We start from the raw sequence: 93364 nt of genomic DNA, 5'->3' as shown, positions 1-93364 counted from the left end.
TCGACCACGCCCACCAAACCGACGCTGTCACCGCCACCGCGTAACATCAACCCCACGAAACCTGAACCAAGGCCCGCGCGTTTACACCGGAATCTGGACGCCACCCTCGCCCGGGACATGCGCAAGATCTACACCGCGGCCACCGACCAGGCTGCCTGGGCCGCGTTCGAAGAGCTCGAGGAGAAGTGGGGCAAGACCTACCCCGCCATCGGTCGGCTGTGGCGGGCCGCGTGGGAAGAGTTCACGCCGTTCCTGGCCTACGACGTCGAGATCCGGCGGGTCCTGTTCTCCACCAACGCGATCGTTATCTTGAGCCAGCTTCAGGGTGTCGTTGATGTAGCCGATGGCCTGGATCGGTCCCCCATCGTGCGTGCTGGACGTGCTTATCTGCAGCCGTCCAGCAGGCATGGTCGTGGGAGGTTCGGTGTTCGTTGCTCGAGTGGTGGTGTCCGGCTCGCGGCGTGAGTCGTGGACGGTGGTCGGTGAGGACGGGCAGCTCGTGGAGCCGGCCGAGCGGTTCCTGTCGTTCTTGACCGATGCGGGACGGTCGCCGAACACGGTCAAGGCGTACGCCCATGACCTGAGGGACTGGTTCGCCTTCCTCGCCGGTCGTGCGCTGGACTGGGCCGCGGTGTCGGTCGAGGACGTCGCGGCGTTCGTGGCGTGGCTGCGGCTGCCACCTTCAGCGCGTGGCGCAGGGGTGGCGGTGCTGCCGCTGGGCGAGCATTGTTCGGCTGCGACGATCAACCGCAAGCTCGCGGCGGTCGGGTCGATGTACCAGCACGCGAGCCGGTCCGGGCTTGCGGTGCACGCCGCGTTGAGCGTGTGGCGCCCTGCGGGCCGGCGGGGCGGGGCTCGCGGGTTCCTGCACCACGTGAGCAAGTCCAGGCCGGTCGCCGCGCCGGTGGTGCGGGTCCGGGCTGGACGGCGCACACCGCGCACCCTCGACCGGCAGGAGGTCGAGGCGCTGATCGGGGCGTGCCAGCGGCGCCGGGACCGGCTGCTGCTCGAGGTGCTCGCGAGCACTGGGATGCGAGTCGGTGAGGCGCTCGGGCTGCGGCATGAGGACTGGGACGCGGCCGAGCGGCAGGTGCGGGTGATCGCCCGTGACAACGACAACCGGGCCCGCTCCAAATCGTTGGTCCCGCGGACGATCCCGGTCCCGGCCTCGCTGGTCCGGTGCTACGCCGACTACCTGATCGAGGAGTACGGCGAGCTCGACAGTGACTACGTCTTCGTCAATCTGTGGGGTGGGCGCGTCGGTTCACCGCTGAAGTACGCGGCGGTGTACGACTTGGTCCGGCGGCTGCGTGCCCGGACCGGGATCGACTTCGACCCGCACTGGCTGCGGCACACGTACGCGACCGGGCTGTTGCGCTCCGATGTGCCGGTCGAGGTCGTCTCCTCACTGCTGGGGCACGCGTCGGTGGCCACGACCTCGAGCACGTACGCGCACCTGACCGTGGCCGACACCCGGGCCGCGCTCACCCGTGCCGGTGTGCTGACCGAGGACGTGTCGTGACCTCGGCTATCGTGCTGCCGCTACGCACCGGCCGCGGCAGCGAGGCAGCGTGGACGGCTCGGGTCCGCACGGCGCTGCGGCCGGAGTTCGCGGCCGACCGGATCGTGGTCGGCGTGAACGACCCGGCCTACTCCGCGGGGCCATGCCTGGTCGAAGGCTGTCAGCGGCTGGCCCGCGGGCACGGGATGTGCGCCGGGCACCACCACCGGTGGGCCAAGGCGGGCCGGCCCGATGTGGACGAGTTCGTTGCGAGCACCGATCCGGGCTGGGCACGTCAGCGCCCGAACCGGGCCTGCCGGGTCGAGGCGTGCGGGTACGGGGTAGCACGAAAAGGTCTGTGCCAGTTACATGCTCAAGGGTGGGAACGTTCCGGGCGCCCCGACTTCGAGCAGTGGCTCGCCGCGGGGCCACCGCCGATCAAGGCGCCGGTCGCCGAGGCGTGCCACGTCCCGGGATGCTTGTTGTGGCCGCAAGCGGCCGGGCCGTTCTGTCACGCCCACCACAGCACGTGGCGCGCGAACGGGCGCCCGGACCCGGTGGTGTTCGCTCGTGAGTTCGCCGCGCTCCGGGTTCCCTCGGACCAGGTGATCGTCCTGGCCCGGCTGCCTGAGCCGCTGCGCTGGGAGCTGGCCTACGTCATCCAGTGTCGGCACGACGAGCGTGCCAGCCGGACACCTCCGGAGGTCGTAGGGCGCCTCGTGTCGTTCCTGCTCGAGGCCGACGTTCCCAGCCTGCGCGACGGGGACGAGCGGTCCTGGCGTAAGGCGTTCACCGCGTCCGGGCGACGCGACAGCAACGGCCGTGGCCTGCTCGTGTACGCCCATCAACGGGTCGCCGACCTCGCCGCCGGCAGCGGCTGGGTGGCCGAGTACCCGCGCGAGGTATGGCAGCTGCGCCGGCTCGGCTATCCCGGCAACCTCACCCTCGACTTCACCCGGATCGCCCAGCCGTGGCTGCGTGAGGCGACCAAACGGTGGACCCGGCAACGGCTGGCCACCGGTGTCGGGCTCGAGGCCGTCCGCCGCGGCCTGACCGCGGTGACCCGGCTCGCCGGCTACCTGCAGCAGGCACGGATCGACGCTCCGCAGGCGCTCACCCGGGTCGTGCTCGAGGGCTACTTGGCCGACCTTTCCACCGGCGTCCCAACCGCCCACCGACGCCAGGTCCACATCGGGCAGCTGCGCGGCTTCCTCGAGGCCGTCCGGCAGCGGGGCTGGGCGCCGCTGCACCCGACCGCGGCCCTGTTCACCGACGACAACCCGCCCCGCCCGCAGCGCGGGCCGCGCGCGGTGGCCGAGCATGTGATGGCCCAGCTCGAGGCGCCGACCGCGATCGCGGCCTGGTCCGACCCTGCCGGGGCGGTGATCACCCTGATCCTGATCCGCTGCGGGCTGCGCGTCGGCGACGCGACCAGGCTGTCCTACGACTGCCTGGTCACCGACCCCAAAGGCGCGCCCTACCTGCGCTACGTCAACCACAAGATGAACCGTGAGGCCCTCGTCCCCCTCGACGAGGAACTGCACACCCTGATTCGTGCCCAACAGGCACGCCTCACCGCCGAGGCCACCGCGCCGCCGGTGCTGTTCCCGCGGCCGACGAAGAACCCCGACCGGGCCATCCCGCTGAGCACCTCCACCTACCGGGCCGCGTTGTATCGGTGGCTCGAATCCCTCGACGTACGAGACGAACACGCCCATCGCGTGCACTTGACCCCGCACCAGTGGAGGCACACCCTGGGCACTCGACTGATCAACCGGGACGTGCCCCAAGAGGTCGTGCGCCGCATCCTGGACCACGACTCGTCACAGATGACGGCCCACTACGCCAGGCTGCACGACGACACCGTCCGCCGGCACTGGGACGCCGCCCGCAAGGTCGACATCACCGGCGCCGCCATCCCCAGCGAACCGGGCAGCCCGCTGGCCGACGCCGCCTGGACCGGTCACCGCCTCGCCGCCGCGACCCAGGCACTGCCCAACGGGCACTGCGCCCTGCCGATCCACAAGGCATGTCCCCACGCCAACGCGTGCCTGACCTGCCCGATGTTCCTGACCACCGCGACCCACCTGCCCGCTCACCGCGAGCACCGCGCCCAGGTCATCGAACTGATCACCCGCGCCGAGGCCCAAGGCCGGACCCGAGTGGCCCAGATGAACCAGGACGTGCTGAGCAACCTCGAGTCGATCATCACCGCGCTCGAACACCCCGAGGAGAACGATGAGAGCTGACAACAGCCGCCACCTCGCCAAGGCCGCCCGCTCCCGCGCGGAGCAGACCCGTCGCCGTGCCGTCAGCACCCTGCGGCACCTGGCCACCACCGAGCAGACCATCACGGTCAGCGTGCTCGCGCAGCGCGCCGGGGTATCCCGATCCTGGCTGTACACCCAGGCCGACCTGCTCGCCCAGATCCGCGCGGAACGCCCACGGCGGACGACAGTCCCTGCCGTGCCCGCCCGGCAGGCCGCCAGCGACAGCTCCCTCAGGCAACGCCTGCAACTCGCACACCAAAGGATCGGCGAACTGGAGGCCGACAACCAGCAACTGCGGCACGCCCTCGCCCAAGCCCTCGGCGACCAGCGCGCGCGACACGCCCGAGACCCACTCGAAAACCGCCCCTGACGACGAGCCCGGACACGCCCCCGAACACCCTCGTCCCGGACACGTCCAGCACGAAAAACCGCAGGTCAAGGCACCAGCCCGGCCAGTGGCTCAAGATAACCAACGAGAGCCTGAACGCGCGGTACCGGCGCGCGGTCACCGCCCGCGGGCACTTCCCCACCGAGCAGGCCGCGCTCAAGGTCCTCTACCTCGTGACCCGAGGGATGGACCCCAAGGGCACCGGTCAGGCACGATGGGCCATGCGCTGGAAGCCCGCACTCAACGCGTTCGCCGTCACCTTCGCCGACCGCATGCCGGCAGCCGAGAGCCTCTAGCAATGAACGTCAGAAACACCGTTCGTCGGACAGACCCCACAGGCGTCCTCGACGTCCCGGGCACACGCCAGAGTGTTTCCACGAGCGGTAGGCCCGCGCGCGGCGACCTGACTTGGGCCAATTTAGTGGCCCTTCACAATCGAGGGTGTAGTTGCTGTCTGAAGCCGCCGGTTTCGAGTAGGGATGGGAACGGTGCAGGGATAGGTGACAGCTGATCTGTGGTGCCATGGGGTGTCACAGGGAAGGATGTTCATCATGCCGGAGGCGTATCCGAAGGAGTTCCGTGACGATATCGTGCGGGTGGCTCAGCAGCGGGAGGAGGGGGTGACGGGGTCAAGCAGGTCGCGAAGGATTTCGGGATCTCGGAGTCGTGTCTGACGAACTGGATGACCCAGGCCGACCGGGACGCTGGCGTCAAGGCGGGGCCGGGTCGGGAGGAGCTGGGCGAGTTGCGGGATGCCAAGCGCCGGATCCGGTTGCTGGAGCAAGAGAACGAGGTGCTGCGCCGGGCAGCGGCGTATCTCTCGCAGGCGAATCTGCCCCCAAAATGATGTACCCGCTCGTCCGTGAGCTGGCCGCGCAGGACGCCCCGATCAGGGTGGCTGTGGCGGTGACGTGCCGGGTGCTGAATCGCTCGACAGCCCTACTACCGGTGGTTGGCTGATCCGGTGACCGATGCTGAATGGGCGGCGGCGCATCGGGCGCACGCGCTCTTCCTCGCCCACGAGGACGACCCGGAGTTCGGGTACCGGTTGCTGGCCGATGAAGCCCGCGACGCCGGCCAGGACTTGTGTGATCGGACCGCCTGGAAGGTGTGTTCGGAGCACGGCTGGTGGAGCGTGTTCGGCACCAAGCGCGGCAAGGAACGGTCGTCCTGGCCCCCCGGCCCATGACGATCTGGTCAAGCGCCAGTTCACCGCGCCGGGCCCGAACCAGTTGTGGCTGACCGATATCACCGAACAGTGGACCGCGGAAGGCAAGCTCTATCTGTGTGTGGTCAAGGATGTGTGGTCCGGCCGGATTGTCGGCTACTCGATCGGTGCGCGGATGCAGGCCAGGCTGGCCGTGCAAGCGCTGGAGAACGCGGTCGCCAACCGGGCCGCTGCCGGCCAGGACGTCGCGGGCTGCATCGTGCACTCCGACCGCGGTAGCCAGGTCCGGGCCAGGAAATACCTGCGGGCACTGACCCGGCACGGGCTCGTCGGGTCCATGGGGCAAGTCGGCTCAAGCGCTGACAATGCCGCCATGGAATGCTGGTTCGCCCTCTTGGAGAAGAACGTCCTCGACCGACATCGCTGGCGCACCCGCGACCAGCTACGCATCGCGATCGTCACCTGGACCGAACGCACCTACCACCGCCGGCGCCGGCAGATCCGCCTCGGGAAGTTGACGCCCATCGAGTTCGAGACCACTATGACCGAAACCGCCACACAGGCGGCCTAACCCAACATGTCACCTATCCGTGCAGCAGTCCCCGGTAGCGGCGGAGCGTGATCAACAAGACGGTGGGTCGCCAACCGAACGGTTCGTGCGCCAGCCGCCGGCTGACGGTGTCGCGTGGGCGCCCGTGACAACCGCACCGGTGACACCAGTCGTCCGGGTCGAGGACTCGGCAGGCGAGCACCGCACGGTCGGGCTGGAGGAACTGACCGGTGACCTGCAAGCCAAGGGTGTCCAGGCCGGTGAAGGTGGTCAGGTCCGGGGTCGTGAAGGTAGCGTCGAGCATGTCGAGGTCTTCCAGATGGACAGTGTGAGAACTTCCATCATCGGGAGACCTCGACCCTCAACCCGTCAGCGACGCGCTACCGCTTGCTACACCCTCGATTGGAAGAGCCAATTTAGTGTGCAGGGGTTAGCGGCTCTTGGGACCTGGGTGAAGGGACGGCACCCGCAACAGGTTGATCACATGGGCGTCCTCGACGTCCCGGGCACACGCCAGAGTGTTTCCACGAGCGGTAGGCCCGGGGCTGTCCGTCGCGCTGGCCTGTCCGTCGCGCTGGGGAGCAGCGTGGGTTTGAACGCGTGGGTGCAGATGGTCTCTTAGTGGGGGTCGAGTTCACGGGTCGGGCGCAGTAACGTTCCCCGGCAGATGGCGGTTCATTTCGGTGCGGAGTCTCCGCATCTTTGTCAAGGGCCATCTGGAACTGAACGGTGGCGGTCTTGAAACCTGAACGGTGGCGGTCACGAGAACTGTACGGTGGCGGCCATGGGATCTGCCCATGGGGGCTGGGCCGCCACCGGCCGGGACGGTCAGGTCAAGGGGCTCACCCCTTGACCTGCCAGTGCTTGGGTGAGGCGGACGGAGTCGCCGCTGGTCTGGCAGATGTGGGCGTGGTGGAGGAGCCGGTCGACGGTGGCGGTGGCCAGGGTCTTGGGCATGAGTTCGTCGAATCCGGAGGGGTGCAGGTTGGAGGAGATCGCGATGGAGCGTTTCTCGTAGGCGGCGTCGACGAGCCGGTAGAGGCCTTCGGCGGCGTCGGCGGCGACCGGGAGCAGCCCGATGTCGTCGACGACCACGACGTCTGCTCGCAGGACTCGGTCCTGAGTCGTGCCACTGGTGTGGGCCGGAGTTGACCCTATTGCGTTGACCTGCGTCTTGGCTCGGCGGTCGGGGCGGTTCGGGTTACTAAGAATGGGGTGCTGGGTAGCCTTCGGGTATGGCTTCGCGGTTCGTGCGCAAGGTGCGGACCGCGTCCGGGGCGGTCGCTGTGCAGGTGGTGAGCAAGACCGGTGGCGTGGTCGTCGGGGTGGAGCATGTCGGCTCGGCGCACACCGACGCCGAGCTGGCGCTGCTGCTGCGCGCGGCGCGGGAGCGGCTGCTGCCCGGGCAGGGAGAGCTAGAGCTGGGGCCGGTGCCCGAGGTGCTGCCGGGCGTCGATGAGGTCGCTGACTGGACACGCCCCGCAAGCGGGCGGCTCGAGCTCGAGGAGGGCGAGAGCCCGAGGGTGCGGGCGGGCCGCCCGGTCTCGGTGGCCGGTGGCGGGAAGGTGGTCGGGACGGCGTCGTTGACGCTGTGGGGCGTCCTGGCCGCGGCGTACGAGCGGCTCGGGTTCGAGGTCCTCGGCGACGAGGCGTTCAGGTCGCTGGTGCTGGCCCGGGTGGTCGAGCCGACGTCCAAGGCCGACACCGCGCGGGTGCTCGCCGACATCGGTGTGCCGGCGCCGTCGCTGCGGACGATCTTTCGCGCCCTGGGGCGCACGATCGGACGGGATTATCGGGATCGGTTGGCCAGGGCGTGCCTGGCGCACTCGGCACGCACCAGCGGCCCGGCGGCCCTGGTGCTCTATGACTGCACCACGCTGTACTTCGAGACCGACACCGAGGACGACCTGCGCAAGGTCGGGATGAGCAAGGAACGCCGGGTCGACCCTCAAGTGCAGGTCGGGCTGCTGGTCGACCCCAGCGGGTTCCCCCTCGAGGTGCACCTGTTCGAAGGCAACACCGCCGAGACCAAGACCCTGATCCCGGTGCTGGAGGCGTTCCAGGCCCGGCACGGGGTCACCGACATGGTCGTCGTCGCCGATGCCGGGATGCTCTCAGCGGGGAACCTGAACGCCCTCGAGGACGCCGGGTTCTCCTTTATCGTCGGCTCTCGGATCAGCAAGGCCCCCTACGACCTGGCCGCCCACTTCGAACGTCACGGAGACTACTTCGCCGACGGTCAGATCCTGGAGTCGAGCCGGGTGATGGGCACCGGCACGGCAGCGCGCACCCGCAGGGTGGTGTACCAGTACTCCTTCAAGCGGTACAAGCGGGACAACAGGTCGATCAACGCGATGGTCGAACGGGCCGAGAAGGTCGCCGCCGGCACCCGGCCGGTCAAGAAGGACCGGTTCGTGCGAATCAACGGCGCCGACAAGGACGTCAACTGGGCCCTGGTCGAGCGCGCCCGCCAGCTCGCCGGCCTGAAGGGGTACGTCTCGAACATCGCCCCCGACGTGATGTCCGGCGCCCAGGTGATCAGCGCCTACCACGACCTGTGGCACGTCGAGAAGAGCTTCCGGATGGCCAAGAGCGACCTGCGGGCCCGCCCGATGTTCCATCACCAGAAGGACTCGATCGAGGCGCACCTGACCATCGTCTTCGCCGCCCTCGCGGTCAGCCGCTACCTCCAGGACGTCACCGGCCTCTCGATCAAGAAGCTCATCAACACCCTGCGTCCAATCCGCTCGGCCACCATCGCCCTCGGCGACCACAGACTCACCCTCGAACCCGAGATCCCCCCAGAAGTCAAAGAACTCCTGGACACCATCGCTAAATCGGGACACTAAACCAACTGGCACGACTCAGGTCGGGCGATGGCCTTGGTGACGGTGTCGTCGGCACGATGCCTGCGAAGGAGGACGCCGAGGTCCTCCAGGGTGAACCAGGCGACCTTCAAACCCTGCTCGACGGCGTGTTGGCCGAGTGCTTCGAGCAGGAACGTCTTCCCGGTCCCCGACGGCCCGCACACCACGAGGTTCTCCCGCCGGTGCACCCATTCCAGGGTGCGTAGCGCCTGCTGGGTCGGGGGCGGGATGGAGGACGCGCCGGGCTGCCAGGCCTGGAATGTCTTCCCGGTCGGGAACCCGGCTGCGGCTCGTCTGGTGGCCAGTGCGGAGCGTTCCCGGCCGGCGACCTCCTCGGCGAAGAGGGCCTTGAGGACTTCTGCTGGTTCCCAGCGCTGGGCCTTGGCGGTCGCCACGATCTCGGGTGCGTGGCGGCGGATGTGCGGTAGCCGCAGCGGCGGCGAGTGCAGCAGCGCGGTGGCCGGCGCAGCAGGTCCTCCAGGTCCGGCGGCAGCGGCGGCGCGGACACCGAGGTGGTAGCCCTCGTCGTCGTCATCGGTTCATCTCGTTCTGGTCCTGCTGGCCGAGTCGTGCCCAGGAGCCGGTGCCTTGGGTCAGTGGGGAGTTTCACCGGCCCGATGCTCACCGGCAGCTGGTCGGCTCGCGTGGTGGTCGAGGATCGAGGACAGGTCGGCCTTGGCGAACCGGCCGTGGACGGCGGCGTGTCCGAGTGCCCAGTCGACCTCGACGGGGTCGAACAGCTTGGCCAACGCCAGTGCCTCGGTCATCTTGACCCGCATCCGACTGGTGCCTGCGGCGGTGGCCTCGACCAGCCACAGCCGGGCTCCTTCGCCCAGGTCGAGGAACTCCGCCTCGGCCGGGTTCTTGGCTCGTGGTCGACGCTCCAGCGGCCCTTCGGGCTGGGGCGGGAAGTGGTCGTCGTCGATCCTCGGGCTACCGGGCGTGGCCCGTGCGTGGCGAGCAACCTCGGCCGGCCCGTCCTCGCCGACGTGGACGACGATCACCTGCTCGCCCGCGCCGACGCCATGGGTCCGCACCCACACCGTGGCACCGAGCAGCTGGTGCGGGACGGAGTACTGGCCGGACTCGAACGTGATCATCGGCGTGTTCGCCGGGACTTGGCGCGTGGTGCCGAACGCGACCGTGTGCGGCACCATGGCGACCGGGTGCAGCCGAAGGCGTTCCTCGGCGAGCATCTCGACCGGCGGCCGCTTCGTCAGCCGATGTGGGCGGGTGTTGACCTTCTCGCAGAACGCCAGGCAGGCTGCCTCGAGCTCGACGAACGAGCCGTACTCCTCGAGCAGGTTGGTGTCCTTCGGGACGAGATCGGCCTTGCTGATCTTCACCGACGACTCGGTGCCGCCCTTCGATGCCGGATCAGCCGGGACGCAGGTAAGCACGGTGGCCGAGTAGTGCTCCGCGAAGCCGACGAGCTGCGGGTTGCGGACCGCGATCCCGGCGATGTGCTCAACCGTGACAGTCTTCTCGTTGTCGGTCAGCACGTAGGTCGGCACCCCGCCCAGTCGGCGGAACGTCTGGTCCAGGGCGGCGAACACGCTCGGCATGGTCTTGTCCCGCAGGGGGACTACGACTCGGAACCGGGACCAGGCGACCCAGGCGACGAACAGCACGGTCTTGACGCCGTCGATGACCGGCCCGTCGCCGTAGTCGTACTGCAGCCACATCCCGGGCTCGACCACCCACGGCCGGTGCACCCGGACCCGACCGGCCCGATAAGACCCCTTGACAGTCGCGACCGCGCGGCGGGTGGTGCGTTCCGAACCGGTGTACCCCAGTGCGACGAGCTTGTCGTGGGCGACGTCGGCGCGGACCTTGCCCTTGGACCGTTCGACCCACTCCTCGACCTTCGGCAAGTACTCTTCGATCAGCATCGGCCGCTGCACGGCCTGGACCAGCTCGCCGGCTGCAGCACGCCGCTCGACGTAGTGCTTCACCGTGTTCGGGGAACACCCGGCCAACTCGCCGGCATCACGCAACGACCCGGTCAGGTCGTAGGCATTCAAGATTTCCATGATCTCCTCAGCAGACTTCACTTCATCCCTTCCTCGGGGCGATGGGGCGCTTCAGCACCGCTCATCGCACCCGAGGAAGGGGCCTCAACCACGGACCGTGGCGAGGCAGACGACGTCGTGTCGGGCAGATCCCAAGACCGCCAACGTTCAGTTCTCATGTCCGCCAGCGTTCAACTCCGTGGCCGCCTGCGTTCAGTTTTTCGTGGCCGCCGACACATCTTCGAGCCTTCGTCGTCGGCGAAGGAAGGCTGGTGCTAGTGCGCTCCACCTTCTCGGTGACGGCGCGGGTGCCGCTCGACGACGATGCGTCCGAGATGGGGGACACCACGGTCATCGCGTGAGTCTTTTGGCCAAGGAGCGCCGCGATCGCATCCAGGCACGTGCCGCGGTTGACGGTTTGGACCACGCCATTCAAGTCAAGAGCGTGCGGACTGGCGCGATCACGTGTGCCACTTCTTCATCGTTCAATCCGGAGCCGCTTGGCAAAGCGAGGCCATTATCAAACATCCTTGCTCCCACGCCAGTGTCAAAGACGCGGTTTTGTGAGAAGACAGGCTGAAGGTGCATCGGTTTCCATAAGTGCCTTGCCTCAATTCCCATGTTCTCTAGTGACCGGATTACTTCCGGAGGTCCGACTCGAAAGTAGTGAGGATCGAGGACGATGCAACTCAGCCAGCAATTGTCGTCATCAACATAGCCGTCTGAGGACCCTAGAAAACTAAGGCCGTCAATTGTCCTGAAAGCGGCCTCATATGTTCTTCTGATAGATTGGCGGCGCCTGATCATTCCGTCCAACTCTCTAACTTGCCCAGTCCAAGTGCGCCAAGGACGTTGGACATTCGATAGTTGTAGCCGATTTCCGTGTGTTCATACCACCGGACGGGTTGCCGGGCCTGGCTCGCGAGATAGCGCGCGTGTTCGATGAGGTCTCCGTCGTCTGAGACCAGCATTCCACCGCCGGCGGTGGTCAGCACCTTGTTGCCGTTGAATGACAGCAATCCGGACTGACTGAACGATCCCGCAGCCCGCCCCCGGTGGCTGGCGCGTAAGGCCTCGGCTGCGTCCTCGTTCAGCGGGATCCCTCTGCCCTGGAGACCGGACAGCAATGCTGTGTAGTCGACGCACCGCCCGAAGGGTCCACGGACATGACCGCGGCGATGTCGGCTCCTTCGTCCACTAGGATGTCGAGGGCTTCGAGGAACAACTCCACGTCCAGATTGCCACCTTCGGGGCGCGAGTCTACGAAAACGGCCTCGGCGCCAGTGTAGCGGACCGCATTGGCAGAGGCAGCGAAGGTCATCGACGGCATGACGACGACCCGACCCGGACGAAAGCCGGCGTGAAGCAACGCCAGATGAAGGGCGGCAGTGCCTGAGGACAGCGCCAGCGCATGCGCCACACCGACACGAGCTGCGATCGCTTCCTCGATTCGTCGACCGACGGTCCAAGAAGCGTCACCCATCCGGACTGGAGCGCATCCATGACATAGTTCCGCTCCACCTCGGTGATATCGGCCTTGGAGAGAAAGATGCGCTCCGGAAGGGTTGGGCATAGTGCTTTCTAGGTCGTTCAACTGGGGCAAAGCTGTTTACCGCTGGTTCAGCTCGTTCATCGGCCGCTCGGCCCGCCTGATGTCACCTTGCCCGAGTTCGGAATGGTCGCGGGCGCACGACGCGGTGGCAACTGAGTGCGCAGCACATCACGGATGCGGTCGATGTCCACGTGATCGAAGAGGACATGCATCGGGTCGAGTCCTTGCACCGGCACTTGGGTGATCAGCGGGTGCACGCTCGCAGTCCGCGGCTCGCTGTCGCTGAAGAGGATCTCGTGCATCTTCTCTCCCGAGCGCAGGCCGGTAAACTCGATGTCCACAGACCTACCGGACTCTTCGATAAGTCGATTGGCGACATCCACGATCTTCACCGGCTCCCCCATGTCCAGCACCAGGGTCTCCCCCGCCCGGCCGATCGCGCCTGCCTGGAGGACCAGCTCACACGCCTCGGGGATGGTCATGAAGAAGCGCGTGACCTGCGGGTGGGTGACGGTCACCGGGCCGCCACGTTCAATCTGCTTCTGGAAGGCGAAGAGGACCGAACCTCGCGAGCCTAGGACGTTTCCAAACCGCACCGAGACGTAGGGTCGTTGGGTCTCCGCGGCGAACCACGAGGTCAAGCGCTCGGCGAGCAGCTTCGTCTGCCCGAGGACACAGCTGGGGTCAGCCGCTTTGTCGGTGCTAATGTTCACGAAGCGCTCGACGCCCACATTCGTCGCGCACTGCAGCACGTTGAGAGTGCCAACGACGTTGGTTTTCCACCCTTCGGCGGGGAACGCTTCCAGCATCGGCAAGTGTTTCAAGGCGGCTGCGTGGAAGACGACTTCGGGACGATGCTTGGCGAACACATCGCGGAGGGCAGCCGCATCCCTGATGTCGCAAAGGACGATGTCGTCTCGATCCAACAACCCGGAATTATATATGTTCAATTGGGTTGAGTGCAGCCCTGACTCATCCCGGTCAAGCAGGATCAGTCGTGCCGGCTCGAGAGCGTGCACCTGCTCAGCCAGTTCTGAGCCGATGGAGCCGCCCGCGCCGGTCACGAGCACGACCTTGCCCTTGACATACCCCGAGATGGCGGCGATGACCGTCTCCACCGGGCGTCGGCCGAGCAAATCGACAACGTTGAACTGGCGCAATTGGTCCAGCTGGACTTGACCGCCGATCATCTCCCGAACCGGCGGGACTACAACGAGCTCGAGCCCGGCGGCGCGGCACCGGTCGTTGAGGTCCGCCAGCATCGCCGGTTCCGCCTTGCTGATCGCCAGGACCACGCCTTCGGCTCCATGGGCTCGGGCGAGGTCGACGAGATCCAGGCCCGATCCGAGGACGCGATAACGTCCGACCCGCAGGAACCGGTTCCTGGGGTGGTCATCGATGAATCCGACAATGGAGTAGGGCGGATCCTCGGCGCGGTCAACGAGCAAGGCAACTTGGTGCCCGACATCCCCGGCGCCATAGATAAGGACTGGGGTGGCTGGCGGCTGGTCGGCGCGCCGCCGCCGATCGCGCATGGACCGGAACACCCACCGTCCGGATGCCATGACGAGGAACGCCATGGCCGGCACCAGCCACATGATGCCAAGGGAAAAACGCCGACCCTCCGGCAACGCGAGTTCGCCCAGCGCAAGCACGAACAGCCCGAGCACGGCCGCGACGCCCGCCACGAGGAGCCCCAGCGTTGTGACCTCGTCATAGCTGCCCACCCGGCTGCGTCCAAGGTAAAGGTGGGTGCGGAAGCCCACCATGACCTGAAGGAACGCGGCACACCCGACGTACCCCAAGGCCAGGCCCCAGCGCTCGCCCGACAAGTCGAAGTCATAACGCACAGTGGAGAACGCCAGGAGGGACAAGCCCCACGACGCGACGTCCCAGCCGACCATGGCGGATCGGCGTGCATAGGTGGATGAACGGGGCGACATACGCCTCTCCCCTGAAAGTTCGAACGGACCCGCCCATGTTACTCGGGGTTATAGGGTCGGATTGTCGTCTTTTCGGGCGACGCACACGGCCGCTGGGCCGTCGACGCACGCGCGGTCGGACGTTGGATAGCCTGAGCGGCAGTGGCGCGGAGATCGCGTCGAATACCGCCCGAAGGAGTAGCGGCACACGATGGCCAAGATCATCTACACCCTGACCGATGAAGCACCACTGCTGGCGACTTACTCGTTCCTCCCCGTGATCGAGGCGTTCGCGTCGACGGCCGGCGTCGAGGTAGAGACCCGCGACATCTCACTGGCCGGGCGCATCGTCGCCGCCTTCTCGGACCTCCTTCCGGAGGCTCAGCGCGAGAACGATGCCTTGGCCGAGCTCGGTGATCTCGCCACCACCCCCGAGGCGAACATCATCAAGCTGCCGAATATCTCCGCGTCGGTGCCGCAGCTGAAGGCGGCTGTCAAGGAGCTCCAGGACAAGGGGATCTCCCTGCCGGACTACCCGGACGAGCCCCAGACCGACGAGGAGCGCGACGTCCGCGTCCGCTACGACAAGGTCAAGGGCAGCGCGGTCAACCCGGTGCTGCGCGAGGGCAATTCCGACCGACGGGCCCCGGCTTCGGTGAAGAACTACGCACGCAAACATCCCCACTCGATGGGTGCGTGGTCACCCGAGAGCAAGACCACCGTTGCGACGATGGGCGTCGACGACTTCCGCAGCAACGAGAAGTCCGTCGTCCTGCCGTCCGCTGACGTGCTGACCATCAAGCATGTCGCGGCCGACGGAACGGAGACGATCCTCAAGGACGGCCTGGCCGTTCTCGAAGGCGAAGTCGTCGACGGCACCTTCATCTCCGCAGCTGCCCTTGATTTCTTCCTCATCGAGCAGGTCCGGCAGGCGAAGGCGGACGACGTGCTCTTCTCGGTCCACCTCAAGGCGACGATGATGAAGGTCTCGGACCCCATCATCTTCGGCCATGTGGTGCGCGCCTTCTTCGCGGACGTCTACGCAGCGCACGGCGACCAGCTGATGGATGCCGGACTGGACGGGACCAATGGGCTCGCCGCCGTCCTGGCCGGCCTGGATTCCTTGGAGACCGGCGCCGAGATCAAGGCTGCTTTCGACAAGGCACTCGCCGACGGCCCTCGACTAGCAATGGTCAACTCCGACAAGGGCATCACCAACTTGCACGTCCCCAGCGATGTCATCGTCGACGCCTCCATGCCGGCAATGATCCGTACCTCTGGCCACATGTGGGGCCCGGACGGCAACGAGGCGGACACTCGCGCGGTCATCCCCGACAGCTCGTATGCCGGCATCTACCAAGCCGTCATCGAGGACTGCAAGGCTCACGGCGCCTACGACCCCACGACCATGGGATCGGTCCCTAATGTCGGCCTCATGGCACAGAAAGCGGAGGAGTACGGCAGCCACGACAAGACCTTCGAGATCAACGCGCCGGGCGTCGTGCAGGTTGTCAATCAGGCCGGCGAGGTGCTCATGGAGCACGCAGTCGAGACGGGTGACATCTGGCGGGCGTGCCAGACCAAGGACGCCCCCATTCAGGACTGGGTCAAGCTCGCCGTCACCCGGGCCCGCGCGACGGGAGACCCCGCCGTCTTCTGGCTCGACAAGGACCGCGCCCATGACGCCAACCTCATCGCCAAGGTCGAGCAGTACCTGCCTGAGCACGACACCCGCGGCCTGGATCTGCAGATCATGACTCCGGCTGACGCTGCCAGGTTCTCGGTCGAGCGGATTCGCAAGGGCGAGAACACAATCTCCGTGACCGGCAATGTCCTGCGCGACTACAACACCGACCTGTTCCCCATCCTCGAGCTGGGCACGAGCGCCAAGATGCTCTCCGTCGTCCCGCTGATGAATGGCGGTGGCCTCTTCGAGACCGGGGCCGGCGGCTCAGCGCCAAAGCATGTGCAACAACTCGTGGCCGAGAACTATCTGCGTTGGGACAGCCTCGGAGAGTTCCTCGCTCTCGCCGAGTCCTTCCGCCATCTGTCCGAAAGCGACGACAATGCGCGGGCCGGTCTGCTCGCAGAGACCCTGGACAAGGCCACCGGTCGATTGCTGGAGGAGAACAAGTCCCCGGCACGCAAGGTCGGACAGATCGACAACCGAGGGAGCCACTTCTACCTCGCGATGTATTGGGCCCAGGAACTCGCCAAGCAAACCGACGACCCGGAGTTGGCGGCCGCATTCACCTCGGTGGCTGAAGCCCTGACCGCGCAGGAGTCCGTCATCGACCAGGAACTGCTGAGCGTCCAGGGCTCGCCGGCCGATATCGGCGGCTACTACCGACCCGATCCCGCCAAGGCCTCTGCAGTCATGCGCCCGTCGACGACCTTCAATACGGTTCTCGCCAGCTTGGGCGGCAAACCCTGAGGGAACCATTGACAAACCCCTGCATGCATCTCCGTGACTGACCACGCCGGCAAATGGGCGATAAGCTCGGATATGGCGTGGGTCGACCACCAAAACGAGGTCTTGGCTGTCGATTTGCGCCCTCCGTACTCACAGCTTCCGTGGCGGATGTCGGGGGCCGCCGCGTGGATCTGGCATGAGATCGCCGCCGGAGTGACCACAGACGAACTCATTCGAACGAGCCGAGCCCCAGGGTGATCCTCGGGTCGCTCCCGACATTCGGCGGTTTATCGCGGAATTGGCCAGCAGGGGGTTGATCGTGCCCCAAAAGCCCGCCACTCAGACGCACTCACGCACCCTGAAGGGGTAGGCGGCCCCTTGTCGGACTCGCCTTCGGACGCCGAGCGCCGCCAGGATGAACTCAGTCCAGCCGGCGCGACCGCGCGCTCGGGCGGATCCGCCGTGCCGGCAAAGGGGTGCGAGCCTTGAGCCGGCACGCACAGCAGCGGCGACGTTGACGGTCAGCGCGCTCCGCAGGCCGAGATCGTGTCGGCGTCGACGGAGGCGGTGGTCATGCCTACGGCGTTGTTGACCGTGTCCGCGAGGGTGAAGTCCAGGCTCACGTAGGTGGCCTTCTCGTTCGCAGTATTGATGTAGAACGTCGCCTGCTTCGACTTGCCGACTTGCCGTTGCCTCCGGCAAGGACGGCTTCGACCGGGTCGGGCACATGGCGGCCAATGGTTACGGGATCCACTCCCCCGGCGGCTACTCCCTGACCGCGGTCCTCATCGCCGAGGCCGTCCTCACCGCCATGTTCCTCTATGTCATCCTCGGACCGACCTCCGGGCCTGTCCCCATGGGTTTCGCGCCCATCGCGATCGGCTTCGCGATGACACTGATCCACCTCATCTCGATCCCGATCAGCAACACGCCGGTCAACCCGCCCCGCTCGACCGCGGTGGCCGTCTTCAACGGTGACGGAGCGCCCACCCAGTTGTGGCTGTTCTGGGCCGCCCCGATCCTCGGTGCCATCATCGCGAGCGCCACCTATGCCCTCGTCTCCGGCGACGATGTCGACAACGCCGGGGAGGTCACGCGCTCTCCGCGTGACCGGCTGGCTGCCTGATCCCGGCACCCTTCACGAACAGTGGCCCGTCGGCATCGCCGGCGGGCCCCTGTCGCCTTCCACAACCCCTCAACGCGCGGGGACGCCTCGCACGATCACCTCGTCGGGGACATCCCGCACGACCACCGCCCCGGCGCCAACGGTTGCTCGAACGCCCACGGCGAGCCCCTGCAGGATCGTTGCAGACGCACCGACCAGGCTCGCGTCGCCGAGAGTCACCTCGCCCGAGACCACGGCGCCCGGCAAGACGGTGCTGTAGTCGCCCAGCACCACGTCGTGGCCGATGGTCGCATTCGCGCAGAGCACGACGCTCTTGCCGAGCCGGATATTCGTCGAGGTGCGCACCCCCGCACACACCAGCGCCCCCTGACTGAGATCGACCCGCCTGCCGAGGGTCGTGTCCGGGTGCACCAGAGCCGGCAGCTGCCACCCCGCCGTTGCGAGCCTTCCGGTCACGGACTGCCGGGTTCGGGCGTCGGCGAGCGCAACGACGACGGCCTGCGGCGAGCGACCGAGCGCGTGGTCGATGCCGCCGATGACCTGGTGGCCCAGATCCTCAACCCGTTGACGGTTGACGGGCGACGGGGCGTCGTCCAGAAACCCGGCGAGCCGCCACGTCAGGCCACTGTCGTTGACGGCGGACACGAGCGCTTCCACCTCGCGGCCGAGGCCACCTGCCCCAAAGATGTACAGATCTCTCATCGCTGCCCGATCCCCTCGAAGGGCGGCATCGTCGCGGCCCCGTCGGCCGAGATCCCCTGGCGCCGCATCACGAGCAGGATCGTCCGGGCCAGGATGCGCAGGTCCTCGAGCAGGCCCTGACGGTCGACATACTGCACATCGAGCGCGAACTTCTCCTCCCAGGTCAAGGCATTGCGTCCGCTCACTTGGGCCAGGCCTGTCAACCCTGGACGGACGTCGTGGCGACGCGCCTGCTCCGGCGTATAGAGGTCGAGATAGCTCATGAGCAGGGGGCGCGGGCCGACGAGGGAGACATCACCCTTGACGAGGTTGATCAAGGTCGGGAGTTCGTCGAGGCTGGTCGACCGAAGAAACGCACCCAGGGGCGTGATCCGCTCGGCATCGGTGGCCACCCGAGCGACATCGGTCAGGGAGGTGTCCTCGGTCGACGGATTGCGCATGGTGCGGAACTTCATCAGCTCGAAGGGCACCCCGTGCAGCCCCGGCCGCTGTTGACGAAAGAGCATCGGTGAGCCCATCGTGCGCCGGATTCGCCAGGCGATGACCGCCTGCACAGGCAAGGACGCAATCAGCGCAGGGACCCCGATGAGCAGGTCAAGCGCACGCTTGCCGCGATAGCCACTCGGCCGGTGTCCCGTCACCCGTCCGTCCCCGAGGCCGACGACGCCAACGTCCGCTCCAGCCCGGGGAGGGTCCGGAACCACGCCACGGTCTCGGCCAGGCCATCGCGCAGCGGGACGGCGTCCACACCCGGGAACAGCCGTCGCAGACTCGCATTCGCGGCCTGGGAGTGGGGGACATCGCCTGGGCGGGCTGGGCGGTGCACACGTTCGGCGTGGCTGCCGGTGATGGCCTCGAGTTCGGCGATCAGCGCCAGGAGAGAGGTATTGGTCCCGAAGGCGAGGTTCACGGGCTCGTCGTGGGCGACCCGCCGCTCGACCGCGTCGAGGAGCACACGGCATACGGTCCCCACATAGGTGAAGTCCCGTGACGTCGAGCCGTCCCCGTTGACGGTCAGCGGGTCACCGCCCAGGAGTTGGTCGATGAAGGTCGGGATGACTGCGGCGTAGACGTGGCCGGCGTGCTGCCTGGGGCCATAGACATTGAAGAAGCGGAAGGCGAGCGTGTCCATGCCGTATGACGTCTGGTAGGCGAGCGTGTACTGCTCGGCAGCGAGCTTGGAGACGGCATAAGGGCTGAGCGGGCGCACCCACTCGCGCTCGTTTTTGGGCAGAGCCGGGTTGGCGCCATAGACCGAGGATGATGAGCTGAGCACCACGTGCCCCACGTCTGCTGCTCGCGCAGCCTCGAGAATTCGGAGCGTGCCCGTCGCGTTGGCCTCGTGGGTGGCCAACGGATCGGCGATGCTCCGCGGCACGCTGCCAAGAGCGGCGAGGTGCACGACCGAATCGATCCCAGCCATCGCCGCCGTCAGCGCGCCGGGGTCGAGGATCGACGCGTGGCAGAAAACCGCACCGTCCGGCACATTGTCGCCGCGACCGGTGGAGAGATCGTCCAGGATGACCACCTCGTGGCCGGCGGCCAGTGCGAGGTCGGCCAGGTTGGAGCCGATGAAGCCGGCTCCGCCAGTGATCAGCAGACGCATCGAGAATCCCGAGAGCAGTATGACGAGGGGCGACCGGTCGTGAGGTCGCGGGGAAGTGTACTGGCGAGCCGGTCCCCGCCCGCTAGACGTCTTTTCGGGTGACACGCCGCGGCGCGGTGGCGAGGCCGTTGGATAGCCTGGCGCCCAGCGGCGTGCGGTGGTTCCTGCCGGTGATCGAAGCCTTCGCCTCGAGGGCCGGTGTGGATGTCGAGACGCGGGACATCTCGCTGGCCGGCCGGATCGTGGCGGCTTTCTCCGACCTGCTGCCCGAGGACCAGCGCGAGAGCGACGACCTGGCGGAACTGGGCGACCTGGCGACCAACCCCCGAGGCCAATATCATCAAGCTGCCGAACATCTCGGCCTCGGTGCCGCAGTTGCAGGCGGCCGTGAAGGAGTTGCAGGAGAAGGGCATCGCCCTGCCGGACTATCCGGACGAGCCGGGCACCGACGCCGAACGCGATGCCCGCGCGCGCTACGACAAGGTCAAGGGCAGCGCGGTCAACCCGGTGTTGCGCGAGGGCAACTCGGACCGGCGCGCGCCGGCGTCGGTGAAGAACTACGCTCGCAACCACCCGCAGTTGATGGGCGCGTGGACCCCCGAGAGCAAGACGACGGTCGCCACGATGGGCGCCCACGACTTCCGCAGCAGGCAGAAGTCCGTGGTCCTGCCCGCGGACGACGTGCTGACGATCAAGCACGTCGCGGCCGACGGCACCGGGACGGTCCTCAAGGACGGGCTGAAGGTGCTGCAGGGCGAGGTCGTCGACGGGACCTTCATGTCCGCCGCGGCGCTCGAAGCCTTCCTCGCCGAGCAGGTCGCGCGCGCCAAGGCCGAGGACGTCCTCTTCTCGGTCCACCTGAAGGCGACGATGATGAAGGTCTCGGACCCGATCATCTTCGGCCACGTCGTCCGCGCCTTCTTCGCGGACGTCTATACGGCATACGGCGAGCAGTTGCTGGCCGCGGGACTCGACGGCACCAACGGCATCGCGGCCGTCCTCGCCGGCTTGGACGGCCTGGAGGACGGTGCCGCGATCAAGGCGGCGTTCGACCAGGCGCTCGCCGACGGTCCCCGCCTGGCGATGGTCAACTCGGACAAGGGCATCACCAACCTGCACGTCCCGAGCGATGTCATCGTCGACGCCTCGATGCCGGCGATGATCCGCACCTCCGGCCACATTGTGGGGACCCGACGGTGAGGAGGCCGACACGCTCGCGGTGATCCCGGACAGCTCGTATGCCGGGATCTACCAGGCGGTCATCGACGACTGCCGGGCGCACGGCGCCTACGACCCCACGACGATGGGCTCGGTGCCGAACGTGGGCCTGATGGCGCAGAAGGCCGAGGAATACGGCAGCCACGACAAGACCTTCGAGATCGCGGCGCCGGGCCGGGTCCAGGTGCTCGACCGGGCCGACGAGGTGCTGATGGAGCACGCCGTCGAGGCCGGCGACACTGGCGCGCCTGCCAGACCAAGGACGCGCCGATCCAGGACTGGGTCAAGCTCGCGGTGGCCCGCGCCCGGGTCACCGGGGACCCGGCGGTCTTCTGGCTGGACGAGAGCCGGGCCCACGACCGCAATCTGATCGCCAAGGTCACCTCCTACCTCGCCGACCACGATACGGAGGGCCTGGACATCCGGATTCTCTCGCCGATCGACGCCGCCAAGCTTTCCGTCGACCGCATTCGCCAGGGCCTGAACACCATCTCGGTGACCGGCAATGTCTTGCGTGACTACAACACCGACCTCTTCCCCATCCTCGAACTGGGCACGAGCGCCAAGATGCTGTCGGTCGTCCCGCTCATGAACGGCGGCGGTCTGTTCGAGACGGGCGCCGGCGGTTCGGCACCCAAGCACGTGCAGCAACTGGTTGCCGAAAACTACCTGCGCTGGGACAGCCTCGGGGAGTTCCTCGCGCTCGCGGAGAGCTTCCGCCACATGGCCCGCACCAGCAGCAACGCCCGAGCGGAGATCCTCGCCGACACCCTGGACCGGGCCACCGGCACCCTGCTCGATGAGAACAAGTCGCCGGCCCGCCGCGTCGGGCAGATCGACAATCGCGGCAGCCACTTCTATCTGGCGATGTACTGGGCGCAGGAGCTCGCCCAGCAAACCCAGGATGCCGAGCTCGCCGCGGCCTTCACCGCAGTGGCAAATGCCTTGGCCGCCAACGAACCGACGATCAACGCCGACCTGCTGGCCGTCCAGGGCTCCCCCGCCGACATCGGCGGCTACTACCGCCCGGACGCGGCCAAGACCAGCGCCGTCATGCGCCCCTCCCACACCTTCAACGCAATCCTCTCCCAGCTCTAAGCAGAGCGTCGTCAAAAACCTCGGCGCGGTTCGGGACGTGCGGCAGCCGGGCCACCCATGGGTGGCCCGGCTGCGGGCATACGGCAATGGTCAGTGACCGTGGGGACGGGCGTCCGGGTCGGGGACGTAATCGTCCGGGATCACGATGGGCTTCAGTCGCGCCCAGGCGAGGAAGATCCCGCCGACCACGAGCAGGGCGATCCCGGCGATCAAATTGGCGTTGATGTCGCCGGTCTTGTCGAGCGACTTGTCCCCGAACAGTCCCATCGCCGTGAGGATCACGCCGTAGATGGCCAACAGGGACCCGATGACATTGCGGACGTCCATCGCACCCGCGCTGTGAGCAGCCATGTGTGTGTCTCCTTGGTCTCGTTGCGGGTCAGAAGATGGTGTTCAGGACGATGGTCATCAACAGCGCCAGCCCGGCGAGCGGGACCGGACGCTTCCAAACGGGCAGCAGGTGCTCGTCCGGGTCGGAGCGCATTTCCTTGGGCGTCTCGGAGTAGACCAGACCCACCAGTTCGGAGGCCGGTTTGGGCTTGGTCACCATGGTCACCAGGATCGACAAGACGATGTCGACCACGAAGGCCGTCGAGGCGGCGAGGAAGGCCAGGCCCTGACCGGGGAGGGTGAAGACCTCACCGAACTTCGACGCCGACCACAGCGAGATCGCGGCGACCGTGCCACCGACCAGGCCGACCCAGCCGGCTGTCGGGGTCATCCGCTTCCAGAACATCCCGAGGATGAAGGTGGCGAAGAGCGGCGCGTTGAAGAAGCCGAAGAGCGTCTGGAGATAGTCCATGATGTTGGAGAAGGACCCGGCGATCGACGCGGTGAAGATGGCGATAACGGTCGCCGCGACCGTGGCGAGGCGCCCGACCTGCAGATAGTGCGAGTCCGGCTTGCCCTTGACGAGATAGTCGCCGTAGAGGTCGTAGCTGAAGACGGTGTTGAAGGCCGAGATGTTCGCAGCCATGCCGGCCATGAAGGCCGCCAACAAGCCGGTGATCGCAAGCCCGAGCAAGCCATTGGGCAAGACATCGCGCATCAGCAGCAGGATGGAGTCGTTGTAGGTGACCCCCTCGCCTGAAGCGCCCCCGGCCGGGGCACCGCCGGCCTTGAGGTCGGCGATCTCGGCCACGAGGACGGCCGCGATCATGCCCGGGATGATCGTCAGGAAGGGGACGAACATTTTGGGGAAGGCACCGATGATCGGCGTCTTGCGGGCTGCCGTGATCGACTCCGACGCCATCGCCCGCTGCACCTCGACGAAGTTCGTCGTCCAGTAGCCGAAGGAGAGCACGAAGCCGAGGCCGAAGGTGATGCCGATGACCGACCAGAAGGAGGAGTCGAAACCGGAGAGCGCCTGTCCCGGCCAGGAATGCAGTTGCTGCTCGACGGTGGTCGTCGTCTTGCCGTCGACGATCTGCGGCTTGAGCTTCGCCTCCAGTCCGCTCCAGCCACCGAGCCGGTGCAGGCCGATCAGGGTCAGCGGCAGCAGCGAGGCGACGATGACAAAGAACTGGAGCACCTCGTTGTAGATCGCGGCCGAGAGACCACCGAGCGTGATGTAGGAGAGCACGATCGCGGCGGCGACGATGAGGGTCAGCCACATCGGCAAGCCCAGCAGCGCGTGGACGATCGAGCCGAGCAGGTAGAGATTGACGCCGGCGATCAGCAGCTGCGCGACCGCGAAGGAGATCGCATTGACCAGGTGGGCTTCTTTGCCGAAGCGGCGCAGCATGAACTCGGGCACCGAGCGGACCTTGGACCCGTAGTAGAAGGGCATCATCACCACGCCGAGGAAGAGCATGGCGGGGATGGCGCCGATCCAGAAGTAGTGGGTCGTCGGCAGGCCGATCTGGGCGCCGGTGGCCGACATGCCCATGATCTCGACGGCACCGAGGTTGGCCGAGATGAACGCCAGACCTGTCACCCACGCGGGGAGTGAACGGCCGGAGAGGAAGAAGTCCGCGGAATCGGAAACATTCCGCTTGACCATGAAACCGATGCCGAGCACGAACACGAAATAAATCGCGAGAATCACGTAGTCGACAGCGCTGGCATCGATCAGCGTGTCGGCAGCTACCAGCTGCTGGACCATCTGCATACCCCTTCATCGCGGTACCAGGACCGTCTGACACTATTGGGGGACAACAGGTGACGGCAACCGAAACACTTGCCTTTTTCTAACGATCTACAAACGCATTGTGGGCAGCGGACACGCCCGGGCAACAGTGGGCACCCGCTGCGCTGCGAACCGTCCCGTAGACTTGAGGAGCACTCCCCGGGCAGCGAGCCGGTGCGGAGTCCCAAGCTACGGCATACGGCCGTTCGCGGGCACAGTGGCCCGCACGTACCCATGAAATCAAGGAGTTTTGCATGCTCACCCCCAAGCTGCCTGCGCGGCTGGGCGCCGAGTTCCTCGGCACCTTCTGGCTCGTCTTCGCCGGCTGTGGCAGCGCGATCTTCGCTGCCCACTTCCTGAGCACCGACGCCACCCCGGTCCAGTTGGGCATCGGCTTCGCCGGTGTCGCGCTGGCCTTCGGCCTGACCGTTCTGACGATGGCGTATGCCGTCGGGCACGTCTCGGGCGGCCATTTCAACCCCGCCGTCACCCTCGGCGTCGCCATGGCCAAGCGCTTCGCCTGGAAGGACGTCCCCGCCTACATCGGCACGCAGGTCGTTGCCGGCCTGGTCGCCGGTGCGGCACTGCTGACCATCGCCTCCGGTAAGGACGGATTCGACCGGATCGGCCACATGGCCGCCAACGGCTATGGCGCGCACTCCCCCGGCGGCTACGCCTTGGGTGCCGTCTTCCTCGCGGAAGCGATTCTCACGGCGATCTTCGTCTACGTCATCCTCGGCTCCACCGATGGTCGCGCACCGGCCGGCTTCGGCCCGCTGGCCATCGGCCTGTGCCTGACCCTGATCCACCTGGTGTCGATCCCGATCTCGAACACCTCGGTCAACCCGGCCCGTTCGACTGGTGTCGCCTTCTTCAACGGCGACGGTGCGCCCGGGCAGCTCTGGCTCTTCTGGGTGGCCCCGATCGTCGGCGCGCTGATCGCCGGTGCGACCTACAAGATGATCGCCGGTGCCGACGAGCCCGCGATCATGGGTGAGGTCAAGGAGCACGAGCACGCGGCTGCCTGATCCCGCCTGTCGTATGCCGGCCGGTCACCCGAGTTCGCCTCGGGGACCGGCCGCTCCGGCGTTCGGGCTCCTTGACCTGGCAGATCCCCCCATGAGCGAGGATGTCCGGGTGCGCGCGATGAATGGGCCTTGGCAGATCAGCCCCGACGTCGCCTGGGCCGATGACGGCGAGATCCATGTGCTCGCGCTGCGCGCTCCCCATACGGATCTGCCGTGGCGACTGCCGTCCTCGGCCGCAGCCATCTGGGAGGGGCTCGCGTGCGGTATGACTTTTGGTCAGCTACTGGAAGAGCTCGGCGGCGACGCAACCCCGGAAGTCATCAGCGACATGGAAGATTTCATGGCGGAACTGCTGCGGCGGGATCTCATCCGTCCAGCACCGGAGTTCGCCAAGGCGGGCCAGAATGACCACCCCCTGGCCACAAGGGCCGACCATCGAGCTCGCTCACGCACTCGTCCACCGGGTGTTGACCTCTGCCGAAACCCGAGGGCTTTTCATCAAGGGCCCGGCGGCTGTCGCGCAAGGATTGCGCGAGACGACCCGCGTCTCGACGGATGTCGACGTTCGCTGCGGTCCCCGACGCGCTAGGGAAGCCACCAGCCTCTTGGACGGACTAGGTTGGAAGCGCTTCTTCGGTCCGGGATCGGACTCCCAGGGCTTGGGCCTTCATGCAGTCGCCGTCGTCATTCCCGGCTGGCCTTGCACGGTCGGTGCACGTCAATTTTCCGGGCCTCCTGGGGGCGCCCCGGCACGTTGTCGATGAAGGCTGGAGCCGACACGACGCAGTCAATCTTGCCCACCAGTCCGTGCCCTGTCCCGACCGCGTGGACCATGCCATCATCCTTGCTCTCCACGCGCTTCGCGATGTCCCTCACGACCGCGAATCCGAAGCGCGATTGTCGTTCACTCCCTACCTGGGCAGCCTTGCTCCCCACGGAGAGGGGCAGACTGGCCGAGGCAGCCCGCCGGCTTGGCGCCCTGGAGCCTCTTCGGGCCTCACTGGCCGCAGGTGAAATTCCGTGCGGGGCGGTGGACGCGCGATATCCAGCCGAGCTCGCACACTGGAATCGAGGCCGCAAATACGGCGGTCAAGCCGGGATGGTATGGCTCCATCGGCTCGCGAGCAGACCGTGGCACGAGCGCCCACGAATTGTGCTCCGGGCATTTTGGGACATCTCGATGGACAAAGCACACACTCCGCAGGAGTGGGCTGCGGCTGGGCGACGATCACGCGCCCACGGCCGGGCGCGCCGTCTCCGCCGTGGACTGGGTCTGATCCCGCAGACCTCGCGACGTTGGCGCGCCTAACACATGTAGCTAACGACCGAACCACGTCCGACCCGAGGGGGTGAACGCATAATCGATTCGCCGTCGCCACGCCGCGCTCAACGGCGGTAACGCCGCTGCGGCGAACCAGCCGATCGCATCGTTCTCGTCATCGCTCACGCCCGCCGAGCCACTCAGATAGGTGCAGGAAAAGATCAACTGCGTAGAGACGGCACGATCCCCATTGGGGTAGGTGATCAGGTCGCTGGTGTCGAGGGCGACCAGCGCATCGACACTGACGGTGACGCCGGTTTCCTCACGGATCTCGCGCAGCATGGCGCGGGCCGGCGGCTCGAAGGGCTCGACGATTCCGCTGGGGGGGCCCATTCCCCAGTGTCGGTCCGGCGTGCGAGCAGGATCTCGCCGGCGGCATTCCGGACCACGCCGGTGACGCCCACGAGCGGGAGGAGGTCGTGGCCCACGCGATCGCGCAGGTCACGGACGAAGTCGGGGATCGGCATACGGTTATTGTGGGCGGTCCGTCTCCCCCGCGTAGCCGCGGAAGAGCGCATAGGCGGCCAGCGCGCACAGCACATGCCACGCGGCATGGGGCTGCAGCAGCGAGTCGGGATCGCACCAGGGCTGAGCGGACTTCCCGAGATTCCAGATCCCGAAGGCCAGCCCGAAGGCGGCCAAGGACGCCGCACCCCAGCGCAGGCCGACGCCCTCCCCGCGGCGCGCGAGGACGATCTCGATTCCCACCGCGACGAGCAGCACCGACGCGAAGGCGAGATTGCCGGTATGCATGAGCACCGGGATCGGTCCGCCCGTCCGGTCGGCGATCTCGGACAGCGCGACGGCCACGGCAAAAGTCACGACGAACGTCCCGGTGCCGCCGTGGCGGAGGCGGGTGACGGCATACGCCAGGACGAGCGCGGCGATGAGGTACATCGAGAGCATGTCCAGTTGCCCGCCAAGATCGCTCTGGGTCGCGTGCATGGCGGCGCTGGCCGGCCCGAGCAGCGTGACGACGACGGCGAGGGCGATCACCAGCCCGGGGCGGGCAGCGAGAGTCGGACCCAGCCGCTCGCGGCGGCCGGCGCGCCAGGCGATGGCCAGGCCGGCAAGGACGAAACCAAGGTTGGAGAAGGTGTTGGCGGGCTGGCGCACGACTCGACTGGCTGGATCGACCAAGGCGCGGAAGGACCATTCGCAAAAGCCACTCCCGCGGCCCACGTCAGGGCCAAGCCAGCCGCGTTGAACGGCGAGCACGAGCGCGATCGTCGAGACGGTGGCCACGGCCGCGGTGATCGCGAGCGGTCGCACGGACCGCGTGGCCGAGGTCACTCGCGGGTCCGGCTTCCGGGAGGCGGGCGGCATCCGCCAACGGTAGGCCCCACTGCTAGCGTCGGACGTATCCAACCGCGCCGGGTCGCCACGCCCGGGAGCACGCGGCATACATCCTCGTCCCACCGGAAGGATCGATAGTGAGCACTCCCGTCAAGGTCGCCGTCACCGGCGCCGCCGGCCAGATCGGCTACAGCCTGCTCTTCCGTCTCGCGAGTGGTTCGCTGCTCGGGCCCGACACCCCCATCGAGTTGCGCCTGCTGGAAGTCACGCCCGCACTGAAGGCGTTGGAGGGTGTCGTCATGGAACTCGACGACTGCGCCTTCCCCACGCTGGCCGGCGTCGAGATCGGCGATGACCCGGAGAAGGTCTTCGACGGCGTCAATGCCGCCATGCTCGTGGGCGCGATGCCGCGCAAGGAGGGCATGGACCGCGCCGACCTGCTCGCCGCGAACGGCAAGATCTTCACCGGTCAGGGCGCCGCGCTGAACAAGGTGGCCGCCGAGGGCGTGAAGATTCTCGTCACCGGCAACCCGGCCAACACCAATGCCCTGATCGCGATGAACAATGCGCCGGATCTGCCCAAGGAGTCCTTCAACGCGCTGACCCGGCTCGATCACAACCGCGCCAAGTCGATGCTCGCCAAGAAGCTCGAGGTCCCGGTGACCTCGGTCAAGGGCCTGGCCATCTGGGGCAACCACGACGACTCGATGTATCCGGACCTCTTCCACACCAGCGTCGACGGCTCGGTCGCCGCGGACCTGGTCGACGAGGCGTGGATCACCGAGACCTATATTCCGACCGTCGCGACCCGCGGTGGCGCGATCATCAAGGCCCGCGGCCTGTCGTCGGCCGCGTCGGCGGCCAACGCGACCATCGACCATATGCGCGACTGGCTGCTCGGCACCAATGGCGAGGTCGTGTCGATGTCGGTGCCCTCGGACGGCTCCTACGGCGTCGAGGAGGGCCTGGTCTCCTCCTTCCCGTGCACGGTCAGTGACGGCACCTACTCGATCGTCGAGGGCCTGGACCTCAACGACTTCTCCAAGGAGCGGATCGCGGCCTCGGTGGCGCGCTTGGCCGCCGAGCGCGACCAGGTCAAGGCGCTCGGCCTGATCTGAGGCCTCCTGCTCGTCCGCTTGGTCGTCAACGCCTCGGTGGGCCCGCGCTGCGGGCGCTCGCCGGGGCGTTGCCGTTGCCCGGGTGCGCGGGCGTGCGGAGCAAGTGAGACAGGGTGTCGACACCGGCCTGGATGTCGTGGCCGAGGGCGATGGCCGGGGGACGCAGGCTGGCCTGGGCGCTCCCACCGACCCCGATAACCAGGCCCGGGACCTCGGCCAGCGTCGCGACCACCTCGCGACCGGCCCGTATGTCGGCGCGGGTCGGGACCGCGACCACCGCCGCCGCAGCGCCGGTGGCCGCTACGGCTGCCGCCCACTCCGGCGCAGGCAGGTCGGCGCCGAGGTAGGCCACCGGAATCCCTTGCTGCGCAGCCACGACGGCAAAGGCCAGCGCGCCCAGCTCGTGGCGAGCGCCGCCCGGCAGCCCCACGAGGACCGCAGACTCGGCGCTTGCCGGCAACGCGGCATCCAACCGGTCGGCGAGGACACGCATCAGGACGTGGGAGGCCGCGTGCTCGGTGGCGACCGACAATTCGCCGGCCGCCCAGGCATCACTGATAGCGGCGAGCAGGGGGAAGAGCCAGCCGTCCAGCACCTCGGGCATGGGAGCGGCCGCGAACGCGATCTCCGCATGCCGGGCGAGAGCGCGCGCGTCCTGGGCACGAACGGCCACGAGTGCAGCGTCGATGGGCGGCAGCGCCGGGGCCGCAGCCCGTCGGCCGCCGGCGGATGGGGTGCCCCCCTTGGGCGCCCCGGCTTCGCGCGGCGCGGCGCCACGGGCGCGGCGGGCGCCGACCTCCGCGGCCGCCTGCTGCGGAGAATGGCCCAACCCGACCAGGGCCGCCATCACGTCGAGCTCCCGGATGGCCGCATCGTCGTAGAGGCGATAGCCGCCGGCCGACCGCGGGGGGCGGAGCACGGCATACCGGCGTTCCCAGGCGCGCAAGGTTGCCGGCGGAATACCGGTCAGTTGGGCGGCCTGCTTGATGGTGAACACGGTGGCCGCAGACTACGACGTCCGACGGACAAGGCGCAGTTGACGCACGTCGAGGTGGCCGGAGCGGAAGCCGGCTTCGGAGTAGGCGAGGTAGAACTCCCAGACGCGCAGGAAGTCGAGGTCGAAGCCGAGATCGAGGACGTGCTCGCGCTCGGCGACGAAGCGCTCCCGCCACAGGCGCAGGGTGCGGGCATAGTCCGCGCGCAGCGACCGCGAGGAGGTGACCTGCAGGCCGGCCGCGGCAGCGTTTCGCTCGATCGCTTCGACCGAGGGGATCAGCCCGCCGGGGAAGATGTACTTCTGGATCCAGCCGAACGCGTGCCTGGACGCCAGCATCCGTCCGTGCGGCATGGTGATCGCCTGCAGCGCAATGGCACCGCCGGGGGCAACCGCCCGCGCCAATGTGGCGAAGTAGTCGGGCCAATAGTCGTAGCCGACGGCTTCGATCATCTCGACGCTGACGACGGCGTCATAGGTCTCCTCGATATCGCGGTAGTCGAGCAGTTCGACCCGGACCTGGTCGGTCAGGCCGGCGGCGGCGATCCGCTCGGTTGCCAGTTCGCGCTGTTGCTCCGAGAGCGTGATCGTATGGACGTGCGCGCCTCGCTGCGCTGCCTGGATCGCGAGTTGCCCCCAGCCCGAGCCGATCTCGAGCAGGCGGGTGCCGGGGCCGACACCGGCATCATCGAGGACCGAGTCGATCTTGCGCCGCTGTGCTGGCTCCAATCCTGCGAACCCCGGCGGGTCCTCTTGCGCGAATCGGGCCGCCGAATAGCTCATCGTCGGGTCGAGGAAGGTGGCGAAGACGGCATTGGAAAGGTCGTAGTGGTGGGCGATATTCGTTGCGGCGCCGTCCCGGTCGCCCCGGTGGTGGCGTGGGTGGCGCGGCTCGGCCAGGCGGCGGAAGCGGGCCAAGGCCGGGGGGACGAGCTCCCCGAGCCGGGCGGCGAAGGGGGTGAGCAGGTCGGCGAGGTCGGTGCCCGGCGCCGGGCTCCACTCCCTCGCCATGAAGCCCTCCCCGATGCCGATCTTGGCGTCGAGGCCGACGCGATCGAAGAACGCCCAGGAGTAGATGCCCATGGTGGGAAGGTCGTCCGGCGCTCCTGCCTGACGTTCCGGGGCGTGGCGGTCAGGGCCTTGGACGAGACCCGGAAGGGGTGGGGTGATGGAGGTGCCGTCGGGCAGGACGATGCGCACGTCGACGAGGCGGGCCATGCGGCGCGCGAGGGCCCGCGCCACGGCGCCGCGCAGGGGGGCGTGGACGGGATCGGCATACGAGCGCGACGCGGCAGGCGGTGTCTCGACGCGGAGCTTGCGGGTATCGGTGGTCATCGCAGGCCTTCCGGAGGCTGATGGGGCGGACGGGGGACGATGGGCAAGGCGGTCCACAGGCGGATGCCGTGGGCGCGGATGCGGGCGCTGACCTGGTGGGTGACGAAGGGCGTGACGACGGCCGCCCGGAGCGCGGCCCGGCGGGTCAATGGTGTGGCCGTCCCGCTGAAGCTCGTCCCGATGATGAGTATGCCGTTCTGCCGCAAGGTGATCGCCACACTCACCCGTTCCTGCGTCAGGGTGACGGCAACGTCGTACATCCCATCGACAGAGATGAAGGGCGAGACGTAGAACTCCTTGGCGACCTGGCCGCGGCCGCGAGCGTCGAGATCGAGAAGATGCGCGTGCCGCTCTCCGTAGGTGTTGTGGATCTCGAGGATGAGCCACCTCAATCGCTCGTCCGGGCCGAGGCAGTAGTACGTCGTCAGCGGGTTGAAGACGTGTCCGAATGCGCGCGGGTTGGTCAAGGTGAGGACGCGGTCCTCGGGCCGGATCGATTCGCCCTGGGCGGTCACAAAGCGCTCGACGCCGTCGCGCAGCGAGGTGCAGTCCGCCCCGAAGTGGTCGCGCGGCCGGATGCGGCCGAGCGCGCCATGATCCGGCGGGTCGTCTATGTCGACGAGCCACATATAGGTGCGGGCCCGTATCCGGTGGGTGTGCGGCGTCCGCCGGTCGTGCCGAACTCGTCCGTGCACGATCGCGGGGACCTCGGGACGTCCCGGCTCGACACCGCCGCCGGAGCTGGTCACCACCGGCCGCCGAGGCGTTCGGCCGCGACGCGGCCCGAGCGGGCACCATCCTCGTGGAAGCCCCAACCCAGGTGCGCGCCGGCGAACGCGAGGCGCGGACCGCCGGCCGTGCTCAAGGTCGCGGCCGCGGCAACCGACTCCCGGGTGAAAACGGGGTGGCGATAGCTCGCGCGAGCCAGGACCGATGCCGGGTCGATACCGCCGCCGCCGTTGAGGCTGACGACATAGTCCCGGTCGGCATCGAGCCGGTGCAGGCGATTCATCCAGTAGTCGACGCGCACGGCCGGCTCGCTACCGGTGCAGGCGGACCGGGAGTAGTTCCAACTCGCCCGCGCCCGCTCCACGGTGGGCAGCAGGCGAGCATCGTTATGGAGGACGATCTCGTTGCGCGAGTAGGGAATTGCCGTGAGCGCAGCCTTCTCGGCGGTGGTGGCGTCGGCCAGCAGCGCCGCCGCGTCGTCGGCGTGGGTGGCCAGGACGACCCGGTCGGCGCGCAGCACCTCGCTACGTGCCAGCCGGACCTCCACGGCATCGTCGTGGCGCTCGATGGCGGCGACCGGCGCGCCGGTGCGCACATCGGGCAGCCGCTGCGCGAGCGCCTCGACATACCGCGCGGACCCCCCGGCGATGGTGTGCCAGCGCGGCGATCCGGTGACCGAGAGCATCCCGTGGTTGTCGAGGAAGCGGAACAGGTGCCGGGCGGGATAGTTGGCCGCATCCGCGCCGTCGGCGCTCCAGACGCACGCCACCAGTGGGATCGCGAAGTGATCGGCGAAATAGGGCGTGAACCCGCCCGTGGCCAGGACCTCGCCCCACGTCGGGTCGCCGGCCTCACCGCGCAGGATGCGACGGGCCAGGCGATGAAAGCGCGGCACCTCGGCCAGCAGGCGCACGAAGCGCGGATCGGCGAGTCGGCGAGGGGCGGCGAGGATGCCGCCGGGGCCGCGGCCGCCGGCATACGTCAGGCCGCACTCGCGGCAGGTGACCGACATGCTCATCTCGGTCGCGATGGTCGCGACCCCGAGCTCACGCAGCAGACGCACGAAGGTGGGGTAGGTGCGCTGGTTGTGCACGATGAAGCCACTGTCGATCGCGAGTTCGCCTGCGGCCGTGGCGATCCGGTGCGTATGGGCGTGGCCGCCGAGCCGCGTGTCCGCTTCGAGCAGGACCACATGGTGGGTATGCGAGAGCGCATAGGCGGCGGTCAAACCGGCGATTCCGGCACCGACGACGACCGCGGTGGGTCGAGAAGAAGGCGGCATGTGAACTCCTTTCCCTACCCATCCTGACACATGATTGTCCAATGTTTGTATAAGGTTGACCACATCAGACGAGCGGCGCGACGAGAGGCAAGGAGGGGCGATGACAGCGGTCATGTGGTTCCGGCGCGATCTGCGCATCGAGGACAACCCCGCCCTCCTCACGGCGAGCCAGACGGGTCCGGTGGTGCCATTGGTGATCCTTGACCCGGGCCTGCTCGGCGCCCGCGCGCGGCCGCGTGACGCGGCCTTCCTGACTGCCGTCGCCGCCCTGGACGCCGCCCTCGGCGGGCGGTTGGTCGTGCGCTCTGGCGACCCCGCCGTCGTCGTGCCCGAAATCTGCGCCGAGGTGCGTGCCGCGGCCGTGCATGTCTCGGTCGAGACAACGCCCTACGGCGCGCGTCGCGATCGCCGCGTGGCATCGCTGCTGTCGGATCGCGGAATCGCCTGGCGGGCAACGGGATCGCCGTATGCCGTTGGCCCCGGGCTCGTGCGCACGCGCGGTGGGACACCGTTCGCGGTGTTCACACCATTCGCCAGGGCCTGGCGCGAGCATGGGGCGCCCGGTCCGGCGCCGGCGCCCGCCCGCTTGGATGTCGTCGACGGCCTCGGCAACGATCCCCTGCCCGCGCCGGGCCCACTGCCGGGCAGCACGCCGGTGACCGAGGACGCGGCGCGGCAGGCGTGGGCGCACTTCCTGGGCGACGACTTGGCGTCGTATGCCCGGCTGCGCGACCGGCCCGATCAGGGCGGCACGTCACGCCTGTCGACGGCGCTGAAGCTGGGCACGATCCATCCGCGCACCCTGTTGCACGACCTCGCGGAGAACGGACTGACCGGATCCCCGGGCGGCGAACGCTTCATCACCGAGCTGGCCTGGCGCGAGTTCTATGCCGACGTGCTGTGGCACAATCCGCGATCGGCGTGGCACGACCTCCGCCCGGCTCTCGCCGCCATGCCTTATGCCGATCCAACGAACGATTCCCTTGCCGCCGAGCGCTTCTCGGCCTGGCAGCAAGGACGCACGGGCTTCCCATTCGTCGACGCAGGGATGCGCCAGTTGCTCACCGAGGGGTGGATGCACAATCGCGTCCGCATGGTGGCGGCGAGTTTCCTGGTCAAGGATCTGCACATCTGGTGGCCGCACGGGGCGCGCCATTTCCTGGATCATCTGACCGACGGTGATGTCGCGTCGAACTCTCACGGTTGGCAGTGGGTTGCCGGGACGGGCACCGACGCCGCCCCCTATTTCCGCATCTTCAACCCGGTCGCCCAGGGCCTGAAATTCGACCCCGAAGGCGCGTATGTGCGTCGCTATGTCCCGGAGCTGGCGCATCTCCCGGGGGCCAGCGCGCACGAGCCGGGCACAGCGGCCAATGGCTATGCCGGGGGCTATCCGCCGCCGATCGTCGACCACGCCGCAGAGCGGGCGGACGCGTTGGCGCGGTATGCGGCCGCACGGCGTCCGGCCGGGGAGACGGCATCGTGACCCGGGGCCTTGGCATCGCGTCCGAGCTGCGGGCCTTTCTGACGGCCGCGCTGGTGGCACCGGTGCCGCGCGACCACGGTCAAAGTGACGCCGCGTTCCGGCGGCGCCGGGTGGTCGCGCTGGTGACCCTTGTGCTCGGCGCCGTCATCCTCGCGCTCGCCCTGCGCATCCCGCCGGGCGACTCGGCGTTCTATCCGGCGACCTTCGCGCTCGCGGCCGTCTGGAGCATCGGCGCGTTGCTGTCCGGCCCCCTGCATCTGGGGCGGGCGCACACGCGCTCCGGACGAAGCGATGCCCGGCCGTGGGTGCAGTCGCTGGCCCTCGGCGGCCTGCTCGTGGGGGTTTTCCTCGCCGGAGCCGTCATCGTCGCGCGCATCCCGCCGCTGCTCGCCGCCGTGGACGCCGTCCTGGATCACGCGCGCTATGCCTCGCTGCCCGTCATCCTGGCCGTCGTGGTCCTCAACGGCATCGCCGAGGAGCTCTACTTCCGGGGCGCGCTCTTCGCGGCCGCCGGGCGACGGCACGCCGTCGCCGTGACGACGCTGGTGTATGCGGCAACGACTGCGGGCACCGGCAATCCCATGCTCGTCCTCGCCGCAGCCCTTCTCGGCCTGCTCACCGGCCTGCAACGCCGCGTCACCGGCGGGGTACTGGGACCGATTCTCACCCATGTCCTGTGGTCGAGCTCGATGCTCGTCCTGTTACCCGCAGTCCTGGAGGTCTTGCGATGAACACACCGCTGCCGCAATCCGATCCGGACGGCCTGGCCCTCGTCACCGGCGCATCGGGCTATATCGGCGGCGCCCTCGTGCCCGTCCTGCTCGAGCGTCGACCGGTCCGCGTGCTCACCCGCTCCCCCGACGGCATCGCCGACCGGGATTGGGCGCAGCGGGTCGACGTCGTCGTCGGTGACGCCTCGGACGACGACGCTCTCCGGCGCGCCCTCCATGGGGTGCAGGTCGCCTACTACCTCATCCACTCGATGGACGGCGGTGATTTCGCGGCCCGCGACCGCGAGCTGGCTCGCTCGTTCGCCCGGCTGGCCGGTGAGGCGGGGGTGCGCCGAATCGTCTATCTGGGTGGCATCCATCCCAAGGACGGCGAACTCTCGCCGCATCTCGCCTCCCGCGCCGAGACCGGCCAGATCCTGCTCGACGGGCCGGTGCCCGCCGCATGTCTGCAGGCCGCCGTGGTCCTGGGGGCCGGCTCGGCCTCCTTTGCGATGCTGCGCCACCTGACCGAGCGACTGCCGGTGATGGTGACACCCTCGTGGATCGACACCCCCGTGCAGCCGATCGCCGTCGATGACGCCGTCGCGTGCCTGGTCGCCGCGGCCGAGCTACCGTCCGAAGTCAACCGAGCCTTCGACATCGGCGGCCCGGACGTGCTCAGCTATCGCGACCTCATCGAGACGTATGCCGCCGTGGCCGGCTTGCGCCCGCGCCGCATCGTCAGCGTCCCGGTCTTGACGCCCTGGCTGGCCAGTCACTGGGTCGGCGCGGTCACCCCGGTGCCAGCGGGCCTGGCGAAGCCGCTCGTGGGCAGCCTGGTGCATCCTGTCGTGCGGCGCGAGGAGGACTTCGACGCCCACCTCGACGCGCCCGCGCGAATCGGGGTGCGCGAGGCGATCCGCAGCGCTCTGGGAGCGACACCGCCCGACACCGGGCGGCGCCGGCTCGCCATGAGTGCGGGCGCAGTCGCCGCGTGTGTGGTGGTGGGTTCGCTTGCGACGCAACCAAACTCGCGGTGGTATCGCGCTCTGGACAAGCCGCCGTGGCAGCCGCCACCCCAGACCTTCGGGCTCGTCTGGACCCCGCTCTACGCGACCATCGCGGCGGTCTCCGCGCAGCATCTGACCCAGCTGGACCGGGAGGGACGCGCAGTGGAGGCCACGGCATACGGGCGGGCGCTGGGGGTCAATCTGACGCTCAACGCGCTGTGGAGCGTGCTCTTCTTCCGGGTGCGCAATCTGCCGGTCGCGACAGCCGGCGCCGCCGCACTCGCCGCCTCCAGCGCCGACCTGGCGCGGCGCGCGTCGGGCACCGGAACGCGCCGCGGCGCCCTCCTGGGGACGTATGCCGCCTGGACCACTTTCGCCACCGCGCTCACCGCCTCGGTGTGGCGCCGCAACGCTGGGAGCACCCGATGACCGGACCGTTCGAAAGCCTGCGCGATGAGGAGTTCGTCAGCCTGACCACCTTCCGCCGCAACGGGGCCGGTGTGCCCACGGCGATGTGGTTCGCTCTCGACGGTGAGGCGGTGATCGTCTCGACGCCGGCCGGCGCCGGAAAGCTCAAGCGGCTGCGGCATACGCCGCGGGTCACGCTGCAAGCCTGCACCCGCAGCGGCGAGCCCAAGCCGGGCGCGCCGGTCCTGGCCGGTGCCACCGAGGAGGTGGACCGGCACCTCATCGAGCAGGCACTGGCTGGCAAGTACGGGTGGCAGTGGCGGGTCGCGCTGCGCGTCGAGTGGCTGAGCAGCTGGGTGCGTCACCGGCACGCTCCGCGACCCCGCGTGGCCCTCCGGATCACCCGTGCAACGACCACGCCCGCGTAACGGGGACGGACCTGGTCGAACCTTAACGGGCCCGGCCACCGCAGAGCGTGGGACCCAGACGGGGCTCAATCGTCCTCTCGACGGGGCGGAACCGGCCTCTCGATGGGGCCGAACCGGCCTCTCGACGCAGAAGACCCGAAGGAGAAGGATCAAATGACCGAGGTTGTCGAACGCACTGTCCATACGTCCACTGCCCCCGACATCGTCGCGGAGTATCTCGCCGACTTCCGCAATGCGGCCGAGTGGGACTCCGGGACGGTCTCGTGCGATCTCGTCTCGGGCGATGGCGGCCCGGGCAGCCACTATCGCAATGTCTCGCGCTTCGCCGGTCGCGAGGTCGAACTCGACTACGTTCTGGACGAGGCGAGCCCCGAGCGCATCCGGTTGACCGGCCGGGCCGGACCGACCACCGCCCACGACACGATCACCATCCGGCCCGACGGAGCGGGCGGCACTCAGGTGGACTACCACGCCGAGTTCGAGTTCGGCCTCGCCGCCCGCCTGGCCGCCCCGATCGTGCGGCTCCTGCTCGACCGGCTCGCCGATGACACCGCCGCCACCCTGGCCGCCGCCCTCGATGCCCGAGCGTCCCACTCCTCTCAGCTCTCCCGCCCGATGGCGGAACCCACCCGGTCGCCAGGGAAGACTTCCCGTGCGAACGACGGATTTGCCGCGCGCATCTTCGGCGATGCGTCCGATCACGCGCTCGATCTCCTCGTCGCGCCCGGTTTCACCCGCATCGGCTCCGCGCTGCGCGAACGCCTCCCCGGCTACCCCGACGACCCCACCCCGGGCGCTCTCGAGGGCCGGCACATCGCGATCACCGGCGCGTCCTCCGGGCTCGGCGCCGCAACCGCACACGGCGTGTCCGCCCTCGGCGCCCACGTCCACCTGATCGTGCGCGATGTCGCCAAAGGCCAGGCCGTCGCCGGCGCGCTCCCCGGCCCCTCGAGCGTCTGGCACTGCGATATCGGCGACCTGACCTCTGTCGCTGCCTTCACACGTGAATTCCGTTCCGGCGGTGCGCAACTCGCGGGATTGGTGCACAATGCAGGCGCCATGCCCGCGGCATACGAGCAATCGCCTCAGGGCCACGAACTGACCATGGCGCTGCACGTGCTCGGGCCGATCGCGATGACCGATGCCCTTGCTCCGGTCTTGCACGACGCCCGCGTGGTGTTCGTCACCTCCGGCGGGATGTACCTGCAGCAGTTGCGGGCGGACGATCCGGAGTACCGGGCCGAGGACTACCGACCGACCCGTGCGTATGCCCGCAGCAAGCGTGCGCAGGTCGAGTTGCTCCCTGACCTCCAGGAGCGTTGGGGCGACTTCGGCATCAGTGTCAGCGCCATGCATCCCGGCTGGTCGGACACGCCCGGTGTGAGTGACTCCCTGCCGGGCTTCGCACGCCTGACCGGCCCGCTACTGCGCTCCCCCGACGACGGCGCGGACACCATCGTCTGGCTCCTGGCGCGGCCCGAGGACGGCCCTCGGGCCCGCCTGTGGCACGACCGTCGTGTCCGTCCGACGTCGCGCTTCCCGGTCCGTGCCGCGACGTCCGAGCAACGCGTTCAGTTGCTCACCTGGATCGAGGGCGCTCTGGGCGGGTGAGCGGTCGGCACCGGGCCGGCCGCACCGCGTCGCACCGACGCGCTCAGGCGTCAGACCCGGGCGCGCAGGTCGAGCGCGAAGCCGGCCAGCAGGACGACGGCCGCGAACACCCACAGGAGCGTGACGTCCACCGCCTTCCCGCGCACGACCAGACCCCCCGCCCGGGTCGGCTGCAGCACCAAGCGCAGGACACCACCGAGGGCGCACGCCGCCGCGACCGAGACCGTCGCGCGCAACATGTGGTCGGTCACGGCCCAGCCGATGCCGGAGGCCAGGATCGCCGCGACGACCCACCACGCCCCGAGCCGGGCGACCGCCGGTGGCCGCGGCTCGGGCGCGACCGGGCGGGATCGCCCGGGCCCCCAGGGCTGATCGTCGCTCATCGCCTGGTCAGTCGAATCGCGCGGTCAGCGCCGAGTCGCCAGAGCGTGCTCGGCCGCCTCGACGACATTGGTCAACAACATGGCGCGGGTCATCGGCCCGACGCCCCCGGGATTCGGGCTGACCCAGCCGGCCACCTCGCGCACCTGCGGGTGCACGTCCCCGGCAACCACCTTCGTGCCGTCCTCGGCGACGATCCGGCTCACGCCCACATCGAGCACCGCGGCCCCGGGCGCGACCATGTCCGGCGTCACCATGTGCGGCACGCCGGCGGCGGCCACGATGATGTCGGCTCGGCGTAGCTCGGCCGCCAAATCCTTGGTGCCCGTATGACAGGTCACGACCGTCGCGTTCTCGCTGCGGCGCGTGAGCATCAGGCCCAGCGGACGTCCGACGGTGATCCCGCGGCCCACGACGGCGACGCGGGCACCCGCGATGGGCACGTCATACCGGCGCAGGAGCTCGATGCAGCCTTTCGGTGTGCACGGCAGTGGGGCGTCCTGGCCGAGAACCAGCCAGCCGAGATTCATCGGGTGAAGTCCGTCGACGTCCTTGCCCGGGTCGACCCGGGAAAGGATGGCGTTCTCGTCCAGGCCGGTCGGCTGTTGCACGAGGAAACCGGTGCACCCCGGGTCGGCGTTGAGCTCGTCGACGGCGGCGAGCACCTCGGCCAAGGACGTGCCCGCGGGCAGGTCACGCCGGATGCTCGCGATGCCGATCTCGTGACAGTCGCGGTGCTTGGCATTGACATACCACTGGCTGCCCGGGTCATCGCCGACCAGGATCGTGCCCAGGCCGGGGACCATCCCACGCTCGGCCAGTGCCGCGACTCGCTGCGCCAGCTCGGTTTTGATCGAGGCCAGGATCGCCAGGCCGTCGAGAAGTTGCGCCGTCATACGGCGATCCTGACACACGGCGCACGAGGCGCCGGCACGCCGACCAGGCGCGCCGGGGACGACAATGGGCCGATGCTGAGTCTGGAGAGCGCCAAGCACCTCGCGGCCGCCGGGATCATGTGGGATCCCCGGCCCGGCGATCGCTTCGTCATCGACAATGAGCAACTCCATCAGGACGTTTTCTGGATCAGTGACCTGACCGTTGAGGTCCACCACTACCAGGATCAGACGGTGCTCGGCTTCAACGGCACCACCGAATGGGCTCTGGACTCGGTGGATCTGGACCAGTCGATCTGGCTGCCGCGTGAGGACCAGTTGCGCGAGCTGATCGGCGACCGCCTGAACGCGCTGCTGCGCACACCGGACGGCTGGGAGGTGCGCGTCAGCGGCGCCCACGGCATCGACGTCCATACGGCGCCCGATGTCGAAGAGGCGTATGCCGCAGCCCTCCTCGCGATCGCCGACCCGGGCAGCTGACGGCTCACGCCCCCCATCTCGACGCCCCGAGCGCCCAAGGCCGGAGCCAACCTGCCGTGACCACGGCGCGTCTCCACTGCATACGCACTCGGCCCCGGCACAGTGGGGCGTGGAAGGGAGCAGGGGGATATGACGACGGAGACGTCCAGGCGGCGAGCGATGCTCGCCGGCGGCGCGGCGCTGACCGCCGCGCTCGGTGGATGCGGGGGTGGGCTTGGGCCGTCGGCCACCCATGCCACGACACCGACTCACAAGCCCACGCCGGCGTCGCCGACAGCGACGCCGATCGGTGACGGCTCGACCTCCGACACCGGACCGCAGCCGAATCAACCCGTCCTGCCTGACCTCGTCCCGGGTGTGGCACCACCGCAATTCGTCGTCATCTCGTGGGACGGCGGCGGCGAGACCGATGCCGCTCTGCTGACACGATTCCGCGCTGTCGCAAGGGAAATCGGCGCGAGTATGACGATCTTCCTCAGCGGGCTCTACACCCTGCGCGGGGTGGACGCCAAGGACTACCGGCCGCCGCGCAATGGCGTCGGCCGCTCCGACATCCCCTTCTTGTCTGATGCCTCGGTGCGCCGCACGATCGAAGGCATCGGCCAGGCCTGGCTCGAAGGCAACGAGATCGGCACCCACTTCAACGGCCACTTCTGCGGCGGCTCGGGCAGCGTGGCGAACTGGTCCCCCGACGACTGGCGCTCGGAGATCGACCAGGCGATTTGGATGGTGACGCACTGGCGCTCGACCACCGGCTGGGCGGACGTCCCGTCGTTGCCCTTCGACTATCGCACCGAGTTGATCGGCGGCCGGACGCCGTGCCTGCTCGGCCAGCAAGGTCTGATCCCCACCGCGGCCACGCTGGGCTGGCGTTACGACAGTTCGACCGGCGGGCGGCAGGTGTGGCCGCGGCTCTTCGACGGCACCCAGGTGTGGAACATCCCGATGTCCATCGTGCCCTTCCCCGGCCACACCTTCGAGGTCATCGCCATGGACTACAACTACATGGCCAATCAGTCCGGCCCCCAGCCCGCCAAGGACCCGCGCCATTGGGTGAAGTGGGGCAAGGAGGCCCGGGCCGCGCTGCTCGCCGGGCACGAACGCGCGCTGACGGGCAACCGCGCCCCGCTGATCATCGGCAACCACTTCGAGCAGTGGAACGGCGGCGTCTATATGGACGCCGTCGAGCAGGCGATGCGCACGATGGCTGCCGCCCCCGACACCCACCTGGTCAGCTTCAAACAACTGGTCCGCTGGCTCGATCGCCAGGACCCCATCCTGCTCAAGAGCCTGCAAGCGCTGGACGTCGGCGCCGCGCCCGCCGGCGGCTGGAGTGCCTTCGGGGTGGGTGGCTAGCGGCCTCGTCCGGCCATGGGCGACGATGGGCTGATGACCGATCAGCTGATCATCCCCGCCCACTTCAACGGGCCACCCGAGTCGGCGAATGGCGGGTGGTTCGCCGGTCGCCTGGCCGGGGTCTTGCGCGCCGCAGACGCGGCGATCACGACCGTCACGGTCCGGTTGAGCGCGCCCCCGCCGCTCGACGTGCCAATGGACGTTGCCGTCGTTGACGGCGGAATAGAGTTGCGCGCGAAGGACGTTCGCGTGGCAACCGCTTCTGCATCTCCCGACCTATCCCCACCGGCGATCACCCCGGTCCCGTATGCCGTGGCCCTCGGCTGCGGCCCCGCCTACGAAGGTCTGGCGAAGCACCCCTTCCCCACGTGCTACTCCTGCGGCCCGGCCCGCGACGACGGGCTCGGCCTGCGGCCCGGGCGGGTGCCCGGCGGCGCGGGGGAGTATGCGGCGGCGTGGCGCCCCACCGAGGTGAGCGTCGAGAACGTCTGGGCAGCGCTGGACTGCCCCGGCGGCTGGTCGGCGGGCATCGCGGGCCGGCCGATGGTGCTGGGGACGATCACCGCTCGGGTCGGAGCCCTGCCGGACACGGACGAGGAGTGCGTCGTCATGGCCTGGCCCGGCCCGGCCCGGCGGCGGCGTTTTGCTTCGGGCTCGGCGGTGTTCGGAGCCGATGGCCGGTTGCTCGGGCAGGCCGAGTCAGTCTGGATCGCCGTGGATCCGGCGGCCATCCGGCCGCGCTGAGCCCGGCTGGGAGCGGCGACTGGCTCGCGACCCAGCGCCCGGGTCGCTCACCCGGGCACTCCGAATACCAATCGGGTGGGCTTGAGGCCCGACAGGCCGGCACATGGCCCCGACACGCCGGGCACCCCGCCCGATCGGTATTCCGACTGCCTGGCCTCAGTGGGCGAAGTGGCGCGTCCCGGTGAAGTACATCGTCACCCCGGCCGCCGTGGCGGCAGCGATCACCTCTTCGTCGCGCACCGAACCCCCGGGCGCCACGACAGCCCGGACTCCGGCATCGAGCAGCACCTGCAGACCGTCGGCGAACGGGAAGAAGGCGTCCGAGGCAGCGACCGCTCCTCGAGCCCGCTCCTCGCCCGCCCGCGCAACGGCGAGTCGGCAGGAATCGACCCGGTTGACCTGGCCCATCCCGATGCCGACCGAGGCGCCGTCACGAGCCAGCAGGATCGCGTTCGACTTGACGGCGCGCACCGCACGCCAGGCGAACTGCAGGTTCGCCAGGGTCGCCTCGTCGGCCGCGGCGCCGGCAACGAGACGCCACGTGGTGGCGTCATCGCCGCCGCTGATCGCCCCCGACTCGTCCTCGACCACGGCATCGAGGCGGTCGACGGTCTGCATCAGCAGGCCACCGGAGATCGGGCGGAATTCCACCCGGTCGCGCGCGATGGCCATTCCTTCCGGCAGCTGGATGAGCCGGCGATTCTTCTTCTCCCGCAACAGATCCAGCGCATCGCCGTCGAAGCCAGGGGCCACGACGACCTCGCTGAAGGTGTCATTAAGCGCAAGCGCCATGGCCCGGTTGACAGCGACATTGGTGGCGACCACGCCGCCATACGCCGACACGGGATCGCAGGCGTGCGCCGCGGCATACGCCTGGTCGACGGTGGGGCCGACGCCGATCCCGCAGGGGTTCGCGTGCTTGATGATCGCGACGGTCGGCTGGTCCCCGTGATCGTGGGCCGCGCGCACCGCCGCGTCCGCGTCGACATAGTTGTTGTAGGACATCTCCTTGCCGTGCAGCTGCTCAGCGCTGGCCAGGCCGGGTCGCCCGTGGCGGTAGATGGCGGCCCGTTGGTGCGGATTCTCCCCATAGCGCAGGACATTCGCCTTGGTCCACGACCCTCCCGCCCAGGCCGGGAAGCCGCTGCCGGCGGAGGTGTCGGCATACGCGCTGCCGAGCCAACTCGCGACCGCGATGTCGTAGTCGGCCGTATGCGTGAACGCCCGCGCCGCGAGCAGCTTGCGCTGCTCGAGCGTGAAGCCGCCCGACCGTACGGCCTCCAGCACCGCCGCGTATGCCGCGGGGTCGGTGACGATCGCGACGCTCGGGTGGTTCTTGGCCGCGGCACGCACCATCGACGGCCCGCCGATGTCGATCTGCTCGACGCACTCATCGGGCGTGGCCCTGGAGGCGACCGTCGCCACGAAGGGGTAGAGATTGACGACGACCAGTTCGAAGGGCTTGATGCCGAGATCCGCGAGTTGTTCGAGGTGGTCGGGCTTGCGGGTGTCGGCGAGGATGCCCGCGTGCACCGTGGGGTGCAGGGTCTTCACGCGTCCTTCGAGGCACTCGGGGAAGCCGGTGAGGTCCGCGACCTCGGTGACCGGAATATCGAGGGCGGCGATGAAGGCCGCGGAGCCGCCGGTCGAGACGAGGGCGACGCCCTGCTCATGCAGGCCCCGGACCAGCTCCTCCAGCCCGGTCTTGTCATAGACGGAGATCAGGGCCCGGCGGACCGGCCGGATGTCCTGGCCGGGGTCGGGTGGGGTGACGGTACTGCTCACGAGTGCTGCGTTCCTTCGCCGTATGCCGGGGCACCCAGGCGGGCGATGCACCCGGCGCCTACTCCCCGGTGGTGTCCCACCTGCGCCAGTTGTCCTTTGTCGCCTCCAATCCTACGTGCGTCGGGCCGTTCCCTGCGTTCGCCGAGGTGACGCCGGGCCTTGGGCGGCGCACTAGGCTCGGCCGGGTGACGAACCCGCTCTCCGCCGCGCCCGGCGCGCCCCTGCGGCTGGTCGTCCTGGTGTCGGGGTCAGGCACCCTGCTCCAGGCGCTCATCGACGCGGCCGGCGAGCCGGGCTTTCCCGCCCGCATCGTCGCTGTCGGAGCCGACCGGGAGGGGACGCTCGGGGTCGAGCGGGCGGTGGGTGCCGGCATACCGTCCTTTGTCGTCGCTCCCGGCACGTATGCCGATCGCGCCGCCTGGGATGCCGCATTGGCCGCGGCAATCGCGAGCTATTCGCCCGAGCTGGTGGTGTCGGCGGGGTTCATGCGAATCCTGGGTCCGGCCGTCCTCGACGGGTCGCGGATCATCAATACGCACCCGGCGCTGCTGCCCAGCTTCCCGGGGGCGCACGGCGTGCGCGATGCGCTCGCGCACGGGGTGCGGGTGACCGGGACGACCTGTCATTGGGTTGACGCGGGTGTCGACACCGGGCCGATCATCGATCAGCGGGCGGTGCGCGTCGAGCCGGGCGACACCGAGGAGAGTCTGCACGAGCGGATCAAGGTCGAGGAGCGCGCGCTACTCGTCGATGTGGTGCGGGCCCTCGCCGGCCAGATCCAGCTCGACTTTGCACAGGTTAAGTGACCTCCAGCAGGGTCTACCCTGCTCGACGTCACCTAACGTCTGCTAGCAGAGGATAGGGCCGGGGGCTACCGGCGCAGCCGCCACCAGTCGCGGGCGACCACGACCGCGGCCCCCAGGCCGAGGGCGAGCATCAGGGCCAGGCACAGCGACAGGGCCGACGGGCCGACATCCGCTAGTCGGCCGTCGCCGAGGGACCCGCCGGCCACCCCGTCGAGCACGGCGAGCAGCACCGCGGTGAGCCCGACGGTGACCGCCACCGACCCCACCTTGGTCCGGCCGCTGGCTAGCCGCGGGATCTCGGCGAGCGAGCGGCGGGCGGCATAACCGCCGGCGAGCACGGGCACCAGATAGAGGGCCCAGACGTACCAGCCGAAGGACGCCTTGCCCGGCAGCGCGCCGAGGACCGGGATCAGCGGCAGCAATCCGCCGTCCGAATGCCCGAGCGTGACGCTTGACCCCTCGGTGATCGTGAACCCCGGCCCGGCGAGCAGGCTGACCGCCCAGAGCCCGAGGTTGGGCAGGGCGAGCGCCTGCCCGAGGGTGAGCGCGAAGCCGCCGAGCACCCCGGTGTCGAGTTCGCCGTAGAGCGCCGCGACCCGCCCGATGCGCACCGCGCTCGTGAGCAGCACCAGGGCGCAGCCGAGGCCGAGCATCAGCGCGCCGGTGCGGATCGCCGGCCGAACGGCACGCCGGATCAGGCGTGGCACCCGCCGTACGATCGGCTCCCAGCGCCCGGTCGGGAGTTCGGCCAGGGCCAGCGCCAAAGCGGGCACGCCGAGGACCGGCAGCGGCAACGACCACCAGACGGGGGTCGCCGGCCCGGCGAGCGCGAGGGCGACCGCGGCCAAGGTGACGGCGATATAGCCGCCCAGCCACGCGGCATACGTCCATCGGGTGGGGGTTGCCGGCAGGGACCGCCGCGCCGACGAGCGCGCGAGCCACACCAACGCGGCCAAACCGAGCAATGGCGTCAAGGCGAACAACAGCCCGTCGGCCGCGACGCGAGCACCGCCCAGCAGCAGCCACAAGGTGGCCCCGGTGCCAAAGATCGCGCCCCAGTCCACCGTGGCTCGCGGCGCGAGCGACCCGACGACGCCGACGATCGTCAACACCGCGAGCAGCCCGACTCCCGCGCCCGCCGCCCCGCCGAGCAGCGGCTGACGCCACGCCGGCGCGGGGCGCGCGTCGTCGTCGGTGGTCGGCTGTGCAGAGTCCAGGATGGTCATATCGCTCCCCATGTTCCCGTATGCCGTTCGCCCCTCCCCCGAGACCACGCCGGACGGCCAGGGAATTCCCGAAAAGTCGCGCGTTAGGGTGGACAACCCGGCACCGGGCGCACGCGTCTGGTGGGGCATGACGAGCATTCCGATTGCCGCGACCGCCGGGTCACGGCCGATCATCAGCCACTGGGAGGGCACGCGCGTGGCTGCGCTCGACTTCGACACCTTCTACCGCGAGACCTCGCCGCGCGTGGTGCACCTCGTCTATGCGACGACGGGCAATCTCACGCTCGCCCAGGACTGCGCCCAGGAGGCGTATGCCCGCGCCTGGCAGCGCTGGAGCACGGTCAGCCAGGCAGACGATCCGCTGTCGTGGGTGCGCACCGTCGCGCGCCGGCTCGCCATCAGCCAGTGGCGCAAGGACACCAACCGCACAGAGGCCCAGCGCCGGCTGACCGCCGTTCCGGACCCACCGGCCGTCATCAGCGACGACCGGCGCTTGGTCGTGGATGCTCTGCAAAGACTCTCGCCCCAGCACCGCGAGGTGCTCGCCCTGCACTACCTCCTCGATATGAGCATCGAGGCCATCGCCGAGGATCTCGGCGCGCCCATCGGGACCGTCAAGGCGCGCCTGCATCACGGCCGCGCGGCGTTGGCCACGGCCTTGCGCGAGAAGGAAGCCGGCCATGCCTGACCCGAACGATCACGAGATGTGGACGCCCGAGGACGACGATCTGGTCCGCCGCGCGCTGTTCTCGCTGCGCGAGGATGTCGACCACCTGCCCCTCGCCCCCGTCGAAACGGTCAAGAGCCGCGGGGGCCGGCGCCGCCGAAGCACCTGGATTACGGGTGCCGCTGGGCTGGCTGCCGCTGCAGTTGTCGTCGGGGCGGTGGCGTTGTCCGGCGTGCTGACCGCCAAGCCCGATGTCACCGCGCCGGCTACCCGCAGCCACGTGACGACCACTGCCACAACGACTCGCCCCACGCCGACGTCCGCCGATGACTGGCACGCCACGGCGGACTGGGCAACGCTGCTGGCCAAGCCGGGAATCCTGCCGACCGGGGCCGAATGGGCAGCAACCCTCGGCGTGGACGGCGTGACCGCGGTCGAAGGCATGCTGCCGACCGATCTGCTCTGCCTGATGACTCCCGGCGCCGCGACGGCCGTGTCCTCGCAGGACGTCGTGATCCCGGGCAAGCCGGACACCCTCGGTGTCCAGGTGACGTGGATCTATCCCACCGACAAGCAGGCTCAGGACGCCGCCAACGCCATGCGCGAGAAGGCCGACAACTGCACGACACCCAAACCGGAGGCCATCACCTCGGTCTCCTCCGATCGCTACTCCGAGCATTCGATGCTGTGGCGGTTCAGCGACAGCGACCGTAACTCGGGTTGGCTCACCGTCACCGACCGGGGCCGCCAGATCACCTATGTCGAGTTCTGGGGGCAGACGGACGGCACGTCGATGCTGACCCTTGATAAGTTCGCCTGGATCACCAACCGGGTCGAGAACCGCCTCGAGCGGTATGGCGAGAGCTCGAGCGCCGGCCCGGTCATCGCCGGACCGGACACCCTGACCCCGGCGGCGAGCCTGTTCATCGACCCCTCGGACTTTGCCTCGACGGTCTTCACCGGCGGCGCGAAGACCGAGTCCGGCGCTGGGGAGTTCGACGGCTCCTCTGCGGTCGTGCCGTGCGACTCCGACACCAACGGGCAGGGCGAGTTCGGGCTGTTGAAGGTCAAGCTCGCGGGCAAGGACGCGAGCTATTTCGCGACCGAGCGGCTGCGGGCCTTCACCGACCCGGCCGCAACCGACACGGCCGCAACCGACCTGGGCGCCGCGCTGGCGGCCTGCACCAAGGATGTCGGCGGCAACCCGGTGCACGTGACGGCCGGACCGGCGGAGGGGACCTATGCGATGACGACTGACCTGGGCGCCGGAACAACCTTCACCCAGTTCGTCGCCATTCAGGTGAGCACGGACGGCAGCCACCTCGCCACCCTCGTCGTCAGTCCGCAGAACAAGGTCGATCAGGCCGAGGCCTTCGCCGAGTTGATCCGGCTCCGCGGCCTCGCCGCCGATCGCTGACGCCCTCGGCGGTTATCCACACCTTCGCACGTATGCCGCGCGCCCACCCGGGCGCGCGGCATACGCTCGCGTCGGCGTCACCATCTCGGTGAGGCTCGGCGAGCGGGGGTGACGCGTGCATACGCCGGACGTGGTTGCCCTCGTCGCGGGGTTGCTGGGGCTCGGCGCCGGCGTCGTCCTCCGGGCGCGACTGGCCGCCGGTCACCACCGCTATCCGGACGACCCACCAGCGCACCGGCACGCGTGGGTCGTCCCGGGCACCGGAATCGCTTGCAGCGCAGTCGCCTACGGATTGGCCGATTGGGCTTGGCCCGTGCTCGTCACCGCAGCCGTGGCAGCAGCGATCGGGGTGCTTCTCGCCGCCATCGACCTCGAGGTCCACCGACTGCCCCGGGTCATCACCTGGCCGTGCTACCCAGTCCTGGCTGTGCTGCTGACGATCTGCTCATGGGCGGCGCGTGACTGGCCGGCGCTGGGCCGCGCAGCGCTGGGCGGGCTCGCCGCCTGGGCCGTCTACTACCTTCTGCACCGGCTCGCCGGCCGGCGCAGCCTGGGCCGCGGCGATGTCACCCTGGCGGGGCTGATCGGGATGTTGCTCGGGTGGTTCGGCTGGACTCCCCTCGGGCTGGCCATCTATCTGGCCTTCCTGCTCGCCGGCGTCGTGGCTGGCGCCCTGCTCCTGCTGCGCCGGGTCGGGCGCAAGGACCGGATCGCCTTCGGCCCGGCGATGATCGCCGCCGCGCTGATCGTCCTAGCGCTGCAATAGCCACCCACGACGGCAATGGGCGGCTGGGCGTGCGTCGACGCGCACAACCAGCCGCCCACGGCGGGTGGTTCCGACGCCGATCAGATCGGCGCGGATTGCTGTGACGCGATCTCGGCCATGATGCCGCGCATCAACTCGGCGGTCTCCGACGGCGTCTTGCCGACCTTGACACCGGCGGACTCGAGGGCTTCCTTTTTCGCCTGCGCGGTGCCCGAAGAGCCGGAGACGATGGCGCCGGCGTGGCCCATGGTCTTGCCCTCGGGCGCGGTGAAACCCGCGACATAGCCGACGACCGGCTTGGTGACATTGGCGGCGATGAAGGCGGCCGCCCGCTCCTCGGCGTCGCCGCCGATCTCGCCGATCATCACGATCGCATCGGTCTCGGAGTCCTCCTGGAAGGCCGCGAGGCAGTCGATGTGCGTAGTGCCGATGATTGGGTCACCGCCGATGCCGACCGCGGTCGAGAAGCCGAAGTCGCGCAATTCGAACATCATCTGATAGGTCAAGGTGCCGGACTTGGACACCAGGCCGATGCGTCCCGGACCGGAGATGTCGGCGGGGATGATGCCGGCGTTGGATTTGCCGGGGCTGATCAAGCCGGGGCAGTTCGGGCCGATGATGCGGGTGCCGCGCCCGATGCTGTAGTTGTAGAACTCCGCGGTGTCCTTGACCGCGACGCCCTCGGTGATGACGACCGCCAGCGGTATGCCTGCGTCGATCGCCTCGATGACCGCGGCCTTGGTGAAGGCCGCGGGCACGAAGATCACCGACACATTCGCCCCGGTCGCCGCCATCGCCTCGGCCACGGTGCCGAAGACGGGGACCGTCACATCGCCGGGGAAACCGACCTGCTCCCCCGCCTTGCGCGGGTTGACCCCACCGACGATCTGGGTGCCCGAGGCGAGCATCCGCGTGGTGTGCTTCATGCCCTCCGAGCCGGTCATGCCCTGGACGATGACCTTGGAGAACTCGTCGAGAAAGATTGCCATTGCTTCGTCTGCCGTCCTTTGTCGCTTCGGGGTCAGTGGGCCGTGGCCGCGAGTTCGGCGACGCGGCGAGCCGCACCGTCCATCGTGTCGACACGCTCGAGCTTCGGCAGCGCCGCGTCGTCGAGGATCTGCCGACCTAGCTCGGCGTTGTTGCCGTCGAGGCGCACCACCAGCGGCTTGGGTTCCTTACCGTGACCGGCGAGGATCCCGTATGCCTGCACGATCCCGTCCGCGACCGCGTCGCAGGCCGTGATCCCCCCGAAGACGTTGACGAAGACCGCTTTGACCTGGGCGTCCTCGAAGATGACGTCGAGTCCGTTAGCCATCACGTCGGCGTTGGCTCCACCGCCGATGTCGAGGAAGTTCGCCGGTGCGGGGTGGCCGCCGTCGGGAAGGGTGAACTCCTCGCCGGCATACGCCACGACATCGAGCGTGGACATCACCAGGCCGGCGCCATTGCCGATGATGCCGACGTCACCGTCGAGCTTGACGTAGTTGAGGCCGCGCTCGATGGCCAGAACTTCCAGCGGGTCGGTCTTGGAGTGATCGACAAACGCCTGGTGATCCGGGTGCCGGAAATCGGAGTTCTCATCGATAGAGACTTTGCCGTCTAGGGCGATGATGTCTCCTGCTGCGGTCTTGACCAGTGGGTTGACCTCCACCAGGGTCGCGTCCTCGTCGCGGTAGACCTCCCACAGGCGCTCGAGCACCGGAGCGACCTTGGCGCCCGTCTCGGCGTCGAAGCCGGCCGCCTCGACGATCTCGGCGGCCTTGGCGGCGTCGATGCCGATATTGGGGTCGACAGCGACCTTGGCGAGGGCCTCCGGGCGCTCGACCGCAAGGGTCTCGATGTCCATGCCGCCCTCGACGCTGCACATGGCGAGGTAGGTGCGATTGGCCCGGTCGAGCAGGATGGAGAAGTAGTACTCCTCGGCGATCTGGGCGCCCTGGGCGATCATCACCCGCTTGACGGTGTGGCCTTTGATGTCCATCCCGAGGATGTGCTCGGCATACGTTTGCGCCTCGTCGGCGTTCTTGGCGACCTTCACGCCGCCCGCCTTGCCGCGGCCGCCGGTCTTGACCTGGGCCTTGACGACGGTCACGCCGCCGCTCTGGGCGCCGATCGTCTCAGCAGCTGCGCGGGCTTCGGCCGCGGTGGTCGCTACCGCCCCGCCCAGCACGGGCACGCCGTGCTTCTCGAAAAGGTCGCGAGCTTGGTACTCGTATAGATCCACGCGGATTTCCGTCCTTCGTTGCGTCGCTGCTGCGAAGTGGGCAGCCCAGAACCGGGTTGGGGTCGCTCCGAGCCTAGACCGACCCAGGAGGTGCTGCGGGCCAGGCGGACCATTGCCCTGGTCACGTTCGCCGTATGGACGCCCTCGCGCGCCGGCTGGTCGGGAGACGTCAGTTCATCGGCTGTTGTGCCCACGTGGCGCCCAGCTGCCGGCCCCACCAGAACGACCGCTGCCCGTCGACGGGGAGCAAGTAGTACCACCCGGCACCCGGAGCACCCACCCAACGCCAGCCGTGCTCTGGCAGAGCCGGGTTGGTGAATGCGGCCCAAGCCCGGCCACCGTCGGAGGAGGCGAGCAATGCCCCGGAGCCGGTCGCATTGCTGCCCGCTGTGGCGATCAGGTGCGTCGCATCGGCAGCCGCGAAGGAGACGAGTTCGGCGTTCGCGGGCAAGGTGAGACTCGAGCCCTGCACAGCCGCCCACGTGACACCGTCGTCCGTCGAGCGCTGGATCGCGTAGGCCGTGTTCGCGTCCTTGGTCCCGCCGCGGCACGCAGCGAAGACGGCGCTGCCGTCGGCGGCGCGGAAGACCTGGGTTGGCGGCTTCTCGCAGCCGACGTCCAGGGCGCTCGACTTGCCTTCGGGGGTGATGACCAGCGGGGCGGCGCTGTCGTCGGCCGTCCGCGCCGAGACATAGGCCCGGCCGGCCAACCAGTCGACACTCGCCCCGTCGACCTTGCCCGCCGGCATTTCCACGGCCGTCTCCCCAGCGCCGGATGCCGTCACCGGGGCGACTTGGGCGAGGAGGGGCCCCGCGCACGTGCCGCCGTCACAGACACCTGAGCTCGACACGATGGCGACATGTGTCCCGTCGGTCGCTACGTCGAGCACCGAGGCGCCCACGTGGGAATAGGCGTGGAAAGTCCGGCCGCCGTCGGTGGTCTGCATCAGACCGTCACCAAAGACCCAGCCGACCTGCTCGTTCGCCATCCGGATCTGCGTGAAGGAGCCCGCGGCACCGACTGCGCCCACGGTCGCGGACGTCTTGGGGTCATCCAGGGTGGCGACCCGCTGCCAGGTCGTGCCATGGTCCAGTGAGCGGACGACGACGCGGCACGGATGGTCGCTGCACAGGCCGGTGCCTAGGGCATAGACGGCCCGCCCACTGGCCTGCGACATCGACAGCAACGCGAAGTTCTGAACCATCGGCAGCGGCCAGATCGCACCGGTGGACGCGCTCGTCGACTCGGTCGGGGGGGTGCTCGCGCTGGTCGTCACGCTGGAGTGGGCCCCGGACGAACCACTAGTGGGGAGTTCGGCTGCGGATGGGCTCGGCGACGTCGGACTCGGACCGCTGGCCAGGGGCGGCAGGGTGTTGGTGGCGCCGGCGACGACGGTGGAATTGCCCGGCAGCATGTCGCGCAAGCCGTAGCCGGCGAAGCCGGCGACGGTAGCTGCGGCGGCCAGGCCCGCGGCATACGGCAGCCACGAGCGCCGGGCGCGCCGCCCGCGACGGGACTGGCGCACGATGGATTGCCAGCGCTCGTCGTCACCGGGCAGCGGGGTGATCTGGGCGCGTTCTCGGGCGAAGAAGTCGGCGATCGGATCGCGGTCGTCGGTCATCGGGCACCTTCCAAAATGGTGGCCAGCCGTTTGCGGGCATCCCAGAGGTCGCGTTTGATGGCGCCCTCCGACTTGCCCATCTGGGCGGCAACTTGCGCGACCGGCAGGTCGGCGAAGTAGTGCAGCATCACCGCGACCCGAAGGCGGTCGGGCAGTTGCTGGACCGCCGAGCGAACCGAGAGGTCGCGGGCCAGATCCGGATCCTGGGCGACCTCGAGTTGGTGACCGACCTTGCCGTAGGCGATCTGTTCGCGGCCCCGCTTGCGCCAGTGGTCGCGGATGATATTGGCTGCGGCAGTGTAGAGCCAGGGTCGCGGCTCGGCCACCTCGCCCCAGTGGTTCAGCAGGCGGACAAAGGCCTCGGTGGCGACATCGTGGGCCAGATCGCGGTCGCCGACCAGGCGCGCTGCCCAGCCGGCCAGCTGCCCGTAGTAGGCCTGATAGACCTCGCGCACCGCATACTCGTCGGCGTCGACGACGGACCCGATGACCGGCACGGACGCCCCCTTCCAGATGCGTGGCGAGGGGGCGGCGATCGCGGTCATGACCCTTACGACGCCGATGTGTGCCCCCTGGTTGGGTCATTCTTACAAGAGGCCCGGGAGCCATGCGCGGCCGGTCCCACAGCGCGCTGAATGCCCAGGTCAGCGACTTACCGACGTCAGGTGATGGGCGCCAGTGGATATCACATTAACCGCGTCCGGGGCCGCGGACGTGCCGTTGAATTTTGTGTAACAAATGCGTCACGGTAGTCTTGATGTCAAGAGAAGAGCCGGTGCTGTGGCTCCCCCCAATCACCGCCACGCACCTTGCTTTGTTCAGGCCCCCCAGCCTCGTCCCCCTTTAGGACCCCCTGTGAGCCGCACGACTTCGTCCGCTTCGCTGCGCCCCCACGGCCGCATCCGCCCCCGGATCGCGGTGCCCGCCGGGGCTGCCGCCGCCTTGGTGGTCTCGCTGACCGGGTCCGGTGCCTCCGCTGCGCTGCCGGCCGCGGCTCCCGCCGTCGGCTCGTACGACGCGGCCATGCTGGCCAGCCATCTGACCGCGCGCACGACGGTGTCCGACTCCTCGTCGGCCACGCCGGTCGAGGACGCCCGTCAGCTCGCCGACACCCAGTCGCGCGAACAGGGCGAAATCCGCGCCGCCCGCGCCACGGCCGAGCGCAAAGCGGTGGCCGCGCGAATCGCGAAGGCCAAGAAGGCCAAGGCCGCCGCGCACCGCTGGATCAACCCGCTGGCCCACCCCAACCTGACCTCGAACTTCGGCTACCGCTGGGGTCGCCTGCACGCCGGCCTCGACTTCGGCACCCCCGTAGGCACACCGCTGCGGGCGATGTCGACGGGCACCGTCGTCAAGGCGGGCGCCGCCCAGGGCTACGGCCTCAAGGTCGAGATCCGCTACTGGACTGGCGTGGTGTCCTACTACGGGCACATGTCGTCGATCGCGGTCAAGGTCGGCCAGAAGGTCGCCCCCGGAACCATCGTCGGCGCCTCGGGCAACACCGGGCACTCCACTGGCCCGCACCTGCATCTGGAGATCCACCCGGGCGGGGGCGCCGCGATCGACCCGAAGCCCTGGCTTCGGGCCCACAAGATCACCATCTGAGCTCAGCCTCAACCAGCCTGGCCCACGCCCGTCGCGGCGGGGTCTACAACTTCACCAGCGGGGCGTAACGCAGCAGGAGCCGCTTGAGGCCGGCGTCCCCACCGAAATCGACGTGCGCCTGGGTTTTGTCGCCCTGCCCGTCGATGCGCACCACGGTGCCCAGCCCGAAGCTGTCGTGCGAGACCCGGTCGCCCGCCTTGAGCGCCAACACCGGCTTGGTGCCGGGTGAGCGCACGCCCGGGCGCGCCGCGAGGCGCGCCAGCGAGGGCGATTCGAAGGATCGCCGGGGCTCGACCTCCAGCCGCTCCCAGTCGATCAGCTCGTGGGGGATCTCGTCGAGGAAGCGCGAGGCGGGATGGTACTGCGGTGCACCCCACGCGCGCCGGACGGACGCGCGGGTGACGTGGAGGCGTTCGCGGGCGCGGGTGATGCCGACATACGCCAGGCGGCGCTCCTCCTCCATCTCCTTCTCGTCGTTCATCGAGCGCAGGTGCGGGAACGTGCCGTCCTCGAGGCCGGTGAGGAAGACGACCGGGAACTCCAGCCCCTTGGCCGTATGCAGTGTCATCAGCGTCACGACGCCGCCGCCGTCCTCGGTGTCCGGGATCTCGTCCGCGTCGGCGACCAGCGACACCTGCTCGAGGAAGTCGTCGAGCGCGATCACCTCACCCGTCTCGATCCGGACTTCGTCGAACTCCGTTGCGACGGAAAGCAACTCGCGCAAGTTCTCCAGGCGTGTCTCGTCTTGGGGGTCGCGGCTGGCGCGCAACTCCGCGACATACCCGCTCTGGTCGAGCACGGCCTCGAGCAGCGGGGCGACGCCGTTCCCCTCGTCACGGACCAGCCGCAGCCGCTCGAGCATCCCGGTGAACCCGTCAATCGCGGCGACCGAGCGGGTGGCGATGCCGGGGGCATCCGCCGCCCGGCCGAGGGCGGCGATGAAGGGGATCCGCTCACGTTCGGCCAGCGCGGCCACGCACGCCTCCGCCCGGTCACCGATCCCCCGCTTGGGGACATTGAGAATCCGTCGCAGGTTGATCGTGTCCGCCGGGTTGGCCAGGACACGCAGATAGGCGAGCGCGTCCTTGATCTCACGTCGCTCGTAGAACCGGGTGCCGCCGACGACCTTGTAGGGCAAACCGACGCGGATGAAGACCTCTTCGAGGGCCCGTGACTGCGCATTGGTGCGATAGAAGACCGCGACATCCTTCGGCTGCACCCCGGACTCGTCGCCGAGCGTGTCGATGCGCCGCGCGACGAAGGCCGCCTCGTCGTGCTCGGAGTCCCCGACATAGCCGACGATCGCCGAGCCGTCGCCGGCCTCGGACCACAGGGTCTTCTCGCGCCGACCCTGATTGCGCCGGATGACGGCGTTCGCGGCGCGCAGGATGGTCTGCGTCGAGCGGTAGTTCTGTTCCAGCAGAACGACTTTAGCGTGCGGATAGTCCTCCTCGAACTCCTCGATATTGCGGATCGTCGCACCGCGGAAGGCATAGATCGACTGGTCCGCGTCACCGACGACAACGAGTTCGCCGGGTGGCACGACGGGGGCATCCGGGTCGTCGCGCCGGGTTGCTCCTTCGCCGCCGACGAGCTCGCGGATCAGGACATATTGCGCGTGATTGGTGTCCTGGTACTCGTCCACCAAGATGTGCCGGAAGCGCCGCCGGTAGTGCTCGGCCACATCGGGGAAGGTCTGCAGGATGTTGACCGTCGTCATGATCAGGTCGTCGAAGTCGAGGGCGTTGGCCTGCCGCAGTCGCCGCTGATAGGTGCGGTAGGCCTCGGCGAGCAGGCGCTCCTGCTCGGTGCCCGTGTTCTCTTCGCCGACCCGCGCGGCATAGGTGTCCTCGTCGATGAGGTCGTTCTTGAGGTTGCTGACCTGGTGGGAGAAGGAGCGCGGGTTGAAGCGCTTGGGGTCGAGGTCCATGTCGCGCAGGACCAGGGCCATCAGGCGGTGGCTGTCGGCCGCGTCGTAGATCGAGAAGCTCGACTTCAGGCCGACCTTGCTCGCCTCGTGGCGCAGGATCCGCACGCACGCCGAGTGGAAGGTCATCACCCACATGGCCTTGGCGCGCGGCCCGACCAGGCTCGCCACACGCTCGCGCATCTCGGCGGCGGCCTTGTTGGTGAAGGTGATGGCGAGGATCTGCCCGGGCTGGACGCCCCGGTGACCAAGGAGGTAGGCGATGCGATGCGCGAGCACGCGGGTCTTGCCCGAGCCGGCGCCGGCGACGATCAACAACGGCGGCCCGTCGTGGACGACGGCCTCGCGTTGTTGAGGGTTCAGGCCCGCGAGCAGGCTCTCGACGTCCACCCGCCCGTATGCCGGCGCCTCCCCCCGCCCCGGAGCCTCACCTGCCACCTCGCGACCGGCCACCCCGCGGTGGGCGCGCGCAGGGCCCTCGGCCGTCATCGCCCACGCGGGGATGCCGGCCTCCGTGACATCGGCCGACCACTCGGGCAGCTCGTCGAAAAGGGTGCTCATCTCGGTCACCAACCCTACGTCCGACCACCGACAGGGCGGTCACGATGGGCGCTCGCCGCCGCTCCCAACGCCGTCCGTGGCGGTCCGCGGCCTCGCTCTGCCGCTCCGCCGGTCTGGGAGACCGAGCTGGTCGGCAACTAACGCCGAGCGTGCCGGTCCTCGACCTCGGTCGGCCCCACATGCTGATCGAGCCAGCCGGTGAAGATGCGCAGCGCCTCCCATTCACCTCGGACATGCGCGACCGCGGCGGGCGTGAACATCCAGTCGGGTGCGCCGAAGCCGCGGCGCACCGTGATGCTCTTGTGCCGTACCAGGTCCAGCCGCGGATGATCGGCCGGTATGCCGCGCGGCCGGCTCTTGAGGAGCTCACCCCCCGCCTCGAAACCCTGGGCTTCCAAGGCGGCAAGGATGCTCTCCAACTCGGGCCCGGCCAGATCGCTGTCCACCGCGCCGCGGAATCGGGCCAGTTGGTCGGGAGCAAAGTGATAGCCGCCGGCCCCGACCAGTAGCCCGTCCGCGTCGAGGTGCACGTAGTAGTACGACTTGGCCTCGGTCGCGCAGTAGGCGCCCTGGTGGGTCTTGTAGGGCGCCTTGTCCGCAGAGAACCGGACGTCGAGATTGGGCCGGAAGACGTGCGCCGGACCGAAGTCGGGTTCGAGAGCCGCGACGAGCGCGGCGATGGGCGCACGCACGGCCGCGTCATACGTCGACTTGTGCGCCAGCCACCACTCGCGCGTGTTGTCGCGTTCCAACTCCTCGTAGAAGCTCAGCGCCTCGGCCCCGAACCCGGTGAACTGACTCACGCCCCCCAGCCTAGGCAGACTGCCCGGCGGCCGAACGCCCTTCACGACTACCGTGGCAACGGTGGACCTGCGCGCACCGACGACCGATCTGCACCGCTCCTATCTCGACGCCGTGGACGAGTTCGGCGATGCCCACCGCGACGGCGACGGCGATTGGGAGCGGGTCGACACGGACGGCACCGTCCGCACGTTCACGCGGGCCGAACTCGAGACGGCGGAGGGATTCGCCCGCTTCGTCGCTCACCAGAACGACCTCGGCCGGCGCCAGCGGCCCGGGTATGTGCCGTGCACCTTCCTATGGCTGGTCGAGGCGGGCGGGTACGTCGGCTCCCTGGCGATCCGGCATGACCTCAACGACTTCCTGCTTCGTGAAGGTGGCCACATCGGCTACAGCGTGCGGCCCAGCGCCCGCCGCCAGGGCCATGCGACCGAGGCCCTTCGGCAGGCGCTCGATAGGTGCGCGGATCTCGGGCTGGACCGGGTGCTGGTCACCTGTGATGACGACAATCTCGGCTCCGCGAGCGTCATCGAGGCCAATGGGGGCTGGCTGGAGAGCACCGTGACCGCGGGCGACGGTCGGCTGGTGCGGCGCTACTGGATCGAATCGAGTGCCCGATGATCGGCTCCGGCCCCACGATTCGAGCCGCGACGGCCGCCGATGTCCCGGCCATCCTGGGGCTGGTGCGCGCACTCGCGGTGTACGAGCGCGAGCCCGATGCTGTCGACGCCACCGAGGCCGACTTCGCGACCGCACTCTTCCCGGGAGCGGGCGCGCCGACGGCATACGCCCATGTCGCGGAGGTGGACGGTGCGGTGGTCGGCATGGCCGTGTGGTTCTTGACCTTCTCCACGTGGACTGGCAAGCCCGGCATCCACCTCGAGGATCTCTATGTCGACCGGGCGCACCGCGGCAGCGGACTGGGCAAGGCACTCCTCCTCGAACTCGCCCGCGTCTGCACCGAGCGCGGCTACCGCCGTCTGGAATGGTGGGTGTTGCGGTGGAACACGCCCGCCATCGAGTTCTACGACGCTCTCGGCGCCCGCCCGATGGATGAGTGGATCGACTACCGCGCCGACGGCGAGACCCTGACCCGACTTGGAGGAGCACGATGACTAAGGCCCTGATCGTCACCGCGAACGGCGGAAGCGACGTGCTGCAGGTGCGCGACGTCGACGTCCCACCGCCGGGGCCAGGACAGGCCCAGATCAAGGTCGCCGCGACAGGCGTGAACTTCATCGATGTCTATCAGCGCCAGGGCGTCTACCCCATCCCCACGCCGTTCACGCTCGGGATGGAGGGAGCCGGCGAGGTCGTCGCGGTCGGTGACGGGGTCGACCTGCGTCCGGGCGATCGCGTCGCCTGGGCGATGTCGCTCGGCAGTGCGGCCGGGCTGAGCAACCAGCCCGCCGCGCAACTCGTGCCGGTGCCGGACGGAGTGCCGCTGACGACCGCCGCGGCCGCGATGCTGCAGGGCATGACCGCGCACTACCTGGTCAAGTCGACCTATGCCGTGCAACCCGGCGACATCGCGCTCGTCCACGCCGCCGCCGGGGGCGTCGGCCAGTTGCTCGTGCAGTTGATCACCGCCAAGGGTGGCCGGGTGATCGCGACCGCCGGGTCTGCCGAGAAGCTGGCGATCGCCGAAGGTCTCGGCGCCGATGTGCTGATCAACTACCGGGACACCGACGATCTGGCCGACGCCGTTCGCGCGGCCACCGGTGGCCGCGGCGTCGACGTGGCGTATGACGGCGTGGGCAAGGACACCTTCGACGCCTCGCTCGCCTCCCTGCGGCCGCGCGGGATGCTCGTGCTCTTCGGTGGCGCGAGCGGGCAAGTGCCGCCCTTCGATCTGCAGCGTCTCAATGCCGGCGGCTCGCTCTTCGTGACCCGGCCGACCCTGGCGCACTATGTCCTTGACCGGGAGGAGTTGCTCTGGCGGGGCGGGGAGATCCTCGGCGCGCTCGCCGACGGCTCGTTGCACCTGGAGATCGGGGGTGAGTGGCCGCTCGCAGAAGCGGCCACGGCATACGACACGCTGGAGTCCCGCGCGAGCACGGGCAAACTCCTGCTTCTCCCGTGACCGGCCCCCGATACCTAAACCCTGCTAACACACGTTAGGTGACCTACAGCAGGGTCTACCCTGCTCGACGTCACCTAACGTCTGTTAGCAGGGTTTAGGAACTGGCGCTGGTCTCCCACAGGGCGGCCACGGCGGTGTTGAGGATGCCGAGCACGCCGGCGTAGTCGATGAGCTTGCTGTCGCCGGAGCCGCGCCGGGCGCGGGCGGCGGCCATCTCCGCACACGCGGCGCAGGCGAGGGCGATGGCCAGCTTGACCCCGATCTTGGCGTGGTTGAGCGGGTCCTTCTGGGACTCGTGAATGCCGACCAGGGCGAGCCCGGTGAGGATCTGGAAGCGCGCGCCCCACACCACGACCGAGAGGCCGCGACCGGACTCCACACCGCGCACTCGCAGGCTGATCCAGCCGCCGACGATCGCCGCCATCCCGATCAGATGGATGAGGACAAGGACATTGGTGAGGATCTCCACGGGCGCCAACCTTAGGCGAGAAGCCCCCGAGACCCGCGCAGGCCCGCCGACCAATGGCTGGTCAGCGCGCCTGCCACTGTTGCTCGGCCCGCACCTCGGTCAACGCCGCGGCCGAGCCGTCCGGTAGGTCGAGCACCCAGTCCCCCAGCCCGCGCCGGGTGGTGGGGGCGTCCCCGTCGACGAAGGCCTCGGCCACGTCGGCGTCCAGCCAGACCGTCCCGCCCGCGGGCAGGTCGAGTTGGATGGAGGGGTCACCCTCGGCGCTGAGCAGCGCGGGCCCGCTCACCACCACCCGCCCCGCCGAGACCGTATGCCGTCCGGTCGCCAGCGCCGTCGTCTCCCCACCGCGCGTCAGCACCTCCACCACGCCCGGGTCGACGTCGCTGACCACCTCCTGGCCGGCGATCCGCAGCCGGCGCGGCAGGGTCAGGCAGCCGGCGACAGGCGGCGGGGCGGGGTGCCGCTCGAGTTCGCGGACCCAGCCCAAGCACAGCGCTCCCCCATCGTCGGCAACGATCTGCGGGGCATAGAAGCTCCGCCCATGATCAAGCTCACCGATTGTCGACGCCAGGAAATGCGGTGCACCAGACTCCGATTCGAGCCGGCCGACGGCCCACATCACTTCTTCGAGCTGCCGGTCGCGCTGCACCGAGACGACCAACGCCGCCGCGTCGCCGTCCACGATCAGCTGCGGGCACTCCCAGATCTCGCCTTCCGGGATCGCGTCGAGGACCGGATCGGAGTGCTGCGCGACAATCCCCTCATAGCGCCAGGCCAGGATGTCGTCGCAAGAGAATCGCAGGACAGCGGCCTCACGTCCCTCCAACTCGGCCCCCAACAGCGCCCAGCGCCGGCCCTCGAAGGTGAAGACATAGGGGTCTCGCATGACGACCACCCCGAGCTCGGACGGGGTCTCGGCCACGACGATCGGATCCGACCAGGCGAGGAGATCCGGGCTGCCCCACCGCAGGCATACGGTGCTGTGCGGGGTCTCGCCGGCGATGCCGGAATAGACCACCGCTGGCCGGCCGAGGTCTCCGGCGAAAACACCGGACCAGCACCCGCCCGCGTCCGGCCCGCCCGCGGTCGGCCCGAAGGCGACCGGGTGCTCGGTCCACGACGCGAGATCCGAGCTGGAGACATGACCCCACTGGATATTGCCGTGGACCGGTGCCGCGGCGTTGTGTTGGAAGAAGACGTGCCAGCGATCGGCGTAGCGCGTCACTCCGTTGGGGTCGTTGAGCCAGCCGTAGCCGGGGCGAATGTGATATTCGGGCAGAGCGTGGCGCACTAGATGAGCTTACGGCCCATCGCCCAGGCGGTGAGTTCGTGCCGGGACGACAGTTGCAACTTGCGCAACACCGAAGACACATGCGTCTCAACGGTTTTCACCGAGATGAACAACTCGCGCGCGACTTCCTTGTATTGATATCCTCGTGCGATCAGGCGCATCACTTCGCGCTCGCGCTGGGAGAGCCGGTCCAGCTCTTCATCGACCTCGGCGATCTCGCCGGCCGCAACACCGAAGGCGTCGAGCACGAAGCCCGCCAGCCGCGGCGAGAACACGGCATCCCCGTCCGCGACCCGCTTGATCGCCGCCGCCAGATCGGTCCCGGTGATCGACTTGGTGACATAGCCGCGCGACCCGGCGCGGATCACCGCGAGCACATCCTCCGCCGCATCCGAGACCGACAGCGCGAGGAAACGCACGGGCACGCCCCGGCGGCTGTCGACCGCGACGCACCCCTGGAGCACGTCGACACCGCCGCGGCCATTGCCCCCGGGCAGGTGCACATCGAGCAGGACCACATCGGGCAGTTCGGCGCGGATCACCTTGATGGCGGTGTCGACGTCCGCGGCCTCGCCGACGATGTCGAGCAGGCCGGGCGCCACTTCGGTCAACTCGGCGCGCACTCCGGTGCGGAACATCTTGTGGTCGTCGACGAGGACGACACGCACTGGCGTGGTGGGGGCGGGAGCAGTTTTCATCAGTTTCCTCCGGTGGGGGCCGCGGCCACGCGCGGCAGGGTCAAGGTCCATTCGGTGCCCGGCTCGAGCCGGCGCACCTTCGCGTTGCCGCCGACGCGCGTCATCCGGCCCTGGATCGACTCGCGCACGCCGAGCCGATCCTCGGGGATGGCATCGAGATTCAGGCCCGGGCCGTGGTCGCGCACAAAGGCCTCGATCCGGTCCGGTCCGCACTCGACATAGGCCGCGATCGGCGCGGCCCCGTGGTTGGCGGCGTTGAGGAGCGCCTCGCGCAGCGCCCGCACCATCGCCTGCACATGCTCATCCAGCGGGCAGTCCCCCGTGACGACCACATCGATCGGTATGCCGTGGGCGACCTCGACCTCATCGATCACCTCCGCGAGCGCGCCGCTGAGCGTCGTCTGATCCACACTGCCGCCACCGTAGAGATAGGTGCGCAACTCGCGTTCCTGCACGCGGGCGAGCGTGGCGACGCGGGTGGCGTCGCCGGCTTGGCGTTGGATCAGCGCCAAGGTCTGAAGCACCGAGTCGTGCAAGTGGGCGGCGATATCGGCCCGTTCGTCCGCGAGGGCACGGGCCGTCCGGGCTTCCCCGACGTCGTGGAGCAGCCGCAGCACCCAGGGCGCCAATAGCAGGGTGAACCCGAGCAACACCACCACGGTGGCGAGGACGATGTCCCAGGCCTCCGCGGCCGATGTCCCCCCGCTGAGCATCACGACGGTGCCGACGACGACGGCGATCAGGCCACCGGCCAGGCGCGCGAGGGCCGGCCATCCCGAGCGCCGGCCGAGCCAGCGATCGCGTTGTGCCACATCGGCACTCGCGAGCCCAATCACCGCGATGATCGCCAGGATCAGGATGGGCGTGAGAATGCCCAGGCCCCCGCCGGAGCGGGGCAGGACCGAGGTCGCCCCGACAACGGCGACCATCGCGATACCGATCCACATCGCTGCCGGCCCCGCCTGCCGGAGACTCCATCGCTGGCCGGCGGTAGCCGCGCCCGAATCCGCCTCCTGCGGCGTCAGCGCCCAGAGCAGGATGTAGCCGACGACTCCCGGGCCCGCCAGAATGAGCACGGCGACGAAGCCTCGCACCCACGCGACGGGGAGGCCGAGATGTTCGGCGAGCCCGGCACACACGCCGGCCAGGACGCGCCCGTGGGCGGGACGCACCATCCGCGGCGGGTCGGCGACCTCCGCGGTCGGCGGCACGGCATACGGGATGGGCACAGGGCAAGTCTCGCCCAGCGGCACGGCCCGCCGCGCCGGACGCCGCCATTTCGGGGGACCGCCCAGGGTGCGTTCAGGGAGGCCTCGCATCCCGCGCCCACCGAGCCCGGGTGAGGATGGCCTTATGACTGACCCCACTGCGCCGCCATCGCCGCCCCCGGCCGGCACGTCGGCGCAGAACGACTACGACCGGCTGCTCGCCGACCTCTTCGGCGCGATCGATCGACTCGGCGTCCGACGCGTCCCGCGCTCCGATGCCTGGGTCGGGGGAGTCTGCGGCGGCCTGTCGCGTCGCTTCGGCATCGACCCGGCGGTGATCCGCGTCGGCGTGATCGTGCTGACCATGATCTCGGGCGCGGGCCTGGTGGCGTATGCCCTGGCGTGGCTGCTGCTGCCGGCCCCCGACGGCCCCGGCATCATCGAGGCCGAATCGGACACCAGCACAGGCCGGATCGTCACCGGCATCGTCTTGGCAGTCGGCGGGCTGCTCCTGATCGGCGGGATCGTCAACACCCTGCTCGGCGGCGGGATAGTGGGGTCCGGTTCCGCCACCGGCGCGATCGTCCTGATGGGCCTGCTCGCGGCCGGGGGCTTCGTCGTGGCCCGCCGCCGCGGATTGCTTCCGTATGCCGGCATGCCCACCGCCGCGACGTCCCCCACCGACGCGCCATCGCCCACCGACGCTCCCACACCGACCGCGCGCACCGCCAGGCCCGCGCCGGCCGAGCCCGCGACCGCCGGGGCCGTCCCGGCCTGGCGCGCGACCACCGGGGCCGTCCCGGCGGGCGGTGCCGTCCCGGCCGGCGGACGCGTGCGCCCGCGGCGACGCCGCCTGAGTGCGCCGATCGCGCTCGTTTTGGCGGGCCTGAGCTTGGTCCTCGGCGTCGGCGTCGCTGCCCTACACGCCCAGCAGCACTGGCCCGGCGATGCGCGCACGGTCGCCCTGGCCGGCGCACTCGCCTTCGTCGCGCTCGTCCTGCTCGTCGGCGGCCTGCTCGGGCGTAAGGGCGGTCTAAGCACCCTGCTGGCTCTCGTGCTCGCCCTGGGGCTGGGCGCCAGCGCCGCCGCGAGCGATCCCCTGTGGTCCAGTGGAAGCGGTGATCGGGTCCTCACGGTCGCGCCCGGCTCCCGCAGTGAATCGACGCGCCTCGCCGTCGGCACGGTGGTGATCGACCTAACTCACTTGCCCGCGGATGCCTCGGCGACCCCACGGCAGGTCAGCACGGAGCTTGGCCTCGGTGAGGTCACCGTCCGGCTGCCCAAGACCGGATCGGTCCGGATCGACGGCCGAGTGCTCCTCGGCCAGATCCTCGTGGGCGATGTGCTCGAGAAGGGTCGACCCGTCCGAGATATCGACTACCACCGGACCTTCGGCACCGGATCGCTGGTGGCCGTCGTGACCGTCGACCTGCGTGCCGGTGTCGTCAAGATCGTGGGGAGCACGCCGTGACCGACTTTTCCGGCCACCTCCCGGATCCCGGGCCCGCGCCCACCCGCGACCGGCCGCGAACCTCGTCTACGGCGTCGCCCGCGGCGCCCACCGGACACGAACGGGCCGCCTCGCGGGGCCCGGCCCTCGGCACCGTGCTCTGCGCGCTCGTGCTGCTGGCCCTCGCGGCCGGCACTCTCTGTTGGCAACTCGCCGGGCGGCTGCCGGCCTGGGAGGTCAGCGGCACCTATGTCCTGATCGGCCTGGGCTCGGCACTCGCGCTCATCGGGGCGTTGGCTTCGTTCGCCCGCTCCCGTGACTGAGCCACCCTGGCCAGCGATGCCACGCCAAGGTCGACGCACGCCCGGCGAGGACGTCCTGTGCCGGCACCCACGCCGCCTGCGCGGTCGTGCCGCCGACGTCGTGGACGACCAGCGGTTCGGGCTCGGGGACCGATGCGGCATACACCAGGCGCACGACCTGGTAGTCCTCCCAGACCCCGTCGGGGCCCTGCCCGACCCAGTGCGCGGTCAGCAGGTCGATCAATTGGACCGAGCCCAGGTGCTGCCCGGTTTCCTCCCACACTTCGCGCCGCAGGCCGGTGCCCGGGTCCTCCCCCGGCTCCACCCCTCCGCCGGGCAGCGTCCATCGGCCGGGCACGCCGCGGACCCGATGGGAGAGTTGGGTCAGCAGCACATCGGCGTCCCGGACGACGACGGCGTACGCCGCCACCCGCTGCACCTGGATCGGCACCACACCGGCGGGCACCGCCTCGGGCGCGTGGCCCGCCGTCCAGGTCGTATGCCGTTCTCCCGCACCGAGGTCCGCAGCCACCCGCACGCGGATGATCACCTCGTCCGAGTCAGCTGGCGTGAAAGCCGCGACCGGCCCGATCAGACTCCAACCCCGCTCGGCCAACTCGGTGCTCGGGTCGCCACCGTGGGTCAGCACGAAGGCCGTGACGATCTCACCCGCCACGGTCTCGCCCTCGATGCGGATCGGGCGCGTCACCCTCGGGCACCGGCCCGGCGGTATTCGGCGAGAGACTGCTGCACCACGCTGTCCCAGCCCTGGGCGGGCGGCACCGTCAGGTTGTGTTCCCGGAGCCGGTGGCGCAGGTGATGGTCGGTGACCAGCCGGACGGCCGCATCCACGAGCGCGTCGTCGTCTTTGGCCAGCAGCCCGTTCTCCTCGTTCGTGATGAAGTCCTCGACGCCGGAGCCGCGCAATGCCACGACCGGCAGCCCGGCGGTGCGCGCCTCGAGGGCGGCGATTCCGAAGGCCTCGAGACGAGTAGGGGCGAAGTAGAGGTCGGAATCGGCATACGTCTGGGCGAGCACCGGTCGCGCGACGCGGCCGGCGAGGTTGAGCCACGTGCGGTCCTCGGCCGTCGTCAGCGCGCGGGCCGGAGCGAGATAGGGTCCATTGCCGAAGACGGTTGCCGTGAAAGGAATTTCCTCTGGGACGCGTCGACGGACCTCGCGGAGCATCCGAATCAACGGGAGAATCCGTTTGCGGAGGGCGAAGCGCAGAGCCGTCACGATCTGCACGGGAGCGTCGTCCGGGCGGCGTCCGCGCGCCAGGCTCCAGTCGGGAATCGAGATGCCATTCGGCAGCACGCCGACCTCGATGCCGGGGTCACCGACCGCCGCTCGCACCCGGTCGGCGGCCATCGACGACACGGCCGTCAGGGTGGCACCGCGCTGGGCCCACTCGCGCGCCCAGCCCAGTTGACGCAGGACGGTCAGGCTGCCCTGGCCGAGCACCGAGTGCCAGGTGATCGCGGTGGGCAAGCCGAGGTCGAGCGAGAGCTTGGTCAGGTCGTGCGCGAACGGCGCGATCACGCCCATGTGGACGTGGGCGATGTCGAACTCCGCGAGTTCGCCGCGGATGAGCTTCGGCGCGCGCGGGTTGACCGGGACCCCGAAGGGCACATGCATGGTGACCCGGTGGACGTGCACGCCCTCGTCGTCCTCCCAGCTGCGGCCGCGGTGTTCGTCGATCCCCGGGGTCGCGGTATAGACGTGCACCTCGTGCCCCTGCGCGAGCAGGGCCCGCCCGAGATCACGCACCTGGGTCTCGATTCCTCCCAGCCGCGGCGGGTAGCAGTCGGAAAGCAGGGCGACTTTCATGTGGATCAGCCTGCCATGCGTCAGCGCCTGCGCTCGGCAGGCCCTGGGGTAGGCAAGGATGTCGAGTCATGAGGGGGTCCGCGACGGTGCCGAAGCGCACGCTCGTCGCCTTTCACGCGCATCCCGACGACGAAGCCCTCTTGACCGCGGGCACGATGGCCAAGGCGGCCGCCCAGGGCCACCGGGTGGTCCTTGCGCTGGCCACCGACGGCGGTCAGGGGCTGGCGGCCAGTGACTTTCACGACGGCCCGGGCCTGGGGTCGCGCCGCCTGGACGAGGCCCGGGCCAGTGCAGCCGCCCTCGGCGTGGCGCGGGTGGTCTGGCTCGGATACGCCGATTCGGGGATGGGCGGGCCGGTGCCCCCGCCCACCGGGGACCGGGTGCCCTTCGTTGCCGCCCCCCTGGACGAGGCCGCCCGGCGGCTAGCGTCCCTGCTGGCCGAGGAGCGTGCCGACGTCCTGCTTTCGTATGATGCCCGCGGGGGGTACGGCCATCGCGACCACGTGCGCGTCCACGAGGTCGGGGCGGCTGCGGCTGCGCTGTCCGGGACGCCGGTGCTGGAGGCCACGATCCCCCGAGACCTACTCGCTGCGGCGGTCCGGGCCTCCGCCCGGGTCTACCGCTACCCCCCGGAGTTCGACATCCACGCGTTCACCACGGCATACAGTCCGCGGCGCGACATCACGCACCGCATCGACGTGATCCGGTATGCCGCCGCGAAGCGCGCCTCGATGCGAGCTCACGCCTCGCAGGCCAGCGCTGATGGTGCGGATCGCACGCTGGCGGCCTTCTTGCGGATTCCGCGGCCGGCCTACGACCTGATCTTCGGGCGGGAATGGTTCCGGGATCCCGCGCTGCCCCTGGGTGCGCCGATCCGGCGCGGCATCTTCGCGGGGCTGGGATGACCGCGAGCGCTGACGCCAGTCGGCGGATCGGAGCGCGTCAGGTGCTCCAGTTCATCGGTGGGTTCGCCTTGGCCGGGGCGCTCCTGGGGTGGGGGCTGCCCCATTTTGCCAAGACCTCCTGGCCGGCGATCTGGTCCGTCATCGGCACGGTCTCGGCCTGGCAGTCGCTCGGGTTCGTCGCGCTCGTGGTCACCGGGCTCGGTGCCTACACCTTCACCCTGACCGGGTCGATGCCCGGCCTGAGCCACCTTCGTGCGCTGATCGTCAACGTCTGTGGGTCGTCGGTCAGCAATTTGCTGCCCGCGGGCGGCGCGCTGGGGATGGCGGCGACCTTCACGATCTGCCGCTCCTGGGGTTTCACCCGCCGGGCCGTCTCGACATCGATCATCGTCTCAGCCGTCTGGAACACCCTGTTCCGCATTGCGCTGCCCCTGATCGCCATCGTCCTGCTGACCCTCGGGCGGGCCGAGATGCCTCGCATCATGCGCGACGCCGCAGTCGCCGCGGTGGCCAGCGGCGCAGCCATCGTCGCGGTCTTCATCGCGGTGCTCGCCTCCGGTCGGGCAGCAACCACGGTCGGGCGGGGCGTGGACCGGATGCTGCGGCCGCTGACCCGGCGCAGGCCGCGATCGATGAGCGTCGATGCACTGGTCACCGATTTGCGCGCGCAGATCATCGACGTGGTGCGGACCGGGTGGTTCCCGATGACCATGGGCCTGGTCGGCTATTTCGCCTTCTACTACCTGGTCTTCTTGGCGATCATGCGCACGACCGGCGTTGAGTTGTTCCACGGCGAACTCTTCGCGGCATTCGCCATCGGCCGCCTACTGACCGCCGTCGGGATCACCCCTGGCGGCGTCGGCGTGACCGAGACCGGCACCGCTGCCGCCCTGGTGGCCTGGGGGGCCGCGCCGGCCGAAGCGACGGCGGCCGTGGTGCTCTTCTCGATCTTCACCCACCTGCTCGAAGTGCCCCTCGGCGCGATCGGCTGGCTGGCCTGGTCGATGATGCCCAAGACACCGGCGCCCGATGACGAGCCCGCCCCTAGCGTGCCCTGAGGCGACCGACTGCTCACCCCGTTGTCGAAGACCCGGCGAGGGCCCAGTCGTTGTTGCCGCGTTCGGCGCATGGGCGCCTGTCAGCCCACGAGGCGGGCCACCTGGCGGGTGTGGGCTTCGTCGGCCAAGGTGTCGTCCAACTCCCCCGGCCTGAAGGCCGCCCCGGTGGCGAGGGGAACGGCATACGCCAAGAGGGCGTCGGCGAAGCACGGATTGGCCGGGATGATCGGGCCGTGGAGGTAGGTGCCGAAGACATTGCCGGTGCGGGCACCCTCGGTGCCGTCCTCGCCGTTGTTGCCGAAACCGGAGCGCACCCGGCCGAAGGCAGCCTGGCCGCCGGCGAGCCGCGTCAACCCGGAGTGGTTCTCGTAGCCGACGACATCACCGAAGTCGGTGCTCATCACCACGGGTCCGATCATCCGCTTCGGATTGCCCTGGGTCGTCACGTCCAGGATGCCCAGCCCGGGCAGGCGCTTGCCGTCCACGGTGACGAAAGCGTTGCCGAAGAGTTGGTACATCCCGCAGATCATCAGCATCGGCGTCCCACCGGCGGCGAGCTCGGTCAGCCGTGGCCCGATCGCCTCCAGGTCCGCCTCCACGCGCGCCTGACCGGAGTCCTGTCCGCCGCCGCCGAGCACGAGGTGCGCCTGCTCGGGGAACACCGCCCCCGGATGGTGGTTGTGCACCACCGGCGTATACCCGTGCCGCGTCAGCCGCGCACTCAGTGCACGCGTGTTACCCAGGTCGCCGTAGATGCTCATCTCGCGCGGATAGAGATGGACGACGTGGACCTCGCCCTTGCTCATCGCGTGCCTCCCTCGCTGCCGCTCATCCGCCCGTATGCCGTGGCGCCGCTCATCCGCCCTCCTCGCCGAACGCCGGCAAGTCGTAGCGTGCCGCGAGGATCCGGCGCAGCGTCATCATCGCGGTGTAGGTGCAAAAGATCCGGGTCGGCACGCCCACGTGTCCGGCGAGGAAACGATCGAGTGCCGCCCCCAGGTCGGGCTCGACAGCGGCGACGGGGACATCGTCATACTGCAAGCGCAGCGCCATGTCGTAGGCCCGCACACCCGAGGTGAGCGCAACGCCCGCCGAGCGCAGACTCTCGAAAGAGACGTCATAGAGCCAGGAGACGTCGCGCCCGTCGGCGTAGTTGTCGTTGATCGCGATCATCGTCGCCACCGGCGTCGTGCCATAGGTCGACAGGGCGACGGTGAAGCCCGCGGGATTCTTGACCAGGACGAGTTCGAGCGGCGTGCCGTCGATATCGATGACCTCGCCCCGCCCGAAGGGTGCGGTCACGCCGGCCAGGGCCGTGGCGGCCACGCCGGCATCGAATGTCGCGCCCAGGAGCTGCCGGGCCATCGCCGTGGCCGCGGTCGCATTGATCATCGCGGCGAGCCCACGCTGCTTCAGTTCCACCGGCCCGACCAGCCCGCCGCTCCCGTCGGGCCCGACGACGATGTCGAAGCGACGCTCGTCACGCGGCCGCAGAAGGACGTCGTCGGCGTCCGGGGGCGAGACGACGAAGTCGTCGTCGGCGCGGGTGTCTTGCTCCTGTAACTCCCCGAGCCGGTCGGCGATCGAGGCATCCAGACCGAACCGGCCGATTCGCACCGAGTCCGCCAGCGTGCCCTCGATCCGGGCGACGAAGGAGTCGTCGCGATTGAGCACCACTCCCGTGCTCGTGCGCGCCGCCAGGTCGGCGAGCAGCCGGGCCGTATGGTCGATCTCCGCAAACCGGTCGAGTTGGTCGCGAGCGACATTCAGCAGCAGCGCATGCGTGGGCGTGACGGCGGCGGCGAACTTCAAGGCATGCGCCTCGTCCAACTCCAGGACGGCGGTATCGGCGCTCAACCGCCCCCGCACGCCGATCTCGCCGAGCAGCGCGGAGATCACGCCCCGCGTGAAATTGCTGCCCGTCGGGTTGGTGAACACCGTGCGTCCGTGGGCGCGCAGCAGCGCCACGAGCATGCGGGTCGTCGTGGTCTTGCCATTGGTGCCGGTCACAACGACGATGCCGCCGGGCAAGGATCCGAGGGCGTGTCCGAGGATGCCCGGATCCATCCGCTCGGCCACCAGGCCCGGCAGGGCCGACCCACCGCCGCGGCGCTTGGCCGTCGCACGGGCCGCCTTGCCGGCGGCGATCGCGGCGGACGTGCGCACCGCCCGGAGGCCGGCCGCGAAGGTGGATCGCCGGTCGCCGGCGACGGATTGCCCGCGAAGCGCGGCAGGGCGCGGCATACGGACGCGGTCAGGCACCAGCGGCTCCATCCAGTTCGGCATTGACATCGCTGGCATACCGGCCGGAGCGCTCCTGGCCCGACATGGCACCGATGGCGTCGGTGACGGCGTCGGTGATCGCCCGCAGCAGCGCGGCCTTGCGGAACTGCTCCCGCAGCGGCGCGATGTCGATGGCCGGCCCGAACTCCACGGTGATCTTGGCCGGCCGCGGGATGGTGACATCCGGCGGCTGCAGCTTCGCGGTGCCCGTCAAAGCGCACGGGATGATCGGTGCCCCGGTGCTCAAGGCAAGGCGGGCGACCCCGGTGCGCCCGCGGTGGAGTCGACCGTCGCGCGACCGCGTCCCCTCGGGGTAGATGCCGAAGGCCCCACCTTCGGCCAGCACCCGCTCGGCGATGTGCAGCGACTCCGCGGCCGCGCGCGCGTCCGAGCGCTCCACCGGAATGGTGCCGAAGGAACGGAACCACGAGCGCATGAAGGCCCCCTTGACCCCCGTGCCCTGGAAGTACTCCGCCTTGCCCAGGAAGCTCACCCGCCGGCCCGAAGCCAGCGGGATGACCATCGAGTCGCTGAACGAGAGGTGGTTGCTGGCGATGATCGCCGGGCTGCCCGCCGGCGGAACGTGCTCGCGCCCCTTGATCGTCGGGCGGGCGAGGGCATAGAAGGCCGGGCCGATCACCACCCACCGCATGAAGGCATCGAGGACGACATTGCTGTCACCGATGTGCTGGTCGACTGGATCGAGGTCCGAGTTCACGCCTGCTTCCCCCCTGTAGGCGGATTGCGGAAGATCCGCCGATCGGCGACCAGCGAGATCGCGCCCAGCCCGAGGCCGGTGACCACGGCCATGACAGCCACCGAGCCGTAGACGAGCGCATTCGCCTTTGAACCCGGCATCGGTGCCATGCCCAACCGGTGCAGGACATAGGCACCGATGAACGCACCGACCACGGCCAGCGCCGTGTTGCCGACGCCCCGGTCGAAGCCGGCAGCCCGCACCCGGGGCCGGTCGACCCAGTGCGCTCCGACGACCAGCGCCAGCACCGACCAGATGACCACGACCGCCACCGCGGCAAGCACATCACCGGGCCGGTGCCAGCGCTCGGCCACGGTCCCGATCCCGGCCCCGCCGGCGACCAGGCCACCGACGAAGCACGCCAGCGGCCGCAGCACCCGCGGGACCGCGATGATCAAGACGGCCGCCATCGACAGGGCAGCGGTCGTATGCCCGCTCGGCATCGACACCGGCAGGTCGAGCCCACCCGGGCTGCGGGTGAGGTATTCGGTCTTGAGCAGTTGGGTCGTCTGGTTCGCCCCGACGACGAGAAGCGGCAGACCGATGGCCACCCGCCAGTGCCGGCCCAGCAAGGCAATGACCATGGCCGCCGCCGTGATCAGAGCCATCGGCAGGACGCGAATCTCGCTCAGCAGCACCTCGATCCGGCCGGCGTGGAAGCGATCGACCCGGAAGGACCGCACCACGTCCTCGTCGAGGATCTGGCCCGCGCGCGTTTTCAGCCCCACGACGACGACGATCGCGAGCAAGAGCAGGCCGCCGACCAGCAGCCAGCAGATGTCGGCAATATCGCGGATCGCCGAGCGACGTGCGGGCACCTCGCTCATTCCCACTCGATCGTGCCCGGAGGCTTGCTCGTCACATCCAGGGTGACCCGGTTGACGCCGTCGACCTCATTCGTGATACGGGTCGAGATGGTGGCGAGCACGTCATAGGGCAGCCGGGTCCAGTCGGCCGTCATGGCGTCCTCCGAGGACACCGGCCGCAGCACGATGGGGTGACCGTAGGTGCGTCCGTCGCCCTGCACGCCGACCGAGCGGACGTCGGCGAGCAGGACCACCGGGCACTGCCAGATGGTCCGGTCCAGACCCGCCGCGGTCAACTCGTGCCGGGCGATCTGGTCGGCAGCCCGCAGGGTCGCGAGATTCTCGGCCGTGACCTCGCCGACGATCCGGATGCCCAGGCCCGGGCCGGGGAACGGCTGGCGCCACACGATGGCCTCGGGCACGCCGAGTTCGAGGCCGACTTTGCGGACCTCGTCCTTGAACAGATCGCGCAGCGGCTCGACCAGCGCGAACTGCAGGTCGTCCGGCAGGCCGCCGACATTGTGGTGGCTCTTGATATTGGCAGTCCCGGTGCCACCACCGGACTCCACGACGTCGGGGTAGAGCGTGCCCTGGACGAGGAATTCGACCGGGTGGCCCTCGGCTGCGGCCTCGCCGACGACATCGCGCGCGGCCTGCTCGAAGACCCGGATGAACTCACGCCCGATGATCTTGCGCTTCTCCTCGGGGTCGCGCACGCCGGCGAGCGCGGTCAGGAACCGCTCACGGGCATCGACGACGACCAGGTGCACACCGGTGGACGCAACGAATTCGCGCTCGACCGCCTCGGCCTCGCCCTCGCGCAAGAGCCCGTGGTCGACGAAGACGCAGGTCAGCCGGTCACCGACGGCCTTGTGGACGAGGGCCGCGGCGACGGAGGAGTCGACGCCGCCGGAGAGCGCGCAGAGCACGCGCTTGTCGCCGACGGTCGCGCGGATCGCCTCCACTTGCTCGTCGATGACGCTCGCGGCATCCCAGTCGGGCGCCAGCCCCGCGCCTGAGTAGAGGAAGTTCTCCAGCACCTCCTGGCCAAAGGTGGAGTGCACGACCTCGGGGTGCCACTGCACGCCGTAAAGCCGGCGCACGTCGTCCTCGAAGGCCGCGACGGGCGCGCCCGCGGTGGTGGCAGTGACCGTCATGCCCTCGGGGGCGACCGACACGCTGTCGCCGTGGCTCATCCATACGGACTGCTCGCGGGGTTGGCCGTGGAAAAGGGTCGAATGTGGCCCGTCGCGGCGCATCGTGGTCTGGCCGTACTCGCGCAAGCCGGTGCGCGCGACCGTGCCGCCGAGAGCGGCGGCCATCGCCTGGAAGCCGTAACACATCCCGAATACCGGTATGCCGGCCGCCAGCAGGGCGGCGTCGAGGCTGGGTGCGCCGTCGGCGTAGACCGACGACGGTCCGCCGGAGAGGATGATCGCCGCGGGGTCGCGGGCGATCAGGTCCTCGACGGTGGCCGTATGCGGGACCACCTCGCTGTAGATCCTCGCCTCCCGGACGCGCCGCGCGATCAGCTGGGCGTACTGGGCGCCGTAGTCGACGACGAGGACGGGTCGGCGCGTGCTGGTCACGGCGCCGATGCTACTTGGGGACGTGCGAACTCTGCGGCAACCTTCCGCTCCACGACGAAGGAGAGGAAGGGCACGCAGCCGGCCAGCATGACCCCGACCATCTTCGGCAGCGACCAGCCCGCCTTGAAGCCGAGATTGGCCGTCGCGGCGAGATAGATCATGTAGAGGAAGCCGTGCGGCTGCGGCCACCAGGCCAGCGGGTTGGCCCGGTTGCCGGGGTCGCCATTCCAGTGCAGGAGGTACTGGAAGACCATCTCCACCACCAGGATGAGCAGGCCCACGCCGACGATGAGCGCCATGACCGTGAAAAAGCGCAGCGCGGTGGCGAGCTTGGCGGCATCTCTGCTTTGGGGGTTTGCGGTCATGGCTCCTGCGTCAGGGTCGGTGCGCCGCCGGGTGGCGGCGCGAGAAGTGTGAGGTCCCGGCGTTGCCGGGCGTCTTGCTGGACCATCTTGATCCACAAGAAGAAGGCGAAGGCGGCAAAGACCCACCACTGAAGCGCGTAGGCCGCATTGCGACCCTTCAGCCCGGTGTCCGGCCGCGGTGGGGGGATGCGCTCGAGCGCGCCGGGCCGGTCAGCGGCCTGCGGGTCATTGGCGGGTGCCTCGCGCTGGGCGAAGCCGAAGGCGTTATAGATCGCGCCGGGCCAGATGTTGACCAGGCGGGCCAGGTCGACCGACCCGAGTTGGCCGGCCGGATAGCTCTCGGTGGTCGGAGACTCGCCCGGCGCCAGCGAGGCGACGACCGTGGTCTCTCCCGTGGGCGGTGCCGGGGCGGCGGGCACGCTACCGCCGGCTGCCGGCGGCAGCCAGCCACGAACGACCGGGAAGACCACGCCGGTCGCGCTCTCGGTCATCGGCGTGAGCAGCCAGTAGCCGTCGCGGCCCGCGAGGAGGCGAGCGGGGATGAGGAGCTGACCCTCGGCATACGTGCCGGTGACGATGGCGAGGCGGGCGTTCGCGGCGGCCGGGAAGGGCGCATGCGGTGAGAGCAAGGTCGCGAGGGCAACCGGCGGCTGCGCGCGGGCCTTGGCCATCTCCTCGGCCCGGGCCTTGTCCTGGGCGACACCGAGTTGCCAGCGGCCGAGTTGGGTGAAGGCGACGATGATCAGGACCACCAGCGCCAGCAGCGCGAGCCACTTGGGCTTGAGGGCGGTCCGGAGCACCCCGACAGGGTATGTCGCCCGCCTGGCTGCCCACCTGGTGACCCCGCCAGGGTGGCCGGCGGCGACCCGTCAGCCCTTGAGCTTGGAGTCGTCGAAGACGATCAACGAGCCGCCATAGCAGGCCACCCAGACCTGCTTCTTGGTGGGTTCGTAGGTGATGCCGATGGGCGAGGCGTCCGTGGTCACGGTCTGCAGGATGTGCATATCGGAGGTGCGGATCTTGCTCATCGAGGCCGAGCCGTAGTTGACGACATAGATGGCCAGCCCATCACTGGAGATCGCCATCGAGCGGGGCTCGCTCGCCGTCTTGACGGTGGCGAGCACCGCGCCCGTAGCCCGGTCGATCTTGGCGACCGTCCCCGAGGTGTTATTGGTGACGTAGATGAACTTGCCGTCCGGGCTCATGACCAGGTGTCGGGGGCCGTTGCCTGGCTCCGCGAAGGTCGAGACGGCCTTGGTGGCGAGGTCGACGGCGACGATGCGCTGGGAGCCCATGAGCGCGACATACGCGGTCCGGGAGTCGGGCGAGACAACGATGCCGCGGGGGTACTTGCCGCCCAGGTCGATCCGGGCCGTTTCCTTGGTGGTCGTGGCGTCGATGACCGACAGGCTCCACGAGCACCAGTTACTGACGAGGACCTTGCTCGCGTCGGGGGTGATCGCGACATACTTCGGGACCGCCCCCACCGGCACCACGGCATCGACGGCCAGGGTCGAGGTGTTGACCCGATAGGCGTATGACGTGTCGGTCCCGTCGCCCTTGCGGCACGAGTCGAGGCCCTCGGGGCCGAAGCCGCTGCCGTACATGGAGTAGTTGGACACCCACGCAGACTTGCCGTCCGGGGTGAAGGCCGCCTCGACGGGCGCGCCCTTGGACACGCCCGGGTGGCCGGTGATCCCGAAATCGCTGAGCGTCACCGAGTCCGGGATCGTCTTGAGCAGTGCCCCGTCGGCGCGGAAGACGCTGATCGAGTGGTGATACATCATGTTCTGCGCCAAGAGCAGGCCGCCCGGGCCGGCGACGATGGACTTCGGCGACATCGACTGCGAGGCCATCCGCATGGTGCGGACCAGGCTCGTGGCGTCGGACGCGCCAGCGGTGCCCTGCTTTGCCTCGGGGCTGGGGGCCGGCGCGGGGATCTCGGGGGTGACCGGCGCGATCGCAGCGGGCTTGACCGGGGCGCTCGTCGTGACGCCCGGCTTGGCGTCGGAAGCGCTGAACAGGCCGCCGACGAAGCCGACGAGGGCCTTGACGGCGAACCAGATCGTCGTCAGCAAGGTGAGCAGGATGATCAGTGCGATGGTCCGGCGCAGGGCGTAGTTGGGGCGCGTGGCCGGCGGGCGACGTCGGGTAGCGCCGGGTGGCGCTGGTCGGCGCGGGCCCTGCGGGCCGTGGGGTCCCCCGCCTCCTCCACCGCCACCGCCCGGCCCGGCGGTGCGGGGCGTGCCGGTGACCGTAGCGGGGGCACCGAGGTCGTCGGCAGTCGGGAGGTCAGGGTCCGCCGGCAGCGTGCGGCTGCGCTGGGGGGTCGTCGCGCGGGCGGTGGCTCCGGCGCTGGGAGTGCGGCCGGCAGCGGCGGTGGAGGCGCCGGCATACGGCAATCCCGCGGGCGGCGGTGCCGACTGCGGCGGTGTCGGCTCGTTCGGCAACGGCATCGTCACCCGGCCAGATTAGGTGGGCCTTGGCGTGGGGACGGGGAGCCACGCCCGCACTGCGGAGGCGGAAAATCGGTTTCGTGTGCGGGGTGGCCACGCGTACCGTGATCGGTCGTTATGTTCTCGCACGTGTTGAATCCCGGCTCACCGCCGACGACCACGCCGTTTGCCTTCCTGCTCTGGGGCGCACGGTTGCAGTGGCGCACCCTGGTGGCCGGCATGGTCTGCGGGATCGTGTGGATGACGGCGATCGGGCTGGTGCCGGCGGCGATCGGCAGGGGCATCGACGACGGCCTGGTGCCGGGTGACCGCGGCGAGCTCGTGCGCTGGTCGCTCATCCTGACCGGGTTGTCGCTCGTAATCGCCCTCTCGGGATCGATCCGGCACTGGTTCGCCGTGCAGAACTGGCTCGACGGCGCCTTTCGTGTGGTCGTGGTGACGGATGAGGCGGTCACCACCCGGGGGCAGGAGATTGCTCGGAGCTTCCCCGCCGGTGACGTGGTCAGCGTGACGACGACCGATATGGAGCGGGTCGGGCATGTCTACGACACCACCGCCCGGTGCTCCGGGGCGATCGTCAGTTTCGCAGTCGTCGGGGTGCTTCTGCTGCGGGCTTCGGTGTCGACCGGCCTGGTGGTCCTGCTCGGTGCGCCCGTGCTCTTGGCGATGCTGTCCCTCATCATCCGGCCGCTGCAACGGCGTCAGGCCGAGCAACGCGAGGAGTCCGGGCGGCTGACGACGCTCGGCACCGACACCGTTGCGGGACTCCGGATTCTGCGCGGCATCGGTGGCGAGGCCGAGTTCGTGGGCCGGTATGCCGTTCAATCCCAGCGGGTGCGCCAGGCGGGTGTGCGCGTGGCCGGGTACCAGGCGGCGCTGGATGCCAGCCAGACCTTGCTGCCGGGCTTGTTCGTCGTACTCGTGGTGTGGACCGGGGCGCGGGCGGTCGTGCGGGGCGACCTGACGACCGGCGAGTTGGTGGCGTTCTACGGCTACGCGACCTTCATGACCTTCCCGCTGCGGACGGTGACCGAGATGGTCGAGCACGTGATCCGCTTCCGGGTCGCCGCCACCAAGATCATGGCCATCCTGCGGGTCCCGAGCGATCATCCGGCCGTCGCCGGGGAGGGGTCCTTGGAGACAGCCGCCGATGGCGATCTGGTGGATCCGGTCAGTGGGGCCGTCTTCACCCGCGGCGCGCTGACGGCCGTGGTCAGTGCCCGGCCCGAGGACTCGGTCGCACTGGCCGGGCGGCTGGGGCGGTTGGGGCCGGGAGCGGCGGGGCCGGGCAAGGCTGCGGCGGGCGCGGGCGGCGTTGAAGCCACGGCATACGGCGCGGGACCCACGCTCGGTGGCCGGACATTGGCCGACCTGCCGATCGACGTGGTCCGACGCACGGTGGTCGTCAACGATCCGGAGGCGCGCCTGTTCAGCGGGAGCCTGCGCGCGCAGTTGCGGGCCGGGCGGCCCGCCGACGACACCACGCTCGTCCGGGCCTTAGGCACTGCGCACGCGACCGAGATCCTTCACTCGCTCCCCGACGGCCTCGACACGATCGTGGAGGAGAAGGGCCGGGGCTTCTCCGGCGGTCAGCGGCAGCGGCTCGGTTTGGCCCGGGCGTTAGCGATCGACCCTCCGGTGCTGGTGCTCATCGAGCCGACGAGCGCGGTCGATGCGCACACCGAGGCTCGCATCGCCGAGGAGCTGGCGCGTCACCGGCGCGGCCGGACGACCGTCGTCGCCACCGTCTCCCCCCTAGTGCTACACCACACCGACCGCGTGATTCTGCTCGTCGACGGCCGTGCCGTGGCGAGCGGCACGCACGCCGAGTTGCTGTCCGGCAACACGGCCTACCGCGACATCGTGATCCGAGGAGGTGACGACCGATGACCGACCTGCTGACCGACCACCACGCCGCCGCCAGCGACGCTCACGAGACCGGGCCCGGCCGCCTCTTCAGCCCGAAGCGGCACCCGAGCCCCACTGCGGCCCAACTGGATCCGCACCGACGGACGCTCCCGGTGGCCGAGCCCGCCGTGGTCTGGCGACACACCAAGACGGTGTTGGGCCATCACCGGCGCGAGCTGTCCGCAGTGCTCGTGCTGCATGCGTTGGCCGCCGTCGCGGCACTCGTGCTGCCTCTGCTCATCGGCCGCCTGGTCGATGCGCTGGTCACCGGCACGACGGCCGACCGCGTGGATCGGCTGGTGGGTTTGCTGCTGGTGACCGTGCTCGTGCAGACCGGGCTGACCTGGTGGGCACGGCGCGCAAGCTTCGTCTTCGGCGAGAGTCTCTTCGCCGACATGCGCGAGCGATTCATCGACCGGGCCAGCCGGCTGCCGCTGTCGACGCTAGAGCGGGCGGGCACCGGCGACCTGGTTGCTCGGACGACGAACGACGTCGAATCCCTCTCGTGGGCAGCGCGATTCGGTTTGCCGTCGATCTTCGTCGCCTCGGTGACGGTTGTGCTGACGATCGGCGCGATGCTCTGGGTTTCACCGCTCGGCGCACTTGCGCTGTTGGCGGCCGTGCCCTTCGCCTGGCCCGCGACCCGGTGGTATCTCCGGCGCGCGCGCCGCGGCTACCTCTGGGAGCGGTCCAAGTGGGCGGTGCTCAACGGCCTGGCGGCCGAGTCGGTCGAGGCCGCCCGGACGATCGACGCGCTCGACCTTGGGCGCGAGCGGCACGCGCGACTGGTGGATGCGGTCGAGCAGACCTATGCCGCGGAGAAGTACACGCGCTGGCTACGGATGTGGTGGTACGTGCCGACCGAGTTCTCCTATGTCGTGCCGACCGCTGTTGCACTCGCGTGGTGCGGGTGGCTCGTGCACGGCGAGTCGCTGACCATCGGCGCGGCCACAACGATCATTCTCTACATCCGGCAACTGGTCGATCCGTTCGATGAGCTGATCAGCTGGCTGGACGAGATCCAGGTCGCGGCGACGTCACTGGCCCGGATCATCGGCGTCGAGGAAGTCCCGGACGACCGCGTCGCGACCGGCGCCGTGCCAGCCGGCAACGACCTGTCGGCGCACGACGTGCGCTTCGGCTATCACGCGAATCTCGAGGTGCTGCATGGGGTTTCGCTCGATCTGCGGCCCGGTGAACGGCTGGCGATCGTCGGCCCGTCGGGTGCCGGCAAGTCGACCCTTGGGCGGCTGCTCGCCGGGATCGACGGGCCGACTTCGGGCTCGGTGACGGTTGGCGGTGTGCCTTTGATGGAGTTGTCGATGGACACCTTGCGCAGCGAGGTCGCGCTGGTGACCCAGGAGCATCACGTCTTCGTCGGGACGCTGCGGGACAACCTCCTGCTGGCCCGGCCGTCGGCGAGCGATGCGGATCTGACCGCGGCCCTCGCGTCGGTGGATGCGCTGGAGTGGGCCGAAGGGCTGCCCGAGGGGCTGTCCACGACGGTCGGGAGCGGCGGGCACCCGTTGTCGGAGCCCCAGAGTCAGCAGTTGGCGCTCGCCCGGCTCGTCCTTGCCGACCCGCACACTCTGGTGCTGGACGAGGCGACCTCACTGCTCGACCCACGCGCCGCGCGGCACCTGGAACGGTCGCTGGCATCCGTGGTCGCGGACCGCACGGTCGTCGCGATCGCCCACCGCCTGCATACGGCACACGATGCCGACCGAGTGGCGGTCGTCGAAGACGGCCGGATCAGCGAGCTCGGCTCCCACGACGAACTGCTGACCGCGGGCGGCCCCTACGCCGCGCTCTGGCGCTCCTGGCGCGCCGAAGGCTGACGCCCAACGGCCGGGCTCAGCCCGTCCGCGTCACTCCCTCAAGGCAGGGTGCTGCGCGGGCACAGGCGCAAGTCGGACGTATGGTGCGCCCTGCGCGGGTCGTGGATCCAGGTCACCCGCGTTGGGCCACAACGACATCGCCCGCTCGGCCTGCGCGGTGATCGTCAGCGACGGGTTGACGCCGAGGTTGGCCGAGATGGCCGAACCGTCGGTGATGTGCAGCCCGGGATAGCCCCAGACGCGGTGATAGGGATCGATCACCCCGTCGGCCGGCGTCGCCCCGATGACGGCACCACCGAGGAAGTGAGCGGTCATCGGGAAGCCGAGGTTCTCCGCCCAGGAGCCACCCGGGAAGGACCGCTCTCCGGTCTCCGCGCCGAGAGCGGTCGCCATCGCGCGTGCGGCGGCGTGCCCGGACGGAATCCACGACGGGTTCGGCTCGCCATGCCCCTGTCGTGAGGTCAGCCCCCACCCGCCGGCCGGTCGCCGGCGCCCGGAGACGGTCAGGGAGTTGTCCCGGGTCTGCATCACCAGCGCAATGATCGTGCGCTGCGACCACGCCCGGTTGGATAGCTCATTGAGCATCCGCGGCTCACGTGCCAGCGCGCGCACCAGGGTTCCCGCTCGCGAATGCCCCGAATCCCCCGGCACCAGAATGCTTTTCAGCAGCCCCATGGCATTCGACCCAGGGCCGTAGCGGACATTCTCGACATGGGTCTCGGCATCGGGATGAAAGGACGAGGTGATCGCCACGCCGTGGCTGAGATCCTCACCATCGGGCACTCGAGCAAGCGAGGCACCGAGCAAGGCCTCGGAATTGGTGCGCGTGAGTTCACCCAAGCGCGCCGACAACCGTGGCAGTCGCCCCCGCTCCTTCAGGGCGTGCAACAACTGCTGTGAGCCCCAGGTGCCGGCCGCGATGACCACCTCGCGCGCCACGACGGTATGCCGTGACTTGCGCACCCACGCGCCGCTGCGCACGCTCGCCACGGCATACGCGGTCGGGACATCGTCGGCGGCGGACGTGAGCGGTGCGATGTCCACGACCGTCCGCAGCGGCTCGATCACCACGCCGAGCCGCTCGGCGAGCGCGAGGTAGTTCTTGACGAGCGTGTTCTTCGCGCCCACCCGGCAGCCGACCATGCAATTGCCGCACTCTGTGCAGCCCGTCCGCTCGGGTCCCGCGCCGCCGAAATACGGATCAGGAACCCGCTGCCCCGGCGGGCCGAAGAACACTCCCACGGGCGTCTTGCGATAGGTCTCGCCGACACCCATTGCCTCGGCCGCCGCCTGCATCGCCCGCTCCGCGGGCCCCTCGCACCGGTTGACGACAACGCCGAGCATCCGCGACGCGGTCGAGTAATGCGGCGCCAACTCCTCCTGCCAGTCGGTGATCCCCGCCCACTGCCGGTCGGCGAAGAAGGGCGCCGGCGGGACATAGAGGGTGTTGGCGTAGTTCAGCGACCCGCCCCCGACGCCGGCCCCGGCGAGCACGAGCACATCGGGGAGTTTGTGGATGCGCTGAATGCCGAAACACTTCAGCTTCGGGGCCCACAGATAGCGCCGCGCGTCCCAGCTGGTCTCGGCGAAGTCCGCGTCGGCGAAGCGCGCACCGGCCTCAAGGACGAGCACGGAATAGCCCTTTTCCGCGGCCCGCAACGCGGCGACCGACCCGCCGAAACCGGAGCCGATGACAACGACGTCGTATTCGGTTCTCATTGCAGCCGAAGGGCTTTCATCGCGCGCAGAGCGCCGGTCAGGAGGCGGGCGTAGGTCTCGTCGCGTTGCCCGAAGGCCGGGGCGATCGGCAGCACCCGCTGGGTGGTGACATTCTGCGCCTCGGTGAACCGCAGGATCCCCTCCTCGCCGTGACGGCGACCGACCCCGGAGGCCTTCATCCCGCCCATCGGGGCGGCCACGCTGGCCCAGGCCGCGGCATACGCCTCGTTGATATTGACCGTCCCCGTGCGGATCTGGGCCGCGATCCGCCGGCCGCGCCCAAGGTCGCGCGTCCACACCGACGCATTGAGGCCGTATGCCGTGTCGTTGGCGAGCGCGATGGCCGCGTCGTCGTCGGCGACCCGGTAGATCGCGACCAAGGGGCCGAAGGTTTCCTCGTCACGGCAGGCCATCGCGGTGGTGACGCCGCTGAGGACGGTCGGCTCGTAGACATAGGGGCCGACGTCGGGGCGGGGGCGCCCGCCGGTCAGCACGGTGGCGCCCTTGGCCCGCGCATCGGCGACGTGCCCCTCGACGCGGGCGAGCTGGTCGGCCGAGATCAGCGAGCCCATGTCATACCCGTAGTGCAAACCGGTGCCCAGCCGCATCGCCTGCACGGTCGCGACGAAGCGGGGGACGAATGCGTCGTAGACCGCCTCGTGGACGAGCACCCGTTCGGTGGAGATGCACAGCTGCCCGGCCGAGGCGAAGCAGGCCCGGACCGCCCCGGGGACGGCCCGCCCCAGGTCGGCGTCGTCGGCGAGGTAGACGGAGTTCTTGCCGCCGAGTTCGAGGGAGGCGCCGACCAGCCGCTCCCCTGCGGCCTTGGCCACGGCGCGCCCGACGCCGGTCGAGCCGGTGAAGCAGACATAGTCGCCGTGATCGAGCACGGCGGCGCCGATGGTCGGCCCGTCGCCGAGGACGACCTGGAGCACATCGTCCGGCAACCCGGCGCGACGCAGGAGATCGAAGGCGGCCAGGGCGCTGAGCGACCCCTGCAGATCGGGCCGCAGCACCACGGCATTGCCGGCGAACAGCGCCGGCAGGGCATCGGTGATCGCCAGGCTCAGCGGATAATTCCACGGCGAGACGATCCCGACGACGCCCTTGGGGATGCGCGACTCGATCGTCTGCGTCAACACCGGATAGACGCCGCGGCGCCTGCGAGGGGCAAGCGCGCGAGCGCCGGTCGCGGCGTAGTGGCGCGCCACGATCGCGACGTCGGCAACTTCCTCGAAGGCCTGCAGTCGCGACTTGCCGGCCTCGGTCTGGACCAGATCAAGCAACCTCGGCTGCTCATCCAGCACCAGGTCGTGGAAGCGGCGCAGGATCGCGGCCTTCTCGGCAAGCGGCACGCGCGCCCACGCCGGCTGCGCGGCGCGAGCCACGGCATACGCGCGATCGACGTCGGCGACGCTCGCGAGCGGGAGGTCGGCCACCGGCCGGCCGGTCATCGGCGTGCGCACCTCGTGCCGCTCGGCGCTAGCGGCGGCAACGGCGTGCGCGAGCAGGCGCTGGATCTCAGCCCGCTCGGGCACGCCGGTGGCCGTCGCATCAGCCGGGACGAGATCCGGGGTCTGCAGCGTTGCCGTCATCTCCCCAGGGTATTACTCGCCGGTAGAGCCCGGCGGCGGCCCGGACTGTGGGTCCAAGACCGTGACCGGGACTATCGCGCGGAGGGCAGTCCGTGGCGGTGCGCTATGCGGGCGGCGTCCTGGCGGGTCGGGACACCGAGCTTGCGCAGAATGTTCGACACGTGCACGCTCGCCGTCTTGACGCTGATGCCGTGGCGGGCCGCGATCTCGCCGTTGGTGCAGCCGGCTGCGACGTCGTCGAGGATCTCGCGCTCACGGGCGGTCAGTCCGGGCAGCGGCTCAGCCGCGTCCGTCGCGGCCGAGCTGGCCTCGAGGTCGATCCGATACCACCGGGCCGTGCGCTCGACCTCAGCGATGAGGGGCACCAACCCGACATTCGTGGCACTCGCGTAGGCCGTCCGTAGGGCGCTCACGGCCGCGACCCCGGTCCCCGACCGGAGCGTCGCTTCCGCGATCCGCCAGTGAACGTATGCTTGCGCGACCGGCCCGCGGATCGTGGCTTCGGCCCGCTGCCAGGAGCCGACATGCGTATGGCCGTCCGCCCGCCCCCTCTCAGCCGCCTCCAGCGCGCTCACTTCGCCGCGGCGCCGCTCGGTCAGCGCACGGAGCGCAGCGGCCGGTCCGTCCGGGCGGCCACCGGCCGTGACCACATCCCCCAGCGCACGCCAGGCCAGCGCGATCAGTCGAGCCGGGTAGCCCAGGCCGGCGGCCTCGGCCTGCGTCAGATTGGCCAGAGCCATGTCCAGGGCACGTTCGGGCTCGCCTGCCCAGAGGGCCACCTCGGTTCCAGCCTCGGCCACGGCCAGCCGCCAGGTTGCAGGCGCATCCCGGTCGAGCATCAGCCGAGCAGCTTCGTCGGCCCAGGCGCGCGCCTGCTCAAGGCGCCCGACGCAGGCGGCGGCCTGCGCGGCCCGCATCGCGATAGGCGACTTGACCAACCCATCGGGGGCGATGGCCATGCCGTGAGCTCCGCGTGTGTAGGCATCCTCCAACCGCCCCAAGAGCATCAGCGCCTCGACGGCGTTGGCGATCAGCACGCTCCCGCTGTGTCGCAGGACGCCGCACCGGCCGAGTTCCTCGATGCCCTGCTCGCACACCGCGAACTGTCCCGACGGATCGCCAGACATGCCCAGGACGTTCCCGAGATTGACATAGGCCGCGACGAGATCGTCGACGCTGCCGCCCTCGTGCGCGCTGGCCAGAGCCACCTGTAGGTGGTCGGTCGCGGTCGCCAGATCACCGGCGAGCGCGGCCGCCACCCCGAGGGCGTTATGCGCGATGCCCGCCCAGCGCACCGATCCGGCAGCCTCGGCCAGAGCTACCGCCTCTGCGCCGAACCGGGCGGCGTCATCGGTGCGCGACCAGGCGGCCGCCACCCGCGCAGACCACGCGAGGACGGGGACCGACACCTGTTCATCGCCGTCAGAGAGCAGTGAACGCGCTTGTGCGAGAGCGCTGTCCGCCGCCTCTCCGGCACCGGTGACGAAATCGATCGCGCCCATCCGCCACAGGATGTCCGCCCGCGCACTATCGGATCCGGCGTGCACGAGCGCCCGATTCAGCACGGCCCGCGCCTGGTCATACGCGCCAGCCAAGCCGTAGGCGCGTGCCGCGGCGAGGCGCAGGTCGGGCAAGCTCTCGTGATCCGCAACCGCGCCGGCGTCGAGAAGCGCTTCGGCGCGGCCATACCACCGACCCGCTTCGGCGAAGGCCCACCGATGCTCGGCCACGCGTGCCGCGGCAACCGTGATCGCCACCGTCTCGGCGTGCGCCATTTCCGTATGCCGCGCCAACGCCAGCACGGACGCATCATCGGTGCGGCCCGCGAGGACTCCCATCGCGCGCTCGTGCAAGCGGCGCCGCTCGCTTGGCAAGGCGTCGGCATAGGCCACCTCCGCGCACGCTGCATGCCGGAAAGCCAATCCTGGTCCCGCGGGGCACAGCACGTGCGCGTCGAACGCACCTCGGGCGGCCGCTTCCACCTGTTCCAGGGGTCGATCCGTCATCACGACCAAATCGTCCAGATCGGCCCTGCCGCCGGCAACGGCAAGTGCGTGCACCAGGTCGCGAGCGAGCGGGGGCAGCGCGGCGATCCGCGCCGTGAAGAGCGCCTCGACGGTCGGAGGGATCGCGAACGCGCCGGTCGTGCTGTCGGCCAGTTGCTCGGCGAGCAGGGGGTTGCCGCCGGAGCGCTGCGCCAGGGTCTCGACTTGCGCGGGATCGAGCGCGGGCCCGGCCACACCGGCGAGGCGAATCGCGTCCGCACCCGTCAGTGGGCCCAGCCCGATGACGACTGTCTGACGAAGCCGGCCCAGTTCCCCGATCATCCGGTGGGCAGCGTCGCCCGCTTGCCCGTGATCGGTGCGACTGGTGACGACCAGCGCTACCCGCTCGTCGGTGAGGTTGATGGCCAGGTGCCCCAAGAGGTCAAGGCTGGCTTGGTCGGCCCACTGCAGATCGTCGACGATCAGCGCGACCTGACGGGCGTGCCCGAGGGCCTGCAGCAGGCCGAGGACGGCCTGATAAAGCCGCCATTGGGGCCCGATGGCCGCCGACGCCCCGGCCGTGGGCTCGGCCGTCGTCACTCCCGCCATCAGCCGGCTCAATTCGGGGAATCGCTCGATCTCCTTGCGTCCCGGTGGCTTTGACTCCAGTCGACGCAGCGCTTGGATGAGCGGCGCGTAGGGCAGGGGCTCACCAACAACCGGGGCACAAGCGCCCGCCAGCACCACGGGGCGGACCACACGCAGGGCCTCGGTGACCAGCCGGGTCTTGCCGACGCCCAGATCTCCCAGCACGACGACCACGCGTGGCCGCCCGCCGGCACTGTCATCGAACGCCGCTCGCAGCACCGCGATCTCGGCGTCACGGCCGACAAAGCGCAGCTCGCTCGCCATGACACCTCCGACCTTGCGGATTCCGCTGACGCCGACCCTAGTGGGCACTATCGTCGATCGAGCCGCCCCGGCCGATAGTCAGGAGCCCGCCATGCCCATCCGCCCCCGCCCGCGGCATCTGCTCGCGGCCGTGCTGACCGCAACCGGCATTGCCCTTGCCACGGCCTACCCCGGCCTGGCGGTCTTCGACCCCGGGACGCCGGCTAAGGATGTCCACGTCGGACGTGACGACGACAACGCCGCCAATCCCGTCATCCAGCCCGCCGGCGTGAGCGTGGCGCAGCACATGGACAACGCGGACGTGATGTTCGGCCGGGACAACGACGATCTGCTCATCGCCCGCCGCGGTAGCGACACCCTGCTCGGCGGCACCGGCGCCGACATTCTCGTCGGGGGCCCTGACGGCGGGTCCTCGGGCCGCAATGACGCATTGATCGGCGAGGACGGCGACGACATCGCCATCTGGTCGCCGGGGGATGGCAATGACGCCTTCGCGGGCGAGGACGGCAACGACGTCGTCGTCCTCGGCGTCGCCGCCCGGGCGGGCAGCAGCCTGGCCCTGACCGCCTGGGGCCAGCGCAAGATTCCCGCGGTCCGCGTCGCCGGGGTCACCGGCGCGAGCTGTGTCGTGGTGCCCATTTCGCTCGACGGTGCCCCGGTGGATCAATACCTCGTGCGGTATCTCGTCGCGGGCTCGCCCAAGGCGACCCTCCGCGTCAAAGGAGTCGAATCGGCCTACTGCGCAACGGGTTCCGAAGGCAAGGTGCTGATGGCGACGCTGGCCGGTGACGCGCCCAGCTTCTCCTCAGTGCCCGAATCATCCGTCCGCGGGTTGGTCGGCGCGATCCTGCGCTAAGTCTCGGAGCGGGGGATCTAAGGTAGCCGCCCAATGCGCGCCCGAACCTCCTGAGCGCACTGTGGTCGCAGCCCGCCGGAAGCGCCGGCGGACCCGATCCGAAAGGCACTGCGATGCGCATCTCCACCTCTCTCGCCGCCGCTCTCAGCGGAGCCAGCCTGGCCCTGACCCTCGGCTCCACCGGCGCCGTGTCGGCGCTGACGGCCAAGGCTCCGGTCGGCAAGACCTTCACCATGGTCCGCTCGAATGGCACTCCCGCCGCCTGCCTCCCCAGCGCCAAGGCCACGGTCGTCGTCACCAAGCAGGGCACCACCGAGAAGCTCGTCCTGAAGGCCGCCGGCCTGCGACCCAACGCCGACTACGACCTGTTCGTCACTCAGGTGCCGGACGCGCCCTTCGGTGTTTCGTGGTACCAAAGCGACCTGCACACCGATGCGTGGGGCGCCGGCCAGGTGACCGTCGTGGGCCGCTTCAACAAGGAGACCTTCTCGGTTGCCCCGGGTGCCGCGCCGGCCCCGGTCGTGCACGCCGGCGACGCCGCCGCGAACCCAGCCTTCGCACCGGTCCACCAGTACCACCTCGGCCTGTGGTTCAACTCCCCCGCCGACGCCGCCGCCTCCGGCTGCGCGGGCGCCACCACCCCCTTCAACGGCGACCACAACGCGGGCGTCCAGATCCTCAGCACCCGCAACTTCCCGGCGGCCGCCGGCCCGCTGAAGTCGATCCCGTGACCTGACCCGTCACTCGCGCCGCGCCGCCCTGGCCACGACCGGGGCGGCGCGGCCTCAGGTGCGGTCGTCGGGCGCGACCACGACCTCGATGCGCTGGAACTCCTTGACATCGGTATAGCCGGTGGTCGCCATGGCCCGGCGCAGCGCGCCCATCAGGTTGGTCTTGCCATCGGCACTCTGGCTCGGGCCATAGAGGATGTCCTGCAGCGACCCGAGGGTCCCGACCGCCACCCGCTCGCCGCGAGGCAGTTGACCATGGTGAGCCTCCGGCCCCCAGTGGTGCCCGTTCCCGGGCGCCTCGCTCGCTCGCGCGAGGGCGGCGCCCAACATCACCGCGTCCGCGCCGCAGGCGATCGCCTTGACGATGTCACCGGCGCGGCCCATACCGCCGTCGGCGATCACGTGGACATACCGGCCACCGGACTCATCGAGATAGTCCCGGCGCGCCGCCGCGACATCGGCGATCGCCGTCGCCATCGGGGCGTGGATGCCGAGCGAGGTGCGGGTGGTCTGGGCGGCCCCGCCACCGAAGCCGACGAGCACGCCGGCGGCACCGGTGCGCATCAGGTGAAGTGCCGCCATATAGCTCGCCGCGCCGCCGACGATGACGGGCACCTCGAGTTCATAGATGAACCGCTTGAGGTTCAGCGGCTCGGCCTGGCTCGAGACATGCTCGGCCGAGACCGTCGTGCCCCGGATGACGAAGATGTCGACATTGCTCTCCAGCACTGAGTTCCAGAATTGCTGCGTGCGCTGCGGAGACAAGGCGGCGGCCACCGTGACCCCGGCCTTGCGGATCTCGCGCAGCCGCTCGCTGATCAACTCGGGCTTGATGTCCTCGGCATAGATCTGCTGCATCCGGGCGGTGGCCAGTTCAGGGGCGAGCCCGGCGATCTCGGCGAGCAGCGGCTCGGGATCGGCATACCGCGTCCACAGGCCCTCGAGGTCGAGCACGCCGAGACCACCGAGACCCCCGAGTGCGATGGCCGTCTGCGGCGACATCACCGAATCCATCGGGGCGGCCAGCACCGGAATGTCGAAGTGATAGGCGTCGATCTGCCAGTTGGTCGAGACATCCTCGGGATCGCGTGTGCGCCGCGAGGGCACGACGGCAATCTCGTCGAGGGAGTAGGCCCGCCTGCCGCGCTTGCCGCGGCCGATCTCGATCTCGGTCACCGCGCAAGGCTACAAGCACCCCGTATGCCGGTCCGCCCGCCGCCCGCGGCCACTCCGGTGGCGCCTTTCTACCCTGGTAGACAGAAAAGGCAGACCTCTACCCATGAGCCGAAATATCAAGAACGAAGAGGTGTGCGCGCTGGCCCGCGAGATCGCGCTCCGCACGGGGCAGACACAGACCGGCGCGATCGCCAGCGCCCTCGAAGCGCTATTTAGCGCATATTCTCCGTGCCGCCGAGGAGGATCGCCGAGCGCGCATCGACGCAACTCTTCAACGCATCCACGCCGACCTGACCGAGCAGGATCGCGCCGCGATCCGGCGTCGCGCCGATGACCTTTACGATCCCGAGACGGGGTTGCCGGCGTGATCGTGGACACCTCGGCGCTGATCGCCATCCTGCTCGGCGAGAGCGAGGGCGCCAAGTTCAGCCGCCTGATCGAAGCCGACCCGGCACCGAAAGTGTCCGCGGGCACCTATCTCGAGACCGGCATCGTTTTCGATGCCAGATCCGGCGGCCTGCCTGGCGATCTCGACACAGTGCTCATCGACCACGGGGTGCCTGTTGTCGCGATGACCGCCGCGCACGCGGCGCTGGCGTGCGCGGCATACGGCCGGTTCGGCAAGGGGACGGGGCACCCGGCCCGGCTCAACTTCGGCGATTGCCTGTCCTATGCCCTGGCGATCGACGCGAGCGAGCCCTGCTGTTCACGGGCGAGGACTTCCGGCATACCGATGTCCGCGACGCCCGGGTCGAGGCGCGCCCGGGCTGAGCCTCGCGCGCGCACGCGCGGGTCGTCTCGCCCTTGGTGTGGGTCAGCGGCCGCGATAGTTGGGGGCCTCGGCGACCATCTGCACGTCGTGCGGGTGGCTCTCCTTGAGCCCCGCTGCCGTGATCCGCACGAAGCGACCCTTGGCGTGCAACTCCGGAATGGTCCGGGACCCGACATAGAACATCGACTGGTGCAGGCCGCCGATCAACTGGTGCGCGACCTGCGAGACCGGACCACGATAGGCGACCTGACCCTCGATCCCCTCGGGCACGATCTTGTCGTCGCTGGTGACATCGGCCTGGAAGTAGCGGTCCTTGGAGTAGGACTTCTTGCCGCGCGAGCTCATCGCCCCGACCGAGCCCATCCCGCGATAGGCCTTGAACTGTTTGCCGTTGATGAAGACGGTGTCCCCCGGCGTCTCCTCGCAGCCGGCGAAGAGCGAGCCGATCATCACCGTGTCCGCACCGGCAACGAGCGCCTTGGCGATGTCCCCCGAATACTGCAGGCCGCCGTCGCCGATCACCGGCACGCCCGCCGGCCGGCAGGCCTTCGCCGCCTCGTGGATCGCGGTGATCTGGGGTACGCCGACGCCGGCGACGACGCGGGTGGTGCAGATCGAGCCGGGGCCGACACCGACCTTGACCGCATCCGCGCCGGCGTCGATGAGCGCCTGGGCGCCGGCCCGGGTCGCGATATTGCCGCCGATCACCTGTGCGCTGCGAGTCGCCGGGTCGCGCTTGAGCCGCTCGATCATCTCCAGCATCAAGCGGGCGTGGCCGTTGGCGGTGTCGACGACCAAGACGTCGACACCCGCTTCGACTAGGGTGGCGGCGCGCTCCCAGGCATCCCCGAAGAAGCCGACGGCGGCGCCGACGAGCAGGCGGCCGTGGTCGTCCTTGCTGGCATACGGGAACTGCTCGGACTTCACGAAGTCCTTGACGGTGATCAGACCGGCCAGGCGGCCCTGGTCGTCGACCAGGGGCAGCCGTTCGCGCTTGTTCTGGCGCAGCAGCGCCGTGGCCGCCTGGCGGTCGATGCCGACCGGCGCGGTGAACAGCGGCATCGGCGTCATCACCTCGGAGACCTTGGTGCTGGCCCACTCGGCGACCGGGGTGAAGCGCAGGTCGCGGTTGGTGATGATGCCGAGCAGCTCGTTGTCGACGCCGACCACCGGCAGGCCGGAGACGCGGTACTGGCCGCACAGGTCGTCCAGGTCCTCCAAGGTGGCGTCCGGGCCGATGGTGATCGGGTCGGTGATCATGCCGGTCTGGGTGCGCTTGACCAGGTCGACCTGATGGGCCTGGTCGGCGATCGAGAGATTGCGGTGGAGCACGCCGATTCCGCCTTGCCGAGCCATCGCTATCGCCATCCGCGCCTCGGTCACGGTGTCCATCGCCGCCGAGATGAGCGGGACGCGCAGGTCGAGTTCTCGGGTCAGCCGAGAGGTGGTGTCGACCTCGCTGGGGATCACATCGGACTCGCCAGGCAAAAGAAGGACATCGTCATAGGTCAGCCCAAGGAGCCCGAACGGGCCCTCGGTGTCGTCGGTTGCCGCGATCGAGGAAGAGCCGCTCGTCATGACGTCATGGTAGTTGGGCCTTCTGGGCGTCCCGCACAGCGTCACATTCGCCCCACCGGCCCCACCACTGCCCTCGCTTCTTGACCATTTCTTGAATATCTCCTTAGAGATCGCGCGGATAGGTCAGGGTCGTCGGGTGGGTCGGGTGTCCCAGCGGTGGGTCGTCCAGGCTCGGCGGAGCAGGCTTCGGGTGATGATGACCGCGTT

Annotated in this window: 78 protein-coding genes, 7 pseudogenes and 1 riboswitch; of the genes and pseudogenes, 39 read left to right on the top strand and 46 right to left on the bottom strand. The window is 69.5% G+C overall.

Annotated features, from left to right (window positions below; translation table 11 throughout):
• The first annotated feature begins 24 nt into the window (after positions 1–24).
• From ABD209_RS19085 to ABD209_RS19060, 6 genes and pseudogenes are all read left to right on the top strand, one after another.
• Entirely contained in the window at positions 25–465 is a 441-nt protein-coding gene (locus ABD209_RS19085; RefSeq protein ID WP_425564740.1) for a transposase, read from the top strand.
• The gene (locus ABD209_RS19080; RefSeq protein ID WP_344069476.1) at positions 425–1522 is read left to right on the top strand and encodes a tyrosine-type recombinase/integrase; all 1098 of its coding nucleotides are present in this window, start codon (positions 425–427) and stop codon (positions 1520–1522) included. The genes ABD209_RS19085 and ABD209_RS19080 overlap by 41 nt, the downstream gene beginning before the upstream one ends.
• A complete protein-coding gene (locus tag ABD209_RS19075) occupies positions 1519–3750 on the top strand; it encodes a tyrosine-type recombinase/integrase (RefSeq protein WP_344069473.1) in 2232 nt (743 codons plus the stop codon). Before ABD209_RS19080 ends, ABD209_RS19075 begins: the two co-directional genes overlap by 4 nt.
• A complete protein-coding gene (locus ABD209_RS19070; protein WP_048545813.1) occupies positions 3740–4141 on the top strand; it encodes a DUF6262 family protein in 402 nt (133 codons plus the stop codon). Before ABD209_RS19075 ends, ABD209_RS19070 begins: the two co-directional genes overlap by 11 nt.
• A gap of 104 nt (positions 4142–4245) precedes the next feature.
• Positions 4246–4455: pseudogene (locus ABD209_RS19065) on the top strand (transposase); the annotation flags it as partial.
• Positions 4456–4710: 255 nt separating this feature from the next.
• Positions 4711–5898, top strand: a pseudogene (locus tag ABD209_RS19060) (IS3 family transposase).
• A 31-nt stretch (positions 5899–5929) separates the two neighbouring features.
• Here ABD209_RS19060 and ABD209_RS19055 read toward each other — a convergent pair.
• Positions 5930–6181 (bottom strand): annotated as a pseudogene (locus ABD209_RS19055) (ISL3 family transposase); the annotation flags it as partial.
• Positions 6182–6705: 524 nt separating this feature from the next.
• Entirely contained in the window at positions 6706–7035 is a 330-nt protein-coding gene (locus tag ABD209_RS19050) for an ATP-binding protein (RefSeq protein ID WP_344069491.1), read from the bottom strand.
• Between the two features lie 77 nt (positions 7036–7112).
• Between ABD209_RS19050 and ABD209_RS19045 the strand changes: the two genes are divergently transcribed.
• On the top strand, positions 7113–8726 hold the full coding sequence (locus ABD209_RS19045; protein ID WP_344069464.1) for an IS1634 family transposase: 1614 nt from the start codon (positions 7113–7115) through the stop codon (positions 8724–8726).
• Here ABD209_RS19045 and ABD209_RS19040 read toward each other — a convergent pair.
• From ABD209_RS19040 to ABD209_RS19025, 4 genes and pseudogenes are all read right to left on the bottom strand, one after another.
• Positions 8723–9178 carry an ATP-binding protein gene (locus ABD209_RS19040; protein WP_425564739.1) on the bottom strand — a complete coding sequence of 152 codons (456 nt, stop codon included), beginning with the start codon at positions 9176–9178 and terminating at the stop codon, positions 8723–8725. The two genes, ABD209_RS19045 and ABD209_RS19040, sit on opposite strands and share 4 nt — an antisense overlap.
• A 97-nt stretch (positions 9179–9275) precedes the next feature.
• Positions 9276–10798, bottom strand: a pseudogene (istA, locus tag ABD209_RS19035) (IS21 family transposase).
• A 390-nt stretch (positions 10799–11188) separates the two neighbouring features.
• Positions 11189–12239: pseudogene (locus ABD209_RS19030) on the bottom strand (DegT/DnrJ/EryC1/StrS family aminotransferase).
• Positions 12240–12385: 146 nt separating this feature from the next.
• Complete coding sequence (locus tag ABD209_RS19025; protein WP_344069455.1) at positions 12386–14251, bottom strand: polysaccharide biosynthesis protein; 1866 nt, start codon at positions 14249–14251, stop codon at positions 12386–12388.
• A gap of 190 nt (positions 14252–14441) precedes the next feature.
• Between ABD209_RS19025 and ABD209_RS19020 the strand changes: the two genes are divergently transcribed.
• A complete protein-coding gene (locus tag ABD209_RS19020; protein ID WP_344069452.1) occupies positions 14442–16664 on the top strand; it encodes an NADP-dependent isocitrate dehydrogenase in 2223 nt (740 codons plus the stop codon).
• A gap of 706 nt (positions 16665–17370) precedes the next feature.
• Positions 17371–17769, top strand: a complete 399-nt coding sequence (locus ABD209_RS19015) for an aquaporin (RefSeq protein WP_344069449.1) — start codon at positions 17371–17373, stop codon at positions 17767–17769.
• Positions 17770–17838: 69 nt separating this feature from the next.
• Here ABD209_RS19015 and ABD209_RS19010 read toward each other — a convergent pair whose 3' ends face one another.
• Genes ABD209_RS19010 through ABD209_RS19000 form a run of 3 tightly spaced genes read right to left on the bottom strand, consistent with a single transcriptional unit; the run spans position 17839 to position 20077 of the window.
• Positions 17839–18471, bottom strand: a complete 633-nt coding sequence (locus tag ABD209_RS19010) for a NeuD/PglB/VioB family sugar acetyltransferase (protein WP_344069446.1) — start codon at positions 18469–18471, stop codon at positions 17839–17841.
• The gene (locus ABD209_RS19005; RefSeq protein WP_344069443.1) at positions 18468–19112 is read right to left on the bottom strand and encodes a sugar transferase; all 645 of its coding nucleotides are present in this window, start codon (positions 19110–19112) and stop codon (positions 18468–18470) included. Before ABD209_RS19005 ends, ABD209_RS19010 begins: the two co-directional genes overlap by 4 nt.
• Positions 19109–20077: an NAD-dependent epimerase/dehydratase family protein gene (locus ABD209_RS19000; protein ID WP_344069440.1), complete on the bottom strand. Its 969-nt coding sequence runs from the start codon at positions 20075–20077 to the stop codon at positions 19109–19111. Before ABD209_RS19000 ends, ABD209_RS19005 begins: the two co-directional genes overlap by 4 nt.
• Positions 20078–20205: 128 nt before the next feature.
• On the opposite strand from ABD209_RS19000, the pseudogene ABD209_RS18995 reads away from it, so the two are divergent.
• Positions 20206–22393 (top strand): annotated as a pseudogene (locus ABD209_RS18995) (NADP-dependent isocitrate dehydrogenase).
• 90 nt (positions 22394–22483) lie between these two features.
• Here ABD209_RS18995 and ABD209_RS18990 read toward each other — a convergent pair.
• Together ABD209_RS18990 and ABD209_RS18985 are read right to left on the bottom strand one after the other, a co-directional pair.
• Positions 22484–22744 (bottom strand): hypothetical protein, encoded by a 261-nt coding sequence (locus ABD209_RS18990; RefSeq protein ID WP_324387654.1) that lies wholly within the window; start codon positions 22742–22744, stop codon positions 22484–22486.
• Between the two features lie 28 nt (positions 22745–22772).
• Positions 22773–24497: a sodium:solute symporter family protein gene (locus tag ABD209_RS18985; RefSeq protein WP_344069437.1), complete on the bottom strand. Its 1725-nt coding sequence runs from the start codon at positions 24495–24497 to the stop codon at positions 22773–22775.
• 278 nt (positions 24498–24775) lie between these two features.
• On the opposite strand from ABD209_RS18985, the gene aqpZ reads away from it, so the two are divergent.
• Complete coding sequence (aqpZ, locus tag ABD209_RS18980; protein WP_344069434.1) at positions 24776–25549, top strand: aquaporin Z; 774 nt, start codon at positions 24776–24778, stop codon at positions 25547–25549.
• Positions 25550–25640: 91 nt separating this feature from the next.
• Positions 25641–26138, top strand: a complete 498-nt coding sequence (locus ABD209_RS18975) for a PqqD family protein (RefSeq protein ID WP_344069431.1) — start codon at positions 25641–25643, stop codon at positions 26136–26138.
• A 729-nt stretch (positions 26139–26867) separates the two neighbouring features.
• Here the strand turns inward: ABD209_RS18975 and ABD209_RS18970 are convergent.
• Entirely contained in the window at positions 26868–27203 is a 336-nt protein-coding gene (locus ABD209_RS18970) for an NUDIX domain-containing protein (protein ID WP_344069428.1), read from the bottom strand.
• A gap of 138 nt (positions 27204–27341) precedes the next feature.
• Entirely contained in the window at positions 27342–28196 is an 855-nt protein-coding gene (locus ABD209_RS18965; RefSeq protein WP_344069425.1) for a ceramidase domain-containing protein, read from the bottom strand.
• A 104-nt stretch (positions 28197–28300) separates the two neighbouring features.
• On the opposite strand from ABD209_RS18965, the gene ABD209_RS18960 reads away from it, so the two are divergent.
• Complete coding sequence (locus tag ABD209_RS18960; protein WP_344069488.1) at positions 28301–29284, top strand: malate dehydrogenase; 984 nt, start codon at positions 28301–28303, stop codon at positions 29282–29284.
• A 25-nt stretch (positions 29285–29309) separates the two neighbouring features.
• Here ABD209_RS18960 and ABD209_RS18955 read toward each other — a convergent pair whose 3' ends face one another.
• Genes ABD209_RS18955 through ABD209_RS18940 form a run of 4 tightly spaced genes read right to left on the bottom strand, consistent with a single transcriptional unit; the run spans position 29310 to position 33624 of the window.
• Positions 29310–30281 carry a MerR family transcriptional regulator gene (locus ABD209_RS18955; protein WP_344069424.1) on the bottom strand — a complete coding sequence of 324 codons (972 nt, stop codon included), beginning with the start codon at positions 30279–30281 and terminating at the stop codon, positions 29310–29312.
• A gap of 12 nt (positions 30282–30293) precedes the next feature.
• Positions 30294–31613, bottom strand: a complete 1320-nt coding sequence (locus ABD209_RS18950) for a class I SAM-dependent methyltransferase (protein WP_344069421.1) — start codon at positions 31611–31613, stop codon at positions 30294–30296.
• The gene (locus ABD209_RS18945; protein ID WP_344069418.1) at positions 31610–32362 is read right to left on the bottom strand and encodes a DUF1365 domain-containing protein; all 753 of its coding nucleotides are present in this window, start codon (positions 32360–32362) and stop codon (positions 31610–31612) included. Before ABD209_RS18945 ends, ABD209_RS18950 begins: the two co-directional genes overlap by 4 nt.
• Positions 32359–33624, bottom strand: coding sequence for an NAD(P)/FAD-dependent oxidoreductase (locus ABD209_RS18940; RefSeq protein WP_344069415.1), 1266 nt, complete (start codon positions 33622–33624; stop codon positions 32359–32361). The genes ABD209_RS18945 and ABD209_RS18940 overlap by 4 nt, the downstream gene beginning before the upstream one ends.
• 100 nt (positions 33625–33724) lie before the next feature.
• On the opposite strand from ABD209_RS18940, the gene ABD209_RS18935 reads away from it, so the two are divergent.
• From ABD209_RS18935 to ABD209_RS18915, 5 genes are all read left to right on the top strand, one after another.
• Complete coding sequence (locus ABD209_RS18935; RefSeq protein ID WP_344069412.1) at positions 33725–35110, top strand: cryptochrome/photolyase family protein; 1386 nt, start codon at positions 33725–33727, stop codon at positions 35108–35110.
• Positions 35107–35841, top strand: coding sequence for a CPBP family glutamic-type intramembrane protease (locus ABD209_RS18930; protein WP_344069409.1), 735 nt, complete (start codon positions 35107–35109; stop codon positions 35839–35841). The genes ABD209_RS18935 and ABD209_RS18930 overlap by 4 nt, the downstream gene beginning before the upstream one ends.
• Positions 35838–37259, top strand: a complete 1422-nt coding sequence (locus tag ABD209_RS18925) for a tryptophan-rich sensory protein (protein WP_344069406.1) — start codon at positions 35838–35840, stop codon at positions 37257–37259. Before ABD209_RS18930 ends, ABD209_RS18925 begins: the two co-directional genes overlap by 4 nt.
• Entirely contained in the window at positions 37256–37666 is a 411-nt protein-coding gene (locus tag ABD209_RS18920; protein WP_344069403.1) for a PPOX class F420-dependent oxidoreductase, read from the top strand. Before ABD209_RS18925 ends, ABD209_RS18920 begins: the two co-directional genes overlap by 4 nt.
• 153 nt (positions 37667–37819) lie before the next feature.
• Positions 37820–39277 (top strand): SDR family NAD(P)-dependent oxidoreductase, encoded by a 1458-nt coding sequence (locus tag ABD209_RS18915; protein ID WP_344069400.1) that lies wholly within the window; start codon positions 37820–37822, stop codon positions 39275–39277.
• A gap of 50 nt (positions 39278–39327) precedes the next feature.
• On the opposite strand, the gene ABD209_RS18910 is transcribed toward ABD209_RS18915, so the two are convergent.
• Positions 39328–39660 (bottom strand): DUF3017 domain-containing protein, encoded by a 333-nt coding sequence (locus ABD209_RS18910; RefSeq protein WP_344069397.1) that lies wholly within the window; start codon positions 39658–39660, stop codon positions 39328–39330.
• A 24-nt stretch (positions 39661–39684) separates the two neighbouring features.
• Entirely contained in the window at positions 39685–40554 is an 870-nt protein-coding gene (locus tag ABD209_RS18905) for a bifunctional methylenetetrahydrofolate dehydrogenase/methenyltetrahydrofolate cyclohydrolase (protein WP_344069394.1), read from the bottom strand.
• A gap of 72 nt (positions 40555–40626) precedes the next feature.
• On the opposite strand from ABD209_RS18905, the gene ABD209_RS18900 reads away from it, so the two are divergent.
• From ABD209_RS18900 to ABD209_RS18890, 3 genes are all read left to right on the top strand, one after another.
• On the top strand, positions 40627–41031 hold the full coding sequence (locus ABD209_RS18900; RefSeq protein WP_324388470.1) for a hypothetical protein: 405 nt from the start codon (positions 40627–40629) through the stop codon (positions 41029–41031).
• Positions 41032–41160: 129 nt separating this feature from the next.
• Complete coding sequence (locus ABD209_RS18895) at positions 41161–42387, top strand: polysaccharide deacetylase family protein (protein ID WP_344069391.1); 1227 nt, start codon at positions 41161–41163, stop codon at positions 42385–42387.
• Positions 42388–42420: 33 nt separating this feature from the next.
• Positions 42421–43131, top strand: a complete 711-nt coding sequence (locus ABD209_RS18890) for a hypothetical protein (RefSeq protein ID WP_344069389.1) — start codon at positions 42421–42423, stop codon at positions 43129–43131.
• A gap of 156 nt (positions 43132–43287) precedes the next feature.
• Here the strand turns inward: ABD209_RS18890 and purH are convergent, their stop codons facing one another.
• Entirely contained in the window at positions 43288–44916 is a 1629-nt protein-coding gene (gene purH / locus ABD209_RS18885; RefSeq protein ID WP_344069386.1) for a bifunctional phosphoribosylaminoimidazolecarboxamide formyltransferase/IMP cyclohydrolase, read from the bottom strand.
• Between the two features lie 25 nt (positions 44917–44941).
• A riboswitch (ZMP/ZTP riboswitch) is annotated at positions 44942–45019 on the bottom strand.
• Between the two features lie 82 nt (positions 45020–45101).
• On the opposite strand from purH, the gene purN reads away from it, so the two are divergent.
• The gene (gene purN, locus ABD209_RS18880; RefSeq protein ID WP_425564737.1) at positions 45102–45722 is read left to right on the top strand and encodes a phosphoribosylglycinamide formyltransferase; all 621 of its coding nucleotides are present in this window, start codon (positions 45102–45104) and stop codon (positions 45720–45722) included.
• 65 nt (positions 45723–45787) lie between these two features.
• On the opposite strand, the gene ABD209_RS18875 is transcribed toward purN, so the two are convergent.
• Positions 45788–46948, bottom strand: a complete 1161-nt coding sequence (locus tag ABD209_RS18875) for a cell division protein PerM (protein WP_344069383.1) — start codon at positions 46946–46948, stop codon at positions 45788–45790.
• On the opposite strand from ABD209_RS18875, the gene ABD209_RS18870 reads away from it, so the two are divergent.
• From ABD209_RS18870 to ABD209_RS18860, 3 genes are all read left to right on the top strand, one after another.
• Entirely contained in the window at positions 46941–47636 is a 696-nt protein-coding gene (locus ABD209_RS18870) for an RNA polymerase sigma factor (RefSeq protein WP_344069380.1), read from the top strand. The two genes, ABD209_RS18875 and ABD209_RS18870, sit on opposite strands and share 8 nt — an antisense overlap.
• Positions 47629–49032 carry a hypothetical protein gene (locus tag ABD209_RS18865; protein ID WP_344069377.1) on the top strand — a complete coding sequence of 468 codons (1404 nt, stop codon included), beginning with the start codon at positions 47629–47631 and terminating at the stop codon, positions 49030–49032. Before ABD209_RS18870 ends, ABD209_RS18865 begins: the two co-directional genes overlap by 8 nt.
• A 115-nt stretch (positions 49033–49147) precedes the next feature.
• Positions 49148–49798: a prepilin peptidase gene (locus tag ABD209_RS18860; RefSeq protein WP_344069375.1), complete on the top strand. Its 651-nt coding sequence runs from the start codon at positions 49148–49150 to the stop codon at positions 49796–49798.
• Positions 49799–49878: 80 nt separating this feature from the next.
• Here ABD209_RS18860 and sucD read toward each other — a convergent pair whose 3' ends face one another.
• The 4 genes from sucD to ABD209_RS18840 all read right to left on the bottom strand — a co-directional run bounded on the left by sucD (position 49879) and on the right by ABD209_RS18840 (position 54188).
• Positions 49879–50787, bottom strand: coding sequence for a succinate--CoA ligase subunit alpha (gene sucD / locus ABD209_RS18855; protein WP_344069372.1), 909 nt, complete (start codon positions 50785–50787; stop codon positions 49879–49881).
• A 32-nt stretch (positions 50788–50819) separates the two neighbouring features.
• The gene (gene sucC / locus ABD209_RS18850) at positions 50820–52022 is read right to left on the bottom strand and encodes an ADP-forming succinate--CoA ligase subunit beta (RefSeq protein ID WP_344069369.1); all 1203 of its coding nucleotides are present in this window, start codon (positions 52020–52022) and stop codon (positions 50820–50822) included.
• Positions 52023–52191: 169 nt separating this feature from the next.
• Positions 52192–53643, bottom strand: a complete 1452-nt coding sequence (locus ABD209_RS18845) for a beta propeller repeat protein (protein ID WP_344069366.1) — start codon at positions 53641–53643, stop codon at positions 52192–52194.
• Positions 53640–54188 carry an RNA polymerase sigma factor gene (locus tag ABD209_RS18840; protein WP_344069363.1) on the bottom strand — a complete coding sequence of 183 codons (549 nt, stop codon included), beginning with the start codon at positions 54186–54188 and terminating at the stop codon, positions 53640–53642. The genes ABD209_RS18845 and ABD209_RS18840 overlap by 4 nt, the downstream gene beginning before the upstream one ends.
• A gap of 310 nt (positions 54189–54498) precedes the next feature.
• Between ABD209_RS18840 and ABD209_RS18835 the strand changes: the two genes are divergently transcribed.
• Positions 54499–55248, top strand: coding sequence for a M23 family metallopeptidase (locus ABD209_RS18835; protein ID WP_344069360.1), 750 nt, complete (start codon positions 54499–54501; stop codon positions 55246–55248).
• 43 nt (positions 55249–55291) lie between these two features.
• Here ABD209_RS18835 and pcrA read toward each other — a convergent pair whose 3' ends face one another.
• Together pcrA and ABD209_RS18825 are read right to left on the bottom strand one after the other, a co-directional pair.
• On the bottom strand, positions 55292–57736 hold the full coding sequence (gene pcrA / locus ABD209_RS18830) for a DNA helicase PcrA (protein ID WP_344069357.1): 2445 nt from the start codon (positions 57734–57736) through the stop codon (positions 55292–55294).
• A gap of 137 nt (positions 57737–57873) precedes the next feature.
• On the bottom strand, positions 57874–58539 hold the full coding sequence (locus tag ABD209_RS18825; protein ID WP_344069354.1) for a DUF2461 domain-containing protein: 666 nt from the start codon (positions 58537–58539) through the stop codon (positions 57874–57876).
• 61 nt (positions 58540–58600) lie between these two features.
• On the opposite strand from ABD209_RS18825, the gene ABD209_RS18820 reads away from it, so the two are divergent.
• From ABD209_RS18820 to ABD209_RS18810, 3 genes are read left to right on the top strand one after another with little or no spacing between them, the layout of a single operon-like run.
• Positions 58601–59158 (top strand): GNAT family N-acetyltransferase, encoded by a 558-nt coding sequence (locus ABD209_RS18820; RefSeq protein WP_344069351.1) that lies wholly within the window; start codon positions 58601–58603, stop codon positions 59156–59158.
• Positions 59155–59652 carry a GNAT family N-acetyltransferase gene (locus ABD209_RS18815; protein ID WP_324386682.1) on the top strand — a complete coding sequence of 166 codons (498 nt, stop codon included), beginning with the start codon at positions 59155–59157 and terminating at the stop codon, positions 59650–59652. Before ABD209_RS18820 ends, ABD209_RS18815 begins: the two co-directional genes overlap by 4 nt.
• The gene (locus tag ABD209_RS18810; RefSeq protein WP_344069347.1) at positions 59649–60620 is read left to right on the top strand and encodes a quinone oxidoreductase family protein; all 972 of its coding nucleotides are present in this window, start codon (positions 59649–59651) and stop codon (positions 60618–60620) included. The genes ABD209_RS18815 and ABD209_RS18810 overlap by 4 nt, the downstream gene beginning before the upstream one ends.
• Before the next feature lie 94 nt (positions 60621–60714).
• On the opposite strand, the gene ABD209_RS18805 is transcribed toward ABD209_RS18810, so the two are convergent.
• The 4 genes from ABD209_RS18805 to ABD209_RS18790 all read right to left on the bottom strand — a co-directional run bounded on the left by ABD209_RS18805 (position 60715) and on the right by ABD209_RS18790 (position 64307).
• Positions 60715–61089, bottom strand: a complete 375-nt coding sequence (locus tag ABD209_RS18805; RefSeq protein WP_344069344.1) for a hypothetical protein — start codon at positions 61087–61089, stop codon at positions 60715–60717.
• A 61-nt stretch (positions 61090–61150) separates the two neighbouring features.
• Entirely contained in the window at positions 61151–62380 is a 1230-nt protein-coding gene (locus ABD209_RS18800; RefSeq protein ID WP_344069341.1) for a glycoside hydrolase family 32 protein, read from the bottom strand.
• Positions 62380–63078, bottom strand: a complete 699-nt coding sequence (locus ABD209_RS18795; protein ID WP_324388173.1) for a response regulator transcription factor — start codon at positions 63076–63078, stop codon at positions 62380–62382. Before ABD209_RS18795 ends, ABD209_RS18800 begins: the two co-directional genes overlap by 1 nt.
• Positions 63078–64307: an ATP-binding protein gene (locus tag ABD209_RS18790; protein ID WP_344069338.1), complete on the bottom strand. Its 1230-nt coding sequence runs from the start codon at positions 64305–64307 to the stop codon at positions 63078–63080. The genes ABD209_RS18795 and ABD209_RS18790 overlap by 1 nt, the downstream gene beginning before the upstream one ends.
• A gap of 124 nt (positions 64308–64431) precedes the next feature.
• Here ABD209_RS18790 and ABD209_RS18785 point away from each other — a divergent pair, with 124 nt between their 5' ends.
• The gene (locus ABD209_RS18785) at positions 64432–65757 is read left to right on the top strand and encodes a PspC domain-containing protein (protein ID WP_344069335.1); all 1326 of its coding nucleotides are present in this window, start codon (positions 64432–64434) and stop codon (positions 65755–65757) included.
• A complete protein-coding gene (locus ABD209_RS18780; RefSeq protein ID WP_344069333.1) occupies positions 65754–66059 on the top strand; it encodes a hypothetical protein in 306 nt (101 codons plus the stop codon). The genes ABD209_RS18785 and ABD209_RS18780 overlap by 4 nt, the downstream gene beginning before the upstream one ends.
• Here ABD209_RS18780 and ABD209_RS18775 read toward each other — a convergent pair.
• Positions 66019–66747, bottom strand: a complete 729-nt coding sequence (locus tag ABD209_RS18775; RefSeq protein WP_344069330.1) for an NUDIX hydrolase — start codon at positions 66745–66747, stop codon at positions 66019–66021. The genes ABD209_RS18780 and ABD209_RS18775 overlap by 41 nt on opposite strands.
• A complete protein-coding gene (locus ABD209_RS18770; RefSeq protein ID WP_324387695.1) occupies positions 66744–67868 on the bottom strand; it encodes a glycosyltransferase family 4 protein in 1125 nt (374 codons plus the stop codon). Before ABD209_RS18770 ends, ABD209_RS18775 begins: the two co-directional genes overlap by 4 nt.
• A 68-nt stretch (positions 67869–67936) precedes the next feature.
• Here ABD209_RS18770 and ABD209_RS18765 point away from each other — a divergent pair, with 68 nt between their 5' ends.
• Together ABD209_RS18765 and ABD209_RS18760 are read left to right on the top strand one after the other, a co-directional pair.
• Entirely contained in the window at positions 67937–68773 is an 837-nt protein-coding gene (locus tag ABD209_RS18765) for a PIG-L deacetylase family protein (RefSeq protein WP_344069327.1), read from the top strand.
• 41 nt (positions 68774–68814) lie between these two features.
• Complete coding sequence (locus tag ABD209_RS18760; RefSeq protein ID WP_344069324.1) at positions 68815–69831, top strand: lysylphosphatidylglycerol synthase domain-containing protein; 1017 nt, start codon at positions 68815–68817, stop codon at positions 69829–69831.
• A gap of 80 nt (positions 69832–69911) precedes the next feature.
• Here ABD209_RS18760 and ABD209_RS18755 read toward each other — a convergent pair whose 3' ends face one another.
• The 8 genes from ABD209_RS18755 to ABD209_RS18720 form a co-directional block, all read right to left on the bottom strand.
• Positions 69912–70637, bottom strand: coding sequence for a type 1 glutamine amidotransferase (locus tag ABD209_RS18755; protein WP_344069321.1), 726 nt, complete (start codon positions 70635–70637; stop codon positions 69912–69914).
• 49 nt (positions 70638–70686) lie between these two features.
• Positions 70687–72093, bottom strand: a complete 1407-nt coding sequence (locus ABD209_RS18750) for a MurT ligase domain-containing protein (protein WP_344069318.1) — start codon at positions 72091–72093, stop codon at positions 70687–70689.
• A complete protein-coding gene (locus ABD209_RS18745; RefSeq protein WP_344069315.1) occupies positions 72086–72832 on the bottom strand; it encodes a lysophospholipid acyltransferase family protein in 747 nt (248 codons plus the stop codon). The genes ABD209_RS18750 and ABD209_RS18745 overlap by 8 nt, the downstream gene beginning before the upstream one ends.
• Positions 72829–73698: a phosphatase PAP2 family protein gene (locus ABD209_RS18740; RefSeq protein ID WP_344069312.1), complete on the bottom strand. Its 870-nt coding sequence runs from the start codon at positions 73696–73698 to the stop codon at positions 72829–72831. The genes ABD209_RS18745 and ABD209_RS18740 overlap by 4 nt, the downstream gene beginning before the upstream one ends.
• A complete protein-coding gene (gene guaA, locus ABD209_RS18735; RefSeq protein ID WP_344069309.1) occupies positions 73695–75266 on the bottom strand; it encodes a glutamine-hydrolyzing GMP synthase in 1572 nt (523 codons plus the stop codon). The genes ABD209_RS18740 and guaA overlap by 4 nt, the downstream gene beginning before the upstream one ends.
• Positions 75263–75631, bottom strand: a complete 369-nt coding sequence (locus ABD209_RS18730) for a DUF3817 domain-containing protein (RefSeq protein ID WP_344069306.1) — start codon at positions 75629–75631, stop codon at positions 75263–75265. The genes guaA and ABD209_RS18730 overlap by 4 nt, the downstream gene beginning before the upstream one ends.
• Positions 75628–76431: an SURF1 family protein gene (locus ABD209_RS18725; protein WP_344069303.1), complete on the bottom strand. Its 804-nt coding sequence runs from the start codon at positions 76429–76431 to the stop codon at positions 75628–75630. The genes ABD209_RS18730 and ABD209_RS18725 overlap by 4 nt, the downstream gene beginning before the upstream one ends.
• A gap of 69 nt (positions 76432–76500) precedes the next feature.
• Positions 76501–78087, bottom strand: coding sequence for a YncE family protein (locus tag ABD209_RS18720; protein ID WP_344069482.1), 1587 nt, complete (start codon positions 78085–78087; stop codon positions 76501–76503).
• Between the two features lie 129 nt (positions 78088–78216).
• Here ABD209_RS18720 and ABD209_RS18715 point away from each other — a divergent pair, with 129 nt between their 5' ends.
• Positions 78217–79977 carry an ABC transporter ATP-binding protein gene (locus ABD209_RS18715; RefSeq protein ID WP_344069300.1) on the top strand — a complete coding sequence of 587 codons (1761 nt, stop codon included), beginning with the start codon at positions 78217–78219 and terminating at the stop codon, positions 79975–79977.
• Positions 79974–81833 carry an ABC transporter ATP-binding protein gene (locus ABD209_RS18710; RefSeq protein ID WP_344069297.1) on the top strand — a complete coding sequence of 620 codons (1860 nt, stop codon included), beginning with the start codon at positions 79974–79976 and terminating at the stop codon, positions 81831–81833. The genes ABD209_RS18715 and ABD209_RS18710 overlap by 4 nt, the downstream gene beginning before the upstream one ends.
• Positions 81834–81863: 30 nt before the next feature.
• Here ABD209_RS18710 and ABD209_RS18705 read toward each other — a convergent pair whose 3' ends face one another.
• The 3 genes from ABD209_RS18705 to ABD209_RS18695 all read right to left on the bottom strand — a co-directional run bounded on the left by ABD209_RS18705 (position 81864) and on the right by ABD209_RS18695 (position 88044).
• Complete coding sequence (locus ABD209_RS18705; protein ID WP_344069294.1) at positions 81864–83552, bottom strand: FAD-dependent oxidoreductase; 1689 nt, start codon at positions 83550–83552, stop codon at positions 81864–81866.
• Positions 83549–85147, bottom strand: a complete 1599-nt coding sequence (locus ABD209_RS18700; RefSeq protein ID WP_344069291.1) for a succinic semialdehyde dehydrogenase — start codon at positions 85145–85147, stop codon at positions 83549–83551. The genes ABD209_RS18705 and ABD209_RS18700 overlap by 4 nt, the downstream gene beginning before the upstream one ends.
• 71 nt (positions 85148–85218) lie before the next feature.
• On the bottom strand, positions 85219–88044 hold the full coding sequence (locus tag ABD209_RS18695; protein WP_344069287.1) for an ATP-binding protein: 2826 nt from the start codon (positions 88042–88044) through the stop codon (positions 85219–85221).
• A gap of 91 nt (positions 88045–88135) precedes the next feature.
• Here ABD209_RS18695 and ABD209_RS18690 point away from each other — a divergent pair, with 91 nt between their 5' ends.
• Positions 88136–88900: a hypothetical protein gene (locus tag ABD209_RS18690; RefSeq protein WP_344069285.1), complete on the top strand. Its 765-nt coding sequence runs from the start codon at positions 88136–88138 to the stop codon at positions 88898–88900.
• Positions 88901–89013: 113 nt separating this feature from the next.
• On the top strand, positions 89014–89631 hold the full coding sequence (locus tag ABD209_RS18685) for a hypothetical protein (RefSeq protein ID WP_344069282.1): 618 nt from the start codon (positions 89014–89016) through the stop codon (positions 89629–89631).
• Positions 89632–89685: 54 nt separating this feature from the next.
• On the opposite strand, the gene ABD209_RS18680 is transcribed toward ABD209_RS18685, so the two are convergent.
• On the bottom strand, positions 89686–90807 hold the full coding sequence (locus tag ABD209_RS18680) for a GuaB3 family IMP dehydrogenase-related protein (RefSeq protein ID WP_344069279.1): 1122 nt from the start codon (positions 90805–90807) through the stop codon (positions 89686–89688).
• Positions 90808–90910: 103 nt separating this feature from the next.
• Here ABD209_RS18680 and ABD209_RS19950 point away from each other — a divergent pair, with 103 nt between their 5' ends.
• Together ABD209_RS19950 and ABD209_RS19945 are read left to right on the top strand one after the other, a co-directional pair.
• Positions 90911–91141, top strand: coding sequence for a type II toxin-antitoxin system VapB family antitoxin (locus ABD209_RS19950; protein ID WP_425564735.1), 231 nt, complete (start codon positions 90911–90913; stop codon positions 91139–91141).
• A gap of 30 nt (positions 91142–91171) precedes the next feature.
• Positions 91172–91435, top strand: a pseudogene (locus ABD209_RS19945) (type II toxin-antitoxin system VapC family toxin); the annotation flags it as partial.
• Between the two features lie 186 nt (positions 91436–91621).
• Here the strand turns inward: ABD209_RS19945 and guaB are convergent.
• Positions 91622–93157 carry an IMP dehydrogenase gene (guaB, locus tag ABD209_RS18675; protein ID WP_344069276.1) on the bottom strand — a complete coding sequence of 512 codons (1536 nt, stop codon included), beginning with the start codon at positions 93155–93157 and terminating at the stop codon, positions 91622–91624.
• Positions 93158–93364 lie beyond the last annotated feature (207 nt).

It is taken from the genome of Nostocoides vanveenii, assembly GCF_039531165.1.
Taxonomy (GTDB): Bacteria; Actinomycetota; Actinomycetes; order Actinomycetales; family Dermatophilaceae; genus Nostocoides_A; species Nostocoides_A vanveenii.
This window is presented reverse-complemented; position numbering and strand designations above follow the sequence as displayed.

Coding starts and splice junctions, on each gene's coding strand:
- ABD209_RS19070 (WP_048545813.1), top strand. CDS start 3,740: ATGAGAGCTGACAACAGCCGCCACCTCGCCAAGGCCGCCCGCTCCCGC.
- ABD209_RS19045 (WP_344069464.1), top strand. CDS start 7,113: ATGGCTTCGCGGTTCGTGCGCAAGGTGCGGACCGCGTCCGGGGCGGTC.
- ABD209_RS19025 (WP_344069455.1), bottom strand. CDS start 14,251: ATGTCGCCCCGTTCATCCACCTATGCACGCCGATCCGCCATGGTCGGC.
- ABD209_RS19020 (WP_344069452.1), top strand. CDS start 14,442: ATGGCCAAGATCATCTACACCCTGACCGATGAAGCACCACTGCTGGCG.
- ABD209_RS19015 (WP_344069449.1), top strand. CDS start 17,371: ATGGCGGCCAATGGTTACGGGATCCACTCCCCCGGCGGCTACTCCCTG.
- ABD209_RS19010 (WP_344069446.1), bottom strand. CDS start 18,471: ATGAGAGATCTGTACATCTTTGGGGCAGGTGGCCTCGGCCGCGAGGTG.
- ABD209_RS19000 (WP_344069440.1), bottom strand. CDS start 20,077: ATGCGTCTGCTGATCACTGGCGGAGCCGGCTTCATCGGCTCCAACCTG.
- ABD209_RS18990 (WP_324387654.1), bottom strand. CDS start 22,744: ATGGCTGCTCACAGCGCGGGTGCGATGGACGTCCGCAATGTCATCGGG.
- ABD209_RS18985 (WP_344069437.1), bottom strand. CDS start 24,497: ATGGTCCAGCAGCTGGTAGCTGCCGACACGCTGATCGATGCCAGCGCT.
- aqpZ (WP_344069434.1), top strand. CDS start 24,776: ATGCTCACCCCCAAGCTGCCTGCGCGGCTGGGCGCCGAGTTCCTCGGC.
- ABD209_RS18975 (WP_344069431.1), top strand. CDS start 25,641: ATGAGCGAGGATGTCCGGGTGCGCGCGATGAATGGGCCTTGGCAGATC.
- ABD209_RS18970 (WP_344069428.1), bottom strand. CDS start 27,203: ATGGGCCCCCCCAGCGGAATCGTCGAGCCCTTCGAGCCGCCGGCCCGC.
- ABD209_RS18965 (WP_344069425.1), bottom strand. CDS start 28,196: ATGCCGCCCGCCTCCCGGAAGCCGGACCCGCGAGTGACCTCGGCCACG.
- ABD209_RS18950 (WP_344069421.1), bottom strand. CDS start 31,613: ATGACCACCGATACCCGCAAGCTCCGCGTCGAGACACCGCCTGCCGCG.
- ABD209_RS18940 (WP_344069415.1), bottom strand. CDS start 33,624: ATGCCGCCTTCTTCTCGACCCACCGCGGTCGTCGTCGGTGCCGGAATC.
- ABD209_RS18935 (WP_344069412.1), top strand. CDS start 33,725: ATGACAGCGGTCATGTGGTTCCGGCGCGATCTGCGCATCGAGGACAAC.
- ABD209_RS18925 (WP_344069406.1), top strand. CDS start 35,838: ATGAACACACCGCTGCCGCAATCCGATCCGGACGGCCTGGCCCTCGTC.
- ABD209_RS18920 (WP_344069403.1), top strand. CDS start 37,256: ATGACCGGACCGTTCGAAAGCCTGCGCGATGAGGAGTTCGTCAGCCTG.
- ABD209_RS18915 (WP_344069400.1), top strand. CDS start 37,820: ATGACCGAGGTTGTCGAACGCACTGTCCATACGTCCACTGCCCCCGAC.
- ABD209_RS18910 (WP_344069397.1), bottom strand. CDS start 39,660: ATGAGCGACGATCAGCCCTGGGGGCCCGGGCGATCCCGCCCGGTCGCG.
- ABD209_RS18905 (WP_344069394.1), bottom strand. CDS start 40,554: ATGACGGCGCAACTTCTCGACGGCCTGGCGATCCTGGCCTCGATCAAA.
- ABD209_RS18900 (WP_324388470.1), top strand. CDS start 40,627: ATGCTGAGTCTGGAGAGCGCCAAGCACCTCGCGGCCGCCGGGATCATG.
- ABD209_RS18895 (WP_344069391.1), top strand. CDS start 41,161: ATGACGACGGAGACGTCCAGGCGGCGAGCGATGCTCGCCGGCGGCGCG.
- ABD209_RS18890 (WP_344069389.1), top strand. CDS start 42,421: ATGACCGATCAGCTGATCATCCCCGCCCACTTCAACGGGCCACCCGAG.
- ABD209_RS18870 (WP_344069380.1), top strand. CDS start 46,941: ATGGTCATATCGCTCCCCATGTTCCCGTATGCCGTTCGCCCCTCCCCC.
- ABD209_RS18875 (WP_344069383.1), bottom strand. CDS start 46,948: ATGACCATCCTGGACTCTGCACAGCCGACCACCGACGACGACGCGCGC.
- ABD209_RS18865 (WP_344069377.1), top strand. CDS start 47,629: ATGCCTGACCCGAACGATCACGAGATGTGGACGCCCGAGGACGACGAT.
- sucD (WP_344069372.1), bottom strand. CDS start 50,787: ATGGCAATCTTTCTCGACGAGTTCTCCAAGGTCATCGTCCAGGGCATG.
- ABD209_RS18845 (WP_344069366.1), bottom strand. CDS start 53,643: ATGACCGACGACCGCGATCCGATCGCCGACTTCTTCGCCCGAGAACGC.
- ABD209_RS18840 (WP_344069363.1), bottom strand. CDS start 54,188: ATGACCGCGATCGCCGCCCCCTCGCCACGCATCTGGAAGGGGGCGTCC.
- pcrA (WP_344069357.1), bottom strand. CDS start 57,736: ATGAGCACCCTTTTCGACGAGCTGCCCGAGTGGTCGGCCGATGTCACG.
- ABD209_RS18815 (WP_324386682.1), top strand. CDS start 59,155: ATGATCGGCTCCGGCCCCACGATTCGAGCCGCGACGGCCGCCGATGTC.
- ABD209_RS18810 (WP_344069347.1), top strand. CDS start 59,649: ATGACTAAGGCCCTGATCGTCACCGCGAACGGCGGAAGCGACGTGCTG.
- ABD209_RS18795 (WP_324388173.1), bottom strand. CDS start 63,078: ATGAAAACTGCTCCCGCCCCCACCACGCCAGTGCGTGTCGTCCTCGTC.
- ABD209_RS18785 (WP_344069335.1), top strand. CDS start 64,432: ATGACTGACCCCACTGCGCCGCCATCGCCGCCCCCGGCCGGCACGTCG.
- ABD209_RS18770 (WP_324387695.1), bottom strand. CDS start 67,868: ATGAAAGTCGCCCTGCTTTCCGACTGCTACCCGCCGCGGCTGGGAGGA.
- ABD209_RS18765 (WP_344069327.1), top strand. CDS start 67,937: ATGAGGGGGTCCGCGACGGTGCCGAAGCGCACGCTCGTCGCCTTTCAC.
- ABD209_RS18755 (WP_344069321.1), bottom strand. CDS start 70,637: ATGAGCAAGGGCGAGGTCCACGTCGTCCATCTCTATCCGCGCGAGATG.
- ABD209_RS18740 (WP_344069312.1), bottom strand. CDS start 73,698: ATGAGCGAGGTGCCCGCACGTCGCTCGGCGATCCGCGATATTGCCGAC.
- ABD209_RS18730 (WP_344069306.1), bottom strand. CDS start 75,631: ATGACCGCAAACCCCCAAAGCAGAGATGCCGCCAAGCTCGCCACCGCG.
- ABD209_RS18720 (WP_344069482.1), bottom strand. CDS start 78,087: ATGCCGTTGCCGAACGAGCCGACACCGCCGCAGTCGGCACCGCCGCCC.
- ABD209_RS18710 (WP_344069297.1), top strand. CDS start 79,974: ATGACCGACCTGCTGACCGACCACCACGCCGCCGCCAGCGACGCTCAC.
- ABD209_RS18705 (WP_344069294.1), bottom strand. CDS start 83,552: ATGAGAACCGAATACGACGTCGTTGTCATCGGCTCCGGTTTCGGCGGG.
- ABD209_RS18700 (WP_344069291.1), bottom strand. CDS start 85,147: ATGACGGCAACGCTGCAGACCCCGGATCTCGTCCCGGCTGATGCGACG.
- ABD209_RS18695 (WP_344069287.1), bottom strand. CDS start 88,044: ATGGCGAGCGAGCTGCGCTTTGTCGGCCGTGACGCCGAGATCGCGGTG.
- ABD209_RS18690 (WP_344069285.1), top strand. CDS start 88,136: ATGCCCATCCGCCCCCGCCCGCGGCATCTGCTCGCGGCCGTGCTGACC.
- ABD209_RS18685 (WP_344069282.1), top strand. CDS start 89,014: ATGCGCATCTCCACCTCTCTCGCCGCCGCTCTCAGCGGAGCCAGCCTG.
- ABD209_RS19950 (WP_425564735.1), top strand. CDS start 90,911: ATGAGCCGAAATATCAAGAACGAAGAGGTGTGCGCGCTGGCCCGCGAG.
- guaB (WP_344069276.1), bottom strand. CDS start 93,157: ATGACGAGCGGCTCTTCCTCGATCGCGGCAACCGACGACACCGAGGGC.